Raw genomic sequence first — 115,343 nt, forward strand, 5'->3', positions numbered from 1 at the left:
TGAGCACATTAGTGAATGATCTAAAGGAAAAATGGGAAGCTCTGAAAGCAGAAAATCCACATATAAGAATAAGAAATGCCGCAGCACAATTAGGAGTAAGCGAAGCCGCGCTACTGGTTACAGGAATCGGGGAGGGAGTAACTGTTCTGAACCCTGATTTCCCGGGAATTCTTACTGAAGCTGAGCAATTGGGAAAAGTAATGGCTCTTACCCGTAATGACGAATGCGTTCATGAGAGAAAAGGAGTGTACCAGAATGGAGATTTCAGCAGTCCGCATGCGCAGCTTTTCGTAGGCGAGGATATCGATCTCAGAATTTTCCTTAACCACTGGAAATCTGCCTTCGCAGTAGTGGAAGGAGATAAAAAAAGCCTTCAGTTCTTCGGTAAGGACGGACTGGCGCTTCATAAAATCTATCTGACGAAGAACAGTAATGAAGAAGCTTTCGATGCCATTGTAGAAAAATTTAAAGCAGAAGATCAGAACCAGGCATTCACTTTTGAAGCAGTAGCTCCGAAACAGGCAGAAAAAGCAGACGCTGAAATTGATGTAGAAGGATTCAAAAAAGCATGGACGGAATTAAAAGATACCCATGATTTCTTCATGATGACAAGAAAATTCGGTGTAAGCAGAACACAGGCGTTGAGGCTGGCTCCGGAAGGTTTCACAAAGAAAATTGATAATGCAAAAGTTGTGAATATCCTTGAAGATGCTTCTGAAAAAGGGACACCTATCATGGTGTTCGTAGGAAACAGAGGAATTATTCAGATTCATACCGGAAATGTGAAGAAAACCCTTTGGCACCAGCAGTGGTTCAATGTCATGGATCCTGATTTCAATTTACACCTGGATGTCACCAAAATCGCAGAAGCATGGATCGTGAAAAAACCTACTGAAGACGGGGAAGTAACAGCTATCGAAGTATTCAACAAAGAAGGGGATTTCATCGTTCAGTTCTTCGGGAAAAGAAAGCCGGGAATTCCTGAACTTCAGGAGTGGAAGGATCTTGTGGCAACATTAGAACAATAATAATTAGATGATTTGAATGGAGACCGTTTTGTTTATAAAATTCAAAGCGGTCTTTTTTATTCGGAATGGTAGGTGTAAATTTACTTTCCGTGCCAAAATATTTGTGTAATTTGTGTTTAAATAATTAAAATGAAGAATATCCTTGTAGCGATACTGCTCGCAGGTTTCTGTACAATAAGTGCGCAGGACTTAAAGGCCTATCAGTTTTATGATAAAAAAGGAAAAGAAGTAAAAACAGATAAGATCGTTAAAGATCTGGCTGACTATGATGTGGTTTTTTTTGGCGAAAATCATAACAGCTCTATCAATCACTGGCTTCAGCTGAAGATTACCGAAGCTTTATATGCAAAGAAAAACGGACAGCTTATTCTGGGAGCGGAAATGTTTGAAAGAGACAATCAGTCTCAGCTGAACCAATACCTGAACGGTACATTTGATGCAAAAACCCTGAAAGACTCCGCCCGTTTATGGAATAATTATGCAACGGATTATAAACCTCTGGTAGATTTTGCAAAAAATAAAAAGCTGAACTTCATTGCAACCAATATTCCGAGAAGATATGCCTCACAAACCTCGAAAGAAGGACTGGAATCTTTAAATAAACTCAATGATAAAGAGAAAACGTATATTGCTCAGTTACCGATTAAAGTTACCTTGGATACACCGGGATATCAAGAGATGAAAAAAATGATGGGCGATCACGCCGAAGGAACAAAAGTGATGAATTTTATCTCTGCCCAGGCTACCAAAGATGCAACAATGGCAGAATCTATCCTGAAAAACCTTCAGGCTGGTAAAACCTTTATTCATTACAACGGAAATTACCACAGTAAAGAATTCGGAGGGATCTATTGGTATATCAGACAGAAAAACCCCAATCTGAAAATGGCGGTGATCTCTGTATTTGAATCAGAAGATCCTGAGTTAAAAATTCCGGCAAAAGATTATATTCCGACAGAATTTAATCTGATTATTCCTTCAGATATGACGAAGACCTTTTAGTTTAAAGTTTTTTGATCATTTTTTACATTCGAAGAGAACAGTATTTTGCAGATCTGATATACGGATCTATAATGATGAATCATTTCACAATTCAATAGTAACGGGCTTTAGCCCGTTTTTTTATAGAAAAAATTCCATAGGCTTTAGCCAAAACTTAACAACGAGTTTAAAAATTTTCAGCAAAGAATTAAGCCACGCTCATGAAGTATTTTTACCTCACAATATTTACCTTTGTACAACATTCAAAAAAATATGAAAAATCTGTCTGCTCTGCTGATCCTTTTTATTGGCTTGGCCCATGCTCAAAAACTGACTTCAAACGAACTCTCTATCATTAACCAGGGAGATGCGAACACAGCATTGCCAATTTACCAGACCACAGACAGCCACCAGCACAAAACCTTACTGAGCCTTTCTACAGAAGCCGATCCACTTGATCCGAATACAGCAGTCCTGGTAAAAAGAATGAAAGAATCTCTTCTCTCAACAGATGGAGGAGTAGGTATTGCCGCACCACAGGTAGGAATCAACAGGAGGATTATCTGGGTACAGCGTTTCGATAAAGAAGGTACACCGTTGGAATACTTTATCAATCCTGTGATCGTCTGGAAGTCAGATTTGCAGAACCTGGGCCCGGAAGGTGATTTGTCTATCCCTGATTTCAGAGATCAGTTTTACAGAAGTAAAGTCATTCAGCTGGAATATGTGGATCTGAAAGGTCAGAAATATTCTGAAATTGTAGAAGGATTTACTGCTGTCATTTTCCAGCACGAGATTGATCACCTATTCGGAATTCTGATTTCCGATAAAAAAGAAAAAGAAAAAAACGATTCTTATAAAAAGGTAGATGCCTATCAGAAAAGTGATCTGAACAGAAGATGAAATATGAGTAATGAGTAATGAGTAATGAGTAATGAGTGCAGCAGAGCTGCTACGGATTCACCTTCATCAAATCGATTGAAAATCGATGCATTCTTAGCTCTCTTAAAAATACAGCATGATCAAAATTAAACTTTGCGTTTAAGAAAAAACAATGCATTCAACAGCTTGTCTTCATCTTTAAAAATCTATGATTAAAGTAAAAATAAAAGGAGCTGTTTTGATAAAAAACAGCTCCTTTCGCTATAATTATGCTTAAAAAAATTGGATTAATCGTTGTTGGTTACTGAAAGTTTCACCTCCATATTGTTTCTTGTAGCATTAGAATACGGACAGATCTGATGCGCTTTTTCTGTTAATGCCTGTGCTTCCTCAAGAGAAACTCCGGGAATATTGACATCAAGCTCTGCTGCCAATCCGAAACCTCCGTTTTCAAGCTGGCCTATGCTGATCTGAGCCGTAACCTTCGTTTCGCCGGTCTTTACTTTGGCTAAGCTGATCACCCTGTTCAGTGCACTGTCAAAGCAAGCCGAGTATCCCGCAGCAAAAAGCATCTCAGGATTGGTAAAGTCGTCATTGGCTCCGCCTAAACCTTTCGGCATTCTTACTTCAAGGTCCAGCACTCCGTTTTCACTTTTTACATGGCCGTTTCTTCCGCCTGTGGCAGTGACTTTTGTGGTATATAACGTTTTCATTTATTTTCTATTTTGTTTAATATTTTCAGTACGGTGTCTTTGAGATGCAGGAGCTCTTCCGGTTGTATGCCAAGTCTTTCCTGTATTTTTCCGGGAATTTCACAGGCTTTTTTCTGTAATTGCTTTCCGGCATCTGCTAAAAATACTTCAACTACTCTTTCGTCTTCTTTTTTTCTTTTTCTTATGATAAACCCTTTGGCTTCAAGCCTTTTGAGAAGCGGAGTCAGTGTTCCGCTATCCAGAAACAGCTTTTCACCGATATGGGTTACGGTAAGACCGTCGCCGCCCCATAATACCATCATCACAAGGTACTGAGGATAAGTGATGTCCAGCTCATCAAGAAAAGGACGGTAAAGTCCGGTGATCTCTTTGGCAATCACATATAAAGGGAAGCAGATCTGGTTTTCTAATTTAGGGGTATTTGAATTTTCCATAGAGTAAGGGTACGAAAGATTCGATGAAGGTATTACTTTTTTATGATAAATTCATCCATTGGGATACGGACTTTTTTCATATTGGAAAGCCAGTCATTGGCCTCATCACGATATCCAAGATATAAAAGGCTTACACTTTTCAACCCTGATTCTTTCAATCCCAGTACTTCGTCTACTACAGCATTGTTAAAACCTTCTGCCGGAGTACTGTCGATTTTAAGCTCTGCGGCCTGTGCAAGGGCAATTCCTAATGCAATATAGGTCTGGCGGGCAGTGTGGGCAAAGTGCTGTTCCGGAGTCTGAGCACCGTACATTTCCTTGATTTTATCGGTATAGCTTCCGAAGCGGCCTCTTGGAAGATCTCTTACATCGGTATGGTAATCGTAAACCTTATCGATTTTTTCATCAGAATAGCTGTCCCATGCAGCAAAAACCAGAACATGAGAAGAGTCTCTCATTACTTCGGGGTTTAAAGCACCTGCAACCATTTTTTCTTTCAGTTCCTGATTTTCAACAACTATGATACGGAAAGGCTGTAATCCTGAAGAAGTAGGGGCTAATCTTGCTGCTTCTAAAATGGTATTTAAGTCTTCGGATGAAACTTTTTTTGTAGGATCATATGCTTTTACGGCATGTCTCCAGTTCAGATTTTCTATTAATGACATTTTCTTTTTGTTTTAAATTAAACTACTTGGTGATTATAAAAATCCTAGATTTTATTTTTTGGATTAAAATAACATTGCAAATATACAATAATTTATATTGTGTGCAATTTAATTTTGAAAAATTTTATTGTCATCAATTTTTTAACTTTTTTAAATTTATGATTTTCCGCAAGATCCGGATTTTTTGGGCGCTGCAATATGTCAATCTTTGTATCAGAATTTTAATACTAAAACAATGCAGAGATTTAACAACAAAACAGCATTAATTACCGGAGGAACCAACGGAATGGGATTGGCCACCGCAAAGAAAATGATTGAGGAGGGAGGAAGAGTGATCATTACGGGAAGGAGTGAAGAAACAGTAAACAGAGCTTTGGAAAAACTGGGCGAAAAAGCTTTCGGGATTGTTTCAGATGCAGGAAACATGAGTGATCTGATGAATCTGCAGCAGGAAATCAGAAAATATACGGATCAGATCGATTGGGTTTTTGCCAATGCAGGATATGGTAGATTTGCTCCGGTGGAGCATGTTGACGGAAATCACTTTGATGAACTGTTCAATATGCTGGTAAAAGGATCTTTTTTTACGGTTCAGCAGGTTTTGCCCCTGATGAAAAGCGGCAGCTCTGTGATCTTTAATACATCGGTAGCTACTGAAATTGCCATGCCTAACTTTTCAGTATATTCAGCGGCAAAATCAGCAGTTCAGTCTTTCATCAAAACATTTGCTGTAGAACTTACAGAGCGTGGAATACGGGTAAACGGAGTGAGTCCGGGACATATTAAAACCAATATTTTTAATAATACGGGTCTGACTTCCGGGCAGATTGAAAGTGCCATTGAAAATATCATTCCTACCATACCTTTTAAGAGACAGGGAGAACCGTCGGAAATTGCCAGTGTAGTACTGTTTCTGGCTTCGGAAGATGCTTCATACATTCATGGAGCAGAAGTGAAAGTGGATGCCGGAATTTCCGTGATCAGATAAATAATTGAATTTGTTATCAACGTCGATCAGTGACTATTTTTTTACTTCATTGATCTGCTTTATGATATTGGTTTTGTTTTCAATCCCTATATTGAATGCCTTACCTTGCTTATAGCTTTGTTTTGCCTTTTCAAAGAGAGCATTATAATCCGGTGATTTTTTTGAAATATAAAATACCTGAGCGCTAATTCCGATAGCAATCCGTACAACTTCATTCGGCTTGTCAGGGTCTTCAAGAATATTGGTAATGGTGGAATTGTTATACCATGTCAGGTTTTGTGAACCGGAATTTCCGGAGCATGATGTAATCATAATAAAGAGTAATAAGAGATAGTTCCAGAGTTTCATATCGCAATATATTAAATAAAAAGCTCCCGCAGTACAGATTTACTGCAGGAGTTTTATAGAAGTTAATTAGAATCCGCAGCTTGATACATTAGGAGCCGGGGAAGGAGAACATCCGGAAAGTGCTGAAAATTTAGTCAGTACACAATTGGTGTTCACATAATTGTTGTCATACAATAAAGATCCTGAAGGGCTTCTGTAATAAACATTTCCAGCCGTATTGGCATAGGAAGAAACAGAAGCAGATCCGCATGAAGTATTGGTACATGCCGCTCTCCATGCCGCATCAGTTACAGGTCCGCTTGAGAACAATGAAGGATCTATGATTCTTTTTTCAACAACTCCTGATGCATTTTTAAAGCTTACAAGAATGGCAACGTGATAAACCCACGATACGCAGCAGGTACCTGTAGAAGCTCTAAGGTTTCCGTATACGAACTGCTTCTCACAGTCATAGCCTGCATTGATCAGGATCTGTCTCATTTTGTGTGCTCTTGCATAGCATCCGTCTACAGGATATCTGAATGTGATACAAGGTGAAGAGGCTGTAGAGGTACCGCATGCCTGGTTCTTGATCTGAGTAAATAAGCTGTTCAAAGTGGCCAGGTTAGGAATAACACTTGTTAATTTTCTGCTTTCTTCCTGAACTTCTTTAGTAAGAACAGATCTGAAATAACGGATGTCTTCCTCTGTAGCTTTCTCTACTTTTGCAATCTCGTTAGAATTGTTTTTCAGGAAAATATGAACCGGAGATTCATCTTTTACAGCCTGTCTGATCATAGAAATATAGCTTTCATTTTCTTGAGTGTCCGCTATTTCATAAGGTTGGGCACTGACCATAAATGAAACCTTAAACTTTCCATTCTCTTTTTCTATCCCTACCGGGACAGTTCTGCCGAAATCTTTCATTGCAATTTCGCCAGCCTCTTTAGATGTTAAATTTTGTTCTTGATTGGCGCTTGAATCAGCGCAGGCATTGAATGACAGAACCGTCACGAATACCATCATGGATAAAATGAATTTTTTCATAATTCTCATAAGTTTTGATTAGTGGTGTTTTTTATGAATTATTAAATCAATAATAGTTCACAATTTTGTGATAATAAAAGTAACAAAATTTAAAATACAGGCAAATATTTTTTAATAAAAATTTAAAATACTTGATAATCCTTATGATTGAGATGGGAGATTTGTGGTCTGACAGGCTGTCTTTATAGAAAAATAGGTTTCAAAAATAGTAAGCAGTAAAGAATGAAGACATTCGCCTATTCTTTAAGCAAAACACCAGTTTCAAATCCTGAAACTGGTGTTTTTATTTCTTTTATTTGTAAATCAATTCGGCCTGGAATACATCGGCAAAATGTTTTCTGATCTTTGCCTTGATATCTTCCATTTCTTCCGGGGTAAGCTCTCTTTCAAGCTCTCTTTTCAGGGAAGTCACCTGCTTGTCTTTAATTCCGCATGGGATAATGTATTCAAAATACCGCATATCCGTATTGACATTCAGCGCAAAACCATGAAGGGTTACCCATCGGGAAGCTTTTACCCCCATAGCACAGATCTTTCTGGCATAAGGTTTTCCTACATCCAGCCATACTCCGGTTTCTCCTGAAGAGCGTTCTCCTTTCAGTCCGTATTCACCAATCGTTCTGATGATCACCTCTTCCAGATTTCTCATATATAAATGGATATCAGTGAAGAAGTTTTCAAGATCCAGAACAGGATATCCAACGATCTGTCCGTATCCGTGATAAGTAATATCGCCCCCACGGTTGGTTTTTACATAGGTAGCTTCCAGTTCCTTCAGTTTATCCATACCGGCAAGCATGTTTTCCTCATGTCCGCTTTTTCCCAAAGTGTACACATGTGGGTGCTCTACCAGAAGAAGGTGGTTGGGAGTTGTAATATGCTGTTCGGCAGGCAGATCACGGTTTTTTATCTTGGTATCGATAATATCTTTCATCAGTTTTTCCTGATAATCCCAGGCGGGCTGATATTCCTTTACCCCTAAATCCTCAAATTCTACTGCTTTATTTTGATTTGTATTCATACCATTTTTTGATATACAAATTTAGTGAATTTTACCCTTTTATGGAATGGATAAAATCTATGGCATTCTTCTTCCAGTCTTTATGCTGCAGTAAAATATTTACGAAGGCTGTTCCAATGATTCCTCCGGCTGCTTTTTCCGTGACATTTTCAAAATCTTCCCTAGACTTGATTCCGAACCCGATCATCACCGGATTTTTAAGCGGAAGTCCGGATAATCTGGAGAGATAATTTTCATTCTTCAAAACGGCATTTTCATTTCCTGTTGTAGAAGAAGAGCTTACAGCATACAGAAACCCTGAGCTTAATGAATCAAGATATTGAATTCTTTCATCCGATGTTTCAGGGGTAACCAGAAATGTAAAATTAAGATTGTATTTTTTTAAAATCTGCTGATAATTTTTCTCAAATTCAATAGGAGGGAGATCCGGAAGGATTAATCCTGAGACCCCACTTTCTGAGCATTCCCGGCAAAATCTTTCAAATCCGAAACTTAATACGGGATTAATATACCCCATTAAAATGACAGGAACCCTGATCTTATTTTTGATTGTTTTTAATTGGGAGAAAAGCTTCTCAATGGTCATTCCGTTCTGTAATGCCAGTTCGTGGGCCTTCTGAATGACAGGGCCGTCTGCTACCGGGTCAGAATAGGGCATACCGATCTCGATCATATCTGCTCCTGAATCCTGAATCAGCTGTATGATAGCAGCAGTATCATCCAGTTGCGGGATACCTGCTGTGAAATATATATTTAGTTTTTTCATTTTTTTATTATAGAAGTTAGAAGTTAGAAGTTAGAGGTTAGAAGGTGAATACTTTTTATTAGGTAATATTTACTAATTTCTAGTATCTAACTTCTAATTTCTTTAAGATACGTTTCCATATCCTTATCACCACGGCCACTCAGGCAGATAACAATGATATCGTCTTCATTAAACTGCTTTTTATCCAGTACAGCCAGAGCGTGAGAACTTTCCAGAGCCGGGATAATTCCTTCCAGCCTGGTCAGTTCAAAAGCACATTTCAGGGCTTCATCATCATTAATGCTAAAGAATTCAGCACGTTTTTCTTTAAATAAATGCGCATGAAAAGGCCCGATTCCAGGATAGTCTAATCCCGCAGAGATAGAGTGGGGTTCTATAACCTGCCCATCTGCTGTCTGCATCACAAGACTTTTGCTTCCATGCAAAACTCCCAGTGTTCCCAAAAATGTAGTGGCGGCAGACTTTCCTGAATCCACTCCCAGACCTCCGGCTTCTGCAGCAATAATTTTAACGTCCTTTTCCTCTACAAAATGATAAAAAGTTCCGGCAGCATTACTTCCGCCTCCTACACAGGCAATCACATAATCAGGATTTTCTCTTCCGGTCTTCTCTTTCAGCTGTTCTCTGATTTCCTTTGAAATGATGCTCTGAAATCTTGCTACAAGATCCGGGAAAGGATGGGGACCTACCACACTTCCAATGACATAATGAGTCGTAACAGGATTGTTGATCCAGTCTCTAAGAGCCTCGTTTACAGCATCTTTCAGGGTTTTTGATCCTGAAGTGGCTGCAACTACTTCCGCTCCCAGCATTTTCATCCTTGCCACGTTCGGTGCCTGTCTCTGAATATCGATCTCACCCATGTAGACAATGCATTCAAGACCCAATAAAGCACAGGCCGTAGCCGTAGCCACTCCATGCTGCCCGGCTCCGGTTTCAGCAATAATCCTGGTTTTACCTAAACGTTTTGCCAGTAAAACCTGCCCCAAAGCATTATTGATCTTGTGAGCTCCGGTATGGTTGAGGTCTTCTCTTTTCAGATAGATCTGGGTTTTATATTTCTTACTTAGGTTTTTAGCCAGATAAAGAGGAGTGGCCCGGCCCACATAATGGGTAAGCAGATCCTGATATTCATTCTGAAAATCTTCAGATTCTATGATCTCAAGATAGTTTTTCTGTAACTCTTCTACATTAGGATACAGCATTTCGGGGATGAAAGCACCTCCAAAATCTCCATAATATCCATTTTCATCGGGGTTTTTATAATTCATTTTTTTATTCTTTAGTGATTAAATAAGCATTGTTTTGTGCATTCAACTGTCTCAGCAGTTCTTTTCTCTCCCGGGAAACATTAAAAATCAAAATATCATCGTCTTCGGAATTGATCCATTCTGAGCCTATACTTTCTTTGATCATTTTAGCTTTATCATATACTATCTCAATATTGCATTTTTCGTAGAACGGACGAAGTTCCTGATGACAGAATCCTATTGTCTCCATCTTTTGCAGCGTAACATGATCCCTGAAATGACGAACCAATTGAGCACCATAACCTTTTTTCCTGTGAGCAGAAACCAGACCGACTGCTTCTGCAAAAGGAAACCTTTTCCCAAAAATCTCCAGAGTAAAATCAAAATTAACCCGGAGCAAGGCCAGTATGTTTTCACCGGCATCCAGCAGGAAATGAAATTCCGAATCTTTGAAAAACGTCCGGAAATAATCGGTTTTCATCTTATTCCATATATCAATATCCCAAAGCTGAAGAATATGCTCTATTTCATTCTCTGTCAATTCGTCTGTTGATTTAATCTGATATCTCATAAGATAGGTTTTATATGTTCAAGTTAGCAAAGAGCTTTTGTGTTTTTTAATTATTGAACGATGTCCAATTTGGAGTTACATCGTCCTGTTGGTATCTTCGGACAATATAGACATGAATCTTTTAATCTTGCTAATGTCTTTATTGCCGGGTTCTGTCTCAAATTTTGAATTGATATCCAATGCAAAAGGTTGGGGATGTAATTTTTCTATATCATCTATGTTTTCTTCTGAAATGCCGCCGCTCAGAAAATAGGGTTTGTTCAGTTCCAGTTGTTGCAGAATATTCCAGTCAAAAGCATGTCCTGTACCTCCGAAAGCTTTTGAATCAGTATCAAAAAGGATAAAGTCAATAGCATTCTGAGTGGAGCCAATTGACTCGGAAAACTGATGTTTAAAATTAATAAGAGATTCTTCATCTTTTAAAATTCCGGAATTGATTCTGATTACTTTTATAATTTGTAGTTCAGGAAGCGTTTCCTTTAAACTTCTGATAAATCCTGGATCCTCATCACCGTGAAGCTGAATCATATTAAGACGGGCTTTTTCAGCAATTTCGACCACTTTATCTATTTTTTCATTGACAAAAACACCTGTTTTCCCCTGATGATTAATCTTTGAAATATCGTCCAATGTCAAATGATTCAGAACGTATCTTGGTGATCTTTCATAGAAAATGAAACCCAGAAAATCGACTTTCATCGTTATGAGTTCCTGAATCTGGTCTGGTTGTGTTAAACCGCAGACTTTTAATTTAGAGTGATGCTGATGGTTCATAAATATAATGATGGATTAGCGATTGTACTGTCATTATGTTTCCAGTTCATTTTTCAGATGTGTGTGGAAAATTCTTCAAATACTTTGGCAGGATTTGTATTTTTCATGAAATATTCTCCCATCAGGAAACTGTCAAAACCTTTTTCTTTCAAAAATTTAAAATCATCAAGATGGTAAATCCCGCTTTCAGCAACAGACAAAACTTCTTTCGGAAGCAGATTTTTAAGCTGAACAGAGTGCTGGAGGTCTACTTTGAAATCTTTTAAATTCCTGTTATTAATTCCCACCAGATCAATCTTTGAATTAAAATGTTTTAGCTCTTCTTCCGTGTGAATTTCCAGCAAAACCTCCATGTTCAGTTCATGAGCCAGCTCTGTAAATTCCTGAACCTGATCAGGAGAAAGACAGGCTGCAATCAATAATACAGCATCTGCACCTATACTTTTGGCTTCATAAAACTGATATTCATCAATCATAAAGTCTTTTCGGAGAACAGGAATATTGATCTGATTTCTTACACTTACAATATCATTCAGATTTCCTCCGAAGAAATCCTGGTCCGTTAAGATGGAAATCCCGCTGGCCCCGAATTTTTCGTAAGCAGAAACAACTTCCAGAGGCTGAACAGTATTATTGATGATACCTTTTGATGGAGACTGTCTTTTAAATTCGGCAATAATTCCGTTTTTATTTTTTACAGATGCCTTGAGAGAATAAGTATCTCTTCTGAAAAACTCAGTGTCTTTTAATCGTTCCACAGAAATGGCAGATTTTGCTGCTGTTACTTCTTCTTTTTTTCTTTTAATAATGGTATCGAGTATTGTCATTTTTGTGCTTAAAAATTATTTAACCGTTGGATTCTTATGCATTAATTAAAAGTTCAAAGCTCTTTAATGCTTTTCCGCTTTGCAGGCTTTCCTGAGCAAGAAGAAGACAGTCGTTATAAGTTCCAAATTTTCCTGTATGATAAAGCGCTGTGGATGCGTTGGCCAGAACCACGGAATTTTGCTGTTCACTTCCTTTACCTTGCAGGATATCTGTAAAGATTCCTGCCGTTTCCTGAATGCTGTTGCCCGCTTTAATATCGTCCAGAGTTACAGGATTAAAACCAAGATCTTCTGCAGAATAGATATTCTCACCACTTTTGGTAATAATTTTACTGTCGTGGGTTAAGCTGATCTCATCATAGCCGTCCAGCCCGTGTATCAGAATAAATTCACGGTTTTCTTTCTGAAGAAGATACTGATAGATCCTTGCAATCTCCAGATTGTAAACCCCGATCATTGAAAACTGAGGTTTTGCAGGATTGACTAATGGGCCTAACAGATTAAAGAAAGTTCTTAATCCCAGGGATTTCCTCAATAACCCGACGGATTGCAGGGCAGGGTGGAAGTAAGGAGCATGTAGAAAGCAGATGTTAGCTCTGTTGAGATCTTCATTCAGCTGCTCTGTATTGTTTTTAAACTGATACCCCAGTTCTTCCAGCACATTGGAAGAGCCTGTAGTGGTAGAAGCCCCGTAATTCCCATGTTTTGTTACCTTCTGCCCGGCTCCGGCCACTACAAAGCTGGCCAATGTTGATATATTGATTGTGTTTTTTCCGTCACCTCCGGTTCCTACGATGTCAATGGCATCACTGGCATCCAGATCTACAGGTACTGCCATCTGAAAAAGGGCTTCTCTGAAACCTTCCAGCTCGTTCAGGGTAATATTCCGCATCAGAAAGACACTGATGAAAGCCGTCACTTCAGCAGCATTGAATTTATTCTGAGCAATTTCGATCATCATGGCTTTGGCCTCGGATTTTGAGAGTGTATGATGATTAAACAGGTATTGCAGTATTTCTTTCATTTGTGGGGTTTTTATTGTGGGTAAAGTTGCTGTTGTTTTCATGACAGAAGAAAATTTTTGATGATTACTTCTCCGTCAGGAGTCAAAATACTTTCAGGATGGAATTGTACTCCGTGTACATCATAGGTTCTGTGCTGTAGGGCCATGATCATTCCGTCTTTATCGATTGCTGTAATTTCCAGTTCTTCAGGGAAATTATCAGGATTTACAGCCCAGCTGTGGTATCTTCCCACTTCAATTCCTGAATTCAGGTCCTTAAATAGCTTTGTATTTTCTTTTACAAGGTCTGTAGTGGTGGCCACGCCATGAAAGATTTCAGAAAGGTTGATCAGGCTTCCTCCGAAGGCTTCGGCAATGGCCTGCTGACCCAGGCATACTCCCAGAATACTTTTAGTTGGAGCATAAGCCTTAATCAGATCCAGCAAAATACCTGCTTCTTCCGGAATTCCAGGGCCTGGAGAAAGAATGATCTTGTCATATTGGTCTATTTCTTCCAGAGTTATTTTATCATTTCTCACCACATCCACTTTCCGGTTTAAGATCCTTTCAATAATCTGAACCAGGTTATATGTAAAGCTGTCATAGTTATCAAATACCAGAACTTTAGATGCCGATGGAGTATTTATAGAGTTGCTCATTTTTTTGTTTTTTAAGGGGGTAACTGTTATTTTTCTACGATTTTTTCAGCTTTTTCTACAGCTTTTTTCAATGCATTCAGTTTATTGTTCACTTCCTGCAGTTCATTTTCAGGAACTGACTTGGCTACAAGACCTGCTCCTGCCTGATAATACAGCGTATTGTTTTTGCTTAAAAATGTTCTGATCATAATCGCCTGATTGCAGGTTCCGTTTAATCCGATCATTCCTATACAACCGCCATAATATCCGCGGGAGTCTTTTTCATATTGATTGATCAGCTGAAGGGCTTTATGTTTTGGGGCTCCGCTTAATGTGCCCTGAGGAAAGGTAGCAGAAACCATTTCAAGAGGATTGATATCCTCGGCAACATCTGCAGTTACCTCGCTTACCATATGAATCACGTGAGAGAACAGCTGTATTTCTTTAAGTTTGGTAACCGTAACATTGCTTCCGAGTTTCCCCAGATCATTTCTCGCAAGGTCTACCAGCATGGTGTGTTCTGCATTTTCTTTAGGATCGGCTTTTAAAGCTTCAATGGCCTGAAGATCGGTCTCAAAATTCCCCGTTCTTTTTGATGTTCCGGCAATAGGATGAATGATGGCTTTGTTGTTTTTAATAATCAGCTGGCTTTCAGGGCTTGATCCGAATAATTTATAGCTTCCGTAATCAAAATAAAAAAGGTAAGGGGAAGGATTGATATTTCTTAAAGCCCTGTACACATTAAATTCATCACCTTTAAATTTCTGCTCAAATCTTCTGCTTAAAACCAATTGAAAAACATCACCTCTCATACAGTGCTTCTGAGCCGTTTTTACCAGTTCGATATACTCTTCGGCGGTAATGTTTGACGTTTCCTGGCCATTCTTTTCAAAAGGGTAAACCGGAGTATTCTGATTCTTGATAAGGTTTTCCAGCAGGTGAAACTCAGACTTTATTCCGCTGATCTGGTTTTCAATAAGGTACATCTCATCATTAAAGTGATTGATGGCAATTACATATTGGTACAGCCTGTATCTTAAAACCGGAATTTCCACCTCCGGACTCTGTGCTTTTAAATTGATATTTTCAAAGAACTGTACCGCTTCAAAACTGGTATATCCAAAAAGGCTCTGGGCAGTCTGCTCTATCGGGTCACTGGTTTTTTCACATTCAAAGGTTTTACGGAAATCCTCAAATATATCCGTGATACTGCGTTCCATGATCTGATGCTTTACCGGAGCGGAATCAGGAAGCTTAATTTCATACTCACTAAGGTTTTTTACCTCAATTCCGGCGATGGCATTGATGGCGATGAAGGAAAAATTATTGTCAATACTTTTTGAATCGGAACTCTCCAGAAGAATGGTATCTCTGAATTTATCCCTGATTTTAAGGTAAATATTCATGGGAGTGTGAAGGTCTCCCAGAGTTTTTTTCGAAACGGTTTTTATTTTGATTGTATCAGTAAACATCTGCTGTTGTATTTTTTTAGATTAAAGGAATAAAAAAAGGCTTCAACGGTATCCGTCAAAGCCTATATATTGTTTATTTTGATTATTTCTGCTGTACAGTTAATAACATGACAATCCTTCCAGACCCGACGAAGAGTTTGAAAGCCACCACCAAATATTGTTGCTCATGTTAAACATGTGACAAAATTATAAATTTTTTTAATACAAAAAATAAAAAAGTGAAAAATTTTGAAACTGCCTGTCAAAAAGTCTATTTCAAATGTTCAAGTTCCTGTTTCAGTTCACGGAGTTTTGTTTCATACTCTTCATCATGATACGAGGCTGTATACTCTTCCAAAGCAGAAATATATTCCTCAACAAATTCTTTATTGCTTCTGTCTGCTTCATATTTGATTTTGGCAGAATTTACAGGAGCCAGTTTTGAGTACCTTTCGGCTGCTTTTCCTTCTTCAGACTGTGTGTAGAGGATTACGATATTCTTTTCATATCCGGGGATGTACTTGACCGGGAATGGTACTTCCGTTCTCGGGATCCTGATCGCATTTTCAATCGGATAAATGGCTGCTGTAGTGGTCGAAAAGAATGTTGAGACATATTTTCCGTCCTGTTTTCTGACAATAGCTTCATAATCGTGGATGTACATATCATTCAAGGTAGAGTTGGTTTCTACATCTGAAGTAATAATGGCGGTACTTTCCACTCCGTATTGATTCAAAAACCAGGCATTCAGGAACTGCCCGCCAAATCCATTTAAAACAGCCAGTGGAATGACCGGAATCAGAAGCCATGCTTTTTTTGTCAGATACGACAGCATAACAAAAAATAAAAGGATAATGATCACAGTGTAAAAACCATGATGACTGGTAAAAAACAGAATTTTTGAAATCAAAATCATGTTTAAATGTACTATTATCTTTTCATATAGAAATAACTTTTTAAACGCTGGGCTCACAAAGGCTTTTCAAAGGATTTACTGAGCTTTTTTTTGCTGTATGAAAGTGGCTTTGTGCCCGGATATAATCGTTTTTCAATCAAATTTCTTTGTGAACCTAGCATTTATAATTCTAATGTACAGGCTCTGTGATCGGAAGGCCTGTTGTTCCGCTGTAGAAAACGATCAGGATAGCACCCTGGTCTCCTGTTTTACCTCTGTGTGCAGTATTGACGACTTCCGGAAGTACCTGTCCTCTCTTTACCCACTGGGTTTTTCCGTCTTCTTTTCTTTCGATCTGGATTTCGCCTTTTTCCACATAAGCTGCATTAATGACAGCGTGTTTATGCCAATCCAGGGCAGAATTGGGGGGAACTGCAATTTTAAGAACCGATATTTCCGGTTGACCGGCCGGATAGCTGCCGTAAGTAGTACCATCCCATGATTTTGTTGCTTTTAATAAGGTTACGGATTCTATTTTATCGGGATAGTCCGAAGCCTGAGGATCTGATGAAGAATTGTCACAGGATACAATACCGGATAACAAAGTGCCGGCCAGGGCGGCTTTAAATAAATTTTTTGTGGTCATAAGTTTTTAAATTAGATACTGTTGTTTTAATCTCTATGATTGATTACACAAAAATAATCAGCTTATTTAATTTTCCCTTCATTTTGAATTATTTTTTTATCATCACTGTCTGTACATACCTTTAAAATTTCTTTCAAAGAAAACATTTATCATAAGTTTAAAAGTTTATTTTTTATATTTTTGCTACCAAATTAGAAAACAATGAAAAAAGTATTAGCAATTGCATTTATCGGAGGTTTATTAGTTGTAAACTGTTCTAAAAAAGTTGACCACACATTACAAGACAGCAACACCATGCTTGAAGAGCCTGAAACTACTACTGTTGTAGATTCTACAGCTAAAACTGCTGCTCCGGCTGCTGCAACTCCGGCTACACCTGCTCCTGAAGCTGCTAAAACAGACTCTACAGCAAAAAAATAATGAAAAAACTCCTTTTGACAGGTGCATTGGGTTTTCTGATGTTCTCCTGTTCTAAAAAAGAAAATACTGCAGAAGTTGCATCATCTTCCGAAACAGCTGCTGTTTCAGAACCTGCAAAAGCTAATCTTTCCGGTGATCAGATCATGGAGACTTTAGACTGCTCAGGATGTCACTCTGTGAATGAAAGAATGATAGGACCTTCTTATCAGGAAATTGCCGCTAAATATTCCGATAAGGATATTGAGCTGCTGGCCTCCAAGATCATAGAAGGTGGCAGTGGAGTTTGGGGAGGTGTTCCTATGGCTCCTCATCCACAGGTATCTAAAGAAGATGCCAAAAAAATGGTAGAATATATCCTGAGTCAGAAGAAATAAAGTATGTCTGCCGAAAAATCCAGTCTGCACACAAGAAATCTGCATCGTGATCCCTATGATTTTGATCAGCTTATTTCTTGTGTGCCGGAACTGAAACACTATGTTTTTGTTAATGCTTATCAGACGACAACCATTAACTTCAGTATTCCCAAAGCAGTTAAGCTGCTTAATAAAGCTTTACTCTTACATTTCTACAACATTAAAGGCTGGGATATTCCCGATACCAATCTTTGTCCACCCATTCCGGGACGGGCAGATTACGTCCATTATATTGCAGATCTTTTAGCTGAACAGCTAGATACAATTCCGACAGGAAATTCTGTAAAAGGGTTGGATATAGGGACAGGAGCCAACCTTGTGTACCCTTTAATCAGTTACAGATCTTATGGCTGGACAATGCTGGGAACAGATATCAATCAGGATTCATTGAAAAATGCCCAGAATATTCTGGACCAGAATGAAGATTTGTCCACTGTCATTCAGTTGAAAAGTCAGCCTGACGCTGATCATATTTTTACCAATATCATCAGTCCTGACGACAGATTTACGTTTACCATGTGCAATCCTCCTTTTCATGATTCCGAAGAATCTGCCATGAAAGGGAATATCAGGAAAACAAAAAACCTTAGTAAATCAAAGAAAACGAAACCTCTTCTTAACTTTAGTGGTCAACAGTCCGAGCTGTGGTGTGAAGGTGGTGAGCTGGCATTTATCACAAAAATGATTAATGAAAGTGTTCAGTATTCATCTCAGGTTCTTTGGTTTACCTGCCTGGTTTCCAAAAATGATAATCTCAATAAACTGACTAATCTTTTAAAAAAAGTCAAAGCCTTAGAGGTGAAAACTATTGATATGGCTCAGGGACAAAAGGTAAGCAGAATCCTTGCCTGGACGTTTATTCCTAAAAAAGACAGGAAAACTTGGTTTATTTAATATTCAAAGTTTAAAGTTTCTAGTACGATAACTCAAATTACGAGACTAAATTAACTAATAATAGGGTGACTTGCTAAGTGAAACGGCTTTGCGATCGTTTTTTTACCATTATATTAATAATAATCTTGCGGTCCCAGCGTTTAGATTATTCTTCTACAGAACTGGTCCAATAAATGTTTTAAACGCTATGTTCGCAAGGTAATTATGATAAAACTTTATTTTTTTGTTCGCAACAGTACTTCGTTCAGCTAATGACAACGTCTTTTTGCTAAGTGAAACGGCTTTGCGATCGTTTTTTTCCATTATATTAATATAATTTTTGTGACCCCAGCGGTTAGGTTATTCTTCTACAGAACTGGTTCAATAAATGTTTTAAACGCTATGTTCGCAAGGTAATTATGATAAAACTTTATTTTTTTGTTCGCAACGGCACTTCGTTCAGCTAATGACAGCGTTTTTTTGCTAAGTGAAATGGCTTTGTGATCGTTTTTTTTTCCATTATATTAATAATAATCTTTGCGACCCCAGGGTTTAGATTATTCTTCTACAGAACTGGTCCAATAAATGTTTTAAACGCTATGTTCGCAAGGTAATTATGATAAAACTTTATTTTTTGTTCGCAACGGCACTTCGTTCAGCTAATGACAGAGTTTTTTTGCTAAGTGAAACGGCTTTGCTATCGTTTTTTTTCATTATATTAATAATAATCTTTGCGACCCCAGCGTTTAAATACTTTAATTATTGGTTCCAATACCTTATATGCCTTATCTCAACTCCATTCCTTGTTCACATTTTAAAATTTCTGAAAAAACTCATTGACGGTCAACTCAAAAATGCATAAATTTGTACGCTTTTAGAAAAATAAGAAATGCAATTATCAGAACAAGAAATCATTAGAAGAGAAAAGCTGAATAAGCTTACTGAAATGGGGATTAATGCGTTCCCTGCGGATGAGTATACCATTACAGATACTACAGAATCTATAAAACAGGACTTTTCTGAAAGTAAACAGGTAAAGATCGCCGGTAGATTGATGTCCCGCAGAATTCAAGGGAAGGCTTCTTTTGCAGAATTGCAGGATTCTAAAGGAAAAATCCAGGTTTACTTCAACAGAGACGAGATCTGTCCTGGAGAAGATAAAGAATTATACAACGAAGTATACAAGCATCTTTTGGATATCGGTGATATTATCGGTATCGAAGGAGAGCTGTTTACCACACAGGTAGGAGAGAAGACTGTTTTAGTAAAGAATTTTGTACTTCTTACGAAATCACTTCGTCCACTTCCTCAACCAAGAACCGATGAAAACGGAGTAGTACATGACGGGTTTACAGATCCTGAATTGAGATACAGACAGCGTTATGTAGATTTAACAGTAAATCCACAGGTAAAAGAAATTTTTGTGAAGAGAACAAAACTGTTCAATGCTATGAGAACTTTCTTTAACGATGCAGGGTATTTTGAAGTAGAAACTCCAATCCTGCAGTCGATTCCTGGTGGAGCAGCAGCTAAACCTTTTATTACGCATCACAATGCTTTGGATATTCCATTATATTTAAGAATTGCCAACGAATTGTATCTGAAAAGACTGATCGTAGGTGGTTTTGACGGAGTATATGAGTTCTCTAAAAACTTCAGAAATGAAGGGATGGACAGAACCCACAACCCGGAATTTACAGCAATGGAAATCTATGTAGCTTACAAAGATTATAACTGGATGATGGATTTCACTGAGAAGTTATTGGAATTCTGTGCTACTCAGGTGAATGGAAATTCAGAATCTACTTTCGGTGAGCATACGATCAACTGGAAAGCTCCTTATCCAAGAGTTTCCATGACAGAAGCGATTCTGAAATATACAGGATTTGATATTACTGGAAAAACTGAGAAGGAATTATACGATTTCGCTAAGTCTATCGGTATCGAAGTAAATGAAACAATGGGTAAAGGAAAACTGATTGATGAGATTTTCGGTGAAAAGTGTGAAGGAAACTTCATCCAGCCGACTTTCATTACAGATTATCCGGTTGAAATGTCTCCACTGACAAAGAAACACAGAAGCAAAGAAGGCTTAACAGAACGTTTTGAATTAATGGTATGTGGTAAAGAAATTGCCAATGCATATTCAGAGCTTAATGATCCTATCGATCAAAGAGAGCGTTTTGAAGCACAGATGGCGTTATCTGAAAGAGGTGATGATGAAGCCATGTTCATCGATCAGGACTTCTTAAGAGCGCTGGAATACGGTATGCCGCCAACTTCAGGATTAGGAATCGGTATGGACAGATTAATTATGTTCTTAACGAATAATGCCTCTATCCAGGAAGTGTTATTCTTCCCTCAGATGAGGCCTGAAAAAGCGGTTCCACAAATCGAATTGGGAGAAGATGAGAAAGTAATCCTTGAAATTCTTAATTCTCAGGAAGAAGCAATGTCTCTAGCTGAAGTAAAAGAAAGAAGCCAGTTATCCGGTAAAAAATGGGATAAAGCTTCTAAAACTCTGACAAAGAACAATATTGTGAAAGTAGAGAAGATTGATGAGAGCCTTTTGATGAAACTGGCTTAAATTGATCAAGATAAATAATGAAAGACTACCTTTGGGTGGTCTTTTTTATTTTAAGATGACAAAATGTCTTTTTTCTAACATTGGTGAAGTTTTTGAAATATGTATATAAATATCATATATGTTTGAAAAAGAAAAAATAAAAATAGAAGCGGCAATTCAAAAATGGGTCACTGAATATTTGTTAAGTGAAAATTTTAAAACAAGAAAAGGGAAAAGGATAAAAGAGGTTGAAGCAATTGAGTTTAAGGCTCTCAATTTAGAAGAAGGTTCTGGTTTTAGAAATGAAGTTTATATTTATCCTGTAAATATGTATGTGAGAGCTTGGGGACTTTCATCATTAAGTACACCAAAATGTGATCTGGATTTAAAGGTTAATAAACAGTTAGTTCTAAAATATAATGAGGAAAAAGAAGAATATGAAATTTTGAATCATAATGAGGTTGCTATTTTAGATTTAACACCCTGGTAATTAAAATTTTACTAGTTTGATAAAAGAAAAAGGTACAGAGCTATTCTGTACCTTTTTCTTTTTTCCATTTCCGAAGCTGTGTCCTGAAGTTTGTGAACGGAGCTACAGTGTTAATGTGAATCCATTTCCATACTGGCCACTTTGCAGCTGTTGTTGCCCACTTTCTCTGCTCTGGAACAAATAAGGTCTCGTGGTCAAGACTTTCAATCCATTTTATAATTTCACTTACCTGATTTTTTAGCAGTTCTCTCTGCTGTTGTAAACTGTAAGAATCATACTGCTTATAGAATGATTGATATAATCCTTTTAAATTATTCCATTTATAATCAGGAGTGGGAGTTTTTACTTCAATTCCTTTGCTTTCATCAGATTCCCATTGTAAAAGGAGGTGAGTCCAACCCAATTGATAGGAAATATTTTGGGACGGAGTTTTGTCAACTCCTGGTTGCAGAAGATCTTTTTCCTCTTCTTTGATATCATTAAACTCCTGATCATAGAGCAGATATCTTTTTTTGAGCTCTTTAATGAGTTCCGTTTTATCCTTATAAGTCTGCATATTTCATCTATTTTCTCAATTTGCTGAAAGAAGCCATCAGATAAAATAAGAATGGAAGAATAAATAATGAGCCCAACATTAAAGCCCATCCTAATGCAGCAATAGTCTTTTCAGGAGCCATATGTTCCAGCAATGAAAGATGCTGTCCGTTTCCTAATAAAATAATATCCGGATTATGCTGATACGTTGCTGCTACCAGAATCATCACCATCTGAAATCCTGCCAACGCACGCACAGGAAGTAGTTTTTGACGGTTCATCGCTCTTAGAATAAGCAGTAATGCAATCGTAGCAAATGCAATCGCCATAATACCCAAAGGCTTTGAAAATACCCACATCAAAAGGGGAATGTCTGAAATATAAGCGGTCACAAATACCAAAATACCTGTAATTACCACGAAGATCATCGTCTGCTTGGATTTTCTGATCATTAATAAAAGATCGGCCTTATCACGCGTTTCTCTTAATGAAAAGATAGAAGCAAGATAGGCACAAAGCGCTACCGTAAATAAACCTACAGAAACTCCAAACCAGTTTAGCCAGCTGAATACATACAAATCCAGAAATCCTACAGCATCAGGATTGATAGAATGTGAAACCGTTGCTGCAGCAATTAATCCCAAAAAGAAAGGGGTTAAAAGGCTCGCATAGTAGAAGATTTGGGTATATAGAACCTGCCAGTTATCCTTTACCGCATCATAATGTCTGAAAGTAAATGCGGTTCCTCTCGCAATAATACCTACCAGCATCAGTACCAGAGGAATATGGAGATAGGTTGACATGGTTGTATATATTTCAGGAAATCCTACAAAAAGGATTACAATTGCAATGATCAGCCACATATGATTGGCTTCCCATACCGGGGCAATAGATTCATACATAATCTCCTGAGTCTTATGACGGGCTTTTTTATTTGTGAAAAGCTCTACAATACCGGCTCCGAAATCAGCACCTCCCAGGATAATATAAAGACAGATGGAAAGCCATAGAAAGCCTATAACAATGTAAATCATGATTTTTTGTTTTTATCGTTAAACTGAGGGTCGGTAGGATCATAAAGTTTTGGTACCATCTGGATCTGTCTTCTTAAAAGGAAAATAAGGATCAGCGATAATGATACGAAAATAGCGGTGAAAAAGTAAAATGAATACTGTATTCCCGGCATAGGAGTTACAGCATCTACCGTTCTCATAATTCCGTAGATAATCCATGGCTGTCTTCCCACTTCAGTAACCGTCCATCCGGCTTCCAGAGCAATATACCCAAAAGGAGTTGCGATTAGGAAGGTTTTTAAAAGCCAGTTTTTATTCAGCCATTCCTTTTTAAAGAAAAATGCATATAAATAAACAACTCCTATACAGATCATCACGACCCCAAAGAAAATCATGATCTGAAAAGAATAATGTACAACTGCAACCGGAGGCCATTCATCTCTTGGGAAATCTTTAAGCCCTTTTACTTCAGCATTAAAATCATTGCTCACAAGAAAACTTAAAACCTTAGGGATTTTGATGGCATATTTTACTTCTTCGTTTTTTTCATCCGGAATTCCGCCAACAATAAATGAAGCCCCTTTCTCTGTTTCAAAATGTGCTTCCATAGCGGCTAATTTGATAGGTTGCCTTTCCGCTACGGATTTGGCTGCAACATCACCACTCAGAGGAGCACCGAATGCCCCGATAAGAGCAAAGCCTACTGCAATTCTGAAAGCCTTGGTATGGAATTCAACATTCTTTTTTCTCATAATTAAAAAAGCATGAACTCCTGCTACGGCAAAACCTGTCGCACAAAACGCAGCAACGGTCATATGAAGTGCCTGCGGAAACCATGCATCATTGAACATGGCTTTGATAGGATCTATATTAAGATATTGTCCGTTAATATAATCAAATCCTGCAGGGGAGTTCATCCAGGCATTGGCTGCCACCACCAGAATTCCGGAAGCCAGTCCGCTTACCCCAACAAGAAAGCCGCAGAACCAGTGGAACCATTTGTTAAATCTGTCCCAGCCATATAGAAAGAATCCGATGGCAATAGCTTCAATAAAAAAAGCAGTTCCTTCCAGAGAAAACGGCATCCCGAAGATAGGACCCGCATGTTTCATAAAGCCAGGCCACAGAAGCCCGAGTTCAAAAGAAAGCATAGTTCCGGAAACAGCTCCGGTAGCAAACAGAATGGCCACCCCTTTGCTCCATGCTTTTGTAAGTCCTTTATACACTTCATTATTGGTCTTTAAGTATTTCCAATGGGCAAAAGCCATCAGAAAAGGCATTACCATACCCACGCAGGAGAATATGATATGAAAGCCCAGGGAAAGTGCCATCTGGGCGCGTGCTGCTATAAAATCATCCATAATATCAACTTTTCAGTAAATAAATTTACGTATAAATTATTGATGTTGAATATGATTTACAACAGTTGATATTTCACCAATACGTTTTAATTTTGAATCTTTTACAGGAATACTTTTTCTTTTGTTTTTACTAAGAAAACTCTACATTTTTTTGACACTTTTTAACTTTCATACCTCGAAAAAAATCACGATATTTGTAAGTCTTTGCATAGAGCAGGATTTTTAATATTTAATATGAGTCAAAAACAATATACAGCTAGTAGTATTCAGGCATTGGAAGGAATGGAGCACGTTCGTATGCGTCCTTCAATGTACATTGGTGATGTAGGAGTCAGAGGACTTCACCACTTGGTTTATGAAGTAGTAGATAACTCTATTGACGAGGCATTGGCAGGATTCTGCGACACAATCTTCGTTAGCATCAAGGAAGGAAACGGAATTGAAGTAAGTGATAATGGTAGAGGTATCCCGGTTGATTTTCACGAAAAAGAGCAGAAATCTGCCCTTGAAGTTGTAATGACAAAAATTGGAGCCGGAGGTAAGTTTGATAAAGACTCTTATAAGGTTTCAGGAGGTCTTCACGGAGTAGGGGTTTCGTGTGTGAACGCACTTTCCAACGAGATGATCACTACGGTTTACAGAGACGGAAACGTTTATCAGCAGATTTATTCCAGAGGAAAAGCACAGACAGGTGTTGAAGAAATCGGGCAAAGTGAAAGAAGAGGAACCAAACAGTTTTTTCAGCCGGATGATACCATATTTACAGAGTTAATTTACAATTACGATACATTAGCGAGCCGTTTAAGAGAACTTTCTTACCTGAACAAAGGGATTACGATTACGCTTACCGATGAAAGAGAAAAATTGGAAGACGGATCTTTCCGTTCAGAAGTTTTTCATTCTGAAGGGGGTCTGAAAGAATTTGTTGCTTACATTGACGGTAACCGTGAATCTATTATGGAACACGTGATCTTCATGGAAGGCGAAAGAGATGATATTCCTGTAGAAGTGGCAATGCGTTATAATACTTCTTTCAATGAAAATCTTCACTCTTACGTAAACAATATCAATACCCATGAAGGAGGTACTCACCTGGCAGGTTTCAGAAGAGCTTTAACAAGAACTTTAAAGAAATATGCTGATGAATTGGGACTTCCTGCAAAAGAAAAAGTAGAAATTACAGGTGATGACTTCCGTGAAGGATTAACAGCTGTAGTTTCTGTAAAAGTAATGGAACCTCAGTTTGAAGGGCAAACCAAAACAAAACTAGGTAACTCTGAAGTTTCCGGTGCTGTAGATAAAATTGTAGGGGAAATGCTTACCAACTTCCTGGAAGAGAACCCTAATGAAGCTAAAATCATTGTTCAGAAAGTTGTTTTAGCTGCAAAGGCAAGACAAGCTGCTAAAAAAGCCCGTGAAATGGTTCAGAGAAAATCTCCGATGGGAGGTTCTGGTCTTCCGGGGAAATTATCAGACTGTTCATCAAAAGACCCGGCTGAATCTGAAATCTTCCTTGTAGAGGGAGATTCCGCAGGAGGAACTGCTAAGCAGGGGAGAGACAGACACTTCCAGGCTATTCTACCACTAAGAGGTAAAATTCTGAACGTAGAGAAATCTATGCTTCACAAAGTATATGATAACGAAGAGATCAGAAATATTTATACTGCGCTTGGCGTTTCTGTAGGAACAGAGGAGGATAGCAAGGCATTAAATATGGCAAAACTAAGATACCATAAAATCGTTATCATGACCGATGCCGATATTGATGGTTCTCACATTTCTACGCTGATCCTTACTTTCTTCTTCAGATATATGAAGGAGCTTATTGAGAACGGCTATATCTACATTGCACAGCCACCTTTATATCTGTTAAAAAAAGGAAATAAGAAAATATACGCCTATAACGAAAAAGAACGTGAAGAATTCACTTTGGAAATGTCTCCGGACGGAAAAGGTGTGGAAGTACAACGTTACAAAGGTCTTGGAGAAATGAACCCTGAACAGCTTTGGGAAACAACTCTTAATCCTGAGCACAGAATTCTGAAGCAGGTTACTATTGACAATGCTGTAGAAGCAGACAGTATTTTCTCAATGCTGATGGGAGATGAGGTACCACCAAGAAGAGAGTTCATTGAAAAGAATGCAAAATATGCAAAAATTGATGCATAAACCTTCTTAAAAATATAATAAAAAAGCTTCTGATTATTTAGAAGCTTTTTTTATATTTGGATAAACCAAAAAAACAATAATATGTTAACTCTTTTACAAACAGACCCTTATGAAGGGGTAGATGCGGTTTCAGGTGCAGCCGCAGCAGGACTAGGTATCGGCACAATGATCATGAGCTTACTCGTATATCTGTTCTATGGATATTGTATGTATAAGATCTTCCAGAAAGCAGGAAGACAAGATGCATGGGCAGCTTTTATCCCGATTTATAATCTCATCGTATTGCTTGATATTGTGAAGAAGCCAATCTGGTGGTTTATCTTATTCTGCATTCCTTTGGTAAATATCTTTGCCTGCTGGGTGGTTTATGACAGACTTGCCAAGGGCTTTGGGAAAGAAACACCATTGTATACCATTCTGATTCTCCTTTTCGGATTTATTTTCATTCCGGTGCTCGGACTTGGAAGTGATACCTATGACAGTAAGAGAATTCCAAATGACTAATGAAAAATAAAAAACAAAGGCTTCAGAAATGAAGTCTTTTTTATTGATATAATACGGTAGAATTAATTGTACAATGACTTAGTATTAATTCTACGCTGTTTGAATTACTTGTCTGTTCAATTGTTTTAAATTTGGAGCAAGAGATATATGATAATGATTATCAAAGCGTGAAGCCTTTCAGATAAGCTGCTTCGTATCATCTTTCATTATTTTTGTTTTAAGCCTGTACGGGCAATTTTAGGATAGTACTTTTTAAAGTATTAAAGGGCTCCATGATTTTTGGAGTCTTTTTCTTATATATTTTTTTAACAGTTATTAAGATTTTATTATTTTTGTCTAATTTTAATAACCATGATGAAAATAATATTTCCAGAAGCCTTTTCTTTCGCTTCAACCCACCTTACTCCACTGTTTCCGGAGACTCTCATTAAATAAAAAAACTGATAATAAAAAAACCGATGAAAATCAATTCTAAGATCACTTTGACAGTGAGCTGCCTTGCTGCCAATATGTTTTTTGCGCAGCAGCATCAATTTCTTTCTATACCTGAATTTAACGATGCGGACTTGAAAAAATAACAATTATGATGAAATTTTTAATTTTAGGGGCCCTGTCTACAGCCTCTGTATATTTTGCACAAAGCTATCCTGCTTCTGCAATTCCTGAAAATTTAAAGAAAAATGCTGATGCAGTTATCAGGAAAAACTTTACAACAGCTCAGATCAATAAAATAGATGAAATCGTATACCAGTACAATAAAGTAACTACCGTCCTGAATAAAGATGGAGATTCTAAAGCGGCAATCTATATCCCCTATCAGAAAGGAGATGGGATTTCAAATGTAAAGGTGACCATTTATGATGAAGCCGGCAAAAAAGTAAAGAGCTTTTCAAGGTCTGATTTCAGGGATTTTGCGAATAATTCGAATGGTGTATTTTATTCAGACAATAGAGTTCTGGTATTTCCTTATACTTCTGCTCACTATCCTTACACAGTAGATTTCTCATACGAGCTTACAGATGAAAATACCATTTTTATTCCGGATTTTGAACCGTTTTCTTCTACCAATACCTCTTTGGAAGAAGGTCAGTTTAAAATCATAAATAAATCAGGAATTGAACTTAGAACTAAAAGCTATCCTTCAAAATATAATTATGCGTCGGTAATAGAAAGCGGTAACGGAGCTGAAAAAACATATACCTTTAAAAATGTTCCGGCTATTGAAAATGCTTTATTGACGCCGGATCCGGTGAAAATATTACCTAAAGTAGACTTTTCCCTGGCACAGTTTAACTTAGCAGGAAAAAAAGGATCGTTGAATAACTGGAAAGATTTCGGAGCCTGGTGTTATACCAATCTCATAGAACCTGTTGCTGCCTCTACTCCTGCCATTAGAGCTGAAGTGGCTGCCTTAAAACTGGAAGGATCTACAGAAGACAAAGTCAGAAAACTTTACCAGTACATGCAGTCGAAGACCCGTTATATCTACGTAGGGTTAGGAATCGGAGGGTGGCTTCCTATGCAGCCTGATGAAGTTCACAAAAAAGGGTATGGTGACTGTAAAGGACTTACCAATTACATGAAAGTACTTTTGAATGAGGCAGGTATTCCTTCCACTTATTGTGTGATAAATTCCAATACTTCATCCGTTTCCTTCGATCCTGACTTTCCTTCAATGGGAGGGAATCATGCTATTCTGATGGTTCCTACAGAAAAAGGAAATATATGGCTTGAGAATACTTCCCAGCAAACAGCTTTCAATCACTTAAGTTATCATACAACGGATAGAAACGTATTGGCAATGACCCCGAAAGGAATTGAGCTCGTTAATACTCCTACATATAAAGCGGAAGAGAACAGGGAAAAACAGATACTGAAAATCAATATTAATGAAGATAACAGCATCACAGGAGAAGGAAATTTCTTGTATACAGGAAATCAGTATGATACCAATTTAAGGTTTGTAAATCTTGATCCTAAAGAAAAAAATGATGCCATAAAAAACAGATTCAATGTCTTGAATTTTGAAAAAATTGAAGTGAAAAATTTTAATAATGACAGGAATAAAGCTGTGATCACTTATGATTTAGACTTCAAGACCAATAATTTTTCTAAAAAAGCAGGAAGCAGCATTTTGTTCAGAGCCGTTCCTATTTTGGAAAACGAAGTCTATAAAACGGATGAAAGCCGTGAGCTGCCTTTTGAGATCTGGCAGTCTTATCAGGACGATCATGATATTGCTTTCATTCTTCCTAAGGGATACAAAATTGATGAAATACCCGGAGATTCCAATATCAGTTCCGAATTTGGAAACTATACATTAAGCTTTGTAAAAGATAATGATCAGATAAAAGTAATACGGAAAATACTGATCAATAAAGGAATTTATCCCAAAGATAAATATAACGACTATGTAAACTTCAGAAAGAAGATTATGAATATGGATAATTCGAAAATTTTAATTACGAAAATATAATGATGAAAAAAATAATGGTATTGGTCTTTTGCTCTGCGAATGCCATACTGGTCAGTGCACAGAAATATCAGTTTCTGAATCCCCCTAAATTTAATGATGCGGACCTGTCTAAGGCAAAATCATTACTGGATGAAAACGCCCCTGCTGAAATCCTTTATAAATCTGTACATTTTATGGTGGATACCTCTACAGGAAATCTGAGCAAAAAATATTTTTACAGGGTAAAAATTTATAATAAAGATAAAGCAGAAGACTGGATGAATCTTGAAATCCCTCTTTACAGTTATAATGCCAGCAGGGAATCATTAGGGAAATTCAAAGCTTTTACTTACAATCTGGAAAATGGGAACGTTGTGCCTGTGAAAGTGGAAAAGAGTTCTCAGTATAAAAGCAAAGAAAGTAAATACGTAACGATAACCAAATTTGCATTTCCCAATGTGAAAAACGGCTCAGTGCTGGAGTATCAGTATGAGGTTACCTCTCCCTTTTTGTTCTCAATACCGGAAGTGCTCATAGAAACAGATATCCCTTCCCTGAATACGGAATATGTTCTGGATGCTCCGCTTAATATCGCTTACAATATCAATTATACCGGTGAGGTTCCTCCTAAATACAGGGAAATTGAAGAACGTTTCCTCTACGGAACACAATCCAAGACCTTTAGATTCGGATATGAAAACCTGAAAGGATTTAAAACAGAAAAATGGGTAAGGAATGACAGGAACTTCCGAACGAAAATCAGCGCAGAACTGAACTCTACAAACTTCAGAGAGCTTAAACTATATTCATCTTCCTGGGATCAGATTGGTAAAAGACTTTATCAGGATGAAGATTTTGGAGGCGAGCTGAAAAAAACAAAACTCGCTAAAGAAAACATGCCCGCAGGAATATCGGAGATGAAAACAGATCTCGAGAAAGCCAATGCAGTTTTTTCATACATTCAGAAAACGTTTACCTGGAATAAAGATCGGGGAATTTATCCTGAAGACGGAATCAGAAAAATGCTCGAAAGTAAAGTGGGAAATGCTGCCGAAATCAATCTTTTTCTGGTCATGATGTTGCGTGAAGCAGGACTTAAAGCAGATCCACTTATTATTTCTACCGTAGACAACGGGCTGTTGAACCTGGCGTCTCCCAATGTTTCCAAAATGAATTTTGTGCTGGGTGCAGTAGATATTGACGGGACCCTGCATATTTATGATGCTACCTCCAGACAATCTTCAATAGATGAAATTCCTTTACAGGGCTGGAATCAATATGGCGTTTTAGTTACCAAGACCAAGGCTCAGCTTATTCAGATGAACAATACCAAACCAAGCAATACTTTCCTTGCGGCAGAAGCAAAGATTAACAGTGACGGAAGTATTTCGGGAACCTATTCAGACCGGGATACCGGTGCTTTTGCTATGCTGGCCAAAGACCGTTATGATGATAATGCCGAAAAATATAAGAAAGCCTATAAAGACAATTATGCAATAGATTTTACGGATATTCAGCCGAAAGTACTGGAAAACGGAGAGTTTGAAAGTACGATGAATTTCTCCTCCATGAACCTGATTGACAGGGTAGGGAAGAAAATGATCATCAATCCGATGCTGTTTTTAAGCAGAAACTCCAATGAGTTTGATCAGACTGAGGCCAGAAAATATACGATTGATTTCGGATCTCCTACCACAAGAACAAAAAAGATCACTCTTGAAATTCCGGAAGGTTTTGTGATCGAAGAAATGCCGAAAGAGAAAAAAATCGTAACGGAAGATAAAGAAATAGAATACAGTTATTCGGTTCAGCAAAAAGGAAATAAACTGGAGATTACTTCTGTTACAAAAGTGGGCAGTGCAGATTATCCCAAAGAATATTATTCCGCATTCAAACAAATATGGGGAGTAGCTTCCAAATTTGAAAACCAGGTGATAAGCCTTATCCGGAAGTAATATTTGACATTTCAAAAAAAATAATCACAAAAAAATTAAAAACCATTCATTTTTTGAATGGTTTTTGTATTGGTACCGGAAAAATGAGAATTATGAAAAATACAATAGCTGTTTTGGCACTGTCTTCCTTTCTTGCTGTTACGGCCTGCAAAAAAAATGAAACCCAAGGTACAGTGGCAGAAAAAACAGAAAATAAGCCTTCTGAAGAATTGGTGGTAGACTCTGTAAAAGTAAGTGATTCCACCCGGATCACAGATTCATTAAAAGTCAGGTATACCTCAAAACTGCTGGTTTTTCCTTCTTTAAAAGATAAAAAACTGCTGGACAGTATCTATTTCCAGCATAGTAAAATCAGGGATTTCTCGAAGCCAGGACTTCAGGCTTATCTGAATAAAGAAAAAGCTGATTATTTCAACTCTGTAAAAGAAGACAATAAAGATTGGGTTTCAGATATTACCTATGCTCAGGAATGGTATTCGAGTTCCCATATGAATTTGATGTCTAATATCAACGGATATATGCATATTCAATATACGGGAAGCGGATATGAAGGCGGAGCGCATGATAATTACGGATTTTCAGAAAGAATTTTTGATCTTAAAAACAGCAAAAGACTTGAGCTGAAAGACATCACTTCAATGCCTGAAAATAAAATTGAAGCCATTCTGATGAAGAATATCAATACCATTAACAGCGGAACAATGGATGGTGACGGAGCCGTGAAAAACTCTGAAATGCTGCTGGTGGATAAAATTCCCGCTTCAGATAATTTTTATTTTGATGACAAAAACCTGTATTTCCATTACAGCCCCTATGAAATTGCTGCCTTTGCCGCCGGAGATATTACAATACCTGTTTCCTGGGACGACCTGAAAGGTACATTAAATGCAGAATTTAAAGAAAGAATGAAAATTAAGTAAATTAATGCTTCCAGTTCAGGAAGCATTTTCTATTTTTGCGGTGATGAACAAAGTAGCTTTTATTATCAATCCCTTTTCAGCCAAAAAAAATTATCAGCCGTTTCTGAATGAGCTTAAAACAAAGGTTGAGAATCCGCTGTATTATGTTTCCGAATCGATCCCGGGAACAGATGAGTTTATTCAGACCCATTTTGAGCAAGTGGATATCTTTGTGGCTATTGGGGGAGACGGAACAATTTCTACTGTGGCTAAAAATCTGATCAATACCGATAAAATTCTGGCTATTTTCCCGGCAGGTTCAGGAAACGGATTCTCCAATGAAACCCGTTTCAGTAAAAACCTTGACGAGCTTTTAAACAAAATAAAAGCGAAGAATTCAAGGAAGATTGATACTTTTACTGTCAATGACAGGCTTTCTATCAATGTTTCAGGAACAGGTTTTGATGGCAAAGTGGTTAAAGAGTTTGAAAAAACAAGCAGGGGATTCAAAAACTATATCAAAGTCTCACTGAAGACCTTCTTCAACTATAAACCGATCAAAGTAAAGTTCTTTGATGAAAAATACCAGCAGTATAACGGCAGGTACCTGATGCTGAATATCGCCAATACCCGCCAGTTTGGTAACAACGCTTATATTGCTCCCCAGGCAAGTAAAAGCGATGGATTGGTAGATATGGTTCTGGTGAAAAAATTTCCGCTAACTTACTCAGCACTTTTTGCTTTCAGAATGTTTACCAAGCGTCTGAAAGATGATGAATATGTTACTTACCTTCCGGTTTCCGAGATTTCATTCAAAGTCAATACTAAAAACTGGCATCTGGATGGGGAGTTTAATAAAATTCAGTCCCCGGTGCATGTCAAGGTACAGCCTTCAAGTTTAAATATATTGATATAACGTTTTTACAGTCAAAAAAGACCAGAGAAATTACCTTTTTAAAATAATTGTACAACCTTATGGGATTTTTAGGCCTGTAAGGTTTATTTTTTTAACGTAAATTTTCCATATATTGAAAATAAATGATTGATATTCAGTTAGTAATTGTTGATTTTATCAATGATGTTTATTCTCTTTTTAGGGATAAAATTTAAGGGTTAATATGCAATAACAGCTATTAATAATACATTTGCGAATGGTACTGAATGTTAATATATTAATAAATTGACATATTTTACTGTTTTTTATTTAATTAAATCGACAAATATTTATTGATTATTTCTATTTACTTTGTTTTTGTTGTGAAATGATGATATTTTTATTAATAAAACATTTCCTATGAAAAAATATTACTTTATTCTTGTGCTTTTTATGGGTATTATGATAAAAAGCCAGCTTCTGACCGAAAATTTTGAATCTGCAACATTTCCGCCTACCGGATGGACGGTTCAATCTACCAACACCGCTTTTACCTGGGCATCAACTACCGGTATTTCAGGGACAAAATCCGCTGGAGTGGCCTATGATCCAAACCTTGTGGCTCAGGATGAAAAACTGATCTCTCCATCTCTTAACCTGACCAATGTGTCAAATCCTGTTTTGACCTTTAAATCAAATTTCAATCCCTATTGGTCTATCACACCTAATAATAACTATGATACAGTAGTAAAGGTTTCTACGAACAACGGTGCAACATGGACGCAGATCTGGAGTGAAAGTGACATCACGGTTCCCACACCGGCAGGGTTTGCCACCTACAATATAACAATTCCTTTAACATCTCTGATAGGGCAGGCCAATGTTAAAATAGCCTTTAATTATATCGGGAACGATGGTGCACAATGGAGAATCGATGATATAAGTGTTACAGCAACAACCTTAGGTGTGTCTGAAGATAAACTTAAAAATGATGATCTGTTGGTTTATCCTAACCCTGTAGCAGATTCATTCAAATTAAATATGCCAAAAACTTACGGTAAAAATACAAGCATTGAAATTGTTGATATGACCGGAAAAAGTGTGAAAACTTTTGAGGCAGCCAAAGAATCTTACAATATATCAGATTTACCAAGAGGAATTTACTTTATTGTGATATCAGACAGCAAAAACAAAGTGATGAAAAAAATAGAAAAACGATAAATCTTCATTTCATTAAACTATTAAGAAAAACCGGAGCTTATTTTTATAAACTCCGGTTTTTTATTTTCATAACTTGTACTTAATTTTATTAAACCTCCAGTTTCTTCTCAATTTCAGCAGGATGATTCAGGCAATAGTGAAACTGTTCTTTATCAAGCTGTTTTTCCCAGTTTGCTACCACTACTGTTGCTACAGAGTTACCTATTACATTGGTAAGAGCCCTGCATTCACTCATAAATTTATCGATCCCCAGAATCAGGGTCATGCCTGCAATCGGAATTTCCGGAACTACGGCTAAGGTTGCTGCGAGGGTTACAAATCCGGCTCCGGTAACGCCTGCGGCTCCTTTTGAACTCAACATCGCCACCAGAAGAAGCATCAGCTGTTTTTCAATAGGGAGGTGAATATTTAAAGCCTGTGCAATAAAAAGTGATGCCAGAGTCATATAAATATTGGTCCCGTCGAGATTGAAGGAATATCCGGTAGGTACTACAAGTCCTACGATTGCCCTTGAACAGCCTGCTTTTTCCATTTTTTCCATGATTCCCGGCAGGGCGGATTCTGACGAACTGGTTCCTAAGACAAGGAGCAGCTCTTCTTTAAGGTAAAAAAGAAGTTTAAAAATATTAAAACCGTTATACCATGCCACTGCACCCAGGATAATCACCACAAAAAGGATAGAGGTAATATAAAATGTAGCCACCAGAAAAAGAAGATTCAGTACAGAATGAAGCCCGTATTTTCCGATCGTAAAAGCCATTGCTCCAAAAGCTCCTATAGGCGCAAGCTTCATAAGCATATGAACAATCTTGAATACAGGGGTTGACAGATCCTGAAGAAAATCAGTTACTTTCTGGCTTTTTTCTTTTGTTAAAACCAAAGCCACTCCCATTAAAATAGCCACCAAAAGAACCTGAAGTATATTATCACCCACCAAAGGACTGAATAAAGTTTCCGGGATGATATTCATAATAAAACCCGTAAGTGTAGATTCATGAGCCTTTTCCTGATATTGCGAAACATCACCTGAAAGACTGGCAGGATCTATATTCAGACCATGGCCGGGTTGAAGAATATTTCCTACGAATAAGCCGATAATAAGGGCCAGCGTTGAAAATGTGAAAAAATAGATCATTGCTTTTACGGCAATTCTCCCTACTTTTTTCAGATCTGTCATATGGGCGATCCCTAAGGTAAGGGTGATGAAGATAACCGGAGCGATAATCATTTTGACCAGTTTGATAAACCCATCCCCCAAAGGTTTCATTTTCTCTCCCAGTTCAGGGTAAAATTTTCCAAGAAGAATACCGGCAACTATAGCAATAATCACTTGAAAATAAAGCTGATTGTAGATTTTTTTTGCTTTCAATGCAATGTTTTTTGAAAGCTCGAAATTATGAAATTTTCCTAAAAACATGACAGAAGTCATGCTTTTTTTGAAAATGAGAAAGCTAATGCTGTATTTTTCCTTAGTTTTATTCAGAAAAGTCTAATCATAAAAAAGACCGGAATATTTAAATCCGGTCTTTTATAATAAATTGGGTCTTCAGTTATTCGGTAGCTACAGAGTCATCTCCACGACCGTCTGCTACAGCGTGAATATTTCCTTTGTCATCAATGATAATCATCTCTGTTTTTCCGATGTATTTTGTCTTTTCAATAACATAATTTTTGCTTTTCAGTTCGGCAATCGTACTTTCAGGGAAATTATTTTCTACACTGATCGTTTCCGGAAGCCATTGGTGATGAAATTTTGGTGCATTTACCGACATATTGGCATTCAGTTTAAAATCCACAACATTCACAATAGACTGATAAACGGAAGTAGGGATCGTAGTTCCTCCGGGAGTGCCCACAACCATATAAGGCTTGCCGTTCTTCAGTAGGATTGTTGGAGTCATGGAAGAAAGCATTCTTTTATTAGGCTGGATGGCATTGGCTTCTCCGCCCACAGCGCCAAACATATTGGGGACTCCCGGTTTAATGGAGAAATCATCCATTTCATTATTTAAAAAGAATCCCGCTCCGGAAACTAAAACTTTACTTCCGTAATAGCCGTTAAGGGTAGTTGTTACAGAAGCTGCATTACCATCTTTATCGAGTACGGAAATATGGGTAGTCTGTGTAGATTCCTTAGGTTGCTCAATGATTTTCCCAACTTCCGCACTTGGAGTTGCCTTGTCAAAACTGAAGCTTTTCCATCTGTTTTTCAGGTATTTATCAGAAATGAGATAAGATGTTTTATCCTGAATGAAGTCCGGGTCACCCATATATTCTGCACGGTCTGCAAAAGCTCTTCGCTCTGCTTCCGTCATGACCTGAACCGCTTTTGTTGAATTCTGCTGATATTTTTCAAGATTTTCAAAGCTTGCCATTCTGAGCATCTGAGCCAGAAGAAGTCCGCCACTGGATGGCAAAGGCATAGAAACTACATTGTTTCCTTTGTAATCAAATTCCAAAGCTTTTCTTTCCGCCACTTTATAATTTTTGAGGTCTTCCAGGGTGATGATTCCGTTACCTCTTTTCATTTCAGCAACCAGCAGATCAGCTGTTTTTCCTTCATAAAAACCCTTGGCTCCTGATTTCTGAATCAGTTTTAAAGTTTCTGCCAGATCTTTCTGAACTAAGATATCACCTGCTTTCCATGGAGTGTCTTTGACAAAAATAATAGAAGATTTATTATGCTTCTGGAACTTTTCCCGTTGGCTGTTGAGCATATCCGCTTCCTTGTCTGTGATGGCAAATCCCTGCTCTGCCAGATCAATAGCAGGCTGGATGATTTTTTCCATAGGAAGTTTACAATATTTCAGGGTAGCAAAAAAGCCGGCTACACTTCCGGGAATACCTACTGCCAGTCGTCCGTTTTGGGACAGATCCGTATCTGCTTTTCCTTTTTTATCAAGATACATATCTCTTGAAGCTTTTTTAGGAGCTGTCTCCCGGTAGTCAAGAGTAAACTTTTCACCATTGTTTTTTACCCCTACCAAAAATCCGCCCCCGCCGATATTTCCGGCCTGAGGGTATACTACTGCCAGAGCGTATTGTGTGGCAGTGACTGCATCATAGGCATTTCCGCCCATTCTCATAATTTTCGCCCCCGCCTCACTGGCTAAGGGATGGGCAGATACCACTACACCTTTATTTTTGACCTGTACTTCCTTTACGATATTGAAATCTTTGAACTGAGCCCAGCTCAATTGCCCTGCTAGCAGTACCGAAACGATTAAAATCTTCTTCATATGATTGTTTCTTTACTACAAAATTATTGAATTTTTATATATATTATTGTTGATGATCGTATATATCGTTGATATCTATTTTTATTAACTATAATTGAAATGAGACCATTAACAAAAAAAATAATAAGAACAACTTTATATAAATCTCCTGATCTATTTTTAAATCCACCTTTTCTATTTTGATAAGCATGATTTTTTTACTTTTGTACAATTCTAAAAAAATCTCAAAAATGGAATCCTATACGGAAAGAATACTGATTACAGGTGCGCTGGGACAGATCGGCACCGAACTTACCAACAGACTTGTTGAAATGCATGGAGCGGAAAATGTGGTCGCTTCAGGTTTAGACAGATGGCAGGAAGGCATTACTTCTGCCGGACATTACGAAAGAATGGATGTTACTAATACGCAATTAGTAAGACAGGTGATCAAAGATTACGATATTACTACAGTGTATCATCTGGCTTCACTTTTATCCGGAACTTCAGAAAAGCAGCCTATTTTCGCATGGAAATTAAATCTAGAGCCTCTGCTTCACTTTTGTGAAATGGCGAAAGAGGGGCTTATTAAAAAGATTTTCTGGCCTAGTTCTATCGCTGTATTTGGAAAAGGAATTCCAAAGCATGATGTAGGACAGGATGTGGTCTTGAATCCTACAACTGTTTACGGAATCTCTAAAATGGCAGGGGAGAAGTGGTGTGAATACTATTTCGATAAGCATGGAGTAGACGTAAGAAGTATCAGGTATCCTGGGTTGATCTCCTGGAAGACACCGGCTGGAGGTGGAACTACCGATTATGCAGTTGAGATTTTCTACAAAGCAATTGAAGAAGGAAAGTATACAAGTTTCATTTCTGAAAATACAGGAATGCCGATGTTGTATATGGATGATGCGATCAATGCAACTTTAAAATTAATGGAAGCTCCGAAAGAAAGTCTTACCGTTCGTTCTTCTTACAATTTGGGTGGCATGTCATTTACTCCAAAAGAATTGGCTGAAGAAATCAAGAAAGAAATCCCGGATTTTACCATCGATTACAATCCAGATTTCAGACAGGCGATTGCTGATTCATGGCCGGCTTCCATTGATGATTCTGTAGCTAAAAAAGATTGGGGACTGTCTTACGATTTCGGAATTTCTGAAATGACAAAAGATATGATCAAGAATCTTAAAGTAAAATTAGCTAAGGATTAGTAGTGTAAAGTGATGCTTTAATTAAGTATTGTTTTAACATCTGATTTTTAATATATTATATTTATTATCTAAAATTTAATTTAAATGATATTATTAACTTTTAACATCGTGAATATTGAGGCTGAAGTAAAAAAAGGCTTTCAGATTACTGATGAAGAAAGGCTGAAAATTGCAGAAGATAACACCAGAGCAATTCTCAGGGTTTTAGATATTCATGATATTAAAGCCAGTTTTTTTGTTGAGGTTTCATTCACTGAAAAACTGCAGAATCTTATAAAAGCAATTTCATCCAAAGGGCATGAAATTGCTTTTTATAATAAATGTTCAAAACCGGATGAAATTGAAAATGCCAAAAAGAACATCCAGGATCTTCTGGAAAAACAGATCCGGGGAATTCGTCAGAAAGATGTAAAAGTTCCACAGGAAGAATTGAAGATGATGGAATTTAATTATGTTTCCAATATTGACAATGCGAACATTCTTTTTCCATTCAAGCGTCTGAAAAGGGATACTGAAATTACCGAAGAGGATGGACTGAGTATTGTGCCGGAAAGCATTTCCCCATACAGTCAGCTGCCGTATAATGACTTTGTGTTTCAGATCCTGCCGATGAAGTATTATCAAAGTATGGTTGTAGAGACGCTGCAAAATGAAGAATTTGTCCTGATCTATCTCAACTCATGGCAGTTTACGGATTTTAAAAAATACCGATTTGATGTTCCTTTTTACCGAAGCTTGTTTTCGGGTAAAAAAATGGAGGACAAATTAGATGCCCTCCTTACTTTTATCAACGAGAAAGATATGGCTACTTCCCGTATGAAAGATTATATTTTTTAGGTTGCAGGTGTTAGGTAACAGGTGTGGCGCTATAGTTGTTCTTCCTGTAACATATCTGATTTTGTTTTAAACCTTAAACTAGCTCAATTCAAAAAGTGTAATCTCCGGTAATACACCGACTCTTCCCGGATATCCCAGTACTCCAAACCCTCTGTTGACGTACAATAGTTTTCCTTCGCTTTCGTATAAATCTGCCCATTTCGGGTAACGGTATTGAACCGGTGACCATTTTACATTTTTAAGATCCAGCCCGAACTGCATTCCATGGGTGTGTCCTGAAAGTGTTAAATGGATGTTTCCTGGGTGTTTTTTTACCACATAATCAAAGTGGGTAGGGTCATGGCTCATTAAAATCTTTGTGGCAGATTCAGGTACGCCTTTTAATGCGTCATCAATTCTTCCGAATTGAGGGAAAGGTTTTAGTCCCCAGTTTTCAACGCCCAGAATATATAATTTCTCTCCGTTTTTCTCAATCACTCTATGCTCGTTTCTCAGCATGTCAAAACCGGCTTGCTTTTCATAGTCGATCAGCGTATCCAGGTTTTTCTTTTTAGCATCAAGAGAAGCCCAGGTTACATAATCGGCATAATCGTGGTTTCCAAGAACCGCAAATTTGCCGTCTTTAGCCTTGATTTGTGAAAATAAGGGAATAAACGGTTTGAATTCATCCGCAACATTATTCACCATATCTCCGGTAAACAATACGAGGTCAGGATTTTGTTCGTTGATAAGTTCTACGGCATGCTGCAGTTTGCCCGGATCTGAAAAACTTCCGCTGTGAACATCTGAAATCTGGATGATTTTATAGCCTTTAAAGCTTTCAGGAAGATTGGGAAACTTTACTTTTACCCTTCTTACTTTGTGGCGGTATTTCCCGAAAGTGATCCCATCAATGAAAAGGGCAGATAAAACTCCGCTCATTCCTAATCCGACAAGGCTCAGAAACTTTCTCCTTTCCGGGAAGAAGTTCTCAGACGGTTTGGCAAAGCCGATCAGGTATCCGCCAATACGGACAATATCGTCGATCAGTAAGAATAAGACAATAAAGATTTTAGGTAAAATAAATATCAGGAACAGGGAAATCATGATCTGAGCTCTTACCATACTTCGGTCTGTTCTCTGATAATGAGTGATCTCGTAGGCAAAAACTGCATAGATGATTAAAGATACTGCCCAATAGCCGGTTCTTATCCAGAAATTATCTGTAAGCGTTCTGATGGCCTGATAAATATAGATTTCCAGAAACAGGAAAATACCGGCGGTGATTAAAAGATTTTTTGGCATATTCTGATTTAAAAAAAGCACAAAAGAAGACTTCCTTTGTGCTTTTTTATCTGTTTTTTATAAGTTATTAAGGGAGTCTGTAAACGATAGCATTGATGTTCATTCCGGCACCTACCGAAGTCATTACAATGTTACCTTTATCCTTAAACGTTTGATCTTCCATTTTTCCTTTAATTATTAAATCATACATTGTAGGAATGGTTGCTACAGAAGTGTTGCCAAGGTCCTGAATGGTCATAGGAGAGATCGCATGATCGTACTCTTTTACGTCATAAAGCCTGTGAAGTCTTTCAATCATGGCGTAATCCATTTTAGCGTTAGCCTGGTGAATTAAGATTTTGTCTATATCCTGAATAGAAAGACCTGCATCGGTGATGGTGTCTTTAATGGCAACCGGTACGTTTTTAAGAGCGTATTCGTAGATTTTTCTACCCAACATTCTTACATATAAACGTTTTTGATCTACATTTTTATTGATAGAGGGTTGGTTTTCAAGATAATTCAATTCCGGGCCATTGTCGCAGATGGTGTTGTGAGCAATAATTCCTACATTTTCATCATCGGTTGCTTTTACTACTACAGCTCCTGCACCGTCAGCAAAGATCATTCTGTTTCTGTCGTGCGGATCCGTTACACGGCTTAGTGTTTCTGCTCCGATAACAAGAATGGTTTTGGCAACTTTAGCTTTGATCAGGTTATCAGCTAAAATCATACCTTCCACCCATCCCGGACAACCGAAAATCATGTCATAGGTTACACATTTTCTGTTTTTAATGCCCAGCTTATTCTTTACTCTTGCAGCCATTGTCGGCATGAAATCGGCATATCCGTTTTCTGTAACTTCCCCGAAATTGCTTGCATAAATAATATAATCCAGATCTTCGCCGTCTACTTTTGCGTCCTCAAGGGCAATTTTTGCGGCTTCATACCCGATTTGTGAATTGGAAAGATCGTCCTCAATGAATCTCCTGTTTTCGATTTCTGTAATCTCTACAAATTTCGCAATAGTTTCTTCCACAGGCTTTTCAATCTTTACACCATCCTCTGTGTAGAACTCGGAATTCATGAAGTAATCCCTACCAATAACTCTGTTCGGAATATAAGATCCAGAGCCAATAATGATCGTATTCGGCATTCGTTTATATGATTTTTTTAAAGATGCAAAGTTAATAATTAATATTAATAACGGAGAATTAAAAATATTATTAAATTTGCAAAAATTGTACTTTACAATCTATGAAAAACAATCCGTCCTTAAAAGGCTTACTCATTGCAGTTGTGGCGTTTATCGGTGCCTTTGGGATCTACTTCCTTTTTTTAGCCAAGAAGAATTATTATGTTGTAGATAATCCTACCCCCAATACGTATTACTTTAAAATCAATAACGGTTCAGAAGGAATCATTTCAGCGGGGCAGTACGTGCATGTGGATCTGAACAAAGGGAAAAACTCTATTCAGGTTTTTGATCAGAATAAAAAAATGCTTTATGATTCGGCATTTGAAGTGAATAAACTTCGGGGGCTGCTTAATATTGCCCACCAGGATTACTACGTCAACGAACAGTATTACGGATACAACCTTAAGAAAGATTCGTTGCTGATGGCCCTTGATAAAACCGTGATAGATGGAAAAGATTATTACGGAGGAGCAAAACGCTTCAACAAGCTTTACACAGAAGACTTTTATTACAATGTAGATGAAGATTACGATAAGGTAATCAAAAACATTCAGAAAGTGGAATCGAGATCTAAGATCTTCAGAAAGCAGGATTACCTAAATTATTATAAAGAATATTACAAGTTTTAAGTTTTGACAAAAGATATCACCAAAGTTACTCCCTACAATTCAGAGGCTACAAAAAAGAGCCAGGTAGAGGATATGTTCGACAACATTGCACCTAAGTATGACCTTCTGAACCATGTTTTATCCATGAAAATTGATGTTTTATGGAGAAATAAACTGGTAAGATGGATGAAAAATGATCAACCGCAGGAAGTGCTGGATGTGGCTACAGGAACGGGAGATCTGGCCATTACCATTGAAAAAGGAACCGGTTCTAAAGTAGTTGGTTTAGATTTATCACAACAAATGCTGAATGTTGGCGTTATTAAAATAAAAAAACTTAAATTAGACGGCAAAATTTCAATGCAAAAAGGAGATGCAGAAAATTTACCTTTCGAGGACAATAGATTTGATGCTGTTTCCGTTGCATTTGGAGTGAGGAATTTTGAAAACCTTACCAAAGGTTTGGCAGAATTAAGAAGAGTAGTTAAAGATAACAAAAGTGTTTATATACTGGAGTTTTCAAAGGTTGAGGGTTTCATGGGGCCATTCTATATGTTTTATTTCAAAAACATATTACCTGCAATAGGCAGGCTGGTTTCTAAAGATAATAGGGCGTATACATACCTTCCGGATTCTGTAAATGCTTTTCCTTTCGGGGAGAAGATGAAGCAAATTCTTTTAGATACGGGATTTAAGAAAGTAGAATATAAAAAACTAAGTTTAGGTATAGCCACAATTTATAAAGCAACAAAGTAACCTATGAATAAATTTCTATTAAAAGCACTGGTTTTAACCTCAGTAAATGTTGCCATTTTTGCAAATGCGCAATTCAGAACCCGAAACAGAATGGATAAGTTGGAAGATTTCGACGAACAGAAATTCAGCTGGGGGTTTTATTTGAACGGGAACAGACTGGACTACCGCATCGTCTTGCATCCGAGATACGGAATGAGCGATAATCAAAACCTTGTTACCTCTAAAGAAAGTTACAGTTTCGGTGCCGGGCTTATTGCAAAATGGAGACTGAACGACTATCTTGATGTGAGATTAGAACCGGGTTTACAGTTTGCACAAAGACAGTTGACTTTTAATACGCAATCTAATGACATCTATGCCGGCGGATCTTTAACAAATCCTCCTTTCATGCCGATTCCGTTGCAGGAAAAAGACAAAGTAAGAGAAATTAAATCTACTTTGGTTGATATTCCTGTTCTTTTGGAACTTCACGGGCAGAGATGGTACAATTCAAGGCCTTACGTTGCTGCTGGGGTAAACTACGTTGTAAACCTTCAGTCTAATGCAACTTCTACTGATGATAACCAGCAGGGAATTTTCAGATCAACCACGCACAACTTTGCATGGTCTGCTGAAATGGGAATTCAGTTTTATTTCAACAAATTTAAACTGACTCCGGCGGTTAGAGGAACTTTCTTCATGAACAATGAAAAAGTGGCTGATAATGCGAATACACCTCCTTACTGGGCATCTGCAGTATCTACATTGCAGACGAGAGCTGTGATGTTCGTTCTGAAATTCGAATAAAAAATATTTCATTAAAAATATAACGGAGGTGCATTAGCACCTCCTTTTTTGTTGTTATATCAAAATATAGAGTGTTTTATTTTTGTTAGTGTTATTATTTTTTTATTTTTGCTTTTAGTTAGAATATACAAACCTGAAATGCTTCAAGATTTAGAAAACAATTTTTCAGAATTAGAGAGAAAAATTTCGACTCTGCAAAAGAACTATAAAAGTCTTACAGAAAACTTAGCAGAATTAAATATTGAGCATGAAGAGTTGAAGAAGAAGTATGATGAGGAAAGAAGAAGAAATCAGGTATTAGCAGAAGAACAAAAAAATATAAAACTTTATTCAGCAATATCAGGAAATCCTGAACACAATAGATTAATGAAGAACCATATCAACAGATTGGTAAAAGAAATTGATTTCTGTATTGCTCAGCTTCAAAACAGTGGATTATAATGGAGGTAAGGAGAATAACCGTCAACATTGCAGGAAGAGTATATCCGCTGAACGTACCGGCAGCAGAGGAAGAAACTTTGCGTAAAGTAGGGAAGCAGATAGAGAATATGATTAAAGATTTTGAACAGAACTTCGATGTAAGAGATAAACAGGATGCTTTGGCAATGTGTGCCCTGAAACTGGGAACCAATGCAGAAGTAGTATCTCTTAACTACGAGAAAAATATTAATTCTACCAACGAAAGATTACAACAGATCAATCAGTCGTTGAATGAAATCGGGAAATAGATTTTTTTTCCTGAAAACTACTGCCTACAATAATTCTAACACATTAAAGGTAAACTCAACGCTAAACAATTACCGAACAAATGTCCATTGAATGGCGTGCCGGTTCTCCGGATTACAGACAATGGAAATCAGTTCAAATCGTGTTGATTAGGAGTTTACTCTCAATCTCTGAATTGTTGTGGGCTTTTTTATTTTTAACAAGGATATGAATACAATTAAAACTCAATATACATTATGATAGAAGTTATAGTAGGTGTTGTTTGTTTGGTAATCGGGGCCGCAGTGGGAATGTTTTTTTCCAGAAGCTCTCTGAATACTAAAGCAAAATTCATCATAGATGATGCCAAGAAAAATGCCGAAAACCTTATAGAAAAAGCTAACGTACAGGCTGAATCCATAAAGAAAGAAAAGAACCTTCAGGCTAAAGAAAAATTCCTGGAACTGAAATCACAGCATGATGCAGACATCCAGTCCCGTGAAAAGAAAATGCAGGAGGTTGAGAAAAGAACTAAAGACAAGGAACATAAGCTGAATGACGAGCTTAGCAAGATAGGAAAGCTAGAAAAAGATCTGGATAAGCAGATTGCAGACTATTCTAAAAAGAATGAAATTCTGGAAAAGAAACAGCAGGAGCTGGATACGGCAACTGCCAAAAAAGTTGAAATTCTTGAGAAAATCTCAAATTATACTGCTGACGAAGCTAAGGCTGAATTGGTAGAAACAATGAGAGCTGAAGCTAAAACAAGAGCCCAGGCACACGTTCAGAGCATCATGGAAGAAGCTCAGATGAACGCTAAGAATGAAGCGAGAAAAATTGTTATCCAAACGATCCAGAGAATCGGAACCGAGCAGGCTATCGAAAACTCAGTATCTGTTTTCAATATTGAATCTGATGAAGTAAAAGGTAGAATCATTGGTAGAGAGGGTAGAAATATCCGTGCTTTAGAAGCCGTAACAGGAGTAGAGATCATTGTTGATGATACTCCGGAAGCAATTCTTCTTTCATGTTTTGACCCTGTAAGAAGAGAAATTGCAAGATTATCCCTTCACAGACTGGTAACGGATGGTAGAATTCACCCGGCAAGAATTGAAGAAGTGGTTGAGAAAACCAGAAAACAAATCGAAGAAGAAATCATTGAAGTAGGAAAGAGAACGATCATTGATTTAGGAATCCACGGGTTACATCCTGAGCTGATCAAGATTGTTGGTAGAATGAAATACCGTTCTTCTTACGGACAAAACTTACTACAGCACTCAAGAGAAGTTGCCAATATTGCTGCAACGATGGCTGCTGAATTAGGTCTGAATGTAAAACTAGCCAAAAGAGCAGGTCTTTTACACGATATCGGTAAAGTTCCTGAGCAGGAATCGGAATTGCCACACGCATTATTAGGAATGCAGTGGGCTGAGAAATACGGTGAAAACCCTGAAGTAGTAAATGCTATCGGAGCTCACCACGACGAAATTGAAATGAAGTCTTTATTGTCTCCGATCATTCAGGTAGCCGATGCCATTTCAGGAGCAAGACCGGGAGCAAGAAGACAGGTATTGGAATCTTATATCCAGAGACTGAAAGATCTTGAATCTGCTGCATTAAGCTTCGACGGTGTGTCCAGCGCTTATGCAATCCAGGCAGGTAGAGAACTGAGAGTAATGGTAGAGAGCGGAAAAGTAAATGATGAAGTAGCGTCTCAGTTATCTTACGACATTTCTGAAAAGATCCAGAATGAACTGACATATCCGGGACAGGTAAAAGTAACGGTAATTAGAGAAACAAGAGCCGTGAATATTGCAAGATAATAATCACATTAAGATATTTAATAAAAACCTTTCAAGAAATTGAAAGGTTTTTTATTTTTATCAAAACTTAAAAATGCAAGAACTGTCCCTGTCTTCAAAACTGAAGTACATTTTTTCTATTCCCGTTATTATTTCTGCCTTAGGCTATTTTGTTGACATCTATGATCTCCTTTTATTCGGGATCGTCAGAATACCAAGTTTAAAAGCACTTGGGCTCAATCCGGACGCAGACGGAACCTTTATTCTGAACTGTCAGATGGTGGGGCTCCTTATCGGAGGAGTATTCTGGGGTATTTTTGGCGATAAAAAAGGAAGGCTTTCCGTACTTTTCGGGTCTATACTGGTATATTCGTTAGCTAATATTGCATGTGGTTTTCTTCCCTATTTTCCGAAAGAGCATTTGGTGTATCAATATGCGGGTTTAAGGTTTATTGCAGGCATCGGACTGGCAGGAGAGCTTGGAGCAGGAATTACACTGGTTTCTGAAAGCCTCCCGAAGAGTTTACGGGCCATTGGAACCTCGGTGGTAGCAGGCTTTGGGTTAATGGGAGCTGTTGTGGCCCAACTGACGGTAGAATTAGCCGGCGGATGGAATATCTCCTATATCATCGGCGGTGTGATGGGAATTCTGCTGTTAGTGCTCAGGGTAAGTGTTTCGGAATCCGGGATTTATAAAAATCTGGAACATAAAAATGTATCAAAAGGAAACTTTCTGTCCTTTTTTACCAATAAAGACAGGCTGGTAAGATATTTAAAATGTATAGCAGTAGGATTACCCACCTGGTATTGTATAGGCATTCTGGCTGTTTTAGCGAACCAATTTGCTCCTGAACTGGGCATCACGGATATCAATCCCGGAAAAGCAATTATGTGGGCCTATGTGGGGATTTCTGTCGGTGACCTGCTGAGCGGTTTTATTTCCCATGCCTTAAAATCCCGTAAAATGGCCATTTTCTACATGCTGATTTTTACGTTAATTGGGGTGGCAGTCATGTTGTTCGGTAATACCAATACCGAGACCAAATATTACCTGTTTTGTGTATGGCTGGGCTTTGGTACAGGTTACTGGGCTATGTTTGTTACCTTGGCTGCGGAACAGTTTGGAACCAATATCAGAAATACGGCAACAACAACCGTTCCGAATATGGTCAGAGGACTGGTGCCTGTCATGATTCTTGCTTTTGATTTTTTCAAAGGAAGCTTTTCTGTTGTTGAAAGCGCAGCTATTGTAGGAGTAGTAGTTTTCGGGCTTGCCTTTTATTCATCACTTACCATTTCAGAAACTCACGACAGGGATCTTGAGTTTACCGAATAAAATAATTATGAATTAATTACGTTCTAATGATATGAAAATAAGCTAACTAATTAAATTGTTTAACTAAAAATCAAATCATCATGTCACAGAAAATTTTTAAAAATGCAAAAAAACTTGAAAGAGATAACCTTAAAAATATTGTAGGGGGAATAAGCGGTACCCCGGATCTGTCTCTTTGTGGGTGCAGCTGTACAGGAGCCGTAACAGGTCCTTCATATTGTATAAACTATAAAAGATGTCTTCAGGTAATGACCTGCTAATCGTAAAATAATCTTATTAATATCAACCTTTCGGGAAACCGGGAGGTTTTTTTTTAGAAAGAAAGGTATTGAAGTTTAGTTAAAAAACTATCAGAAGTAGTTAGTTCAATAGTAACTTTCAACCTCCTTCTTAAAGCTTCCGCCTTTCACGCTCATCCTATCCGAAACCATAAAAAGTACCTTGAATTATAGGAGGATTTTAAATTTGTTTAATAAATGAAAATAATTGATTTCGGATTTTGAATAGATTAATAAGGTTAAAATCAATATATTATTAAAATTTGTATTGAATTTTGTTGCGTATATTTAATATTTGTTTAACTTTGGGAAGTAACTAAAACTATATTGTTTAACCAAAACTAATTCACGTGAACATTATGAAAAATGCTAAAAAACTAAGAAAGGAAGAGCTTAAAAATATCACCGGAGGTCTTGACAGCTGGGCAAATATTGAAATAGATCTGTCCCTTTGCGGATGCAGCTGCTCAGGAGCTGTAACAGGACCTAAATATTGTATTGAATATATAGCTTGCCCGCAGGTATATACTTGTGGTGAAGCAGCTATATAAATTATTACTTCACTTATGAAATAAACATTTCCACATTTAATAGGCAGCACCCTTTTGATTTCAAGAGGGTGCTGCTGCTTTTAGCGGATAATGTAAAGGAGACTTCCGACACTGATGGTTACCCAAAGGAGTATCGCCGTCAGTAGAGGCTTAGTACCTATTGTTTTCAAGGTCTGGATGGACAGGGTAGAGCCAATGAAAAATAAAGTAAGATTCAATCCGGATTTTGCCAGAACAGTGATCGAACTGCTGAAACGGTCAAGGACAGGGAAATAAGTGTTTAGCAAAATTGCAATGATAAAATAACCGATAAACCAGGGGATTTTGATCTTCGAATCCTTACTTTTAAAAATAAACATGGTAATCAGTGATACCGGGATGATCCATAAAGCACGGGCAAGTTTTACCGTGGTGGCAACTTTCAGAGCTTCATCGCCGTATTTGCCGGCAGCCCCCACTACAGAACTGGTGTCATGAATTCCCACAGCACACCACAACCCAAACTGTTCCTGTGAAAGATTCAGCAGGTGCCCGATAGCTGGATAAATGAATAAAGCAATGGAATTTAAAGTAAACACAATTGCCAATGCCAGAGATATCTGCTTTGTATTTGGCTTAATGATAGGAGATACTGCAGCAATGGCACTTCCGCCACAAATAGCCGTTCCTGCAGAGAGAAGGTAAGACAGCGGTCTCTCCAGTTTGAATATCTTCCCTAAAAAATAACCGAGAACCATTACGGTTACAATACTAACAACAGTAAGCATCAATCCCGTTTTTCCGGCGTGAAGAGCCTCATCTAACTTTAATCCGAATCCTAACCCGACAATAGAAATCTGAAGCAGCAGATGGATATATTTATGCAGGTGCCTTTCAAAAGGATTTCCGATAAAAACCGCCAACGCAAAACCTAATGCAAGGGCTATGGGAGAAGATATAAATGGAGTTAAACATAAAACCGCCAATACTATAAAAATTATTTTCCGGGCCATTTCATTCTGAATGAAATCTTTCATAATGCGAACTTTTAAAATCTGCACCAAAGGTCCGGAATATAGTATTACAAAATAGATCGCATTTTGTTATATAAGATAACTATAAGTTATATCTTTGCTTACTGCTTACTGCCTGGAACTCATTCTGCAAATCTCAGGAAAAGGCTGATCAGTTCAGACTGTTCCCCTTTAGGAAGAATAAAATGAAAATCCCTTTCAATGCTGAAGTTTTTAATGTCAACAATGGCCAGACTGTTATTTTTTAATTCATTGACAATAGTGCTGATGGAAAGAAAAGCCATTGCATCAGAATGAAGAAGGTAGTTTTTGATACTTTCACTGCTTCCCAGCTGCATGACAGTATTCAGTTCGTTGGTGTTGATTCCTTTCTCCTTTAAACGGTTTTGTATAAACTCAAGAGTTCCGGAACCCGGTTCACGGAAGATCAGATCAAGGTCATACAGATCTTTTAGTTGTAAAGTTTTATGGGCCAGCGAATGATCTGACTTTGCCGCCAATACAATTTCATCTGCCTTAAATGTTTTATAATCAAAATAAGAAGACTGGGATTCACCCTCAATAATTCCCAGGTCTACTTTCTCTTCCTTTAAAAGAGCTGAAACCGTCTCAGTGTTCCCTGTAAGAAGCTCAATTTTGATATCTTTATAATAGCTGTTGAATTTGGCTAAAATTTCCGGTAAAATATACTGGGCAACAGTAGTACTTGCTCCGATAATCAGTTTTCCCTTGTGCTGTTGGTTGATCTGGCCGATTTCAAACTCCAGGTCACGATAGATATTTCTGATCTTTTCAGCATATTCATAAAGAATCTTTCCACTCCGGGTAAGCTGGATAGAAGTACCTTTGCGGTCAAATAATTTAGATCCTACCTGAATTTCAATCTCTTTGATATGTTTTGTGACAGCAGGCTGGGAAATATGAAGCTCCTCGGATGCTTTTGTAAAGCTAAGCCTGGATGCCACCGTATGGAAAACTTTTAATCGGTAATCAAACATAGCGTAAAAGTACGAATTATAGTTGGGAGTTTAAGGCAAGGGAGTAAAGAGAATGTGTGATGGGAAAAGAGGATTGTTAGTGTTGAAATTAATGATAAGTCATACAATTTATTCCATTGATGATAGCTTTCCAAAGTACAACAATTCCCATCCTCCGGAGGGGTGGCAAAAATTCAAAGAATTTTTGACGGGGTGGTAATCACAACGGCATTATAAAAATTCCGAAATCGATTTCTCCTGTTGGCTTTCATATCTCCGGTTCTTCGCTTCCCCGATCTTTTGCCGGGTATAAATGCTGTTGTGGCCGGAAAGAAGATAAGATACCACACAGGCAATGGCTATATACACTCCGCATTCGGAACCAAACAGCTCAATTCCCATGAGCATACAGGCGAGAGGAGTATTTGTTGCACCGGCAAATACAGCAACAAAACCCATCCCTGCCAATAATCCGAAAGGTAACGGAATAAACAGAGATAAAGCGCTGCCCAGCGTGGCGCCAATGAAAAACAGAGGCGTAACTTCCCCTCCTTTGAATCCTGCTGAAAGGGTAACAATGGTAAAAACCATTTTTAAAGCAAAATCATACAACGGAAGCTGCTTCTCAAAAGATTCTACGATAACCGGAACTCCCAGTCCTATATAGCGAGTTGTACCCATTGCAAAAACGGCAAGCGCTATTATGGTTCCTCCCACTACAGGACGAAGTGGAGGGTATTTAATTTTCGATTTAAAAAAAGACCCCATCCAATGAATGATCCTGCTGAAACCTGCAGCACAGATCCCAAAAACAATACCTGCGATAATACTATACAGGACTGGTAAAAATTCCAGTTTGGGTATAAAGTCAATATGATAATGGGTATGCTTTACATTCCAGAGATTAGTAGTCAGGTCTGCCAGTATTGCTGAAGCAAATGCCGGGAAGATAGCATTATAACGGATTCTTCCGATCAGAAAAACCTCAAGTCCGAAAACCGCTCCGGCAAGAGGTGTGCCGAATACCGAGCCAAAGCCGGCCGCAATGGCTGCAATCATTAATGTCCTTCTTTCATTTTTGTCCAGTTGAAAAGGTTTGCTGAGCTGATCCGCAATAGCTCCTGCCATCTGAAGAGCTGTTCCTTCACGCCCTGCAGATCCACCGAAAAAATGCGTAACGATTGTTCCTATATAAACGAAAGGAGCCATTTTGAACGGTATAATTGCTTTCGGGTCGTGAATGGTATCAATCAGAAGATTATTCCCTGCTTCAACCTCTTTTTCCCAATGATAGTACAAAAGTCCGATCAGAAAACCTGCAGCCGGAAGGAGTGCGATCAGCCACAAATGACTTTCCCTGAAATCAGTAGCCCATTCCAGAGAAACAAGAAAGCCTGCTGAAGCCGTTCCCACCAAAGCACCAATAATACTACTGATCACTAACCATTTAAAAATATAAGGCAAGGCCGGAAATTTTCTGAAAAAAAAATGAGTATTAAAAATTGCTTTTTTAACAAGTGTCCGTTGATTTTTTGACATAATAATCCTGATTAGTTATCTGTTAATAATCTATTAATCAGGCGTCATCAGCTTTTGTAAAGCGGTTTGGGGAAGGAAGAACACCATTTCCTTTTATACTGCAAAGATAAAGATAAAAGATAAAAGATTTTGCCGTTAAATATCTTTTAATTCAATCGACTGTCAGCATCAATAGGAGCGGGCTTTAGCCCGCTCAACTATAATATTAAATTCCTATGGCTTTAGTCGAAACTTAAATCATATTTTTTGTGTATGTATTTAATAAACAGGATAATGCATTGCCTTGTTTACCTCCACAGGATTATTGTATTTTCTGATGACTTCCTGCATATTTTTAGTCTGTGTATTCAGCTCATCCACCGTACGGATCTCTGTTCCGTTGATGTTAATCTTCAGGTCATTATTGGTCTTGCTGAAATTGTTACGCTCAAACGCAAAAGGATCATTGTAAAACTCCATTGCCAGCTTATATTTCTGTTTTTCATTAATTGGAACAGCTTTATTTCCGAAACTGGATTCTACAAAATTTTGTGTAGAATAATCATCTTTAAGTTTCTGACTTTTAACAAGAGTATATATAAAATTACTTTTAGCATCCGACATTTCAAAAATAAGACCTGGTAATCCCCTGAATTTAAAAGGTCCTTCATTGAAAGGAATATCTTTGGAGAACCATGCAGTCCAACTTCTGCCTCCAAACTTTGTGGTGGCTTTCTGCAGGGTGTAATTTTCTACCTTTTTGGTTTCTTCGGAAATGGTCCAGTTGATCTTGTCTGTTGTTTTGAAAGAATAATAGCCCTGTTTAATATTAATAAAATTTTCGTTGTCAAAGGAATTGATTTTTCTCTTCACTACCTGTCCGGACATATCCGTATAGCTGGAATTCATCCCGAATTTTTTATTTAAAGAATCGGTAATAGCCAGGTCCTGACCGTAAAATTTAACCTCTTTCGGGGTAATGTCAAGAATCATATTCTGTTTTTCATGATGGGTTTCAGTAGAATCCATCTTATATTGAAGCTGATAAATGAACCGATGGGTCTGGGCTTGGGCGAATGCCATGATCAGCAGTGCAGTGATGGTAAAAATAGTTTTCATACTATATCAGAATGGTTGACGCTAAATTAAGCAATATCGAATTGTTATACAACGGATTATGAATTTAATGATCTTAAATTCTGAATGTCAGATTTACTGATCACACATTCCTGAAACCGGACCTTACAAAAACGGTTTCATCTCATCTTCAATCTGTGTTCTCAGCTCCATCAGGCGCTTGGCATACATTTCCTGCTGCTTTTCCTCTTCCGTTTCAGGGATCCATTTGGGTACCGGAAGCTTTTTACCGTTTTCATCTACAGCAACGAATACAATGATGCAGTGGGTCTTTTTATCAAAAGTAGGCTGCTTCAGATTTCTTGAGAATACATTGATCGCAATGTGCATACTTGAAGTTCCGGTATAAATCACCTGCGCATCTACTTTGACTACTTCCCCGATCTTAATAGGCTCATAAAAGCGGATTCCTCCCACATAGACTGTTACGGAATAATTTCCGCTCCAGGTTGTAGCACAGGCATATCCAGCCTGATCAATCCATTTCATGACGCTTCCCCCATGTACATTTCCCCCGTAATTAACATCTGAAGGCTCTGAAATAAACTGAAAAGTAATAGGCTTGTTCTGCATCTTTATAAAATTTGAATAAAGTTATTTAATAATTTCCAAAGTTTTAGATTAAATCCTACTTTTGAAAGACGAAACTTTCAATGAAAGAGAAATTTAACAAAATAACAGATTTAGACATTTGCAATGAAGAAAGTATTTTATCTCAACACATGTGATACCTGCAGAAAAATTTTAGCACAGTTTGACCTTTCAGGCTGGGAACTTCGAGAAATAAAAAAAGAACCTATTACCAAAGAAGAATTAGCAGAAATGTATAAACTGACAAAGTCGTATGATGCTTTGTTCAGCAGGAAATCTACTCAGATCAAATTGAGAGGTCTGGATGTAAAGTCTTTAGGAGAAAAAGATTTCAAAGAATTGCTGCTGGATCACTATACCTTTTTGAAAAGACCTGTTTTTATCACTGATAAAGAGATTTTTGTAGGGAATGATAAGAAGAATGTTGAAGCTTTACAGCAGTTTTTCGGTGTAAACGAATAGTTTAGCTATAAAATAGATATTATGCCATATTCACTTGTTGGGTATGGCGGTTTTTATTCTGATTTTGTTATTTTTCAATGACTTATTGTTTTATTTCTGTCATATAGTTTTATTTTTTTTAATCCATAGTTATTCATTCTTGTTGAAGCAGAAATTATCTCTCCATCAGGAAGATTTTCATAAAGTTTGTCTATAAATTTTTCGATTCCGGAAGTATTATTATCCTTCAACTCATAATGGTTATGATCTGTTATAACTTCTATTCCGGACTGGTGCTGTCTATGGAGAATAGGAATATGGAATGAATTTACCTCTACAATCTGATTCCATTTTATAAATTCTTTTTTTATATAAAATCCATCATTGGTATACTGAAAGTCGCCATCATTACGCTGCAATGTGTCTGATTCTTTTTCAATAGAGTCGTAATCGTGTTTAGTGTTTGAGGTATAAAGCTTTGCTCCGGCAAAACAGATAATAATAAAACAAGAAAGAATAAGAATATAGGATATTCCTGAGCTGTTAAATACCGGATAGTTATATAAAATCAATGCCAGAAGTAAGGAAACTATAAAAATTATTTTTTTCATTAATAATTGTTTAAAGTAAATATAAATTAAAATTTTATCATAAAAAAAGCTGCAGAATATCTACAGCTTTCTCTATTGAAAAGAACTCTAATTATTATACAAAAGGAGCTTTCACCACTTTTGCAGGAATGTTCTTATTTCTTACCTGGATAAAAATCTCAGAACCTAATTTGAAGTGAGGCTTGTCTACATACGCAAGACCTAAACCGATCTTCTTCATTGGAGACTGGGTTCCTGAAGTTACTTTCCCGATCACGTTTCCTTCAGCATCTACAACAGGGTAGTCGTGTCTTGGAACACCTTTGTCAGTAAGTTCAAAACCTACTAATTTTCTGGTAACACCTTCTTCTTTCTGTTTGGCGAAAACATCTTTAGAAACAAAATCTTTATCGAATTTTGTGATCCATCCTAAACCGGCTTCCATTGGAGAAGTGGTGTCATCGATGTCATTTCCGTAAAGACAGAATCCTTTTTCAAGTCTCAAAGTATCTCTGGCAGCCAATCCGCAAGGAATAATCCCCTCTTCTTTACCGGCTTCCATTACAGCATCCCAAAGTTTTTCAGCGCTTTCGTTGTTGAAATAGATCTCAAAGCCACCGCTTCCGGTATATCCCGTGTTTGAAATGATCACATTATTTTCTCCTGCAACACTTCCTACAGTGAAATGATAGTAAGGAATTTCAGAAAGATTTACATCAGTAAGTTTCTGAAGAATTTCAGTAGCTTTAGGTCCCTGAACGGCTAATAACGACATCTCATCAGAAGCGTTGGTCATCTTAGCACCAAAAGTATTATATTTTGAAATATGATTCCAGTCTTTATCTATGTTGGAAGCATTCACAACTACGAAATATTTGTCATCTTCCATTTTGTAAACGATAAGGTCGTCTACAATACCTCCGTTTTCGTTCGGAAGGCAGGAGTATTGAGCTTTTCCGTTTTCAAGAGCATCTACATTATTGGTCGTAACATATTGTAAAAGATCTTTTGAACCCGGTCCTTCGATGAAAAACTGTCCCATGTGGGAAACATCAAATAATCCGGCTTTTTCTCTTACTGCAAAGTGCTCTTCCGTTACTCCCGAATATTGTACAGGCATCTCAAAACCTGCGAAAGGTACGATCTTAGCTCCCAAAGAAACATGTTTGTCGTACAATGCTGTTTTCTTCATATTTAATTTTTATTTCTTTATTTTAAAACTGTTGAAAGTCTCATTGAATAGGGTCATATAGTTTCCGTTCCAGAATTTCTGGCCACAGTTGATGGTCACCAGATACAGCTCCTTATCTTTCTGAAAGGCTCTGGTAATCCAGAATAGTTTTTCTTTCGGATCAAAATATTCGTAATAATATTCCGTAAATCCTTTTTTGCTTTTATTTTCTTTTACTTTGTTTTCCGCATCTTCAGACTTGTACAAGGCCAGGATGAATTTCTTCGTTTCGGCTTTGGGAAGATTAAGATCATGATATTCAGAAATGGTGATGGCCCCGATTTCGTTGCTAGGGAAAATATTGACAATCTCGCTGTCATTGGTAGATTTCCAGCCTTCAGGAACATTGATGGTATAGTTCGGGCTTTCATACACCTTACCTTTTTGAGCCAAAAACAGGCTTCCTGATACTAAGGCAGAAAAAAGAAGGAATTTTTTCATTATTAAAAATGGTGTTTATATTCTTCAAGAATGATCTTAAACCATTCCGTAAAGTTTTCAGGGTGTTCAGCAATTTCCTGATCCAGATCTTCAGGAGATATGAATCTTACTTCCTCTACTTCTTCTTTGTTTAAATTGAAATCAGCTTCATGATTTCCTACAAAAACATGGTCAAGCTCGTGCTCCCAAAGACCACCGCCTACATCTGCTTTGTAGATAAAGCTGAATTTTTCAGAAAGTTCCGTTTCAATTCCCAGTTCTTCTTTCAGTCTGCGTGTGGCGCCGGCCAGATATGTTTCGCCTTCTCTGGGATGTGAGCATACGGCATTGGTCCATTGGCTAGGAGAATGGTATTTTCCGGAAGCTCTTTTCTGAAGAAGCATTTCTCCTTTGCTGTTGAACAGAAATACAGAAAAAGCACGGTGCAACAGACCATTGATGTGTGCCTGCTGCTTTTCCATCAGACCCAAAACTTCATCTTCAGGATTTACTAAAACTACAAATTCTTCCATTTCTACAAATGTAAGCGTAATAAATGTATTTTGGAAATTTTTAGGGAAACATCATGTTTTTTATAAAAATAGAGAAGAGATCAGATGAATTTATCCGGTTAAATTAAATCGCTGTAATGAAAATTTTTAATAATAACCATTAAAATAATGAATAAAATATTTATATTATTTAATGAATAGTGGTTTTTATAGTAAAATTTTAACATAAACTAAGTTTAATGAGCCTGATAGTTGTAAAAGTGCTAACTTTGTTACTTAATATTTAATGATGGAGTTAGAGTACATAGAACACATTAGTCCCATTCTGAAGGATGGAGTAAAAAATTACCTAATCGATATTGACGGAACCATTACTGATGATGTTCCGAACGAAGAACCGGAAAGAATGGTTACCTGTGAACCTTATCCGGATGCTCTGGAAACTATTAACAAATGGTATGACGAAGGCCACCAGATTTGCTTCTTCACTTCAAGAACCGAAAATCTGAAACAAATCACAATAGACTGGCTGGATAAGCATGGTTTCAAATACCACAGCGTGCTTTGCGGCAAACCGAGAGGGGGAAATTATCACTGGATAGACAACCACCTGGTAAGAGCTACAAGATACAAAGGCAGATTTACGGATCTGGTAGAAAAACAAGTAACTATTGAAGTCTTCAGAGAAGATGGAGAATAACAAATATCATTCAAAGATTTAAAGATTAAATGTGAACCCGTTCCATTGATTTTTAAATCTTTTAATTTTTAATTATAGATGTATTTATGAAAGTTTTAGCAAACGACGGCCTTGATCAATCAGGAATTGATGCCTTAACGGAAAAAGGTTTTGAGGTTATTACTACAAAAGTTCCGCAGGAGTTTTTGGTAGATTATATTAATGAGCATAAGATCCGTACCCTATTGGTGAGAAGTGCTACCCAGGTAAGAAAAGATATTATAGACAACTGTCCTTCGCTTGGTATTATCGGAAGAGGAGGGGTAGGAATGGATAATATTGATGTAGACTATGCAAGAGAAAAAGGGATTCATGTGATCAATACGCCTTCGGCTTCTTCAGAATCGGTAGCAGAGCTTGTTTTTGCGCATTTGTTCTCAGGTGCCAGATTCCTTCAGGATTCAAACAGAAAAATGCCTTTAGTAGGAGATACCGAGTTTGCCGGACTTAAAAAAGCATATGCTGCGGGAATTGAGTTGAGAGGAAAAACCATCGGAATCATCGGAATGGGAAGAATCGGGCAGGAGGTTGCCAGAATTGCCCTGGGACTTGGAATGAGAGTTGTGGCTGCAGATAATAATGTAGGAAGAGCAAGCATCAAAGTGAAGTTCTATAACAATCAGTTTATCAATGTTGATATCGAAACTGAGCCGTTACAGGATGTCCTGAAACATTCGGACTTTATTACCCTGCATGTTCCTGCTCAGAAAGACGGTTATATGATCGGTCAGAATGAGTTTGATATAATGAAGGATGGAGTGGCGATTGTCAATTGTTCCAGAGGTGGAGTTATTGATGAAGCAGCTTTAATAGCAGCACTTGATTCCGGTAAAGTAAGATTTGCAGGATTGGATGTTTTCATCAATGAGCCTACACCCTCTAAAGAAATCCTTAATCACTCCAAGATCTCTCTTACCCCTCATACAGGAGCTTCTACTCTTGAAGCACAGGACAGAATCGGGCTTTCCCTGGCTGAACAGATTTCAAGTATTTTACAAATTCATTAGCAGAATGAAACAATACAACAAAAGCACCTCAAAAAGAGGTGCTTTTTTATTGTAAACTGTTGGAATCAATTAGATTATAGATTGTTTTTACTTTTCAATAAATCTCTGATCTCTGTCAGTAATTTCTGATCTTCAGTAGGTCCTGCAGGAGCTGGAGCATCTTTTTTGTTGACCTTATTGGCTAGTTTAATGATCCAGAAAAGTACCATGGCAATACAAAGGAAACTGATTACTGCTGAAAGGAAATTTCCATAAGCAACCCCGTTCCACGTAAGCTTGGCAATGTTTTCTGCACCTGCGGCTTTTAAAGCAGGGTTTAAGATCAGAGGCGTAATCACATCTTCCACTAAAGATGAAACAATTTTACCAAATGCCGCTCCAATGATCACACCGACAGCCAGATCAAGAACATTACCCTTGAAGGCAAACTCTTTAAATTCTTTGACAAATCCCATAATTTATATTTTTTTAATTAGTTATATACACAAAAATATAACTAAAAAATGTAAAAAACATCAATTTTTATCGTTTTTTATTTAAAAAAGATAGATTTTTATTCTAAAATAATACAATCTCCTTTAATAGTATTTATCGTTTGCTTTCATTCATTAATCCATTCATGATCGTATTATAATTTTATTGTTGAGGTCACATTGTAATGAAAAATCTTTTGTAATTTGCTTAAAAGTTTGATCACTCTATGAAAATATTTACCGCAGAACAAATACGCAGCTGGGATCAGTTTACCATTTCTCATGAACCTGTTTCTTCCGTTCAACTCATGGAAAGAGCTTCTATGGCCGTGGCCAACTGGATTTCTGACCATTGTAAAAATCATAAAAAGATGGTTGTATTCTGTGGGAACGGAAATAATGGCGGTGACGGTTTAGCGATTGCAAGACTGCTTTACCTCAAAGGCTTTGATGCTGATGTTTTTGTGGATGATCCCAAAGGCAGGTTTTCTGATGATGCTTTGGTTAATCTGAAAAGGTTGCGGGATTTTTCGGGTGTTTCTGTGAGAAAATTCAGCGATATTGAACAGTATTATTTTGATGACAAAACCATTATCATTGATGCGCTTTTTGGAACGGGTTTGTCCAGACCTCTGGAAGGGAAATACAGACTTCTGGTTGATCAGCTGAACCAGAAAGATAACATTAAAATATCGGTTGATATTCCCTCCGGACTATCTGCAGATGAAATGCCTGGAGATCATGATATGCTCCTGAAGGCTGATTATACATTAAGCTTTCAATGCTGGAAACGAAGCTTTCTCCATCCTGAATCAGGGCAATATACGGGTGAAATAGTTATTCTCGATATCAACTTAAGCAAAGAATATTCAGAAACAACCCAGACGGAATACTTTGTAATAGATGATAGTCTGATTGAGAATATCTTTAAACCCAGATCCGATTTTTCTCATAAAGGAAACTATGGAAGAGCAGTCATCGTTGGAGGAAGTTATGGAAAGATCGGAGCGGCAGTGTTAGCCACCCGGTCAGCCTTGAAGACGGGTGCAGGACTGACTTTTACAATTGCTCCCGAATGTGGCTACGAAATCCTGCAGACCTCGTGCCCTGAAGCGATGTTTATGAAAGGCGGAAAAGATTTTATAACAGAATTCGAAGAAGATAAGGATTTCGCTTACGGAATCGGGCCTGGTTTAGGAACTCACCCGGAAACAGAAAAAGGACTTCTGGATTTTCTGAAAAGGCGTACAGACCCTTTAATCCTGGATGCAGATGCATTGAATATTATTTCAAAAGATGAAAAAAACCTGAAATTAATCCCACAAAGGTCCATCATCACACCCCATCCCAAAGAATTTGAAAGATTGTTCGGAAGTACGGATAATTCTTTTAAAAGACTTGAGCTGGCCCGGGACAAAGCACAGGAACTGAATATTTACATCATTCTGAAAGATCATCACACACAGATTATTACTCCGGATAGAAACGTTTACTACAATATTACAGGTAATGCGGGGCTTGCCAAGGGGGGAAGCGGTGATATTCTCACCGGAATCCTTACTTCACTTTCATCACAGAGGTATTCCGGTGAGCAGACCTGTATTTTGGGAGTATGGCTGCATGGAAGAGCTGCTGATCTTGCTTCTGAAAAACATTCAAAAGAAGCAATGCTTCCTACGGATGTGATTGATGAACTGGGAACAGTGTTTCAGGAATTGAACAGAAAATCCGTAAGAAATCTATAATATCAAAGCTATTAACAGAATGTGGATTTATTCCTTTCATGTTGTTTTATTGCCACGAATGCTAGAATAATTTATAAAGACAGAAACATAGAATATAATAATGAGTGTACTCGTGGTAATTTAAATTTCTCGCTGATCCTGCAGATTACGCAGATTAAAGTGTTTAAGCTCAATACATTATGGGTATCTTGGAAATCTACAAGGTCAACAAACATCACAACTGAAGACGTAACATTCCCCTCCTCCGGAGGGGTGGCAAAAATTCAAAGAATTTTTGACGGGGTGGTGTCAGCAGGAAATCAATTTTACAAAGTATAAAAAAAGACAAATCTGTATCATACAAATTTGTCTTTTTTATTCTAAAAATCAAGCTTTCTTTTTTTGCTTTTTATGTGAAAAATTATTCAGGTTTTTCGTTTTCTGCCTGGGTAATTTTAAACTTTTTGGAGATCACCATAATAATCACTCCGGCAATCATAAACGGAATAGAAAGAACCTGTCCTGTATTTAAATTACCGATCTGGATAAATTCATCCCCCTGTGGTTCTTTCAGGAATTCTACAAAGAATCTGATGGCCCAGAGAATGATAAAAAACAACCCGAATAACCATCCCTGCTGGTATTTTTTATCCGTTTTTCTATATAAAACCCATAGCAGAATGAAAAGAGCAACATACCCTACGGCTTCAAACAGCTGGCTTGGGTAACGTGGTACGGTAAGACCGTATTCACTGCTCTGCTGAGGAAAAAGTAAAGCAAACGGAGAGTTGGGATCTGCAGGTTTTCCTACAATTTCAGAATTGAAAAAGTTCCCCATTCTTACAAAGGCGCCACCTAAAGCCACTACAATCCCCAATCTGTCATATACCCAGAAAGGATTCTTTTTGATAATCTTAAATGAATAATACAGTGTTGTAAAGATCAGTGCAATGGTTGCTCCATGGCTGGCTAATCCTGAAAATCCTGTGAATTTAAGACCGTTTTTCGTACTTATCGGTAAAAAAACACTCCAGACATCTTCTTTAAACAACTCAGGCTGATAAAAAATAACATGTCCCAGCCTTGCCCCAAGGATTGTACCTATCAATGTCCAGGTAAAAAGAGGCTCCAGGTATTTTTGATTTACATTATCGATTTTGAATATCCTGTTCATTAAAACATATCCGAAACCAAACGCAAACACAAACATCAGACTATAGAAATGAAGAGTAACGGGTCCTAGTTGTAGCCCTTTTGACGGATCCCAGATCTTAAATGGGGTTTCAAGCTCTACTTTGTCAGAATCGGTGATCGGTTTTGCCGATTTTACAGCATATTTGAATGTTGTAATATTATCCTTGGTTACAGGAGTGTCTATCAGTTTAAAATTTTTATCAAAAAACTGATATTTTGAATCCCTGAACCTTGATAGCGTTGAAGCTCCGAAATTATAATAAGCAGGTTCAAAATTAGATTCGTTAAGGATCACTACCACATTATTATTGATGGCTCTGTCCGGAAAAGCGCTGAGATCACCTAATTCCGTAGTAGAGTAGATCTTTACCGGAATATTGTTCCCGTTGATATCTAAAGTACCGTCAGATAAGCCTCCAGGGTATTCCTGTGCCATAAGACATTGAGTGATCAATGCAAAAAGTACAAGGTAAATTCTGAAAAAAATATTACTCATATTTCTATTGATTTAATAGTTTGATTATTAATGTTTATGTTTGGAAGGTACAGGGTCGTAACCGCTTCCTCCCCAGGGATGGCATCTTAAGATCCTCCTGAATCCCAGCCAGAAACCTTTGAATAAACCATGAACTCTGAGTGACTCCAGCATATAATGAGAGCAGGTAGGTTCATAACGGCAGTTTTTGGGAAGTATGGGCGAAATAAACCATTGGTAAAATTTGATCAGAATTACCAAAGGAAATGTAATGATTTTATTGAATGTAAGTTTCAAAACAATGCAAAAATAGGGTAAAAAAATTAAAATTAGTTTAATTTTGTTATAAGTTTCAGAGCATAGAAATCTGAATGATTGATCTTAAAAAATAAAATTATCTTGAATCAAAATATTCCATTAGCTGAAAAATTAAGACCGAAAACCCTTACCGATGTACTGGGGCAGGAGCATCTTACCGGCGAAAAAGGAACGATCAGAAAGATGATCGAAAACAATACCCTGAATTCACTGATCTTTTGGGGGCCTCCGGGTACAGGGAAAACTACGCTGGCAGAGATTATTTCAGAGCAGTCGGGGAGAAAATTCTATAAGCTTTCAGCGGTTTCTTCAGGAGTGAAAGATGTACGGGACGTTATTGAAGACGCAAAGAAGCAGAATTTGTTTTCAGGAAAATCACCCATCCTGTTCATTGATGAAATTCACCGTTTCAATAAATCCCAGCAGGATTCTTTGCTGCACGCTGTAGAGAAAGGCTGGATTGTTTTAATAGGAGCTACTACAGAAAATCCAAGCTTTGAGGTGGTTTCTGCACTACTTTCGAGAAGTCAGGTATATATTCTGAAAGCCTTGAGCTATGAAAAGCTGGAAGAACTTATTGATATTGCTTCTGAAAGATACAATAAGGATGAAGGAACGCAGTTTAAAATTCTTGAAAAAGAAGCTTTCATTCAATATTCGGGAGGAGATGCCAGAAAGCTGATCAATTCCGTGGAACTGGTTTTGAATCAGTATAAAAATTCAGATACAGTTGAAATCATTAATTCCGATGTTCTTGAAGTACTTCAGGAAACGATGGCGCTTTATGACAAAAACGGAGAGCAGCATTATGATATTATTTCGGCTTTTATCAAATCTATGAGAGGAAGTGATCCGAATGGTGCCGTCTACTGGCTGGCAAGAATGATTGCCGGAGGTGAAGATATCAAATTTATTGCAAGAAGAATGCTTATTCTGGCAGCTGAAGATATAGGACTGGCCAATCCTAATGCTCTGGTGATTGCAAATAACTGCTTTCAGGCTGTGAATGTGATCGGGAATCCGGAAGCAAGGATCATATTAAGTGAAACGGTTGTTTATCTGGCGGTATCCCCCAAGAGTAATTCCGCTTATATGGCTATTAATGATGCATTGGCATTGGTGAAACAAACCGGAAACCTGCCTGTACCGCTTCATTTAAGGAATGCTCCCACAAAGCTGATGAAAGATCTGGATTACGGGAAAGAATATAAATATGCCCATTCCTATGAAGGAAACTTTGTAGAACAGGATTTTCTTCCTCAGGAAATTAAAGACGTGAAGCTTTATGAGCCCGGGAACAATTCCACTGAAAAGAAAATCTACGAAGAGCTTAAGAAAAAATGGAATAATAAATATTAAAACATAAAAAAGGATACTGTAAAGACAGCATCCTTTTTTTTATTTTGATAAATTACCCGCCGGTAGTATAGATAAACAGGGTTTTCTTACCGTTGTAATCTTTGATCTCCGTTCTTTTGTTAATTTGTGGATAGATTTGTGTGTTTTTAGGATCCGTAAATTCATATCCTTCAATCAATACAGGATTGTCTTCCGGAAGTTTGTACTGAACATTTACTTCAGCCAGAGACATTCTGTCAAAAGCATTTCCTCCGTTTTTAAACTTATATTCAGTTACTCCCTTAGTAAAAACAGAACTGTATTTTTTTAAAGCCGAAGGAAGGCTCGAAGCCGTATTGTATACTTTCGAAACCTGTAGTTTATCTTTGTATGAGTTGAACAATTCAACTGTTCCAATCACGTTGTCAGCTACTGCAAACTTTACAGAAGGATTTTTTTGTTGTGCAAACAAAGTTGCAGAAGACAATATTAAAAAAGAATAGAGTAATTTTTTCATAATCAGAAATGTAAATATTAAAAACGTGATAAATATAGTTATTTTTTATAAAATGTGAATGAAATATTGAATTGTTTTGAGTTTTATTTATAAATAAAAAGTTTTACCGTTAAAATTGGTCCTTATTTTCAGGATTCTCGTCCTTTTTGTCAACCATATTTTTAATAATATTTTTCAGTCGCTGAAATGTAAAAGAACTGAATAATAAGATAATACCCAAAGCAATAAATGCACTGATTCTGGAAATATTATCCATTTGCCAAACATCATAGGCGTAAAGCTTTAATACCATAAGTCCCACAAGGGCAAAACCGATCTTATTATATTCCGGGATATTTTTTTTCAGACCCAGGTATATGAAAATACTGGCAAGAACTGTCCATATGATAGGTAAATAAAGAATATTGAAATGTTTCTTCACTTCGTAAGCATGAAGGATGTCATGAGATGCTGCTAAAACATACGAATGATGAAGTTCACAACTTACAGCAGTAATAATAGCCAGAGAAAGAACCCAGTATGAAATTTTATTTTTATGGAAACCTGAAGCAGGGATGATTTTAAAACATACATATATAAAAGGAATCCACTGAAGCAGATGCAGTAAATAAAAGCCGGACTGTAATTTTTCTGATAAAAGTGCTGTAACCACAGATGTAGTGACAGTGGAGATATTAATGATCAGCAGAAAAAGAATCACGTATATCAAGATAATCTGAATATCATTTCTGATGCCCAAAGTTTTTCTGAATAATAATAAGATGAAAATATAATAAACACTGAATAACAATCCAACACTTGTGATTGCTGCCCAGTGCATTGCGGAGATATGATAAATGATCTCGAAAAGAAGTGCAGCATAAATAACCCCATAGCTGGCCAGTGTGATCAGGTCTTCAAAAAAGTTATTTGTTTTTTTCTGTATTTCTGCTGCGTTATTTTTTAACAGGTATAAATTAATGATGGAAGAAATTACCGTGACTAAGCTTGTTAAAAATACAGGATTGAAAACCATGTTCATTTTTTCCATGTCGAAATATTCTGTCCAGGTGATGATTTGTGCAATAATGACCAATGGGAACAGAATATAAAAGAATGTTTTGAAAATTGTATGACCTGTTTTTTTCCAGATAAAGAGGAGAAGTGTTGCTTCTATAGCCCATACACTGGTGATGAGATGGGTCTTAAACTGAAGCGCAACGGCAATAGTGATAAGGCTGGCAGTGATTCCTGCAAATACAGAATAAGAAATTCCAAAGTTTTTTCTTCCGTATTCTCTGAAGAGAAAAACAGAATTGATGGCTGCAAAAATGAGCGGGAAAATAATGACAGGTTCATACTTTAATTCGTTGAAAGTATAAACAAGCCCTATAATACTTGAAAAATTAATGAATGCGAGCATTAAAATATCTGAAGTGGAGAGCAGATTTTTTCTAAAATAATCAAGCAACGCAAAAATGTAGAAGATGATATAGCTGATGATATAAAAGGTAATACTTAAAAGCTCCGGCCGGTTAGCAGTCCATGAAAAAAGATAGAGACCGGTAAAAATATAGGCTGTCCATCCCACACTTTTCCAATGACGGAGAAAAGCTGCCGTAAGCATTCCGATATTGAGAAGAGTCAGATAGATGAAAAGAAAAAGATAATTACTTTGTCCTGTACTGATCATCAACGGGGCAGAAAAACCGCCCATTAATGAGAAAATAATCAACACTTCACTTTTGTAATAATAAGCAAGAGCAATGGAGATAACAGTAATGAAGGTTGTTATGGCAAAGGCTGTGTTCTGGGAAAAAAGATGGTATTCCCGGAAAGCTATTGTAGCGGTAAAGTAGAGTACGGCAATTCCTCCTCCTGTAATAATAGAAGCAAATGTGGCGTAATTTTTTCTGAGAAAATGACCGATAAGGATAATTCCAGCTCCGGTACAGAAGCCAATTCCGGCTCTTGCAGGTTCCCCGATCCAGTTTTTATCTATAGCGTATTTTACAAAGTAGCCGATTCCGAGAACAAGGGTGAAAATACCGATAATGGTAAGGGCATTCTGTTTCAGGAAATCAAATACAGGAGCAAGCCGGTCTTTTTGAACTGGTAGAATTTCTTCATTTGGAGATTCCTTTAAGTTTATTTTATCCGGGGCATGAGATTGTATTGGCCGGGGAATGACAATTTCTTCTGTTTCCTTTTTTTCTCCGGTAAGTACGGATGGAACTGAATCTCTGTTGATTTTAGCATGAAGATCAGACACTTCTTTTTCAAGTTTCCTTATTTTGGTATTCAGGTTATTGAAAATAATGATGATCACTACAATTAATATGACAGCAAGATATTCACCCATCAGATAGTTTTTATCAAATATAAAGAAATGTGTTTGAATGCTGTAAAAAAATTAGCCCATCACAAGGTAAGTAATGGGCTAACGGTATAGATAACTAACAATATGTTCTTCTTAGTCGGACACTTTGTAGATATAGATTGAAGCATTACTGGTGCTCAGTGTACCTAATGTAAGCAGGCCGGTTTCTATAGTTCCGAAATTAATTTTGTCACCTGCCTGAAAGGAATACAATGAATTGATTCTTGTATCAGCTATGGATAAGCCGCTTACCAATACATTAAGACCACTGAACATACTGCTGTCTATTATAGCAGATGTTCCGCCTCTTGTTCTTGCGATTCCGATACCACCTTCAGACAATACAGATGCTACTAATCCTGTTGCATATTTAAATGCAAATCCAACGGCATATACTCCGGTTGATGGGATGACGTAAGAGCCATCGTTATCATCAAATAATGAAGCGCTACCTATAGTTCTGTCAGTAGCCTTAAAGTTCAGTGCTTTAAAACCTCCGGGAAAAACTGCTACAGATAGTACACTAAGAGTGGTTGACTTTTTAGCTGCATAAACAGTAGTGTTACTGGTTGATCCACCCATCAGTAGCAGAGGATCCATTTTATAGACTTCTGCACTTCCCTGGTTGATTGCTAAAACCTGATATCCGGGTAACGCTGTGGCTGCAGGTGTGTCTCGAACTTTTAAAGTTCCATTTACGTCGAGGGTTGCTGTTGGAGTAGTTGTGTTAATACCAACTTGTGAAAACAGAGGAAGCGTTGCACAAGCAAACAGCAGACTGTAGATTTTAGTTTTCATGATCAAGATTTTTAATTTAGTTGCTAAGCAAATATACAATAAAAATTATACTCTTCATTGTGAATTTTATAATTTTTATGATATTATGGTATGATATACTTAAACATATGTTTATATTTTCATGTATATTATTCCATAATTAATTTACGAGTTATTTTTTCTGTTGTCACTGTAAATCTATGGATTTAAGCGCTTTAAGAAATATAATTATCCCTTTTGTGTGGGTTATTTTTTTAGAGATAAACGGTTGTCAACTAGGTATTTATTGAGGTGAAAATTGTGCAAAAAAAAACACTGACAATGAAGTCAGTGTTGAATTTTAAGTAAGTTGAGTACTTTTTATTTTAGCTTTCGAGAAGAAATTCTTTATAATTTCCAAGGAAATCAACGTTGGCGTGGATAGATTCCAGCTCCTGAAGTGCATTTCCATGCAAAACCTCATTCCATGGTCCTTCCACATTGATGAAGAAGAAATAATTTCCCAATCCTGTTTTTAAAGTTCGGGATTCAATTTTGCTGAGGTTCATTTTTCGCCATGCAAAAACAGATAATACCTGGTGTAGCCCACCCGGATGATCTTCAGGCAATGTGATGAGCATTCCGGATTTCTCTCCCAGTGTTTCAAGCTGGCTGTTATCATATCGGTTCTGCTGTTTTGAAATGATGATGAACCGGGTGTGATTTTGTTCAAAATCCTGAATATTGCGGCTGATGATCTTAAGCCCATATAAATTGGCTGCAAACTGATTGGCCACAGCTGCTATTTTGCTTTCCCTGTTTTCCGAAACGTATTTTGCAGCAGCGGCAGTAGAAGAAAAGTCCTGTTTCGGTATTTCCTTATAATGGGTATCCAGAAAATGGAAGCTTTGTGCCAGAGCCTGCGGGTGCGAGTATATTCTTTCCAGATCCTCTATAGCATTGTCCGGATGAATCATCAGGTGATGGGCGATAGGCATTACTGCTTCAGCTTCAATCTTAATAGACGGGGTCTTATATAAATAGTCCAGCGTCATTGAAACAGTCCCTTCTATGGAGTTTTCCAAAGGAACAACGGCCTTTACAGCGTCACCATTTTCCACTGCATTGAAACAGTCCAGAATACTGGCTTGTGGTAAAAGCTCTTCATCCGGAAAGAGCTGTGCAGCGGCAAGCTGGGTAAAGCTGGCATGAGGCCCTAAAAATGCAATCTTCATAAATAATATATAAGGTATAATTAATACAAAGCACAAAGGTGCGAATTAATTCACAAACAGGTTAAGATTTTGAGGGTAAAGTTTGAGCATTGGAGTGTTTTATATTTTTGAGCGTGATGATGCATTAAAGTCACCATTGATCATTAATAGTACAAGCGGTATTGTTCCAGGCCCTGTCATCTTCAGGCTATTTTTCTTCCTTCCAGTTCGCTTCAATCATTTCCATTAAAAAATCCGGACATTTGATAATCTTGTTGGTTTGGGCATCCAGAAAGAAAAGGGTAGTGGAAGCTTCCGTTATTTTAATATGCTCTTCATTGTAAATTTCATATTCAAATTCAATTCTCACTCCCGGAATTTTTTTTACATAGGTATGAATTTCTAATTTCTGATCATACAAAGCCGGACGGATATACTTAATTTTGTAATCTGAAACAGGAAGCCAAATTCCTTGGTTTTCAATTTCATCGTATGAAATTCCTATGCTTCTGAAGAGCTCCACCCTGCCTACTTCGAAGTACGTGGCATAGTTACCATAGTATACATATTTCATAGGGTCTGTTTCTGCGTAACGTACTCGTATTGAGTGTGTTGTGTGTATCATTTTGAGTGCTAAATTATACATACAAATATATTTTTAAATAATCAATACCTGCAATATTTTTTTTTAAAAAGAAAAAATTGGACCTTTGTCTCCCTTCTAAAAACAGTACAAACAAAAGAATAATCAGGGCATAAAAAATGGATGACAATTTAATGATGATATGGCAGAAGTGCCTTCAGTTTATGCGCGATAATTTGAACGCAGCTGAAGATAATTCTGACCTGAAAAAACTTGAAAAATCTTTCGATATGTTATTTGATAAGGTGCAGCCGCTTTCATTAGTAGCCAACAACCTTACACTTATCGTACCGAGCGATTTTTACAAGGAATATATTGAGGACAACTACCTGTCCCTGCTTTCTGCTGCCCTGAAGAAAAATATAGGAAAAGGAGTGAAATTATGGTATTCTGTAATGGAAAACAGACCAAAAGGCGAAGAAAAGCCCGTTACCATGAATATGAAGGGACAAAGCGTTCCTACTCCTAAAACACAGGAAACAATGCCGCAAGGATTCTCAGCTAATATTGTAAACCCTTTCGTGGTTCCTGGAATAAGAAAAGTAAATATAGATTCCAACCTGAAGCCTGACTATTCATTTGATAGTTATGTAGAAGGGGAAAGTAATAAATTTGCTGCTACCGTAGCCAGATCAATTGCCAAAAGACCAGGAGCAACAGCTTTTAACCCATTGTTTTTATATGGAGGTTACGGAGTAGGTAAAACCCACCTGGGGCAGGCTGTAGGTCTTGAAGTGAAGAACCAGTTTCCGGATAAAGTAGTATTGTATCTGTCTTCAGAAAAATTCATTCAGCAGTTTATTTCTGCTGCTAAAGCTCATAAACAAACGGAATTTGCCAATTTCTACCAGATGGTGGATGTACTGATCATTGATGATATTCAGTTCTTATCAGGAAAATCAGCAACTCAGGACAGCTTCTTCCACATTTTTGATCACCTTCACCAGAACGGAAAGCAGATCATCCTTACTTCAGATAAAGCTCCGGCTGACATTATGGATATTCAGGACAGGATTGTTTCCCGTTTCAAATGGGGACTTTCTGCAGAGATCAAATCTCCGGACCTGTCTACAAGAAGACAGATTATTGAAGATAAGCTAAGCAGAGACGGAATTGCACTTCCTGATGATATGCTTGACTTCCTTGCTGCTGAAGCGAAAACCAATGTAAGAGAACTGATAGGGGTGATCAACTCAGTGATCGCTTACTCTACAGTATATAAGAGAGACCTGAGTCTTGAATTGCTGAAAGAAACCATTAACAGAATTGCTGCCAACCAGAAAAAAGTGATCAATATTCCTTACATCCAGGATGTGGTATGTGATTATTTCGGAATCAAAAAAGAGCAGCTTTTATCAAAAACAAGAAAAAGAGAGATTGCACTGCCAAGACAGCTTGCGATGTATTTTTCCAAAGCATTCACCAATTCTACATTTACGAAGATTGGTGAAGAAATGGGAGGAAAAGATCACTCCACGGTAATGTATGCCTGCGATACCATTAAAGATGTATCGAAAATCGATAAAGAGATCAAAAAATACGTGAAAGACCTTACAGAGAGAATCAAACAATAATTCCTGTAAAGCTTATATAAATTGAAATGAAGAATCGCTGTATTCTTCATTTTTTATTTAGTTTTGTTACCACAAACCTTAGAACTTTATAATTTCAATCCTTTCAATTTTAAATAACAGAATATGAATATATTGATGGTCTGCCTTGGAAATATATGCAGAAGCCCTTTAGCTGAAGGAATTATGAAAACAAAACTACCGGAAAGCTTTATGGTAGATTCTGCAGGAACCATTTCTATGCACGAAGGCGAACATCCGGATAAAAGAGCCATAAAAACAGCAGCCAACCATCATATTGACATATCCAAACAAAGATCAAGACCTATCACAAGAACTGATTTTGAGACCTTTGATAAAATATACTGTATGGACGTAGATGTGCTTGCAGATGTGGTATCCAAAGCTAAAAATGAAGAAGAGCGCCAAAAGATATCTTTATTCTTAGAAGCACTGGGAGATCATCAAAATGCTGAAGTACCGGATCCGTACTGGGGTGATATGAGCGATTTTGAAAAGGTTTTCCAGCTATTGGACAGAGGGTGTGATGCCATTAAAAACCAAATACAAAAATAATTGCCATGAAAAGAATACTATTACTGCTTTTATTAAGCTTTAATTTCTCTTTCGCCCAAACCAAAGATGAAACAGAGATCCGTAAAGTAATGGATGATTTTATGGAGTGCATTAAAACCCGGGATGAAGCCAAATTTTTATCTTTATTTCAGGAGCCGGTGCTTTGGACCGGAATTTACAAAGACAGAACACAGGCTAAACGTCTGGAAAAAAATCCTAAGGCGGAATATTACTTTGCAGATGATTATAAAGCTTTTATCAGAGGCTTTAAAGATGATAAATCTGAAGAAAAATTTGATAATATTAAAATCATTGAAGACGGTGCCATAGCGTCTGCCAACTTCGATTACAGCTTTTGGTATGATGGCAAAATGGAAAACTGGGGAAAGGAAATCTGGACCCTGATGAAGATCAACGGAACATGGAAAATTACCTCTGTTACCTTCTCTATGGACCTTGCAAAATACTATCCACAACCTTCATTAAACGAAAGAACTAAAAAATAATACAATGCTTTTTTTACTCCCTGCTTATTTATCAGAAAATACCTCTATTGATCATTTTTCACCTGTTATAAAGGATTATATCATGCAGACCGACTACTTCTTTGTGGAGAATGAAAAAACAGCCAGAAAAGTGGTGAAATTTTTTGCTCCGGAGAAGAAACAGTCTGATCTGAAATTGTTTCTGCTGGATAAATATACGGAGAACGCAGACATCAGAGAAGCTCAGGAACTGATGCTGAAAGGGCAGGACTTCGGGCTGCTATCAGAAGCAGGTCTGCCTTGTATTGCCGATCCCGGAAATCTGATTGTAAAATGGTGCCATGAGAAGAATATCAGAGTGATCCCGATTTCAGGTCCTTCATCCATTATCCTTGCTTTGATTTCCAGTGGTTTTAACGGGCAGGAATTTACGTTCCATGGATATCTTCCTATTGATAAAGGAGAGAAAAAGAGACAGATTGTAAATCTGGAAGGTCTGGTTCAGAAAACGGGCTACTCACACATTTTTATGGAGACACCCTACAGAAATAATCAGCTGTTTGAAGATCTTTGCAAGTTTTTATCACCCAATACAAAACTTTGTATTGCAGCCAATATCAATGATCCGGAACACGAATTCATCAAAACAAAGACCATAAAGGAATGGCAAAAGCAGAAGCCTGAACTTCACAAGATTCCTGCGGTATTTGTATTGGGAAAATAATGAGAAGAGTTAAATTATAAAGGCATATGAACTGATTGTTTTTTTTCTGCAAGATTTAACAGCTCTTAACGTCTCTATTGCACTATTCTTGTTTTTTATCAGAAATCACTTAAAATAATATCAATATGTCTGACAAAAAATTAGCAGGAATCTGGATTGATACAGAGAAAGCCGTGGTAGTAAAGAATCATGATGCTCAGCGTACTTTTGAATTCACTCTTTATAAACCTGTAAAAGCAGAAATTCAGCATGGTAACTCCAGCGAAAATGCGGGAAACAATGCTGAGATCACCAATAGAAATAAGTTTTTTAAAGAAATTGAACATCTTCTGACCAATTCCCAGGAATTATATATTACAGGCCCCGGGGTGATGCAGGAAGAACTGAAACATTTTCTTCATGATACAGCCCAGTTCAGAGACCTGAAGATTACATTGGGAACTTCACAGAAGATGACTGATGAAAAAGTACTGGAAACAGTGAAAGATCATTTTAATTATTAAATCATTGATCATGCAATAAAATCCCCCGGGGCATCGAAGATGCCCCGGGGGATTTTATTATAATTTTATTGTGCCGGATATAATAATTTTCGCAGTCCTTATGATATGTTTTAAAAAAATCTGCGTCATCTGCGTTATCTGCGAGCGAAATAATTATAAGGTCATTGTGATCTGTTTGAATTTAACAGTATTAGAGTATCTTTGGAGTGTGTTCTTTCTCGCTGATCTCGCAAATTACGCAGATTTTGATGCAAAAATTAAAAAAATAATTATTTTTTTGAACAGTTTGATGATATTGATCTAAAGAAGGGTTAAAGATTATTAACCACTCTTTTTATTCCATCTAGTATATTAGTAGTGTTAAAATTGACCAGTAAGCCCAGTTTTTTATTGGATAGTTTCAGATATGTGTGTATCTGTTTGAAGTGTATATCTTCAAGACCTTTTACTGATTTAAGCTCTAGAACTACTTTATCTTCAACCAAAATATCAAGTCTGAAATTAAAATCGAATTTTTTATCATCATAGAAAATAGGGATTTCTATTTCTGATTTAACATTCAACCCGTTTTCTTCAAGTTCGTAAATTAAAATTTTTTGATATACAATTTCAAGTAAGCCTGGTCCTAAATGATTATATACATTGAAGATACATTTTCTTACGATATAAGAAATTTCATTTTCAGTCATTTGTTTTTATTTTGATTAAATATACTATTTATTAGAGTTATCTAATACAGCTAAAATATATTTATTATCGTAAATCAGTAATTGTTGTAACTTAAAGAATGATGAAAAAAATCTGCGCAATCTGCTAATTTTGCGAGCGATATAAAATAATCTACAGAATCTATTTAATACTAAATCAATTTCTTGCAAAGAAAATCACAGAAGCTGCTTAATATCTGATCCCTGTTTTTTTCAGAATAAAACTCAAAAGCCAGATCGGTCCTACCAGCAAAAACTGCAGATCTTTAAGGAACGAAGGCTTTTTCCCTTCGATCTTATGACCTATGAACTGTAAGATCCATGTAACCACAAAAACGGCAAGATAGACCATCCATGATTGTTTTTCAAAATAGATATTGGTAAGATAAATGAAATGTTCCGTAGCGGCTGTCAAAATGAGCATAATAATACTGATGCGTAATGATAACCTAAGGTAAAACAGGGTAATAAGAACCACAGTAATACTGCTTACAATACTGATACAGCCAAAATAGGAAATGCACAGGTGAGGAGCGGGAATAAGAGAAACAAACCCAAGGATCGTCCAGAAAATCAAAGGCACACAGATCCAGTGAATCAACTTATTGGTTGCGTTTCTATGGCTTTTGCTGTACTCTGCAAATAATAAATCAACCTTTCTCATAGGAACATGAATTTGATAATCGCTAAAATAATAAAATTTTGTAATCACTCGGAAGATTGCTTACATTTGTGCCATGTCTGCCCTGGAAAAGTTTGGTGTTGATATTTTTACGGAAAGGAACATTTTCGAAAGAATTGCTGTGGATAAACCTTTCCGTCCCGATAACCCGGCTTTCATCTTCATTAAATCAGGAACTATAAAACTTCGTCAACATTTCAGTGATCTGGAGGTTTCTGCCAATATGTTTATGGTGACAGATCCTCAGACCATTTATGAAGTAGTGTCGGTAAGTGACGATTTCCAGTCCCGGATGGTTTCTTATAAAAGAGAATTTATTTCTGCGCTATCACTGAAATTTAACCGCCTTATTACCTATCGTTATTTCAGGCAGCAGATGAACAGAGGGGTGCCTTTCCCGGAAAGTGAAATGGAAGTGGTCTGGAAAAGTGTCAATTTCCTGAAATATATTCTGGATTCCGAGACCGAAATGCTTTATAAAAAAGAAATGGTAGAGCATCTTTTCTCCGTTTTCTGCTATCAGATGGCAGGGATCATATCTAAAGAAGATAATAATTCGATGAATCAGATGTCAAGACAGGAAGAGATCGTATTTGTATTTCTTACCGATCTTGCAAAATATCATCTTACGGAGAGAACGGTGGAGTTTTATGCCGAGCGACAATCAATTACAACCAGACATCTTTCATCAGTGGTGAAGGAGGTGACAGGAAAAACAGCGAGCCATATTATTGCTTTAATTGTAATCAATGAAGCGAAGGTGCTTCTAAACTCGTCTAATAAACCGGTATCTGAGATTTCATCAATCCTTGGGTTTAGCGATCAATATGCATTTTCTCACTTTTTTAAAAAACATCTGGAAGTAAGCCCCAGACAATACAGACATCAGTTCGAAAACTAAAATCCTACATTTGAACATCTTTTTCCAAAAATCAAACATTTGATTGATTTTGTGGTTCACCTAACTTTGCATCTGTAAAACAAGGTAAAATGACACAGAAAATAAAAACAGCACTATCAGTTTTGATAGCAGCTTTTCCTGCGCTGTTTTTTTCGCAACAGATCAAACAGATGACCGCAGGTGAGGTGGCCGAGATGGCTGTTCAGAATCATCAGCAGTTAAAAGTTTCCGCCCGGAATATTGATATTGCCAAACAGAACATCAATGTTGCCAAACTTCAGAAACTACCCACCATTACGGCTTCTACAAGCCAGTTCTACTTGGGGGATGCGGTAGCTATTGATAAAGATTTTTCAAATTCAACAAAGATTCCGATGCCTCATTACGGAAGTTCTTATGCCGTACAGGCTATCCAGCTGATCTTTAAGGGAGGATTGGTAAACAAGTCTATTGAAATGGCCGGACTCCGTGAGCAGCTTTCTGAACTGGATCTGGAGAAAAACAAACAGGACGTTAAATTTTTAGTAATTTCCAACTACCTGGATGTATATAAGATCATCAACCAGGAAGAAGTATTCCAAAACAATAAAAAGCTGGCTCAGGAACGTCTTAAGAATATTCAGAAATTCTATCAGCAGGGAATGGTAACCAGAAACGAGGTAATTCGTGGTGAACTTGCTATCAAAAACCTGGATCAGGGAATTCTTACCCTGTCAAACAATAAAAAAATCCTTAATTATAATTTAAGCATTGCTTTAGGCTTATCTGCGGATACTGAAATTATCCCTACAGAAAGTTTAGAGAATAAAGAATCCGGTATTGGTATGGAATATTATACAGACCTTGCCCATGAAAGTAATCCTTTACTGAAGTCTGCCAAAAAGAACATGGATGTAGCAGATAAGAATATTGAGATTATAAAAACAGATAATATGCCCACAGTAGCAGGATTTGGAGGATATACCCTGCAAAGACCTATAACTACAAGGAATCCTGTTCTGGATATGTATTCAGGAGGATGGCAGACTGGGGTTTCTCTTAGCTATAACATTGATAACCTGTATAGAACAAAGGAAAAAGTAAAAGTAGGTGAACTGCAAAAGACCCAAGCCAATGATGCAATGACACTGGTACAGCAGAATGTAGATATGGGCGTAAATGCTGCCTATACAAAATACCAGGAAGCTATTCAGCAGGCTGATATCCTGAATGATTCCAAAAGACTGGCTGAAGAAAACTACAAAATCACTGAAGCTAAATACCTGAATCAACTGGCAGTACAGGCAGAAATGATAGATGCACAGAACCAGAAACTGCAGTCAGAATTGGATTATGCAAATGCTGAGATCAATGTTTTGTACCAATATTACAATCTTTTGAAATCTACCGGAACTCTTTAATTTTTTAAACTGAAAATCAACACAATGGAAAACAAGGAACAAAATACTCAAAATACAAATCCAACTCCTGCTAGAACAGGCGGAGAGGGAAATAAAAAGAAAAATAAAACCAATAAGGTCAGAGCAATCATTTCAAATATCATCGTTTTTCTGGTGATCGGGTTCGGATTATTCTGGCTGATCCGTGAATATTTCCATATCGGAAATAAAACTTATACGGAAGCGGCACAGGTAGAGGAATTCATCAATCCCATCAATACCAGGGTTTCTGCTTACATCAAAGAAATTAAATTTATTGAACACCAGAGAGTAAAAAAAGGAGATACGCTGGTCATTCTGGATGAGCGTGAAATTCTTACCCAACTGGGACAGGCTGAAGCAGCATACCAAAACGCAATGGCTCAGAAAACAGCAACCAGCTCTTCAGTAAATACTGTTTCAAACAATATCAATGTGATGCAGTCTAATATTGCAGGAGCTAAAGCAAGACTTTGGAATGCAGAACAGAATCTGAACCGATATAAAAATCTTTTGGCTGCAGAAGCAGTGACAAGACAGCAGTATGATCAGGTAAAAACCGAATATGATGCTCAAAAGGCAGCTTATGAAACCTTAGTGAATCAGAAACAATCTGCCAGCCTTTCTACTACAGAAGTGAAAAGCAGGTTAGGGATCAACGATGCTGAGATCAAAAGAACAAAATCTGCACTGGATATGGCAAGAATCAACCTTTCCTATACGGTGATCATTGCGCCGTATGACGGAGTGATGGGAAGAAGAACGATTTCTGAAGGACAACTGATCCAGCCCGGGCAACAGGTAGCAACCATTGTTCTGAATGGTCAGAAATGGGTAACTGCCAATTTCCTGGAAAGCCAGATGCCAAACATCAAAGTAGGAGAGAAAATATCGATGACGGCAGACGCTTTAGGCGGACAAAAATTTGAAGGTGTGGTAACGGCTGTTTCTGCGGCTACAGGATCAAGATATTCAAATGTACCTACAGATAACTCTACCGGAAACTTCATTAAAGTACAGCAAAGAATCCCGGTAAGAATTGAGTTTACCGCTTCCAACAAAAAAGAAAATCTGGATAAGCTGAGCGCCGGAATGAATATGAATGTGAATATCAGTCAGTAATTTAAAGATTTAATCATTGAAAGATTAAAAGATTGGAAAATACAAAAGTTAAGCTGAAAACTTTCAGCCACTAGCTTCTAGTTTCTAACCTCTAACTTCTAAATTCTAAATTCAACATGTACAACAAAGGATTATATAGCGACTGGGTACCCAAACCTGTACAGCTTCTGCTGATCGTATTGCTGCTTGCAGTAGTGATGCCGCTCGGTGGGGTGTATACAGGGAATATCAGCCATCTGGTGAGTGGTACCGGAGCAATGACGGAATATTTTATGTGGGCGAATTATGCAACCACAATCGGGATGGGGGCCTGTATGCCTGTTGTCATCAGAATCAAGATGAGATTTAAGGTAAGAGACAAAATGGTACTCTTACTGGTCTTGTTGGGATTGATGAGCTATATCAATGCAACAACTTTACAGCCAATGGTTTTTGTAGCTACTTCTTTGTTCATCGGATTTATGAAAATGATGGTGACGATAGAGCTGTTTCTCCCATTGATGGTAATGATCGGAAACCGGGGGATGTTTTATGGCGTATTCTATACATTTGTCTTGGTGATGAACCAGGTGGCAGTGTATTATGGTGCTGAATTTTCACTCCTTTACAACTGGCAGCAGTTCTACCTTTTCACTTCGGTTCTATGCTTTATGCTGGCATTGATACACTGGATTTTTATGCATAACAAATACTTTGCACTGAAAGTTCCGTTACATTATATCGACTGGCTGAGTATCCTGCTTTTCATATCAACCTTTATGTTTTCTGCTTATGTCTATTCATTCGGGAGACAGCAGGACTGGCTGAATTCAAAGAATATCATTAATGCAAGTATTGCAGCTTTTGTGAGCTTTGCATTGCTCTCCATCCGTCAGCTGACTTTAAAAAGGCCTTATCTTTCATTCAAAATATTTACCAAAAACAATGTACAGCACGGGTTGTTTATGTTGTTCTGGCTGGGAATGTTTCTGGGTACTGCTTCCATTCAGAATACTTTTGCAGTAGGAGTATTGGGATATGACCAGTTGACGAATGCCAGACTTAGTGTCTTGATGATCCCTGGGATTATAGTAGCCGGAATTATTGCTGTTTTCTGGTTTAAAAAAGAAAAACCGCTGAAAATGTATATTTTCTCAGGCTTTGCAGGAATGATGGGCTATGCGATCATCATGTACTTTTCCATGGTACTGGAATTCAGCTATGACAACTGGTATCTTCCCATGTTCTTAAAAGGTTACGGAATGTGTTCCCTCTTTATTTCCGTATGGTTTTATACCCTGGATAAACTTGAGATGGACGAAATGCTTGCTGCGATCGGGCTGGTATTGGTTTGGAGAACATTCCTGGCAGTAGGGATTTTTTCAACCTTATATTCCTGGTTCCAGTACCGTTTTCAGGTGACAGCTATTGGCGATCTTGCAGTATATATGGATGGAATGACGGTGAGCCCTCAGAATGTTGCTGCCAATATGAAAGCCATTCAGCTTAATGCCGTCATTATTGCCACTAAAAAGATATTCGGATATATTATTCTGGCTGGTTTTGGAGTATTGTTCTATGTGGCAACTCACCACTTTGGGGCAAAACGATTCCAGTACTTCAGATTTGTAAGAGTGCTTGGCGGTAAATCTGTGATTGCCCGAAGAAGACTTCGTGAGCGGAAAAAATTATTAGAAGAGATAAAAGACGCAGCCGGGCCTGCGGTCTAAAGATACCTTGTTTTTCACAGCAAGATCCTGGTCCTTTTGTTGGATTGGGATCTTGCGTTTTTATAGAATGAGGGTAGGTATTATAGGCTCATTTTCTTACATTTTTTTGAAAAGGTGAAAAATTTCATCTTTTCTTATTTTTATCATTTCTAAATAAAAATTATTTTTGCTGAATTATAAAACTTTGATTAGAAAGAATGAAAAAGCACTATGCATTCATAGGTCTGTTGGCTTCGGGGGTCATATTTTCCCAGAACGTTAAGGACAGTGTGGCCTCTAAAGGTATTGAGGATGTCGTAATCGTAGCTTCCAGAAAGCCTACAAAAATCTCTGAGATTCCCGGTACGGTTTGGATAGTACAGAAAGAAAAAATTCAGGAACAGACGAAAAACGGAGTTCCTATTAAAGAAATGCTTTCGATCCTGATTCCGGGAATGGATATAGGCCCTCAGGGAAGAACCAATTACGGACAGAATATGAGAGGACGATCTGCTTTGGTAATGATTGATGGAGTTTCTCTGAACAGTATCCGTGCGATCAGCCGTCAGCTGGATGCTATCGACCCTTTTAATATCGAAAGAATTGAAGTGCTTTCCGGTGCAAGCTCTATCTATGGAGGAAATGCCACCGGAGGAATCATCAATATTATTACGAAAACACCTTCTAAAAAAGGAATCAGTGGTGAAACCGAGGTGGGAGTACGTACAGGGTTTATGGGAAAAGATGATCATGATTTCCGTGCTGCACAATCTATTGCAGGAAAAGGAGAGAAGTTCTTCGGAAGACTGGGAGTGGCTTATCAGCAGAATGGCGGTGCCTATGGGGCAGACCAGAAACAGCTTTTTACGGATATCACCCAGACAGACCTTCAGTATAATCAGTCGATAGACATCTTGGCTACCGGAGGCTACCAGTTTAATAATAAACATAAAATAACAGCTTCTCTTCAGTATTATAATTCTAAGTTTAATGGTGACAGAAGTTTATTTTTAGGCGAAAATCTGAGCGCTTTCACTACAAAAAATGCATCTTTACTCGAAATGAGAGATGGCTTTTCTTCTGATAAAAATGTAGGAACGGAACGCTATATGGGAACAGTAGCCTATACCGGAAACGGAATTCTTGGCGGTCAGGATCTTTATGTACAGTTGGCCACTCGTGGCGAAAGCTTGGTTTCTATCCGTTCCCTGGAAATCTGAAACTTGAAAAAGGAAGCATCGCTTATATGTCTTCATCACAGCAGGATACGTATTACTCAGGACTTAAAGCTTTATTGTCAAAGTCATGGCGTGGGCTGAATGTGACGTACGGAGTAGACATAGACTTTGAAAAGTTTGAAGGAACACAATCCGTTTATAATATTGCCAAGACCATGTCAAGCGGAGGGCTTATCAATGAGACCCAATACAGCTTAGGCAGATATCCTACCAATCATTCACAAAGTTATGCAGGATACGTACAGGCAAAATATAACATCCTTCCTAAACTACAGATCAACGCAGGTATCCGTTACCAGAATATCAAAGTAAAAGTAGATGACTTTATCGGTTCAGAGCAGCAGACACAGGTTGCTGTAGGCTACGGAAAATCGGCATCTGCCATTCCGGGGGGAGAAAGTTCGTATAATGTGACTCTAGCCAATGCCGGATTATTATATAAATTCAATGAACAGCATCAGGCGTGGGGAACATTCTCCCAAGGGGTAAGTTTGGCAGATCCTGCTAAATATTATGGAATAGGTACCTATAAGCTAAACGGAAACAATTGGGATGTGGTTTCAAGTATCAACGTAAAAGATCAGCCTCTCCAGGCGATCAAAACCAACCAGTTTGAAGTAGGGTATCGTGTGAACAGAGGCGGATTCAGGGCTCAGGTGGCCGGATTTTTAAGTACTTCCGATAAAACGGTTGCTGTAGACAGAAAAACATTCCAGATTCTTGTCAATGATCTGAAATTGAGAAATATGGGAATTGAAGCTGAGGTTTCCTACTCACTAAACAACGGAGTTTATTTCGGGGCAAGCGGACTATTGATCAAATCTGAAGTAGACAACAAAGGAGAATGGAAAAAACAGGAGGTTTACAATGCTTCCCCTTCAAAACTGGTAACTTATATCGGGTATAATGTTCAGAACTGGTCATTCAGATTCCAGTCATTGCAGAATTTCAAGCAGAAGGACGAGCTTAATAATGTTATTGAAGGTTATAATACTTCCGATCTGATGATAGGATACCGTTTAAGCTGGGGAAAATTCAATCTGGGAATCCAGAACCTGTTTAATACGGATTATCAGACAATATGGAGCAAACGTTCCCAGATCTTATATTCTACATACGAATTACCTGAATTGTTCAATTATAAAGGAAGAGGAAGAACATTCAACCTGTCTTACACCTTTGAGTTTTAAAAAAATAGGATTAGGATATTAAATCAATATCTTAATCCGATCGTAATACTTTATACAAATCCGGTTTCTGATGTTGATCGGAAACCGGATTTTAATTTTAAATACATTTCAGTTATGGCTAAAATTCCATCAGGGCAGATCGTTGCCGAAGTGACCAGAAAAGAATACATCACTGATCATTTTATCAGGGTTTATCTTTATTCTCCTGAAGTACAGCAGTTCAGAAACACGACCATAGGAGACAATAATAAAATTGCCGTTCCACCAGCCGGTCTGAATGAAATTCATTTTCCAACTCTGGACGAAAATCACCAATGGGTCTATCCTCCTAAAGAAGTGGCTCCTGCAATCAGGACCTATACTCATAGGGGAATTGATTTTGAGAAGAACGAATTGATAATCGATTTTGTAGATCATGGAGACGGAGGACCAGCCTCGAAATGGGTGAGGAATGCAGAAGCCGGGTCAAAATTAGGAGTGATGATGCGCCTGGATGGAAAAGAGCTGTATCCTGCGGCAGACTGGTATTTGTTGGTAGGTGATGCTACAGCCATTCCGGTTTTGAGTGCTATTCTGGAAACACTTCCTGAAACGGCAAAAGGTATATGTATTATCGAAGTTCATGGAAAGGAGGATGAACAACTGCTTGAAACCAAGGCTCAAATTGATTTTAAATGGCTTCACAATGCACAACCTCAGATCAACAGTGAAATTTCAAATATTGTAAAAAGTATTGAGATTCCTGAGGTAAGTAAATTTGGTTATGTTGCCTGTGAATTTTCAAGTGTAAAAGAAATCCGTACCTATCTGAGAAAAGAGAAAAACTGGACTTCCCGGGAGCTATATGCTTACTCTTACTGGAAAGCAGGCGTAGCAGAAAATGAATCTCAAGCGGACAGACATGAAGAGAAAGAGTCAATAGAATAATCTGAGTTTATTTTTTTAACGCTGGGACCGCAAAGTTTTTTAATCTGACTGGAAAATAATTTTGTTCACTAAGACATTTCATTTAGCTAAGAGATTTATTTTTTCATTGCTGAGTGAAACGCCTAGCGATCTTAAAAGAATATTTGCATCCTCAAAAAAATTGCGATCTATTGCGTTATAATAAGGAACTCAAAAACCTGGATCTCAAACTTTGAACTTTAGTTTCTGAAGCTGTATCTTTGCACCATGAAAGATTTAATGGGCAGAGCGATCTGGGATTATTATCATAATGAAAATCCTGAAGATCTGCAGACTGAAACATCAATTTCCGAGCTGGATGAACTTCCTGTAGAGTATTTATTCAGAGATTTTGAAGAAATGAATGCTATTGAGCAAAAGGCATTGCAGCTATCTGAAGGGAAAACTTTGGATATCGGGGCTGGAGCCGGTTCCCATGCTTTATACCTTCAAAATGAAAGGAATCTGGAGGTATTGGCACTGGATATTTCTCCGAAATCTATTGAAGTTTGCCAACTGAGAGGGATCAGAAAAGCAGTTTGCCAAAATATACTCGATTTTTCCGGGGAAACATTTGATACTATTGTATTACTGATGAACGGTACCGGAATTTTTGAAAGCCTGACGAAAATTGATACATATCTTCAGAAGTTACATGCTTTATTAAATGAAAACGGACAGACCCTGATCGACAGTACAGATATTCTTTATATGTTTGACCGTGATAAGGATGGAGGAGTTTATATCCCGGCGGGCGGCTATTACGGAGAACTGGATTATGTGGTTCATTATAAAGGGGAGTCTGAGGAACCGATCACATGGCTGTATCTTGATTTCAATACGTTGAAAAATGCAGCTGAAAACAACGGATTCAAAATAGAAAGAGTAATGAAAGACGAGGATTCTTATCTGGCAAAACTGACGAAGAAATAATGTACAACAAATCATTGCGAGCTGAAAGCGAAGCAATCTCATGAATAAACATGTCATTCTGTAAACCGGAATGACTTTTTTGTACCCGTCCTAGCCCCGATAGAAACGGTTACCCCACAGCTGGCTTAGGATTTAGCAGGGAGCGAGGAGTAAAAGTGTATAGCGGGAATCAGCTCCTAATAATTTCTAAGCATATGGATAACCCTCACAAATGGAAAATAAGCAAACCATTCCTGAGAATAAAAATACATAAGAACAGCTGTTCCTGCACATAAAATCACAGGAAGGATATAAGATTCTGCACGGTAAGGAAGTTTTTTGGGAGTGGCTAAAACACTGATGATGATTAAGCCCAGAGCTCCAACAGCAATAACTCCTATTTCCGGGCTATACCGGGAAAGGGAATGGGTATCAAAACGGGATTGCAGAACGTATTTCTGAAACATATAAAAAGTAAAACCGAATGCCAGAGCAAAGAAAGCGGCAAAATACTTTTTAAGTTTTATTAAATTCAGAAATAACAAAATAGATCCCGGAACAGTACTGAAAAAAACACTGCTCACCAGAATGGTGGTCCTTGAATACAGCCTGATGGCATTAGGATCCTCCGTAATATGATCTTTCCAGGTTTCTTTTTCTTCCGTAAGTTTTGCTTCTTCTGCATTTCTTTTGTTCTGCATCATTTGCTGAACGGAAGATCTTTCCTGCTCTGTAAAGATACGGCCCCTTTCTTCTAAAATTTCAAAAGCCATCTGTACAGCTTCCGGAACAAAGCGGTTTCCTTCTTTTAAATATCCCTCTAATTCCTGATTGGAAAATTTTCTTAAAACACTTTTATTAACCATAAGCAGCATCTAAAAGAAAGGCTGTTTCTAGTGAAACAGCCTGTTATCTTATGTTGAGGTTAACTATCCAATCTCAATACCGTTCTCAACATTACTATCGTCCGGTGTTACGAAAGATAATTTACCATCCGATTTGGTTGTTAATAATAACATTCCCTGAGATTCAATTCCTCTGATTTTTCTCGGAGCAAGGTTTAATAAGATCATTACCTGCTTCCCGATAATCTCTTCAGGAGTAAAGCTTTCTGCAATTCCTGAAACAACTGTTCTTACGTCTACTCCAGTATCTACAGTAAGTTTCAGTAGCTTATCAGCTTTTTCTACTTTTTCAGCTTCTAAAATGGTTGCAGTTCTAAGGTCTATTTTAGTAAAGTCATCAAACGTGATCTCTTCTTTCATAGGGTTGGCGTTAGGGTTTGTTTTTTTATTGTTTTGTTTGGTATCTTCCAGTTTCTGGATCTGGGCTTCGATTACGTCGTCTTCAATTTTGGAGAAAAGAAGAGAGGCTTCGTTGATTTTATGACCTGTTTCAATTAAAACAGACTGATTCTCAACAGTGCTCCAGCTTTTCTTTTCAACATTGAACATCTTCATTAGCTTTTCAGAGCTGAAAGGCATGAATGGTTCACATAACTGAGCTAGAGCAACAGCGATCTGAGCGCCTACAAATAAAGACTGAGCTGCTTTTTCCGGATTATCCTTGATGGTTTTCCAAGGCTCTTCAGTCTGAAGATATTGGTTTCCGAATCTTGCAAGATTCATTAATGCAGATAATGCATTTCTGAATTCATAATTTTCTAAGAATCCTGAAATTTCTGTTGCAGCTTTTTTGATCTCCTCTAATTCCGGACTGTTTACGTCTCCCTGAGGAACAATACCGTCATAATATTTATGAATAAGAACTGCAACTCTATTGATAAAGTTTCCAAAAATTCCTACTAACTCAGAATTATTTTTTGTCTGGAAATCTTTCCATGTAAAGTTATTATCCTTAGTTTCAGGTGCTGACGAAAGCAATGCATATCTTAACACATCCTGCTGTCCAGGGAAATCTTCTACATATTCATGAGCCCATACCGCCCAGTTTCTTGACGTTGAGATCTTATCGTTCTCAAGGTTCAGGAATTCAAAAGCAGGTACGTTTTTAGGCATAATATAATCTCCGTGAGCTTTCATCATCGAAGGGAAAATGATACAGTGGAATACAATATTATCCTTTCCGATAAAGTGTACCAAGTCACTGTTTTCACTCTGCCAGTAATCTTTCCAGTCTTTTCCGTTTTTCTCTGCCCATTCTTTGGTGAAAGAGATATACCCGATAGGAGCATCAAACCATACGTACAATACTTTTCCTTCTGCATCAGGAAGCGGTACCGGAACTCCCCAGTTCAGATCTCTGGTCATGGCACGTGGTTTCAGGCCATCATTCAGCCAGGATTTTACCTGTCCGTATACATTAGGCTTCCAGTCGTCTTTATGGCCTTCAATGATCCAGTCATTCAGGAAGTCTTCATATTCATTTAAAGGGAGGTACCAGTTTTTGGTTTCTTTAAGGATCGGAACATTTCCGCTCAACATTGATTTCGGATTGATCAGCTCGGAAGGAGAAAGGGTAGAGCCGCATTTCTCACACTGGTCACCGTAAGCATTTTCGTTACCACAGTTAGGACATGTTCCTACAATATAGCGGTCAGCAAGGAATTCCCCTGCCTGCTCATCAAAATATTGCTCAGACATCTCTTCGGTGAATTTCCCTTTTTCATATAAAACCTTGAAAAAATCCTGGCTGGTTTCATAATGGTTCTTGGAAGTTGTTCTTGAATATTCATCGAATGAAATTCCCAGGTCAGCAAAAGACTTTTTAATAATTTCGTGATACTTATCAACGATATCCTGAGGAGTAACCCCTTCTTTTTTTGCTCTTATGGTAATAGGAATTCCGTGCTCATCTGAACCACAGATAAACGCTACATCTTTTCCTGATCTTCTCTGAAATCTTGCGTAAACATCCGCAGGAATATAAACACCTGCCAAATGTCCTATATGAACCGGTCCGTTTGCATAAGGCAAAGCTGCCGTAATCATCTTTCTGTTTGACATTTATAGTAAAGTTTTGACTGCAAAGATAAGGATTATCTCTTGAATACCGCTCTTTGTGGACTTATTATAGGCAAGGTTCGTATTTTTTGGTCTTCAATATGAAATTAAGTTAAACGATTGTTTAACTTTTTGTTAATCTGAATTAAATATTATGCAAAGCATAGCGTCGTGTAAATTATTGGAGTGTAAATAATTAACTAAAACCCGTTTCGTAATATACATAAATTTATTATAAATTATATTAAAATTATAATAATTCTAATTTTTTTATAAATTGCAAAACTGGCTTCATGCCAGAATATGACTGAAACGAAACTATAAAAATAAGATTGTGAAGAATTTTACAACGGTATTAAAAATAGCGCCTGCTTTTTTACTGGCCAGCACAGTAATGCATGCGCAGAAACAAGACAGCCTGCCTAAGGAGAAAAAAATCGAAGAGGTGGTACTGATCGGGTATGGTGCTAAAAAGAAGTCTGATCTGACGGGGTCTGTAACTGCAGTTTCTGAAAAAGACTTCAACAAAGGAGCTATTGTCTCGGCAGACCAGCTGATCAACGGTAAAGCTCCGGGTGTGAGAATTACCAGTGATGGTGGAGCCCCGGATTCTAAACCTAATATCAGAATTAGAGGGGGAGCTTCTTTGACAGCCAATAATAATCCACTTATTGTGATTGATGGAGTTCCTTTGGATTCATCCAATCCGGCTGGGGTATCCAATCCGTTATCATTGGTCAACCCGAATGATATTGAATCATTTTCAATATTAAAAGATGCTTCTGCTACTGCAATTTACGGTTCCAGAGCTTCCAATGGGGTTATTATCATTACAACCAAGAAAGGATCTTCGGGGAAAATGAGAATTAACTATAGCGGTAATATATCTATAGGTAAGGTTACAAAAACCATTGATGTAATGGATGGACCTACTTTTGAAAGGTTCATGAATGAGTATAATCCTACTTATGCCAATATGCTGGGGGTTACAGAAAATGGAAAACAGGTCATGTACAATACCAATTGGCAGGATGAAATTTTCAGAACTTCTGTTTCTACAGATCATAATCTGAGTGTAAGATCTAATCTGTTTAAATCTATTCCGGCCAGATTTTCATTCGGATATAATAATACACAAGGAATTGTAAAAACAAATGATTATGACAGATATACAGCTTCAATGAAGTTGAATCCGACTTTGCTGGATAATCATTTGAAGATTGATATTAATATTAAAAATATCATTTCCAAGAAAAATACAATTGATGCTGAAGGAGCTATTGGCGGAGCAATCACTGCAGATCCTACAAAGCCAATATATAATGCAGACGGAAGCTATTATCAGACTTTTAACGGATATGTAATGACAGGGGCAAGAAATCCTGTAGCTGTATTGATGCAGCGTACAAGACCTGAAGAAGTGCAAAAATTCTTAGGAAATGTTGAGCTAGACTATAAAATGCACTTCCTGCCGGATTTAAGAGCAGTTGTAAACTTAGGTGCTGAATCTTCTTATGCCAAAATCCGTGAAGTATATGGGCAAAATGCACTACAGTCGTACAGACCTGTTTATCAGGGTGATGTTGCTGTAGGAGGTGTTTACAATCCTGGGTTGAATTACGGTGAAGATCAGAATATTTTCAACAGGCTTATGGATGCTTATTTGGCCTATAGTAAAAAATTTGATGATAAGTTTATCTCGAAGTTTGATATTCAGGGAGGTTACTCTTATCAGAATTTTGATAATAAAGGAAAGAAGCAGCTGTTTAATATGGATTCTCCAACAGGAATCCGTGAAGAATCTCCTTACAGTAAATATGCCAATAACTACAGAAATGTATTGAATATCCAATCCTTCTTCGGAAGAGCCAATATTGATATTCAGAATAAATATTTGTTTACTTTGAGTTACCGTGCAGACGGTTCGTCTCTTTTCCCTTCCAATAAAAGATGGGGACATTTCCCGGCAGCTGCTTTTGCATGGAAGATTAATGATGAAAAATGGATGGAGAACTCAGGTTTCTCAGAATTAAAACTGAGATTAGGCTGGGGTAAAACAGGGCAGCAGGATATCACAGGATCAGCTGGATTCTATCCATACAGTCCTCTATATGAAATCGGAGATATCAGGTATTTCTATTTCCCTAGAACGGTTTTATCAAACGGGACAATTATGCCTGAGCTGTATACGGCATTGGCTTATAACCCTAACTTGACATGGGAGAAGACAACAACATATAATGCAGGGATTGATTTTGGTACAAGAAACAGAAGAATATCAGGGTCTATTGAGTATTATCACAGAAAAACTACCGATTTATTGGCGCAGGTTCCTTTCCCTTCAGGACAGATGTTGACCAATCAGTTTATCGACAATGTAGGAAGTTTAACGAATAAAGGTTTTGAAGCTTCTTTCAACGTGACTCCTGTGAAAACACAGAATCTTAACTGGGATTTGAATGGGAATATTGCATACAACATCGGAAACGTAGATGATCTGAAAGGCAGAGATAAAGTTGGAGCTACTGAATCCTCTTTAGCATTTGCAGGAACCGGTGTGATCTTAGCACAGCATGCAGTAGGTCAACAGCCTTATTCTGCCTGGGTATATCAACAGGTTTATGACAGTGACGGAAGAGTTTTACCAGGGGTTTTTGTAGACAAAAATGGAGATGGAATTATCAATGATGCAGATAAATCTTTTGTTCCTTTAAGACCAAAATGGACATTCGGATTCGGAACATCTGTAAATTATAAGAATTTTGACCTATCAGCAAGTTTCAGAGGACAGCTTGGAGGAAAAGTATATTATGCAGCTAGAGTGAACAGAGGGTTTACTGAAGCTTCCAATCCTGTAAACAGTAATAGTTTGTATAACGTCCTTAACTTCTATGACGGAGCTGCAGATCCAAGATTTAATACCAAGGCAAGCGCAGAAGGGCTATCCGATTATAACTTACACGATGCTACATTCCTTCGTTGTGAAAATATTACATTAGGATACAGATTTGACAAGTTGTTTAAAGGTACAACATTAAGAATTTATGGTTCTGTCAATAATGCATTTATTATTACCAATAACTATGTAGGACAGGATCCTGAAAACTTCAATGCGATAGATGCCAATTTCTATCCAAGACCTAGAATATACACATTTGGAGTTAATGTTGATTTTTAAAATTTGATACACAATGAAACTTAATAAATTTAAAATTATACTATTATCATTCGCACTGATTTCTACAACTTCATGTCTGAATGAATTGAATACAGAGCCTGAATATCTTTTGACCCTGGAACAGCTACTTGAATCACAGCCTAATGCTGCAAATGGTCTTCTGGCTAAGGTATATGCATCTTTATCTATGTCCAGTGCAAAAGGACCGGGAGAAGCAGATATTACCGGGGATGATAAAGGTGAAACGGTATTTCTGAGAGGAATTATCAATCTTGAAGACTTCACAGCGGACGGAATGAAGAACAGATGGGGAGACAATGGTTTGGACCAATTGACTACAACAGCCAACTGGACAGCAGATAATAAGTTTTTCAGATATCTTTTCGACAGAGTATATTATACAGTACCTCAGGCTAATGCATTGATTGATGCTTTTGGAAAAGTAAATATTAATAATAAAGATCAGTATATCAGTGAGCTAAGATTTATCAGGGCCTTTTCTTATTTTTATATGATTGATTGCTTCGGAAAAGGTGTGATTGTTACAGAAAAGGATCTGGCAAATCCGGTTCCAAAAGGACAGTCATCAAGAAAAGAACTGTTTGATTATGTAGAAAGTGAATTGTTGGCTATTGAACCTACTATTGCAAAAACTACAGAATATGGTCATGTAAACAGAGCTACCGTACAGATGTTATTGTCAAGATTGTATCTCAACGCTCAGGTATATACAGGTACGGCAAGATGGAATGATGCGGCTACTTATGCTAAAAAAGTAATCGATGAAGGTGGTTATTCATTAGAAACTAATTATGTTAAAATGTTTTCTGCTGATAATAATACGTCATCTGAAATTATTTTTCCTTTAATTGCAGATCCTATAGGTACTCAGAGCTACGGTAACTCTACTTATATTATTAATGGAAATACAGGAGGAACTCCTTCCACACTCAACCCGGCTATTCTTGGAATTAAAGGTGACGGATGGGGAGGCCACAGAGCTACAAAAGCATGGTACGGATTATTTGGAAGCAGCCTGACAGATTACAACGGAGGAAGCTCATCTGCTGTAACGAATACTCTGGATCAGAGAGGGAAACTTTTCTGGCAGACTGGTCATGAATATGAAATGACTGATTATAAAAAATGGACAGACGGTTATCCTTCAACTAAATTCAGAAACCTGAGAACAACAGGAAGTTCTGAAGCAACTGATTTTTCAGGATCGGATTTCCCGGTGTTCAGATTAGCAGAAGCATATCTTACTTATGCTGAATGTGCTGTAAGAGGTGCATCAACAGCAAATTTAGGGCAGGCTCTGACATATATAAACGAATTAAGAACCAAAAGAACAGCGTCTCAGGTTAATGCAGGTAACCTCAGCCTTGATTTCATACTGGCAGAAAGAGGAAGAGAATTTAATCTTGAAGGGCAGAGAAGAACAGATTTGATCAGATTTGAGAAATTTACCGGGGGGGCATATCTATGGCCTTGGAAAGGTGGAGTAAAAGATGGTACCGCAATTTCTGCTAATTACAATCTTTTCCCGATTCCTAACTCAGCTTTGGCAGCAAATCCGAATCTGACACAAAATCCTGGTTATTAATCTTAAAAACAGAAATTTAAAATGAAACATTTATTTAAAATAGTAGCACTTACCCTTCTTGGTCTTTGGGTTGTTTCCTGTGAAAAAGATGATAATGTAACGCTGGATGTAACTTCAAATCCAAGTTTGTCTTCAGATGCAACCACTCTTGTGCTGACAAAAGATACGGAAGCTAACAAGGCTGTTAAGTTCAGCTGGGAAAATCCAACATTTAATACCCAGGTGGTAGTAAAAAATGCTCTTGAGATTGCCGCAGCAGGAAGTAATTTCAAGAACGCATCAAGCGTAAATGTCACTACCTTAGACAAGGCTGTTACTTATACAGTAGGAGCATTTAATAAAATAATTCTTGATGCCGGATTCTTACCTGGTAAAGCCAATGAAATTGAGGTAAGAATGAAATCTTCTGTGGGGAGTATTGTTTTATATTCCAATACAGTGAAAATGATTGTTACTCCTTATCTTACCGAATTTCCTTCTTTCTATATTGTAGGAGATGCATCCGCTGTGGGTTGGAGTGCGGGAAGTGCACAGATGTTGTTCAAGGAGGAAAATATTTCTACGATTTATACCTATCTTGAAAATGGAAAGTCATTCAGGTTTTTAGGCCAACAGGATTGGGGACCGAATAATTATAGCTTAGATACTCCTGATACGCAGGCCTCTAACAGATACTTTAAGACATGGTCTTCAAATTTAATCGCTTCACCTGCTGAAAATATTCAGTTTACCGGAACTTCTGGAATGTATAAGATTACAATTGATGCAGATCTGGCTAAAAAGACAATAGAGGCGGCTCCTTCTCCAATTAATGTCTGGAATCCTGCAAACCTATACCTTGTAGGTTCTGTGAATGGCTGGAATGCCGGAGCTGCTATTCCAATGACAAGCCTGGGGAATGGTAAATTTGAGCATACAATTGCACTTTCTGGTGAAACCCAATTGAAGTTTTTAGGTCAGCAGGCTTGGGCAGAACTTGAGTGGGGAGACATCAAAGCAGATAGCAATACAGGATATCTTGCTCCTAAAGGTGGCAATGGGAATATTAAATTAACAGGTACAGGGGTAAATTATAAAATCACTGTAGATTTAAAATTAGGTGTTTACACCATTAAACCGTTATAATAGAATTAATCTGATATAAAAGCAAAGTGCTGCTTTACCGCAGCACTTTATTTATTTTTTAAAGTTAATAAATAGTCATTATGAAGAAAATTACTGTTGGAGCACTTTTGCTCTCAATGATGTTTGTAGGGGTGAAAGCCCAATCCTTAAAGTCTCCCGATGGAAAGTTTGAAATGAATTTCCAGCTGAAAGAAGGAGTACCGTACTATAACCTGAAATATAATGGGGCAGTAGTGGTTGAAGACTCTAAATTGGGATTGAGATTATTTAAAGACACAGCCATAAAATTCGCTTCCGAAATTGCCAAACCGGAAGATGCAAAATACGACCTGAACAACGGTTTTGCAAAGATAGATGAAAAAAGAGACTCCAAAAATGAGACCTGGCAGCCGGTTCTTGGGGAAAAGAAAAATTATATCAACCACTACAATGAATTGGCACTTACGCTGAATCAGGCTTCCACAGACAGAAGCATTGTAGTGAAATTCAGATTGTTTAATGACGGTCTTGGATTCAGATATGAATTCCCACAGCAAAAGAACCTTAATTATTTTGTAATCAGAGAAGAAGATTCTGAAATCGATTTTCCTACCGATATGAAGGCATGGTGGATGGTGGCAGACTATGATTCTCAGGAATATCAGTATCAGGAAACCAAAGTTTCTGAAATTCCTGCAAAATGGACTCAGGCTGCTGATGCCAATGCATCCCAGAAACTGATCAAAAATGCAGTACAGTCTCCACTGATGCTTAAAAAAGAAGGAAAAACACCTTTATACATTAACGTAGCTGAGGCAGCTGTATTGGATTATCCGGCTTCACACCTTGAGGTAGATGCACAGAATTTTAAATTCAAAACACACCTTACTGCAGACAGACAGGGAGCAAAAGGATACATCCAGACACCATCGGTAACCCCTTGGAGAACCATCATCGTTGCTCCGAAAGCGGAAGAAGTGATGGATTCCAAAATGATCTTTAACCTAAATGAGCCTACAAAATATACCGATACCTCTTACATTCACCCTACAAAATACATGGGTGTTTGGTGGGAAATGATCATCGGAAAATCTCAATGGGCCTATTCTACAGCCGAGAACGTTCATTTGGATAAGACAGATTTTACAAAACTGACTCCAAACGGAAAACATGCTGCCAACAATACAAAAGTGAAAGAATATATTGATTTTGCAGCAGAAAACGGATTCCAGGGACTATTGATTGAAGGCTGGAACATCGGTTGGGAAGACTGGTTCGGTCACTCCAAAGAATTTGTTTTCGATTTCATTACCCCTTATCCGGATTTTGATATCAAAATGCTGAATGACTATGCTCATTCAAAAGGGATCAAGCTGATCATGCACCATGAAACTTCAGGTTCTGCAACAAACTATGAAAGATGGGCTGACAAAGCTTTCCAGACGATGAATAAATACGGATATGATGCTGTAAAAACAGGGTATGTAGGAGATATTATTCCAAGAGGAGAACACCATTATTCCCAATGGACAATCAACCATTACTATAGAATTGCTGAAAAAGCCAATGAATATAAGATCATGGTCAATTCTCACGAATCTGTGCGTCCTACAGGAGAAAGCCGTACCTACCCGAACTATATCTCTGCAGAAGCAGCCCGTGGAACGGAATATGAAGCATTCGGCGGAAATAAGCCTGATCACCAGACCGTTCTTCCGTTCACAAGATGGATGGGAGGTTCTATGGACTACACTCCGGGAATTTTCCAGACGAAATTAGACTATTACTTCCCTGGAGATAAGCGTTTTGTAAAAACCACCTTGGCTAAGCAGCTTGCCCTATACGTAACGATGTATATGCCGCTACAGATGGCAGCAGACCTTCCTGAAAACTATAAAAAGCATATGGATGCTTTCCAGTTTATCAAAGATGTGGCAGCAGACTGGGATGATACCAAGATCTTATCTGCAGAACCGGGAGATTATGTGATCACTGCAAGAAAAGCGAAAGGTACAGAAAACTGGTTCGTAGGAGGTATTACAGATGAGAACAAACGTGACTACACCGTAGACTTCTCATTCCTGGATAAAGGAAAGAAATATGAAGCAACAATCTATGAAGATGGAAAAGATGCCGATTATATCGACAATCCTCAAAGCTATAATATCTATAAGAAAGAGATTACCAGCAAATCAAAAATTAATTTTAAAATGGTAAGAAGCGGCGGTTTCGCAATTTCTATCAAGCCAGTAAAATAATTTGAAAATACACTAAGGTGCCCCGGTTTATTGATTATTCAATTGCCGGGGTATTTTATTTTCTGTCTGCTTTGATGTATTTTTTGTAAAACAGGAATATATTTAATTTTTAAGAATCTTATCAGTTCAAAAAGGTTGTGATTTTTTATTAAAATTCCGTTTCACAGTAGTTTATATGTAAAAATTTAATGCTAAATTGAACTCTATTATGAAGAAATTATTTTTAGCATTAGCCCTTTCCGTAGCTTCTGCCGCTTTTTCCCAGCAAAATTTGGAGAGAGTAGAACCGGCTTTTTGGTGGAAAGGGATGAAAAACCCTGAGCTTCAGATTCTTGTTTACGGGAAAGGAATTGCCAATAATGAGATCAGTCTTTCGGATGGGATATCCATCAAAAACATTCAGAAAGTAGAAAATCCCAATTATGTTTTTATAACGGTCAATACCAATGAAATCAATGTTCCAAAGTTCAGGATCAATATAAAAAAGAATGGGAAAAACCTCGGTAATTATACCTACGAACTGAAAGAAAGGAATCCTGGATCTGCTGGCCGTGAATCGTACACCTCAAAAGACGTAATGTACCTGATCATGCCGGATCGTTTTGCCAATGGTAACGAAAAGAATGATTCAAGTCCGGATTTAACAGAAAAAGCTGATCGTAAATTGCCCAATGGCAGACACGGCGGAGATCTTCAGGGAATTATCAATAATCTCGATTATATTCAGAAATTAGGGGCAACAGCCATATGGCTGACTCCGGTGAACGAAGATAACGAAAAAGTATATTCCTATCATGGCTATGCCCAGACCGATTTGTACAAAATCGATGCCCGATATGGAACCAACGAAGATTACAAAACCCTTTCACAGGAACTGAATAAGAGAAATATGAAACTGGTGATGGATTATGTCACCAATCACTGGGGAGTATCACATTGGATGATCAAAGATCTGCCCTCCAAAGATTGGATTCACTGGTTTAATGATGGTGAAAACGGTTTCAAAAGATCAAACTATAAAATAACTTCTCAATTTGACACCAACGCTTCTGAAATTGATAGAAAATATGCCCTGGACGGATGGTTTGATACCACAATGCCGGACATCAATCAGAAAAATCCATTGGTACTGAAATACCTGACTCAAAACGCAATCTGGTGGATCGAATATGCTGAGCTAGGAGGTTTCCGTGTAGATACTTATCCTTACAATGACAAAGAAGCAATGGCAAAATGGGCCAAAGCAATTACCGATGAATATCCGAAATTTAATATTGTAGGCGAAACCTGGCTATCTACTGCCGGTCACATTTCAGCCTGGCAGAAAGACTCCAAAACAGGGGAGGCTGCAGGATACAATTCAAATCTGCCTTCCGTAATGGATTTTGTACTGTTCAGCGAAATGCCTAAAGCCTTTCAGGAGCAAGAAAGCTGGAATAAGGGAATGATAAAGCTTTATGATGCTTTTACAAGCGATTTTCTTTACCCGGATACCCGGAATCTGCTGGTATTCTTTGAAAATCACGACACCGAAAGATGGAACGAAATCTTTAATGCAGACCCTGCTGCATACAAAATGGGACTCACATTGATATCCACTGTCCGTGGAATTCCACAAATTTACTACGGATCAGAAATTGGAATGCGTGGTAACAAGGAAAAAGGAGGAGATGCTGATATCCGCAGGGATTTTCCGGGCGGCTGGAAGTCTGATAAGCAGAATGCCTTCAATCTTTCATCACAAACTCCCGAGCAGAAAGAATTCTTTCAGTTTACACAGAAATTATTAAACTGGAGAAAAGGGAAAGAAGTGATTCACAATGGGAAAACTAAAAATTTCGTTCCTAAAGATGGGGTCTTTACTTATTTCAGATATAATGATAAGGAAAGCGTAATGGTAATCCTGAATAACAATAAAAAAGACCAGACACTGGACCTGAAATATTTTGAAGAAGCCCTGAAAGGTTTTTCCAAAGGGAAAGAAATTATTTCCGGAAAAGAATTAAACTTACAGAAAGGAATAACAATTCCTGCTAAAACTTCGTTTATCATTGAACTTGAAAAATAACTATCTATGAAAAAATTAATAGCTGTTCATACATTGATCCTTTTCTTACTTGGGTTTACCATGGTTTCAGCACAAAATCATAAAACATTTGATAAAGAAAAGGTGGAAATCAGTGCAATGCTTGATGCCTTTAATGTAGCTGCTGCCAAAGCAGATTACAATACCTACTTCAATTATTTTGCCGATGAATCTACCTTTATAGGAACAGATGCTACTGAAATCTGGGATAAAAAAGAATTTATGGTTTGGGCAAAACCACATTTCGATAAAAAGAAAACATGGAATTTTACAGCGCTGAAAAGAAATATTTATTTCAGTAAAGACGGAAAACTGGCCTGGTTTGACGAATTGCTTGATACCCAGATGAAAATCTGCAGAGGATCAGGAGTCGTAGAAAAAATCAACGGACAGTGGAAAGTGAAGCAGTATGTGCTTTCCATGACGGTTCCTAATGACGTTGTAGACAAAGTAGTTGCTGAAAAAACAGCACTGGAAGATGTGCTGATTGAGGAATTAAAAACAAAATAATCATACAACAGCAATGGCTAAAAAAATAAAACCGGAACTTTCACTTACTCAGATTATCAATATGAGTATGGGATTCTTAGGAATCCAGATGGCTTTTGGACTGCAGAATGGAAATGCAAGCCGGATTCTTGCCAATTTAGGTGCAGATGTTCATGAATTATCATGGTTCTGGCTCGTAGCCCCCGTTACAGGGCTTATTGTACAGCCTGTCATCGGACATATGGGAGACAATACATGGAGTCCGCTGGGAAGAAGAAAACCTTACTTTTTAATTGGAGCCATTCTGTGTGCAATAGGATTGGTACTACTTCCGAATGCAGCTTCCGTAACGCAGATGTTTGCTGCCAGTGCACTTTTATTGGCCGTGATTTTCCTTGCAATGATGGATGCTTCCGTTAATATTGCCATGGAACCTTTCAGGGCTTTGGTAGGAGATATGCTGCCGAAACATCAGGGAACTATAGGATTTTCAGTACAGACGATCCTGATCGGAATAGGAGCTGTATTGGGCTCTTACCTTCCGGACTGGCTTACAAAACTTGGAGTGTCCAATGTTGCTCCCAAAGGCTTTGTGGCTGATAACGTGATTTATTCTTTTTATGTAGGTGCAGGATTACTTTTGGCAGCGATACTGTATACCATCATTACAACCAGAGAATATTCACCACAGGAGTTTGCAGAATTTGAAGAAGATAAAAAAGAAACTGCGGAACCTTCTAAATTTTCAGATATATTTAAAGACTTTGCCACAATTCCGGCCCAGATGAAAAAGCTGGGAATTGTTCAGTTTTTCTCATGGTTTGCCCTGTTTACCATGTGGGTGTTTACCACCAGCGCCCTGGCAACCCATCATTTCGGGCTTTCTCCGGATGATACCCATTCAAAGGCATTCAATGATGCAGGTGACCTTACCGGTAAGCTTTTCGGAATGTACAATCTGTGGGCCATCCCGTTTGCATTTCTGTTAACTCCTATCGCCAAATGGATAGGTAAAAAGCAAACCCACGCTTTGGCTTTATTGTGTGGAGGTGTAGGGTTGATCTCAATGTACTTTATTAAAGATGTCAGCAATCTTTGGATTTCCATGATAGGATTAGGTTTTGCATGGGCCAGCATCCTTGCAATGCCTTATGCAATGCTGATTGAAGTCATTCCTCAAAGAAAAATGGGGGTTTATATGGGAATATTCAATTTCTTCATCGTTATCCCGCAGATCATCAACGGGATTTTCGGTGGTCCTATCGTAAGCAATATTTTTGGAAAAATGGCTATCGATTATGTTGTTGTGGGAGGGGTTTGCATGCTGATCGGAGCTATTGTTACCATGATATTCATCAAATCGGAAGACGAAACACCAAAAGAAATTGAAGAAGAAATCAAGCAGGTACATTTTTAATTAGAAACTAGAAACTAGAAACTAGAGGTTAGAAATAAGTAATGTGATGTGTTTTGAAATTTAATTACAATAGCATCATAAAATTCAATAGGAGCGGGCTTTAGCCCGCTTTCTCTTTCAATATTTATTGATTGGCTTTAGCCAAAACTTAAAATCTATCCTTCGTATACTTATTATTTTTTTTGATCTTAAGATTATAATAATCTCCCACAGATTTTCACAGATATCACAGATGCTTGGACTTGTTTAATCATTGGAAGAAAAAAATATCCAGTATAAAATTTTATCGTAGATAAAATCCTTGCGACTTAACAACATATTTAAAATAAAAAAATCGCATCTTTGGGTAATCCTACCTTAAATGATCCTCACTTTCTGAGCTCTCTCACCCCTTTTTTACTTCTCCAATTTCCTTTCTTAACCTACATCAACTTTTTAAACGCTCACATCCCGTACATTTGTACCATAAAATAATCACAGAAATGAAAACAGTATATCATAAAGCAGACTCAAGAGGCCATGCCAATCATGGTTGGTTAAACTCTTACCACACATTCAGTTTTGCAAACTATCAGAACAGAGACAGAATGAACTTTGGGGTTTTGAGAGTATTGAACGATGACACCGTTTCTCAGGGAATGGGATTCGGAACACATCCGCACAGGGATATGGAAATTATCTCTATTCCTTTGGAAGGAGATCTGGAACACAAAGACTCAATGGGGACCACTGCGGTGATCAGAAAAGGAGAAATTCAGGTGATGAGTGCCGGAACCGGTGTCATGCACAGCGAATACAATAAAAATAAAGATGAGGAGGTGAAATTCCTTCAGATTTGGGTCTTCCCAAAAGAACAGAATGTTGAACCGAGATACGATCAGAAAAGTATCAAAGAAGGAGAAAAAATCAACGGGTTCCAACAGATTTTATCACCGAATAAAAATGATGACGGCGTATGGATCCATCAGGATGCATGGTTCAACCTGGCCAACTTCAAAAAAGGAAACGGCAAAAACTATATGCTGAACAAAAAAGGAAACGGGGTTTATGCCTTTGTTCTAAAAGGAAGTGCCAAAGTAGGAGACCGTGTTCTTAACGAAAGAGACGGTTTGGGAATCTGGGATACTCAGAGCTTTAATATCGAAGCGGTGGAAGATGCTGAAATATTATTGATGGAAGTCCCAATGGAATTGCCTTCTTATCTTAAATAAAAAACTAAATTTGTATCCTTAAAAATTAAAGAGTGTGAAAATGCTGTCAAAATACCATGCAGCCATTTCATACCGTAAAAATAATACTACATATGAAGATTTTAGCAATAGCAGGAAGTAACTCAGAAGCTTCAATGAACAAACAGTTGGTAGCCTATGCCTCAACATTATTTGAAAATGCAGAAGTGGAGGTGATTGATTTAAATCCTTTCGAAATGCCAATCTACAAACATGAAAGAGAATTAGCAGGTGGAGTTCCGCAGGAAGCTCATGATTTTGCAGCAAAAATTGATGGCGCAAACCTATTGTTGGTTTCTTTAGGAGAGCACAACGGAACCTATTCTACAGCATTCAAAAATGTATTCGACTGGGTATCCAGAATCAAAGACAGAACTGTATGGAATGAAGTTCCTATGTTGCTGATGTCTACATCGCCAGGAGGTAGAGGTGGAGCAGGAGTTTTGGAAGCAGCATCAAAGCGTTTCCCTTTCCACGGAGGAAATGTGGTAGAAACTTTCTCACTTCCTTTCTTCAATGATAACTTTGATAAAGTTGAACAAAAAATTTCTAACGCTGAGAAAGACAGTGAATTAAAGGAAAAAGTTAAGAAGATTGCAGCCATTGAAACTATACTTGAAAAATAGAATTTGAATATTCATTTAAAATTACTATTTTTGCAAAAAGAAAAGAGATGAAAATTCAGACCTCCTATAAACAATGTTTTTCTCATAAAGGGAAAATTGTGGGCTCTGAAATTCTGAGATAAAATAACGGCCGATAATCTGCAAAGATTGTCGGCTTTTTTGTTTTCTAAATCGAATATAAAAAGTAATTGAAATATTAAAAGATAAGAGACGCCAGACATCAGGTATATAGATCGTACATAACCTGAAATCTGAAATCTAATATCTAAAAATCTAAGCAGACATGAGCAACACTTACAAATCAGCAGGAGTAGACAAAGAAGAAGGATACAAAACGGTTGACAAGATCAAAAAAGCGGTCGGTGAAACCCACAATTCCAATGTACTGAACCACTTGGGGAGTTTTGGTGCTTTCTATGAAATCGGTGGATACAAAAATCCAGTTCTTGTATCAGGAACAGATGGAGTAGGAACAAAGCTGAAAGTAGCTTTAGATACCAAAAAATATGACTCTATCGGTGTAGATTGTTTTGCAATGTGTGCTAACGATATCCTTTGTCACGGAGCAAAACCTTTATTCTTTTTAGATTATCTGGCTTGTGGAAAGCTTGATTCAGAAATCGCTGCAGAAATCGTTTTAGGAATGGTTGCTGCTTGTAAGGATAACAACTGTGCACTGATTGGTGGTGAAACTGCTGAAATGCCTGGAATGTACCAGCCTGGAGATTATGATGTTGCAGGATTCTGTGTAGGAATCGTAGAAAAAGACCAGATCATTGACGGTTCTAAGATCAAAGCTGGGAACAAAATTATTGCATTACCAAGCTCTGGATTCCACTCAAACGGATTCTCTTTAGTAAGAAAAGTATTCCCGAACTTTGAAGAAGAGTTTGAAGGAAAACCATTATACGAGACACTTTTAGTTCCTACAAGACTATACTACAAAGATATTCACAAAGTATTGGAAGAAGTAAAAGTAGAAGGAATTGCTCACATCACAGGAGGTGGTCTTTATGAAAACGTTCCTAGAATTATTCCTGAAGGGCTTTGTGCTTCTATTGACGAAACAAAAATCAGAATTCCTAGTGTTATGCTTGAGCTTGAAAAAAGAGGTGGAGTAAAACGTGAAGAAATGCACGGAACATTCAACATGGGTGTAGGAATGGTAATCGTTGTAGATGCTGAACATGCTGAAAAAGTATTGCACCTTTTAGATGACGCTTACGAAATCGGTGAAATCACTGAAGGAGCAGAGAAAATTAATTTAAAGTTTTAGAAGCTTAATCCCGCTTTCCGCTATATCTTTTTTGCCAGTGCTTTTTTACAAAGCCATTTCAAAAAAAGGATGCCGCTGCAATCGGGGCTAATTAGAAATATGAAGAACATCGTTGTACTCGTATCCGGTTCAGGAACCAATCTGCAGAGAATCATTGATACTATTGACTCAGGAGAAATCCAGAATGCAAAAGTATCTTTGGTAGTGGCAGACAGAGAATGTTTCGGACTGGAAAGAGCAAAGAATCACAATATAGAAAACATACTCATTCCGAGAGGAAAGAATTTCAGCAGTGAATTGGCTAAAGTAATCCCTGAAAATACAGATCTTATCGTATTGGCAGGATTTTTATCCATCTTAAAATCTGAATTCTGCGAAAACTGGAATGGTAAGATAATCAATATTCATCCTGCTTTGCTTCCAAAATTCGGAGGAAAAGGAATGTGGGGGATGAACGTTCACAATGCAGTCATTGAAGCCAAAGAAGTAGAGAGTGGGGCGACTGTACACTTTGTGACACCAGGCATTGATGAAGGAGAAGCTATTCTTCAGAAATCTTTTAAAGTAACCGCTGAAGATACTCCTGAAACACTGGCTCAGAAAGTTCACCAGATTGAATATGAGATATTTCCTTTAGCGATCAATAAGGTCCTGGGAAATTAATTCCTTTCCTTTGGAAGGGTGTCGAAAAGTTTTAATTTTTGACAGGAAAATAGAAAAATCTAAGTAAAATAAAAGTAAGTTCGGAGGTGAAAGACCCGGACACAGTTTGAAATAGCTGTAAAAAGTAAAAAATTGAAAGTAAAATGAGTAAAAAGAGAGTTTTAATCAGTGTTTCTGACAAAAGTGGATTAATTGAATTCGCACAGTTTTTGGAAGCTCAGAATTATGAGTTGATCTCTACAGGAGGAACGTTCAAACATTTGAAAGACGCTGGTTTAAATCCTATTCAGATTGATGAGGTAACCAATTTCCCTGAAATGCTGGACGGAAGAGTGAAAACTTTACACCCGAAAGTTCATGGAGGATTGCTGGCTGTTCGTAACAACGAAGTGCACATGCAAACTGTTCAGGAGCACGGGATTGATCTGATTGACATGGTGATCGTAAACCTTTACCCTTTCTTTGAAAATGTAAACAAAGACATTTCTTTACATGAAAAAGTAGAGTTTATCGATATCGGAGGCCCTTCAATGCTTCGTTCTGCAGCTAAAAACTTTGATTCTGTAACGGTAATCACTGATGTAGAAGACTATGCAGCAGTGAAAATTGAAATGGAGCAAAACGGTGATACGTACATCGAAACCCGTAAAAAACTTGCAGGAAAAGTATTCAACCTTACCTCCGCGTATGATGCTGCGATTTCCAGAATGCTTTTAGACGAAGAATATCCTACTTATCTGAATGCTTCTTATAAAAAAGTGGCTGACCTGAGATACGGAGAAAACCCTCACCAGACAGCAGCTTACTACGTTTCTACTTTCGAAAACGGAGCGATGAAAGATTTCGAACAGCTTGGAGGTAAAGAACTTTCTTTCAACAATCTTCGTGATATGGACCTTTGCTGGAAAGTTGTGACTGAGTTCAAAGAAGAAATGGCTTGTTGTGCCGTAAAACACTCTACACCTTGTGGCGTGGCGATCGGAACTTCAGCATTGGAAACTTATCAGAAAACATTCGAATGTGATCCGGTTTCCATCTTTGGCGGAATTGTTGCAATGAACTACAAGATTGATGCAGCTACAGCAGAAGAATTAAATAAAACTTTCCTTGAAATTGTAATGGCTCCTGAATTTGATGAAGAAGCCCTTGAAGTTTTAAGAAAAAAGAAAAACCTGAGAATCATCAAAATAGTAAACCCTGTTTCAGACAAACAGACTTGGGTGAAAGTAGACGGAGGAATCCTTGTTCAGGATAATGACCTTCACTTCTCAGATGATATCAAAGTGGTAACTGAAGTACAGCCTACGGAAGAACAGAAAAAAGCATTACTTTTCTCTCAGAGAGTCGTAAAATATGTGAAGTCTAATGCGATTGTAGTTTCCAACGGAATTCAGGCATTCGGTATCGGTGGTGGTCAGGTCAACAGAATCTGGGCGACACAGCAGGCTATCGAAAGAGCAAAAGAAAAATTCTCAGGAGATTTAGTACTGGCTTCAGATGCATTTTTCCCTTTCCGTGATGTGGTAGATTTCTGCGCTCAGGAGGGTATCAAGGCCATTATTCAGCCGGGTGGAAGTGTAAAAGATCAGGATAGTATTGAGGCTGCAAATGAGCACAATATTCCAATGATGTTTACAGGTGTAAGACACTTTTTCCACTAATTAAAATAGAATTAAAAAATAATTAGGGATTGTATTTTTAGCATTCAAAATTATATATTTGTAAATTAAGACTAGATAATAAATAAAGTATGAGAATATTAATCATAGGTGAAGGCGGTAGAGAATCTGCTTTAGCAGCTAAGCTTCAGAATGACCCGAGAATTTCTAAAATGTTTTTCGCCAACGGGAATGCTACTACCGATGTAATAGGGAAAAATGTTCATTTATCAGAAATCAAAGAACTTAGAGATTTCGCTATTAAAGAAAAAGTTGATCTTACGATCGTAGGTCCTGAAGCTCCATTGGTAGCTGGTTTAAAGGATGAATTTAAAAAACACGATCTTAAAGTTTTCGGCCCTACTCAGAAAGTGGCAAGCCTGGAAGGAAGTAAGGCTTTTTCTAAGAAATTTATGCAGACCTATGATATCAAAACAGCTAAAGCGGTAGTATTTGATTCATATAATGAAGCCAAAGAATACGTTCAGACACAGCAGTATCCTTTAGTGATCAAGGCCAGCGGTTTGGCAGGCGGAAAAGGAGTTGTTATCTGTGACACCCTTGAAGAAGCTGAAGCCACGATTCATGATTTCATGATCAGAAGAATCTATGGTGATGCCGGTATCCGTTTAGTTATCGAAGAATATTTACAAGGTTTTGAAGCTTCTATCATTGCTTTCTCTAATGGTGAAAAACTTTTCCCATGTGTAGCGGCAAAAGACTATAAAAAAGCAGGAAACGGAGATACAGGACCTAATACAGGAGGTATGGGATCTGTGGCACCAAGCCCGGAATTCACTCAGGAGCACTATGCAGACTTTGAGCAGAATATCCTGGAGCCTACCATCAAAGGTCTTAAAGCAGAAGGATTCAGCTTCAAGGGAATCATCTTCTTCGGACTGATGGTGACTAAGAACGGTGCATATCTTCTTGAGTACAACATGAGATTCGGAGATCCTGAAACTCAGGTATTGATGGCGCTTATGGAAAACAATCTTTTAGATGTAATCCAGGACTGTATGGAAGGAAAAGACATTGAGCTTAAATTTAAAGACGAAAAAGCAGTTTGTCTGGTAATGTGCTCAGGAGGATATCCTAGAAACATTGAAACAGGTTTCGAAATTACAGGAGAAGATAAAGTAAAACACAGTAAACTATTGTATGCAGGAGCTGTCAGAAAAGGAGACAAAGTGGTTTCCAACGGTGGTAGAGTTCTGAACATCGTGGCTACAGGAGCTACTTTTGAAGATGCCCGCAAAAAAGTTTACGAAGACGCAGGTCACGTACATTTCGATTACGGCTTCTACAGAGAAGACATCGGAAAGTTTTAATAAAAATCACGAAAAAAGATTTGGAGCTGATCCAAGTCTTTTTTTGTAAAACAGTTAAGTAAGCAATAAGCTTTAGGCTACAGGCAGTATGCTTATTGCGGTATAGAAAGCTTATAGCCTGAAGCCTATAGCTTAAAGCTTTTAAATTAATCATCATTTATCAATTATCAAAAATGAACAACGGTATTATTATTTTAGATTTCGGATCCCAGTACAACCAGCTTATCGGAAGAAGAATCCGTGAGATGGGTGTATATTCTGAAATCTTGCCTTACAATACACCATTACAAGATATTTTAGCAAAACAGCCAAAAGGAATTATCCTTTCCGGTGGACCAAGTTCTGTAAATGCAGAAAATGCTCACCTGGTTGAAAAAGAATTATACGAGCAGGGAGTTCCTGTATTGGGAATCTGCTACGGAATGCAGATGACCGCTCACCTTCTAGGAGGTAAAGTAAACAAAGGAGAAAAAGGAGAGTACGGAAAAGCAAACTTAGAGATCGTTAAAGAAAGCTCTTTATTAAAAGGAGTGACTCAGAACTCTGTAGTTTGGATGAGCCACTTTGACGAAGTAGGAGAATTGCCTGCAGGTTTTGAATTAAACGCAAAATCTGGAGTAATTGCTTCTATCTCCAATGAAGATCAGAAAATCTATTGTGTTCAGTTCCACCCTGAAGTTTCTCATACAGAAGAAGGAGGGAAAATGCTTGAAAATTTTGTTTTCAGCATCTGTAACTCAGAGAAAAACTGGAAACTGACCAACTATATTGAAAAAACAGTTGAAGAAATCCGTGAGAAAGTAGGGGACAACAAAGTAATCCTTGGGCTTTCCGGAGGTGTAGACTCTTCTGTAGCGGCTGTTTTGATCCATAAAGCCATCGGTGATCAGTTGACTTGTATCTTCGTAGATACGGGATTATTGAGAAAGGATGAAGGTAAGAAAGTAATGGATCAGTATGGAGAGCATTTCCATATGAATATTAAAATGGTGGATGCTAAAGAAAGATTCCTTTCAAAATTAGCAGGAGTAGACGATCCTGAAGCGAAGAGAAAAATCATTGGTAATGAGTTTATCCATGTATTTGACGAAGAATCTCACAAAATTGAAGGCGCTAAATTCTTAGCTCAGGGAACCATTTACCCTGACGTTATCGAGAGCCAGTCTGTAAACGGACCATCTGCAGTAATCAAGTCTCACCACAATGTTGGAGGACTTCCTGAAGATATGGAATTCGAATTATTAGAGCCATTAAGAGAGCTTTTCAAAGACGAAGTAAGAAAAGTAGGAGAAGAATTAGGAATTCCTCATCATTTGGTATACAGACACCCGTTCCCTGGTCCGGGATTAGGAATCAGAGTATTGGGAGCTGTAGACGCTGAGAAAGTAAGAATCCTTCAGGAAGCTGATGATATCTTCATCGAAGAACTGTACAAAAACGACCTTTACGAAAAAGTATCTCAGGCGTTTGTTGTCCTTCTTCCTGTAAAATCTGTAGGAGTAATGGGTGACGAAAGAACATATGAATACACAGCAGTAGTACGTTCTGCCAATACCATCGACTTCATGACAGCAACGTGGAGTAGACTTCCTTACGAGTTCTTAGATACTGTTTCAAGCAGAATCATCAACGAAGTAAGGGGAATCAACAGAGTAGCTTACGATATTTCAAGCAAACCACCTGCAACTATTGAGTGGGAATAATTTTTGACTTGAATTTAAATATAAATCCTGCCCGTCTGGGTGGGATTTTTATATTCAATACCGTTCAAGTGTTTTTTTAAAATAACGATTCCTCTATTATTCAATAGGGAGATTATGCTGTTTTAAAAATGAGAGTTTATCCCAGTATCCCCTCTGGAATATGATTTTATCGTTTTTTACATGAAAAAATCCACACCCACGAAGCCCGAGAGGGTCCTTCCATTCCATTATAGTCCATTCTCCATCCTCAAAAATATTTTCTACGATGCAAACCATTTCAGCGGTTGCAAATTCATTGACAAACATTTCATAAATAGCGGTTTTACCCACTACTGGCTCATTGGCAACCTGATGGTTTACTGCGTCTTCTGCATATAGTTCCGCAATACCGGCTGCATCAGCCGCATTAAAGCTCTCTATCCATTTTTTCAAAACTTCTTTAGGGGTCATAGTCATTTTTGTTTTTATTGTCTGGTATTTACTTCCAAAATGTCTTTTGTATTGTATATCTGGTTTCAAAGAAAACAAACTATTAATTTAATCATAAAGCTATTAAAAAAATATGGTTTCATATAGAAATGAAAAAATGCAATAAGCTAGAGTTTAAAATTCCGTTTAACAGGGAAGTTTATAAGTTGCAAAATTTTCACTAAATTTAAGTAAAATTACATCAAATGCAAATAGAAACGAGACCCCTGACTGTTCAGGATTATGATGAGTTGGCACAAACAATGAAAAGAGCCTATCCCCAAATGTCCGAATCGATATGGTCTAAGAAAAGTATTGAGAAATTAACGAGAATGTTCCCGGATGGCCAGATTTGTATTACAGTGGATGGAAAACTGGCCGCAGTAGCGCTGTCTATTATTGTGAATTATGACGAATTCGGGGATGATCATACCTACAGTGATATTACAGGGAATTATACCTTCAATACACACACTTCAAAAGGAAATGTTTTATATGGAATAGAAGTTTTTGTAGATCCCGAATTCAGAGAACTGCGTCTCGGAAGAAGATTGTATGATGCGAGAAAAGAATTATGTGAATTGCTAAACCTGAAATCAATTATTCTGGGAGGCAGAATTCCGAATTATCACAAACACAGCCATGAACTTTCTCCAAGAGAATATATCCGAAAGGTGAGGGATAAAGAAATTTATGACCCCGTGCTGTCTTTCCAGCTTTCAAATAACTTCCTGCCGATCAGAGTACTGAAAAAATACCTTCCCGAAGATGAGGCTTCACAGGAAAATGCAGTTCTTTTGCAGTGGAATAATATCTATTACAGCAAAAACCCGAATACCATGCAGGACAGCATCATCCGCCTGGGATTGGTACAATGGCAGATGAGACATTTCAAAGATATAGACGCCTTTTATGAGCAGGTGGAGTTCTTTGTGAATGTAATGGGAGATTACAAATCAGACTTTGTACTGTTTCCGGAACTCTTCAACACCCCTTTGCTGGCTCCGTTCAATAGCCTTTCGGAAAGAGACAGTATGATAGAGCTGGCAAAGCTTACTGAAGAGATCAAAGAAAGAATTTCAGAGCTCGCTATTAGTTACAACGTGAATATTATTTCCGGAAGTATGCCTGTTTTTGAAAACAATGAACTGTATAACGTAAGCTATCTCCTTCACCGTGACGGCCGTATGGATGAATACAGAAAAATTCATATCACCCCGAATGAAAAAAGATATTACGGAATGAAAGGCGGGAATGAAATCAAAGTTTTTGATACCGACTGTGGTAAAATAGGCCTTGTCATCTGTTATGACGTAGAATTCCCGGAACTGCCAAGAATTCTGGCAGATCAGGGAATGAAAATTCTGTTTGTACCATATCTTACAGACACTCAAAATGCCTATATGAGAGTACGTCACTGTGCTGCGGCAAGAGCAATAGAAAATGAATGCTATGTTGCCATTGCCGGCTGTGTAGGAAACCTTCCGAAGGTAAACAATATGGATATCCAGTTTGGCCAGGCCGCTGTATTTACCCCTTCAGATTTTGCTTTCCCTTCGAATGCCGTAAAAGGAGAAGCCACTCCTAACACTGAGATGACCCTAATCGTAGATGTAGACCTGAATCTCCTGAAAGACCTTCATCATAACGGTTCCGTTCAGGTAATGAAAGACCGCAGGAAAGACCTTTATGATACTTACCTTAAATAATGTCAATTGGAATAAAGGATTTCCTGATTAATCAGATTTAGATTTGAAGAGTGTGAAAGATGGAGGTCATAAAAACCGAAAGTAACTTGCAGCCTCTTAGTCAAAGACCGAAAAAACAAAAAGAGCAGATCAGTTCTGCTCTTTAATAATAATATGGCGTTTTTCCTACACGTATTCCGGACAGATTACGGCAGGGCAATAATAGCCCGGGCACAAAGGTCTTCCATCCTTAGGACAGCACTCGTACGTGCAGCCGATAATGATAAGACCGTTTCCTGACATTTTCTTTAATTGCTCTCTGGATAGTTTGTTGTTACGTAAATTTTTCATGTTGATATTTTTTTTTGATTAGTTTTAATAGTGTCTAATAAAAACGATGTCTGATCCGGTTTATTGTGATAAAAATAAAGAAGTGTTGCAAACCCGGCATAAGGATATTAAATAACAAAACAGAATACCCGAAAGCATTCTGTTTTTATTTTACCTAAAATTTAATAAATATCCTATAAATACTGTGGGCAAACTACCGCAGGGCAGATCAGTTTAGGGCATCTTGGTCTTCCGTCAGTCGGGCAGCATTCGTTTGAACAGGTACCTCCGATGATAATACCATTTCCTGAAATCCCTTTTAATTGTTCTCTTGAAAGTTTGCTGTTACGTAAATTTTTCATGTTGTAAATACTTTTTGGTTTGTTTTAATGTTTTGTACATTGTAAATATAGAAAAATATACAATATGTTATGGTATTTTCTTATTATGATTAAATTTAATAATGTAAAATACTGGTTATGTGTAATAAATTTTTAATCACGATAAATTCTGCTTTGAAAATTACATGATCAATAAAATTATTTTCCAACTTCTTCCTGTTTCAGAATTTAATGAAAAATGGGAATAGTTTTTGGAGTAAATTGCACTTATTATTAATAGACTATGTTTGACAAGCAGCAAAGAAAACTGAAAAGATCCGCCAGGCTGATATCCGTATTGAGTAAATATGGTTTTAAAGATCTTCTTGCAAGAATGAACGGTGGAAATAAACAGGAAGAAACTTCAGAAAATTCGGATGAAATTATTTCAAAAGGTACCGTCTATGAAAGGATCAGACTTGCTCTCGAAGAGCTGGGACCTACCTTTGTAAAGCTTGGGCAGACTTTCAGCAGCAGGGAAGACCTTTTGCCGCCCGAACTGATCCAGGAGCTTCAGAAACTTCAGGATAAGGTGGAAACAGTAGATATGGATGTAGAGGAAGCATTGGAAAATGAGTTCAATATTTCCGTGAAAGACCATTTCCTGGAGATTGAGAAGGAACCTTTGGCTACTGCTTCTATTGCACAGGTATATAAAGCTGTTTTAAAAGACGGCAGCCCGGTCATCCTGAAGCTCAGAAAACCGGATGTACAGTCTGTAATAGAAGATGACCTGCTCCTGATCAAAGATCTTGAAAAATTATTGTCTGCCTATTCGGAAATAGGAGAGAAGCTTAATCTGAAGCAGGCGATTTCCACCTTTGAAAAATCATTGCTGGAAGAAGTGTCCCTGATCAACGAAAAAAACAATATTCAACAGTTCCGTCTGAATTTTAAAAACAATAAAGAAACCTACGTTCCAAAAGTTTATGAAGAATTTTCCAACAATAATATTCTTTGTATGGAATTCATTGATGGAATAAAAGTGACGGATAAATCGGTTCTTATTGCCAATGATATTGATCCTGTAAAAGTTTCTGAAGCCGGATTAAGACTTTTTGTATCCCAGATTTTAGATTACGGGTTCTTTCATGCCGATCCGCATGCCGGAAATATTCTGGTAAAAAAAGACGGTAAAATTGTCTTTATTGATTTCGGTGCGGTAGGAAAAATTCAGCCTAATGATAAAGAAATCCTTGAAAATCTGATTGTAAGCTTTGTCGCCAAAAACTCCCACAAAATAGTCCGTTATCTGAAGAAAATGGCCGTGAGTTATGAAATTCCTGATGAAAGAAGATTTGAAAATGATGTGGAAGATATCCTGAATTTTGTTCACAGTTCTTCGCTACAGGAAATCAATGTGCAGGTGATCATCAACAAAATGAAGGATATTTTAAAGGACAACAGGCTCTATATGCCGGATTATTTCTACCTTTTGTTCAAAGGAATAAGCCTGATAGAAGGTGTAGGAAGAAACATCAATCCTGACCTTGATATCGTAAAAAGCCTTCATCCTTACACCAAGAAAATCTTCACCAAAAAAATCAGTCCGAAAAATATTTTAAAGACAGGAATGGACCGGATGATGAATTTCACCGATAATGTAGATGAAATTCCGAAAGAGCTGCGTTCTGTTCTTCAAAAGCTTGATGAAAATAAATTTACCGTCTCCAGTGAGATCAAGAATATAGAAAAAACGAACCAGCTGATTAAATCCAGTGTGGTCAACCTTATTTTAGCGATGATTCTGGGAGCCAATATCATCGCCACCGCTATAGTTTTTGTCTCCGAATCCGGTCCTAGGATAGGAGAGTTGTCTTTGGTTGCTGTTCTTGGCTTTGTGTTTTCAATTATTTTAGTTTTAATACTTTTGCTGAGAGTAACGAGAAAGTAGGAAGAAAGACGGAAGAATAAAGTAGAGAGCTTATATTTTAAGATCTCGTACTCCAAAACCCATACCCGAAAAAATAACTATGAAAAAACTGATTATACCTATTTTGCTTTTCTCCGGTTCATTGGTGATGGCCCAGGAAGAAAGTCAGGAGAAGATCCAGGGAGACTTTGATGGAAACGGAACAAAAGAATATGTTGATGCAAAAGTCACCGATTGCAGTGATGAATGTGACGGAAAGTGCGAAACCACGATCTATTTCAGCGATAAAAGTATAAAACCGTTCACAATTGCCCCTGCTAAAGGCGGTGCTCTATACAATCTGGGTGATCTCAATGACGACGGGAAAGATGATATCGGCTTTTATCCCAACTGGTGTACAAGCTGCTGGCATCCTTTCTATGTCTATACTTTAAGTAAGACAGGCTGGAAACCTTTGGTACCTTCTATTTCCACACACTGTAATCAGTGGGAAGCAGACCGGTTTCCTATCAGAAAAGACCCGAAAAAGAAAGGAAATGTTATCATTACAACCAGCAAATGGGAAAATGATGATATTAAAATCACAAGCAAAAGTGTGAAAGTGAACTAAAAAGCTGGAAAAATTTAAACATAGAAAGCTTCGGCTTCCGGTAAAAGTTTAAAAAATTAATTTGCCTATCTTTGCAAAATGGAAAAACTCACTTTTGCGGATTTTGACCTTCCGGTTAAAATTCTTGATGTTTTAGCGGATCTGGAATTATTTGAGCCTACTCCTATTCAGGAGAAGAGTCTGAAGCCTATCCTTTCCGGTAGAGATGTAATGGGAATTGCGCAGACCGGAACCGGGAAAACATTAGCTTACCTTTTGCCCGTTCTGAAAACATGGAAATACAGTAAAACAGGAAACCCAACTGTTTTGGTGCTTGTTCCTACAAGAGAATTGGTAGTACAGGTAACGGAAATTCTTGAGAAACTTACAGAAAACATTACAGCAAGAGTTATCGGAATATATGGTGGAAAGAATATCAATACTCAAAAACTTCTATTCAATGATGGATGTGATATATTGGTAGGAACTCCGGGAAGAGTGATGGACCTTTCCATAGATAATGCCATTTCTCTGAAAGAAGTTCAGAAACTGATCATTGATGAATTTGATGAAATGCTGAACCTGGGTTTCAGACCACAGCTCACTCACATTTTTGAAATGATGAAAGAGAAAAGACAGAATATTCTGTTTTCTGCAACAATGACGGAAGCTGTAGATGAAATGCTGGATGAATATTTTGCCAGCCCGGTAGAAATTTCATTGGCAAAATCCGGAACGCCACTTGAAAAAATTGAACAGACTGCTTATAAAGTTGAAAACTTCAATACGAAAATCAATTTATTGGAAAGCCTGTTGAAGAATAATACAGATATGTCTAAGGTGTTGATCTTCAATAACAATAAAAAACATGCTGATCTTCTTTTTACCAAAATTGATGAACTTTTCCCTGAGCAGTTCGATGTGATCCACTCCAATAAATCACAGAACTACAGATTAAAGGCCATGAAAAGCTTTGAAAATGAAGAGATCAGAGGTTTGATTACTACAGATGTAATGGCCAGAGGACTTGATATCTCCAATATTACGCACGTGATCAACTTTGAAACTCCCGATATCCCTGAACAGTATATTCACAGGATCGGTAGAACGGGTAGAGCAGATAAAGATGGAAAAGCCATTACTTTTGTGACTAAAAAAGAAGAACCTTTAATCCTTGATATCGAATTGCTGATGGATAAGGAGTTAAAGTTCAATGATTTCCCTGAAGGTGTTAAAATTAACCCGAACAAGATTGCTTCTGAAAAAGATGAAGTGATCATGAAAAACCCGGCGCAGGTAAAACTGAATGAAGGTGGGGGTGCTTTCCATGAGAAAAAAGCCAAAAACATGAAAGAAAACTGGGGCGGACC

110 protein-coding genes and 1 riboswitch (2 of these 111 cut by a window edge) are annotated in these 115,343 nt (G+C 37.7%); of the genes, 63 read left to right on the plus strand and 47 right to left on the minus strand.

Going from position 1 to position 115,343, the window contains the following annotated elements:
* The 3 genes from ACTJJF_RS16250 to ACTJJF_RS16260 all read left to right on the plus strand — a co-directional run.
* A protein-coding gene (locus ACTJJF_RS16250) for a hemin-degrading factor (RefSeq protein ID WP_440700313.1) crosses the window boundary here: on the plus strand, positions 1-1,028 show its 3' portion. 1 nt of this gene lie to the left of the window's left edge; 1,028 of the gene's 1,029 nt are visible here — the last part of the coding sequence; the start codon is cut by the window's left edge — 2 of its three bases fall inside, at positions 1-2; it ends in the stop codon at positions 1,026-1,028.
* Positions 1,029-1,157: 129 nt separating this feature from the next.
* Complete coding sequence (locus ACTJJF_RS16255; protein ID WP_312299605.1) at positions 1,158-2,030, plus strand: ChaN family lipoprotein; 873 nt, start codon at positions 1,158-1,160, stop codon at positions 2,028-2,030.
* A 252-nt stretch (positions 2,031-2,282) separates the two neighbouring features.
* On the plus strand, positions 2,283-2,912 hold the full coding sequence (locus tag ACTJJF_RS16260) for a peptide deformylase (protein ID WP_440700314.1): 630 nt from the start codon (positions 2,283-2,285) through the stop codon (positions 2,910-2,912).
* 266 nt (positions 2,913-3,178) lie between these two features.
* On the opposite strand, the gene ACTJJF_RS16265 is transcribed toward ACTJJF_RS16260, so the two are convergent.
* From ACTJJF_RS16265 to ACTJJF_RS16275, 3 genes are read right to left on the minus strand one after another with little or no spacing between them, the layout of a single operon-like run.
* The gene (locus ACTJJF_RS16265) at positions 3,179-3,604 is read right to left on the minus strand and encodes an organic hydroperoxide resistance protein (RefSeq protein ID WP_312299601.1); all 426 of its coding nucleotides are present in this window, start codon (positions 3,602-3,604) and stop codon (positions 3,179-3,181) included.
* Positions 3,601-4,038, minus strand: coding sequence for a MarR family winged helix-turn-helix transcriptional regulator (locus ACTJJF_RS16270; RefSeq protein ID WP_312299599.1), 438 nt, complete (start codon positions 4,036-4,038; stop codon positions 3,601-3,603). Before ACTJJF_RS16270 ends, ACTJJF_RS16265 begins: the two co-directional genes overlap by 4 nt.
* A 32-nt stretch (positions 4,039-4,070) precedes the next feature.
* On the minus strand, positions 4,071-4,703 hold the full coding sequence (locus ACTJJF_RS16275; protein ID WP_312299597.1) for an NAD(P)H-dependent oxidoreductase: 633 nt from the start codon (positions 4,701-4,703) through the stop codon (positions 4,071-4,073).
* 235 nt (positions 4,704-4,938) lie between these two features.
* Here ACTJJF_RS16275 and ACTJJF_RS16280 point away from each other — a divergent pair, with 235 nt between their 5' ends.
* Positions 4,939-5,691, plus strand: a complete 753-nt coding sequence (locus ACTJJF_RS16280) for an SDR family oxidoreductase (protein WP_440700315.1) — start codon at positions 4,939-4,941, stop codon at positions 5,689-5,691.
* Positions 5,692-5,724: 33 nt separating this feature from the next.
* On the opposite strand, the gene ACTJJF_RS16285 is transcribed toward ACTJJF_RS16280, so the two are convergent.
* From ACTJJF_RS16285 to ACTJJF_RS16345, 13 genes are all read right to left on the minus strand, one after another.
* Positions 5,725-6,039 (minus strand): hypothetical protein, encoded by a 315-nt coding sequence (locus ACTJJF_RS16285; RefSeq protein ID WP_312299593.1) that lies wholly within the window; start codon positions 6,037-6,039, stop codon positions 5,725-5,727.
* A gap of 66 nt (positions 6,040-6,105) precedes the next feature.
* Positions 6,106-7,065, minus strand: a complete 960-nt coding sequence (locus ACTJJF_RS16290) for a protein-glutamine glutaminase (protein WP_312299591.1) — start codon at positions 7,063-7,065, stop codon at positions 6,106-6,108.
* 292 nt (positions 7,066-7,357) lie between these two features.
* Positions 7,358-8,086, minus strand: coding sequence for a lipoyl(octanoyl) transferase LipB (gene lipB, locus ACTJJF_RS16295; protein ID WP_312299587.1), 729 nt, complete (start codon positions 8,084-8,086; stop codon positions 7,358-7,360).
* 31 nt (positions 8,087-8,117) lie between these two features.
* Positions 8,118-8,852, minus strand: coding sequence for a tryptophan synthase subunit alpha (gene trpA, locus ACTJJF_RS16300; protein ID WP_312299585.1), 735 nt, complete (start codon positions 8,850-8,852; stop codon positions 8,118-8,120).
* An 86-nt stretch (positions 8,853-8,938) separates the two neighbouring features.
* Entirely contained in the window at positions 8,939-10,123 is a 1,185-nt protein-coding gene (gene trpB / locus ACTJJF_RS16305) for a tryptophan synthase subunit beta (RefSeq protein ID WP_312299583.1), read from the minus strand.
* A gap of 4 nt (positions 10,124-10,127) precedes the next feature.
* Positions 10,128-10,673 carry a GNAT family N-acetyltransferase gene (locus tag ACTJJF_RS16310; protein WP_312299581.1) on the minus strand — a complete coding sequence of 182 codons (546 nt, stop codon included), beginning with the start codon at positions 10,671-10,673 and terminating at the stop codon, positions 10,128-10,130.
* Positions 10,674-10,748: 75 nt separating this feature from the next.
* Entirely contained in the window at positions 10,749-11,447 is a 699-nt protein-coding gene (locus ACTJJF_RS16315) for a phosphoribosylanthranilate isomerase (RefSeq protein WP_312299579.1), read from the minus strand.
* Positions 11,448-11,500: 53 nt separating this feature from the next.
* On the minus strand, positions 11,501-12,274 hold the full coding sequence (gene trpC / locus ACTJJF_RS16320) for an indole-3-glycerol phosphate synthase TrpC (RefSeq protein ID WP_440700316.1): 774 nt from the start codon (positions 12,272-12,274) through the stop codon (positions 11,501-11,503).
* A 34-nt stretch (positions 12,275-12,308) separates the two neighbouring features.
* Positions 12,309-13,298 carry an anthranilate phosphoribosyltransferase gene (gene trpD / locus ACTJJF_RS16325; RefSeq protein ID WP_440700470.1) on the minus strand — a complete coding sequence of 330 codons (990 nt, stop codon included), beginning with the start codon at positions 13,296-13,298 and terminating at the stop codon, positions 12,309-12,311.
* A 38-nt stretch (positions 13,299-13,336) separates the two neighbouring features.
* Positions 13,337-13,936, minus strand: coding sequence for an anthranilate synthase component II (locus tag ACTJJF_RS16330; protein WP_312299575.1), 600 nt, complete (start codon positions 13,934-13,936; stop codon positions 13,337-13,339).
* 26 nt (positions 13,937-13,962) lie between these two features.
* The gene (locus ACTJJF_RS16335; protein WP_312299573.1) at positions 13,963-15,387 is read right to left on the minus strand and encodes an anthranilate synthase component I family protein; all 1,425 of its coding nucleotides are present in this window, start codon (positions 15,385-15,387) and stop codon (positions 13,963-13,965) included.
* A gap of 250 nt (positions 15,388-15,637) precedes the next feature.
* The gene (locus tag ACTJJF_RS16340; RefSeq protein ID WP_440700317.1) at positions 15,638-16,282 is read right to left on the minus strand and encodes a hypothetical protein; all 645 of its coding nucleotides are present in this window, start codon (positions 16,280-16,282) and stop codon (positions 15,638-15,640) included.
* A gap of 169 nt (positions 16,283-16,451) precedes the next feature.
* Positions 16,452-16,907 carry a cupin domain-containing protein gene (locus ACTJJF_RS16345; RefSeq protein WP_440700318.1) on the minus strand — a complete coding sequence of 152 codons (456 nt, stop codon included), beginning with the start codon at positions 16,905-16,907 and terminating at the stop codon, positions 16,452-16,454.
* A gap of 201 nt (positions 16,908-17,108) precedes the next feature.
* On the opposite strand from ACTJJF_RS16345, the gene ACTJJF_RS16350 reads away from it, so the two are divergent.
* From ACTJJF_RS16350 to ACTJJF_RS16370, 5 genes are all read left to right on the plus strand, one after another.
* Positions 17,109-17,327 carry a hypothetical protein gene (locus tag ACTJJF_RS16350; RefSeq protein ID WP_312299568.1) on the plus strand — a complete coding sequence of 73 codons (219 nt, stop codon included), beginning with the start codon at positions 17,109-17,111 and terminating at the stop codon, positions 17,325-17,327.
* Entirely contained in the window at positions 17,327-17,701 is a 375-nt protein-coding gene (locus ACTJJF_RS16355) for a c-type cytochrome (RefSeq protein WP_312299566.1), read from the plus strand. The genes ACTJJF_RS16350 and ACTJJF_RS16355 overlap by 1 nt, the downstream gene beginning before the upstream one ends.
* A gap of 3 nt (positions 17,702-17,704) precedes the next feature.
* A complete protein-coding gene (gene rlmF, locus ACTJJF_RS16360; RefSeq protein ID WP_440700319.1) occupies positions 17,705-18,634 on the plus strand; it encodes a 23S rRNA (adenine(1618)-N(6))-methyltransferase RlmF in 930 nt (309 codons plus the stop codon).
* A gap of 868 nt (positions 18,635-19,502) precedes the next feature.
* Entirely contained in the window at positions 19,503-21,200 is a 1,698-nt protein-coding gene (gene lysS, locus ACTJJF_RS16365) for a lysine--tRNA ligase (protein ID WP_440700320.1), read from the plus strand.
* 118 nt (positions 21,201-21,318) lie between these two features.
* Positions 21,319-21,669: a hypothetical protein gene (locus ACTJJF_RS16370; protein WP_440700321.1), complete on the plus strand. Its 351-nt coding sequence runs from the start codon at positions 21,319-21,321 to the stop codon at positions 21,667-21,669.
* Positions 21,670-21,709: 40 nt separating this feature from the next.
* On the opposite strand, the gene ACTJJF_RS16375 is transcribed toward ACTJJF_RS16370, so the two are convergent.
* The 3 genes from ACTJJF_RS16375 to ACTJJF_RS16385 are packed head-to-tail and all read right to left on the minus strand — an operon-like array spanning position 21,710 to position 24,577.
* Entirely contained in the window at positions 21,710-22,225 is a 516-nt protein-coding gene (locus tag ACTJJF_RS16375) for a ClbS/DfsB family four-helix bundle protein (protein WP_440700322.1), read from the minus strand.
* A gap of 7 nt (positions 22,226-22,232) precedes the next feature.
* A complete protein-coding gene (locus ACTJJF_RS16380; protein ID WP_440700323.1) occupies positions 22,233-23,237 on the minus strand; it encodes a cytochrome d ubiquinol oxidase subunit II in 1,005 nt (334 codons plus the stop codon).
* Entirely contained in the window at positions 23,234-24,577 is a 1,344-nt protein-coding gene (locus ACTJJF_RS16385) for a cytochrome ubiquinol oxidase subunit I (protein ID WP_440700324.1), read from the minus strand. Before ACTJJF_RS16385 ends, ACTJJF_RS16380 begins: the two co-directional genes overlap by 4 nt.
* Before the next feature lie 234 nt (positions 24,578-24,811).
* Here ACTJJF_RS16385 and gyrB point away from each other — a divergent pair, with 234 nt between their 5' ends.
* From gyrB to ACTJJF_RS16420, 7 genes are all read left to right on the plus strand, one after another.
* Positions 24,812-26,746: a DNA topoisomerase (ATP-hydrolyzing) subunit B gene (gene gyrB, locus ACTJJF_RS16390; protein WP_312299552.1), complete on the plus strand. Its 1,935-nt coding sequence runs from the start codon at positions 24,812-24,814 to the stop codon at positions 26,744-26,746.
* Between the two features lie 81 nt (positions 26,747-26,827).
* Positions 26,828-27,250: a DUF5684 domain-containing protein gene (locus ACTJJF_RS16395; protein ID WP_312299550.1), complete on the plus strand. Its 423-nt coding sequence runs from the start codon at positions 26,828-26,830 to the stop codon at positions 27,248-27,250.
* Positions 27,251-27,833: 583 nt separating this feature from the next.
* Positions 27,834-29,726 (plus strand): DUF3857 domain-containing protein, encoded by a 1,893-nt coding sequence (locus ACTJJF_RS16400; protein ID WP_440700325.1) that lies wholly within the window; start codon positions 27,834-27,836, stop codon positions 29,724-29,726.
* Entirely contained in the window at positions 29,726-31,660 is a 1,935-nt protein-coding gene (locus ACTJJF_RS16405) for a transglutaminase domain-containing protein (RefSeq protein WP_440700326.1), read from the plus strand. The genes ACTJJF_RS16400 and ACTJJF_RS16405 overlap by 1 nt, the downstream gene beginning before the upstream one ends.
* Before the next feature lie 92 nt (positions 31,661-31,752).
* The gene (locus tag ACTJJF_RS16410; protein ID WP_440700327.1) at positions 31,753-32,580 is read left to right on the plus strand and encodes an RsiV family protein; all 828 of its coding nucleotides are present in this window, start codon (positions 31,753-31,755) and stop codon (positions 32,578-32,580) included.
* Positions 32,581-32,584: 4 nt separating this feature from the next.
* Positions 32,585-33,475 carry a diacylglycerol/lipid kinase family protein gene (locus ACTJJF_RS16415; protein ID WP_440700328.1) on the plus strand — a complete coding sequence of 297 codons (891 nt, stop codon included), beginning with the start codon at positions 32,585-32,587 and terminating at the stop codon, positions 33,473-33,475.
* A gap of 378 nt (positions 33,476-33,853) precedes the next feature.
* On the plus strand, positions 33,854-34,654 hold the full coding sequence (locus tag ACTJJF_RS16420) for a T9SS type A sorting domain-containing protein (protein ID WP_440700329.1): 801 nt from the start codon (positions 33,854-33,856) through the stop codon (positions 34,652-34,654).
* 88 nt (positions 34,655-34,742) lie between these two features.
* On the opposite strand, the gene ACTJJF_RS16425 is transcribed toward ACTJJF_RS16420, so the two are convergent.
* Together ACTJJF_RS16425 and ggt are read right to left on the minus strand one after the other, a co-directional pair.
* Positions 34,743-36,023, minus strand: coding sequence for a dicarboxylate/amino acid:cation symporter (locus ACTJJF_RS16425; protein ID WP_440700471.1), 1,281 nt, complete (start codon positions 36,021-36,023; stop codon positions 34,743-34,745).
* A 181-nt stretch (positions 36,024-36,204) separates the two neighbouring features.
* Positions 36,205-37,893 (minus strand): gamma-glutamyltransferase, encoded by a 1,689-nt coding sequence (gene ggt, locus ACTJJF_RS16430; protein ID WP_440700330.1) that lies wholly within the window; start codon positions 37,891-37,893, stop codon positions 36,205-36,207.
* A gap of 230 nt (positions 37,894-38,123) precedes the next feature.
* Between ggt and ACTJJF_RS16435 the strand changes: the two genes are divergently transcribed.
* On the plus strand, positions 38,124-39,089 hold the full coding sequence (locus ACTJJF_RS16435) for an NAD-dependent epimerase/dehydratase family protein (protein ID WP_440700331.1): 966 nt from the start codon (positions 38,124-38,126) through the stop codon (positions 39,087-39,089).
* Between the two features lie 84 nt (positions 39,090-39,173).
* Entirely contained in the window at positions 39,174-39,926 is a 753-nt protein-coding gene (locus ACTJJF_RS16440; RefSeq protein ID WP_440700332.1) for a polysaccharide deacetylase family protein, read from the plus strand.
* 78 nt (positions 39,927-40,004) lie between these two features.
* Here ACTJJF_RS16440 and ACTJJF_RS16445 read toward each other — a convergent pair whose 3' ends face one another.
* Positions 40,005-41,210: a metallophosphoesterase gene (locus ACTJJF_RS16445; RefSeq protein WP_440700333.1), complete on the minus strand. Its 1,206-nt coding sequence runs from the start codon at positions 41,208-41,210 to the stop codon at positions 40,005-40,007.
* A 67-nt stretch (positions 41,211-41,277) separates the two neighbouring features.
* A complete protein-coding gene (locus ACTJJF_RS16450) occupies positions 41,278-42,345 on the minus strand; it encodes a 3-oxoacyl-ACP synthase III family protein (protein WP_440700334.1) in 1,068 nt (355 codons plus the stop codon).
* Positions 42,346-42,446: 101 nt separating this feature from the next.
* On the opposite strand from ACTJJF_RS16450, the gene ACTJJF_RS16455 reads away from it, so the two are divergent.
* From ACTJJF_RS16455 to ACTJJF_RS16495, 9 genes are all read left to right on the plus strand, one after another.
* The gene (locus ACTJJF_RS16455; protein WP_440700335.1) at positions 42,447-43,016 is read left to right on the plus strand and encodes a hypothetical protein; all 570 of its coding nucleotides are present in this window, start codon (positions 42,447-42,449) and stop codon (positions 43,014-43,016) included.
* 3 nt (positions 43,017-43,019) lie between these two features.
* The gene (gene ubiE / locus ACTJJF_RS16460) at positions 43,020-43,751 is read left to right on the plus strand and encodes a bifunctional demethylmenaquinone methyltransferase/2-methoxy-6-polyprenyl-1,4-benzoquinol methylase UbiE (RefSeq protein ID WP_065397249.1); all 732 of its coding nucleotides are present in this window, start codon (positions 43,020-43,022) and stop codon (positions 43,749-43,751) included.
* Positions 43,752-43,754: 3 nt separating this feature from the next.
* The gene (locus ACTJJF_RS16465) at positions 43,755-44,537 is read left to right on the plus strand and encodes a porin family protein (RefSeq protein WP_065397250.1); all 783 of its coding nucleotides are present in this window, start codon (positions 43,755-43,757) and stop codon (positions 44,535-44,537) included.
* A gap of 138 nt (positions 44,538-44,675) precedes the next feature.
* Positions 44,676-44,978, plus strand: coding sequence for a hypothetical protein (locus ACTJJF_RS16470; RefSeq protein ID WP_065393881.1), 303 nt, complete (start codon positions 44,676-44,678; stop codon positions 44,976-44,978).
* Positions 44,978-45,265 (plus strand): cell division protein ZapA, encoded by a 288-nt coding sequence (locus ACTJJF_RS16475; RefSeq protein WP_045495179.1) that lies wholly within the window; start codon positions 44,978-44,980, stop codon positions 45,263-45,265. The genes ACTJJF_RS16470 and ACTJJF_RS16475 overlap by 1 nt, the downstream gene beginning before the upstream one ends.
* A gap of 234 nt (positions 45,266-45,499) precedes the next feature.
* Entirely contained in the window at positions 45,500-47,065 is a 1,566-nt protein-coding gene (rny, locus tag ACTJJF_RS16480; protein WP_312299513.1) for a ribonuclease Y, read from the plus strand.
* 73 nt (positions 47,066-47,138) lie between these two features.
* Positions 47,139-48,380, plus strand: coding sequence for an MFS transporter (locus tag ACTJJF_RS16485; RefSeq protein WP_312299512.1), 1,242 nt, complete (start codon positions 47,139-47,141; stop codon positions 48,378-48,380).
* Between the two features lie 80 nt (positions 48,381-48,460).
* Positions 48,461-48,640 (plus strand): hypothetical protein, encoded by a 180-nt coding sequence (locus tag ACTJJF_RS16490; protein WP_312299510.1) that lies wholly within the window; start codon positions 48,461-48,463, stop codon positions 48,638-48,640.
* A 377-nt stretch (positions 48,641-49,017) separates the two neighbouring features.
* Entirely contained in the window at positions 49,018-49,209 is a 192-nt protein-coding gene (locus ACTJJF_RS16495) for a bacteriocin (RefSeq protein WP_440700472.1), read from the plus strand.
* An 80-nt stretch (positions 49,210-49,289) separates the two neighbouring features.
* Here the strand turns inward: ACTJJF_RS16495 and ACTJJF_RS16500 are convergent, their stop codons facing one another.
* The 5 genes from ACTJJF_RS16500 to ACTJJF_RS16520 all read right to left on the minus strand — a co-directional run bounded on the left by ACTJJF_RS16500 (position 49,290) and on the right by ACTJJF_RS16520 (position 54,427).
* A complete protein-coding gene (locus ACTJJF_RS16500; protein ID WP_440700336.1) occupies positions 49,290-50,225 on the minus strand; it encodes a YeiH family protein in 936 nt (311 codons plus the stop codon).
* A 119-nt stretch (positions 50,226-50,344) separates the two neighbouring features.
* Positions 50,345-51,220, minus strand: coding sequence for a LysR substrate-binding domain-containing protein (locus tag ACTJJF_RS16505; protein ID WP_440700337.1), 876 nt, complete (start codon positions 51,218-51,220; stop codon positions 50,345-50,347).
* 210 nt (positions 51,221-51,430) lie between these two features.
* A complete protein-coding gene (locus ACTJJF_RS16510) occupies positions 51,431-52,738 on the minus strand; it encodes a voltage-gated chloride channel family protein (protein ID WP_440700338.1) in 1,308 nt (435 codons plus the stop codon).
* Between the two features lie 31 nt (positions 52,739-52,769).
* A riboswitch (Fluoride riboswitch) is annotated at positions 52,770-52,838 on the minus strand.
* 158 nt (positions 52,839-52,996) lie between these two features.
* Complete coding sequence (locus ACTJJF_RS16515; protein WP_440700339.1) at positions 52,997-53,836, minus strand: GLPGLI family protein; 840 nt, start codon at positions 53,834-53,836, stop codon at positions 52,997-52,999.
* Between the two features lie 123 nt (positions 53,837-53,959).
* Positions 53,960-54,427, minus strand: coding sequence for an acyl-CoA thioesterase (locus ACTJJF_RS16520; RefSeq protein ID WP_065397256.1), 468 nt, complete (start codon positions 54,425-54,427; stop codon positions 53,960-53,962).
* Between the two features lie 123 nt (positions 54,428-54,550).
* On the opposite strand from ACTJJF_RS16520, the gene ACTJJF_RS16525 reads away from it, so the two are divergent.
* The gene (locus ACTJJF_RS16525; RefSeq protein ID WP_440700340.1) at positions 54,551-54,907 is read left to right on the plus strand and encodes an arsenate reductase family protein; all 357 of its coding nucleotides are present in this window, start codon (positions 54,551-54,553) and stop codon (positions 54,905-54,907) included.
* Positions 54,908-54,981: 74 nt separating this feature from the next.
* On the opposite strand, the gene ACTJJF_RS16530 is transcribed toward ACTJJF_RS16525, so the two are convergent.
* The 4 genes from ACTJJF_RS16530 to idi all read right to left on the minus strand — a co-directional run bounded on the left by ACTJJF_RS16530 (position 54,982) and on the right by idi (position 57,660).
* Positions 54,982-55,497 carry a hypothetical protein gene (locus tag ACTJJF_RS16530; protein ID WP_440700341.1) on the minus strand — a complete coding sequence of 172 codons (516 nt, stop codon included), beginning with the start codon at positions 55,495-55,497 and terminating at the stop codon, positions 54,982-54,984.
* 94 nt (positions 55,498-55,591) lie between these two features.
* Positions 55,592-56,668 (minus strand): glycine cleavage system aminomethyltransferase GcvT, encoded by a 1,077-nt coding sequence (gcvT, locus tag ACTJJF_RS16535; protein ID WP_440700342.1) that lies wholly within the window; start codon positions 56,666-56,668, stop codon positions 55,592-55,594.
* Positions 56,669-56,677: 9 nt separating this feature from the next.
* Positions 56,678-57,148, minus strand: coding sequence for a hypothetical protein (locus ACTJJF_RS16540; protein ID WP_440700343.1), 471 nt, complete (start codon positions 57,146-57,148; stop codon positions 56,678-56,680).
* A gap of 2 nt (positions 57,149-57,150) precedes the next feature.
* Positions 57,151-57,660: an isopentenyl-diphosphate Delta-isomerase gene (gene idi / locus ACTJJF_RS16545; protein WP_440700344.1), complete on the minus strand. Its 510-nt coding sequence runs from the start codon at positions 57,658-57,660 to the stop codon at positions 57,151-57,153.
* A gap of 268 nt (positions 57,661-57,928) precedes the next feature.
* Between idi and ACTJJF_RS16550 the strand changes: the two genes are divergently transcribed.
* The gene (locus ACTJJF_RS16550; RefSeq protein WP_065397262.1) at positions 57,929-58,339 is read left to right on the plus strand and encodes an LNS2 domain-containing protein; all 411 of its coding nucleotides are present in this window, start codon (positions 57,929-57,931) and stop codon (positions 58,337-58,339) included.
* 86 nt (positions 58,340-58,425) lie between these two features.
* On the plus strand, positions 58,426-59,385 hold the full coding sequence (locus ACTJJF_RS16555; RefSeq protein WP_440700345.1) for a D-2-hydroxyacid dehydrogenase: 960 nt from the start codon (positions 58,426-58,428) through the stop codon (positions 59,383-59,385).
* 74 nt (positions 59,386-59,459) lie between these two features.
* On the opposite strand, the gene mscL is transcribed toward ACTJJF_RS16555, so the two are convergent.
* Positions 59,460-59,840 (minus strand): large conductance mechanosensitive channel protein MscL, encoded by a 381-nt coding sequence (gene mscL, locus ACTJJF_RS16560; protein WP_312299484.1) that lies wholly within the window; start codon positions 59,838-59,840, stop codon positions 59,460-59,462.
* Between the two features lie 245 nt (positions 59,841-60,085).
* Here mscL and ACTJJF_RS16565 point away from each other — a divergent pair, with 245 nt between their 5' ends.
* Positions 60,086-61,603, plus strand: a complete 1,518-nt coding sequence (locus ACTJJF_RS16565; protein ID WP_440700346.1) for an NAD(P)H-hydrate dehydratase — start codon at positions 60,086-60,088, stop codon at positions 61,601-61,603.
* 400 nt (positions 61,604-62,003) lie between these two features.
* Here the strand turns inward: ACTJJF_RS16565 and lgt are convergent, their stop codons facing one another.
* Together lgt and yidD are read right to left on the minus strand one after the other, a co-directional pair.
* Entirely contained in the window at positions 62,004-62,852 is an 849-nt protein-coding gene (gene lgt, locus ACTJJF_RS16570) for a prolipoprotein diacylglyceryl transferase (protein ID WP_440700473.1), read from the minus strand.
* 447 nt (positions 62,853-63,299) lie between these two features.
* Positions 63,300-63,548: a membrane protein insertion efficiency factor YidD gene (gene yidD / locus ACTJJF_RS16575; protein ID WP_312299480.1), complete on the minus strand. Its 249-nt coding sequence runs from the start codon at positions 63,546-63,548 to the stop codon at positions 63,300-63,302.
* Between the two features lie 102 nt (positions 63,549-63,650).
* Here yidD and ACTJJF_RS16580 point away from each other — a divergent pair, with 102 nt between their 5' ends.
* Positions 63,651-64,928: a replication-associated recombination protein A gene (locus ACTJJF_RS16580; RefSeq protein ID WP_440700347.1), complete on the plus strand. Its 1,278-nt coding sequence runs from the start codon at positions 63,651-63,653 to the stop codon at positions 64,926-64,928.
* Positions 64,929-64,980: 52 nt separating this feature from the next.
* On the opposite strand, the gene ACTJJF_RS16585 is transcribed toward ACTJJF_RS16580, so the two are convergent.
* From ACTJJF_RS16585 to ACTJJF_RS16605, 5 genes are all read right to left on the minus strand, one after another.
* Complete coding sequence (locus tag ACTJJF_RS16585; RefSeq protein WP_312299476.1) at positions 64,981-65,424, minus strand: hypothetical protein; 444 nt, start codon at positions 65,422-65,424, stop codon at positions 64,981-64,983.
* Between the two features lie 109 nt (positions 65,425-65,533).
* Positions 65,534-67,765 carry a DUF2339 domain-containing protein gene (locus ACTJJF_RS16590; RefSeq protein WP_440700348.1) on the minus strand — a complete coding sequence of 744 codons (2,232 nt, stop codon included), beginning with the start codon at positions 67,763-67,765 and terminating at the stop codon, positions 65,534-65,536.
* A 111-nt stretch (positions 67,766-67,876) separates the two neighbouring features.
* On the minus strand, positions 67,877-68,581 hold the full coding sequence (locus tag ACTJJF_RS16595) for a hypothetical protein (RefSeq protein ID WP_440700349.1): 705 nt from the start codon (positions 68,579-68,581) through the stop codon (positions 67,877-67,879).
* Between the two features lie 344 nt (positions 68,582-68,925).
* Positions 68,926-69,774 (minus strand): prephenate dehydratase, encoded by an 849-nt coding sequence (gene pheA / locus ACTJJF_RS16600; protein ID WP_440700350.1) that lies wholly within the window; start codon positions 69,772-69,774, stop codon positions 68,926-68,928.
* Between the two features lie 187 nt (positions 69,775-69,961).
* The gene (locus ACTJJF_RS16605) at positions 69,962-70,378 is read right to left on the minus strand and encodes an acyl-CoA thioesterase (protein WP_440700474.1); all 417 of its coding nucleotides are present in this window, start codon (positions 70,376-70,378) and stop codon (positions 69,962-69,964) included.
* Between the two features lie 137 nt (positions 70,379-70,515).
* On the opposite strand from ACTJJF_RS16605, the gene dnaA reads away from it, so the two are divergent.
* From dnaA to ACTJJF_RS16630, 5 genes are all read left to right on the plus strand, one after another.
* Positions 70,516-71,970 carry a chromosomal replication initiator protein DnaA gene (gene dnaA / locus ACTJJF_RS16610; RefSeq protein WP_047095010.1) on the plus strand — a complete coding sequence of 485 codons (1,455 nt, stop codon included), beginning with the start codon at positions 70,516-70,518 and terminating at the stop codon, positions 71,968-71,970.
* A 123-nt stretch (positions 71,971-72,093) separates the two neighbouring features.
* On the plus strand, positions 72,094-72,543 hold the full coding sequence (locus ACTJJF_RS16615; RefSeq protein ID WP_312299464.1) for a low molecular weight protein-tyrosine-phosphatase: 450 nt from the start codon (positions 72,094-72,096) through the stop codon (positions 72,541-72,543).
* Positions 72,544-72,548: 5 nt separating this feature from the next.
* Positions 72,549-73,049, plus strand: coding sequence for a nuclear transport factor 2 family protein (locus ACTJJF_RS16620; RefSeq protein WP_440700351.1), 501 nt, complete (start codon positions 72,549-72,551; stop codon positions 73,047-73,049).
* A 4-nt stretch (positions 73,050-73,053) separates the two neighbouring features.
* A complete protein-coding gene (locus tag ACTJJF_RS16625; protein ID WP_440700352.1) occupies positions 73,054-73,752 on the plus strand; it encodes an SAM-dependent methyltransferase in 699 nt (232 codons plus the stop codon).
* Positions 73,753-73,877: 125 nt separating this feature from the next.
* Complete coding sequence (locus ACTJJF_RS16630) at positions 73,878-74,255, plus strand: hypothetical protein (RefSeq protein ID WP_312299458.1); 378 nt, start codon at positions 73,878-73,880, stop codon at positions 74,253-74,255.
* Between the two features lie 311 nt (positions 74,256-74,566).
* Here ACTJJF_RS16630 and ACTJJF_RS16635 read toward each other — a convergent pair whose 3' ends face one another.
* Positions 74,567-74,944, minus strand: coding sequence for a GxxExxY protein (locus ACTJJF_RS16635; RefSeq protein WP_440700353.1), 378 nt, complete (start codon positions 74,942-74,944; stop codon positions 74,567-74,569).
* A 208-nt stretch (positions 74,945-75,152) separates the two neighbouring features.
* Entirely contained in the window at positions 75,153-75,626 is a 474-nt protein-coding gene (locus ACTJJF_RS16640) for an Mpo1 family 2-hydroxy fatty acid dioxygenase (protein ID WP_440700354.1), read from the minus strand.
* Positions 75,627-75,699: 73 nt separating this feature from the next.
* On the opposite strand from ACTJJF_RS16640, the gene ACTJJF_RS16645 reads away from it, so the two are divergent.
* The 8 genes from ACTJJF_RS16645 to ACTJJF_RS16680 all read left to right on the plus strand — a co-directional run bounded on the left by ACTJJF_RS16645 (position 75,700) and on the right by ACTJJF_RS16680 (position 85,079).
* On the plus strand, positions 75,700-76,545 hold the full coding sequence (locus ACTJJF_RS16645; RefSeq protein ID WP_312299452.1) for a helix-turn-helix domain-containing protein: 846 nt from the start codon (positions 75,700-75,702) through the stop codon (positions 76,543-76,545).
* Positions 76,546-76,634: 89 nt separating this feature from the next.
* The gene (locus ACTJJF_RS16650) at positions 76,635-77,945 is read left to right on the plus strand and encodes a TolC family protein (RefSeq protein ID WP_440700355.1); all 1,311 of its coding nucleotides are present in this window, start codon (positions 76,635-76,637) and stop codon (positions 77,943-77,945) included.
* Between the two features lie 24 nt (positions 77,946-77,969).
* The gene (locus tag ACTJJF_RS16655) at positions 77,970-79,085 is read left to right on the plus strand and encodes an HlyD family secretion protein (protein WP_440700356.1); all 1,116 of its coding nucleotides are present in this window, start codon (positions 77,970-77,972) and stop codon (positions 79,083-79,085) included.
* Between the two features lie 116 nt (positions 79,086-79,201).
* Positions 79,202-80,794 carry an MFS transporter gene (locus tag ACTJJF_RS16660; protein ID WP_440700357.1) on the plus strand — a complete coding sequence of 531 codons (1,593 nt, stop codon included), beginning with the start codon at positions 79,202-79,204 and terminating at the stop codon, positions 80,792-80,794.
* Positions 80,795-80,991: 197 nt separating this feature from the next.
* Positions 80,992-81,993: a TonB-dependent receptor gene (locus tag ACTJJF_RS16665; RefSeq protein WP_440700358.1), complete on the plus strand. Its 1,002-nt coding sequence runs from the start codon at positions 80,992-80,994 to the stop codon at positions 81,991-81,993.
* A gap of 26 nt (positions 81,994-82,019) precedes the next feature.
* Positions 82,020-83,201 (plus strand): TonB-dependent receptor domain-containing protein, encoded by a 1,182-nt coding sequence (locus tag ACTJJF_RS16670; protein WP_440700359.1) that lies wholly within the window; start codon positions 82,020-82,022, stop codon positions 83,199-83,201.
* A 114-nt stretch (positions 83,202-83,315) separates the two neighbouring features.
* Positions 83,316-84,128 (plus strand): siderophore-interacting protein, encoded by an 813-nt coding sequence (locus tag ACTJJF_RS16675; protein ID WP_440700360.1) that lies wholly within the window; start codon positions 83,316-83,318, stop codon positions 84,126-84,128.
* Between the two features lie 246 nt (positions 84,129-84,374).
* Positions 84,375-85,079, plus strand: a complete 705-nt coding sequence (locus tag ACTJJF_RS16680; protein WP_440700361.1) for a class I SAM-dependent methyltransferase — start codon at positions 84,375-84,377, stop codon at positions 85,077-85,079.
* A 176-nt stretch (positions 85,080-85,255) separates the two neighbouring features.
* Here ACTJJF_RS16680 and ACTJJF_RS16685 read toward each other — a convergent pair whose 3' ends face one another.
* Positions 85,256-85,924, minus strand: a complete 669-nt coding sequence (locus tag ACTJJF_RS16685) for a hypothetical protein (RefSeq protein WP_440700362.1) — start codon at positions 85,922-85,924, stop codon at positions 85,256-85,258.
* A gap of 63 nt (positions 85,925-85,987) precedes the next feature.
* Entirely contained in the window at positions 85,988-88,024 is a 2,037-nt protein-coding gene (gene metG / locus ACTJJF_RS16690; protein WP_440700363.1) for a methionine--tRNA ligase, read from the minus strand.
* A 331-nt stretch (positions 88,025-88,355) separates the two neighbouring features.
* On the opposite strand from metG, the gene ACTJJF_RS16695 reads away from it, so the two are divergent.
* From ACTJJF_RS16695 to guaA, 14 genes are all read left to right on the plus strand, one after another.
* A complete protein-coding gene (locus ACTJJF_RS16695) occupies positions 88,356-91,199 on the plus strand; it encodes a SusC/RagA family TonB-linked outer membrane protein (protein ID WP_312299434.1) in 2,844 nt (947 codons plus the stop codon).
* A gap of 13 nt (positions 91,200-91,212) precedes the next feature.
* Positions 91,213-92,805 (plus strand): RagB/SusD family nutrient uptake outer membrane protein, encoded by a 1,593-nt coding sequence (locus tag ACTJJF_RS16700; protein ID WP_312299432.1) that lies wholly within the window; start codon positions 91,213-91,215, stop codon positions 92,803-92,805.
* A gap of 21 nt (positions 92,806-92,826) precedes the next feature.
* Positions 92,827-93,930, plus strand: coding sequence for a SusE domain-containing protein (locus tag ACTJJF_RS16705; protein WP_312299430.1), 1,104 nt, complete (start codon positions 92,827-92,829; stop codon positions 93,928-93,930).
* Between the two features lie 80 nt (positions 93,931-94,010).
* Entirely contained in the window at positions 94,011-96,167 is a 2,157-nt protein-coding gene (locus ACTJJF_RS16710; RefSeq protein WP_440700364.1) for a glycoside hydrolase family 97 protein, read from the plus strand.
* 208 nt (positions 96,168-96,375) lie between these two features.
* Positions 96,376-98,235, plus strand: coding sequence for a glycoside hydrolase family 13 protein (locus tag ACTJJF_RS16715; protein WP_440700365.1), 1,860 nt, complete (start codon positions 96,376-96,378; stop codon positions 98,233-98,235).
* 6 nt (positions 98,236-98,241) lie between these two features.
* Positions 98,242-98,763 carry a nuclear transport factor 2 family protein gene (locus tag ACTJJF_RS16720; RefSeq protein WP_440700366.1) on the plus strand — a complete coding sequence of 174 codons (522 nt, stop codon included), beginning with the start codon at positions 98,242-98,244 and terminating at the stop codon, positions 98,761-98,763.
* Between the two features lie 13 nt (positions 98,764-98,776).
* Positions 98,777-100,159 (plus strand): MFS transporter, encoded by a 1,383-nt coding sequence (locus ACTJJF_RS16725; protein ID WP_440700367.1) that lies wholly within the window; start codon positions 98,777-98,779, stop codon positions 100,157-100,159.
* A gap of 482 nt (positions 100,160-100,641) precedes the next feature.
* Positions 100,642-101,370 (plus strand): pirin family protein, encoded by a 729-nt coding sequence (locus ACTJJF_RS16730; protein ID WP_440700368.1) that lies wholly within the window; start codon positions 100,642-100,644, stop codon positions 101,368-101,370.
* 92 nt (positions 101,371-101,462) lie between these two features.
* Complete coding sequence (locus ACTJJF_RS16735) at positions 101,463-102,014, plus strand: NADPH-dependent FMN reductase (protein WP_440700369.1); 552 nt, start codon at positions 101,463-101,465, stop codon at positions 102,012-102,014.
* 283 nt (positions 102,015-102,297) lie between these two features.
* Positions 102,298-103,290, plus strand: coding sequence for a phosphoribosylformylglycinamidine cyclo-ligase (gene purM / locus ACTJJF_RS16740; protein WP_079241169.1), 993 nt, complete (start codon positions 102,298-102,300; stop codon positions 103,288-103,290).
* A gap of 99 nt (positions 103,291-103,389) precedes the next feature.
* Positions 103,390-103,953, plus strand: coding sequence for a phosphoribosylglycinamide formyltransferase (gene purN, locus ACTJJF_RS16745; protein WP_440700370.1), 564 nt, complete (start codon positions 103,390-103,392; stop codon positions 103,951-103,953).
* A gap of 143 nt (positions 103,954-104,096) precedes the next feature.
* Positions 104,097-105,614: a bifunctional phosphoribosylaminoimidazolecarboxamide formyltransferase/IMP cyclohydrolase gene (gene purH, locus ACTJJF_RS16750; protein ID WP_440700371.1), complete on the plus strand. Its 1,518-nt coding sequence runs from the start codon at positions 104,097-104,099 to the stop codon at positions 105,612-105,614.
* An 89-nt stretch (positions 105,615-105,703) separates the two neighbouring features.
* Positions 105,704-106,942, plus strand: coding sequence for a phosphoribosylamine--glycine ligase (gene purD / locus ACTJJF_RS16755; protein ID WP_312299407.1), 1,239 nt, complete (start codon positions 105,704-105,706; stop codon positions 106,940-106,942).
* Between the two features lie 173 nt (positions 106,943-107,115).
* Positions 107,116-108,645 carry a glutamine-hydrolyzing GMP synthase gene (gene guaA / locus ACTJJF_RS16760; protein WP_312299405.1) on the plus strand — a complete coding sequence of 510 codons (1,530 nt, stop codon included), beginning with the start codon at positions 107,116-107,118 and terminating at the stop codon, positions 108,643-108,645.
* A 96-nt stretch (positions 108,646-108,741) separates the two neighbouring features.
* Here the strand turns inward: guaA and ACTJJF_RS16765 are convergent, their stop codons facing one another.
* On the minus strand, positions 108,742-109,095 hold the full coding sequence (locus tag ACTJJF_RS16765) for a nuclear transport factor 2 family protein (RefSeq protein ID WP_312299403.1): 354 nt from the start codon (positions 109,093-109,095) through the stop codon (positions 108,742-108,744).
* Between the two features lie 224 nt (positions 109,096-109,319).
* On the opposite strand from ACTJJF_RS16765, the gene ACTJJF_RS16770 reads away from it, so the two are divergent.
* Complete coding sequence (locus ACTJJF_RS16770; RefSeq protein WP_440700372.1) at positions 109,320-110,822, plus strand: nitrilase-related carbon-nitrogen hydrolase; 1,503 nt, start codon at positions 109,320-109,322, stop codon at positions 110,820-110,822.
* 165 nt (positions 110,823-110,987) lie between these two features.
* On the opposite strand, the gene ACTJJF_RS16775 is transcribed toward ACTJJF_RS16770, so the two are convergent.
* Positions 110,988-111,152: a hypothetical protein gene (locus ACTJJF_RS16775; protein ID WP_312299399.1), complete on the minus strand. Its 165-nt coding sequence runs from the start codon at positions 111,150-111,152 to the stop codon at positions 110,988-110,990.
* A 173-nt stretch (positions 111,153-111,325) separates the two neighbouring features.
* Positions 111,326-111,493, minus strand: a complete 168-nt coding sequence (locus tag ACTJJF_RS16780; RefSeq protein ID WP_312299397.1) for a hypothetical protein — start codon at positions 111,491-111,493, stop codon at positions 111,326-111,328.
* Positions 111,494-111,755: 262 nt separating this feature from the next.
* On the opposite strand from ACTJJF_RS16780, the gene ACTJJF_RS16785 reads away from it, so the two are divergent.
* The 3 genes from ACTJJF_RS16785 to ACTJJF_RS16795 all read left to right on the plus strand — a co-directional run.
* Positions 111,756-113,405 carry an ABC1 kinase family protein gene (locus ACTJJF_RS16785; RefSeq protein WP_440700373.1) on the plus strand — a complete coding sequence of 550 codons (1,650 nt, stop codon included), beginning with the start codon at positions 111,756-111,758 and terminating at the stop codon, positions 113,403-113,405.
* A gap of 79 nt (positions 113,406-113,484) precedes the next feature.
* Positions 113,485-113,994, plus strand: a complete 510-nt coding sequence (locus tag ACTJJF_RS16790) for a hypothetical protein (RefSeq protein ID WP_440700374.1) — start codon at positions 113,485-113,487, stop codon at positions 113,992-113,994.
* A gap of 78 nt (positions 113,995-114,072) precedes the next feature.
* Positions 114,073-115,343: the 5' portion of a DEAD/DEAH box helicase gene (locus tag ACTJJF_RS16795; protein WP_312299391.1), read on the plus strand. Its footprint extends 82 nt past the window's final position; 1,271 of the gene's 1,353 nt are visible here — the first part of the coding sequence; its start codon is at positions 114,073-114,075; its stop codon lies beyond the right edge, outside the window.

Source organism: Chryseobacterium sp. 22458, from assembly GCF_052044975.1.
Lineage (GTDB): Bacteria > Bacteroidota > Bacteroidia > Flavobacteriales > Weeksellaceae > Chryseobacterium.

Bases quoted from the DNA above. Each gene is read 5' to 3' on its own strand.
- ACTJJF_RS16255 (WP_312299605.1), top strand. From the start codon at position 1,158: ATGAAGAATATCCTTGTAGCGATACTGCTCGCAGGTTTCTGTACAATA.
- ACTJJF_RS16260 (WP_440700314.1), top strand. From the start codon at position 2,283: ATGAAAAATCTGTCTGCTCTGCTGATCCTTTTTATTGGCTTGGCCCAT.
- ACTJJF_RS16265 (WP_312299601.1), bottom strand. From the start codon at position 3,604: ATGAAAACGTTATATACCACAAAAGTCACTGCCACAGGCGGAAGAAAC.
- ACTJJF_RS16270 (WP_312299599.1), bottom strand. From the start codon at position 4,038: ATGGAAAATTCAAATACCCCTAAATTAGAAAACCAGATCTGCTTCCCT.
- ACTJJF_RS16275 (WP_312299597.1), bottom strand. From the start codon at position 4,703: ATGTCATTAATAGAAAATCTGAACTGGAGACATGCCGTAAAAGCATAT.
- ACTJJF_RS16280 (WP_440700315.1), top strand. From the start codon at position 4,939: ATGCAGAGATTTAACAACAAAACAGCATTAATTACCGGAGGAACCAAC.
- ACTJJF_RS16285 (WP_312299593.1), bottom strand. From the start codon at position 6,039: ATGAAACTCTGGAACTATCTCTTATTACTCTTTATTATGATTACATCA.
- ACTJJF_RS16290 (WP_312299591.1), bottom strand. From the start codon at position 7,065: ATGAAAAAATTCATTTTATCCATGATGGTATTCGTGACGGTTCTGTCA.
- lipB (WP_312299587.1), bottom strand. From the start codon at position 8,086: ATGAATACAAATCAAAATAAAGCAGTAGAATTTGAGGATTTAGGGGTA.
- trpA (WP_312299585.1), bottom strand. From the start codon at position 8,852: ATGAAAAAACTAAATATATATTTCACAGCAGGTATCCCGCAACTGGAT.
- trpB (WP_312299583.1), bottom strand. From the start codon at position 10,123: ATGAATTATAAAAACCCCGATGAAAATGGATATTATGGAGATTTTGGA.
- ACTJJF_RS16310 (WP_312299581.1), bottom strand. From the start codon at position 10,673: ATGAGATATCAGATTAAATCAACAGACGAATTGACAGAGAATGAAATA.
- ACTJJF_RS16315 (WP_312299579.1), bottom strand. From the start codon at position 11,447: ATGAACCATCAGCATCACTCTAAATTAAAAGTCTGCGGTTTAACACAA.
- trpC (WP_440700316.1), bottom strand. From the start codon at position 12,274: ATGACAATACTCGATACCATTATTAAAAGAAAAAAAGAAGAAGTAACA.
- trpD (WP_440700470.1), bottom strand. From the start codon at position 13,298: ATGAAAGAAATACTGCAATACCTGTTTAATCATCATACACTCTCAAAA.
- ACTJJF_RS16330 (WP_312299575.1), bottom strand. From the start codon at position 13,936: ATGAGCAACTCTATAAATACTCCATCGGCATCTAAAGTTCTGGTATTT.
- ACTJJF_RS16335 (WP_312299573.1), bottom strand. From the start codon at position 15,387: ATGTTTACTGATACAATCAAAATAAAAACCGTTTCGAAAAAAACTCTG.
- ACTJJF_RS16340 (WP_440700317.1), bottom strand. From the start codon at position 16,282: ATGATTTTGATTTCAAAAATTCTGTTTTTTACCAGTCATCATGGTTTT.
- ACTJJF_RS16345 (WP_440700318.1), bottom strand. From the start codon at position 16,907: ATGACCACAAAAAATTTATTTAAAGCCGCCCTGGCCGGCACTTTGTTA.
- ACTJJF_RS16350 (WP_312299568.1), top strand. From the start codon at position 17,109: ATGAAAAAAGTATTAGCAATTGCATTTATCGGAGGTTTATTAGTTGTA.
- ACTJJF_RS16355 (WP_312299566.1), top strand. From the start codon at position 17,327: ATGAAAAAACTCCTTTTGACAGGTGCATTGGGTTTTCTGATGTTCTCC.
- rlmF (WP_440700319.1), top strand. From the start codon at position 17,705: ATGTCTGCCGAAAAATCCAGTCTGCACACAAGAAATCTGCATCGTGAT.
- lysS (WP_440700320.1), top strand. From the start codon at position 19,503: ATGCAATTATCAGAACAAGAAATCATTAGAAGAGAAAAGCTGAATAAG.
- ACTJJF_RS16370 (WP_440700321.1), top strand. From the start codon at position 21,319: ATGTTTGAAAAAGAAAAAATAAAAATAGAAGCGGCAATTCAAAAATGG.
- ACTJJF_RS16375 (WP_440700322.1), bottom strand. From the start codon at position 22,225: ATGCAGACTTATAAGGATAAAACGGAACTCATTAAAGAGCTCAAAAAA.
- ACTJJF_RS16380 (WP_440700323.1), bottom strand. From the start codon at position 23,237: ATGATTTACATTGTTATAGGCTTTCTATGGCTTTCCATCTGTCTTTAT.
- ACTJJF_RS16385 (WP_440700324.1), bottom strand. From the start codon at position 24,577: ATGGATGATTTTATAGCAGCACGCGCCCAGATGGCACTTTCCCTGGGC.
- gyrB (WP_312299552.1), top strand. From the start codon at position 24,812: ATGAGTCAAAAACAATATACAGCTAGTAGTATTCAGGCATTGGAAGGA.
- ACTJJF_RS16395 (WP_312299550.1), top strand. From the start codon at position 26,828: ATGTTAACTCTTTTACAAACAGACCCTTATGAAGGGGTAGATGCGGTT.
- ACTJJF_RS16400 (WP_440700325.1), top strand. From the start codon at position 27,834: ATGATGAAATTTTTAATTTTAGGGGCCCTGTCTACAGCCTCTGTATAT.
- ACTJJF_RS16405 (WP_440700326.1), top strand. From the start codon at position 29,726: ATGATGAAAAAAATAATGGTATTGGTCTTTTGCTCTGCGAATGCCATA.
- ACTJJF_RS16410 (WP_440700327.1), top strand. From the start codon at position 31,753: ATGAAAAATACAATAGCTGTTTTGGCACTGTCTTCCTTTCTTGCTGTT.
- ACTJJF_RS16415 (WP_440700328.1), top strand. From the start codon at position 32,585: ATGCTTCCAGTTCAGGAAGCATTTTCTATTTTTGCGGTGATGAACAAA.
- ACTJJF_RS16420 (WP_440700329.1), top strand. From the start codon at position 33,854: ATGAAAAAATATTACTTTATTCTTGTGCTTTTTATGGGTATTATGATA.
- ggt (WP_440700330.1), bottom strand. From the start codon at position 37,893: ATGAAGAAGATTTTAATCGTTTCGGTACTGCTAGCAGGGCAATTGAGC.
- ACTJJF_RS16435 (WP_440700331.1), top strand. From the start codon at position 38,124: ATGGAATCCTATACGGAAAGAATACTGATTACAGGTGCGCTGGGACAG.
- ACTJJF_RS16440 (WP_440700332.1), top strand. From the start codon at position 39,174: ATGATATTATTAACTTTTAACATCGTGAATATTGAGGCTGAAGTAAAA.
- ACTJJF_RS16445 (WP_440700333.1), bottom strand. From the start codon at position 41,210: ATGCCAAAAAATCTTTTAATCACCGCCGGTATTTTCCTGTTTCTGGAA.
- ACTJJF_RS16450 (WP_440700334.1), bottom strand. From the start codon at position 42,345: ATGCCGAATACGATCATTATTGGCTCTGGATCTTATATTCCGAACAGA.
- ACTJJF_RS16455 (WP_440700335.1), top strand. From the start codon at position 42,447: ATGAAAAACAATCCGTCCTTAAAAGGCTTACTCATTGCAGTTGTGGCG.
- ACTJJF_RS16465 (WP_065397250.1), top strand. From the start codon at position 43,755: ATGAATAAATTTCTATTAAAAGCACTGGTTTTAACCTCAGTAAATGTT.
- ACTJJF_RS16470 (WP_065393881.1), top strand. From the start codon at position 44,676: ATGCTTCAAGATTTAGAAAACAATTTTTCAGAATTAGAGAGAAAAATT.
- ACTJJF_RS16475 (WP_045495179.1), top strand. From the start codon at position 44,978: ATGGAGGTAAGGAGAATAACCGTCAACATTGCAGGAAGAGTATATCCG.
- rny (WP_312299513.1), top strand. From the start codon at position 45,500: ATGATAGAAGTTATAGTAGGTGTTGTTTGTTTGGTAATCGGGGCCGCA.
- ACTJJF_RS16485 (WP_312299512.1), top strand. From the start codon at position 47,139: ATGCAAGAACTGTCCCTGTCTTCAAAACTGAAGTACATTTTTTCTATT.
- ACTJJF_RS16490 (WP_312299510.1), top strand. From the start codon at position 48,461: ATGTCACAGAAAATTTTTAAAAATGCAAAAAAACTTGAAAGAGATAAC.
- ACTJJF_RS16495 (WP_440700472.1), top strand. From the start codon at position 49,018: ATGAAAAATGCTAAAAAACTAAGAAAGGAAGAGCTTAAAAATATCACC.
- ACTJJF_RS16500 (WP_440700336.1), bottom strand. From the start codon at position 50,225: ATGAAAGATTTCATTCAGAATGAAATGGCCCGGAAAATAATTTTTATA.
- ACTJJF_RS16505 (WP_440700337.1), bottom strand. From the start codon at position 51,220: ATGTTTGATTACCGATTAAAAGTTTTCCATACGGTGGCATCCAGGCTT.
- ACTJJF_RS16510 (WP_440700338.1), bottom strand. From the start codon at position 52,738: ATGTCAAAAAATCAACGGACACTTGTTAAAAAAGCAATTTTTAATACT.
- ACTJJF_RS16515 (WP_440700339.1), bottom strand. From the start codon at position 53,836: ATGAAAACTATTTTTACCATCACTGCACTGCTGATCATGGCATTCGCC.
- ACTJJF_RS16520 (WP_065397256.1), bottom strand. From the start codon at position 54,427: ATGCAGAACAAGCCTATTACTTTTCAGTTTATTTCAGAGCCTTCAGAT.
- ACTJJF_RS16525 (WP_440700340.1), top strand. From the start codon at position 54,551: ATGAAGAAAGTATTTTATCTCAACACATGTGATACCTGCAGAAAAATT.
- ACTJJF_RS16530 (WP_440700341.1), bottom strand. From the start codon at position 55,497: ATGAAAAAAATAATTTTTATAGTTTCCTTACTTCTGGCATTGATTTTA.
- gcvT (WP_440700342.1), bottom strand. From the start codon at position 56,668: ATGAAGAAAACAGCATTGTACGACAAACATGTTTCTTTGGGAGCTAAG.
- ACTJJF_RS16540 (WP_440700343.1), bottom strand. From the start codon at position 57,148: ATGAAAAAATTCCTTCTTTTTTCTGCCTTAGTATCAGGAAGCCTGTTT.
- idi (WP_440700344.1), bottom strand. From the start codon at position 57,660: ATGGAAGAATTTGTAGTTTTAGTAAATCCTGAAGATGAAGTTTTGGGT.
- ACTJJF_RS16550 (WP_065397262.1), top strand. From the start codon at position 57,929: ATGGAGTTAGAGTACATAGAACACATTAGTCCCATTCTGAAGGATGGA.
- ACTJJF_RS16555 (WP_440700345.1), top strand. From the start codon at position 58,426: ATGAAAGTTTTAGCAAACGACGGCCTTGATCAATCAGGAATTGATGCC.
- mscL (WP_312299484.1), bottom strand. From the start codon at position 59,840: ATGGGATTTGTCAAAGAATTTAAAGAGTTTGCCTTCAAGGGTAATGTT.
- ACTJJF_RS16565 (WP_440700346.1), top strand. From the start codon at position 60,086: ATGAAAATATTTACCGCAGAACAAATACGCAGCTGGGATCAGTTTACC.
- ACTJJF_RS16585 (WP_312299476.1), bottom strand. From the start codon at position 65,424: ATGAAAAAATTACTCTATTCTTTTTTAATATTGTCTTCTGCAACTTTG.
- ACTJJF_RS16590 (WP_440700348.1), bottom strand. From the start codon at position 67,765: ATGGGTGAATATCTTGCTGTCATATTAATTGTAGTGATCATCATTATT.
- ACTJJF_RS16595 (WP_440700349.1), bottom strand. From the start codon at position 68,581: ATGAAAACTAAAATCTACAGTCTGCTGTTTGCTTGTGCAACGCTTCCT.
- pheA (WP_440700350.1), bottom strand. From the start codon at position 69,774: ATGAAGATTGCATTTTTAGGGCCTCATGCCAGCTTTACCCAGCTTGCC.
- ACTJJF_RS16605 (WP_440700474.1), bottom strand. From the start codon at position 70,378: ATGATACACACAACACACTCAATACGAGTACGTTACGCAGAAACAGAC.
- dnaA (WP_047095010.1), top strand. From the start codon at position 70,516: ATGGATGACAATTTAATGATGATATGGCAGAAGTGCCTTCAGTTTATG.
- ACTJJF_RS16615 (WP_312299464.1), top strand. From the start codon at position 72,094: ATGAATATATTGATGGTCTGCCTTGGAAATATATGCAGAAGCCCTTTA.
- ACTJJF_RS16620 (WP_440700351.1), top strand. From the start codon at position 72,549: ATGAAAAGAATACTATTACTGCTTTTATTAAGCTTTAATTTCTCTTTC.
- ACTJJF_RS16625 (WP_440700352.1), top strand. From the start codon at position 73,054: ATGCTTTTTTTACTCCCTGCTTATTTATCAGAAAATACCTCTATTGAT.
- ACTJJF_RS16630 (WP_312299458.1), top strand. From the start codon at position 73,878: ATGTCTGACAAAAAATTAGCAGGAATCTGGATTGATACAGAGAAAGCC.
- ACTJJF_RS16635 (WP_440700353.1), bottom strand. From the start codon at position 74,944: ATGACTGAAAATGAAATTTCTTATATCGTAAGAAAATGTATCTTCAAT.
- ACTJJF_RS16640 (WP_440700354.1), bottom strand. From the start codon at position 75,626: ATGAGAAAGGTTGATTTATTATTTGCAGAGTACAGCAAAAGCCATAGA.
- ACTJJF_RS16645 (WP_312299452.1), top strand. From the start codon at position 75,700: ATGTCTGCCCTGGAAAAGTTTGGTGTTGATATTTTTACGGAAAGGAAC.
- ACTJJF_RS16650 (WP_440700355.1), top strand. From the start codon at position 76,635: ATGACACAGAAAATAAAAACAGCACTATCAGTTTTGATAGCAGCTTTT.
- ACTJJF_RS16655 (WP_440700356.1), top strand. From the start codon at position 77,970: ATGGAAAACAAGGAACAAAATACTCAAAATACAAATCCAACTCCTGCT.
- ACTJJF_RS16660 (WP_440700357.1), top strand. From the start codon at position 79,202: ATGTACAACAAAGGATTATATAGCGACTGGGTACCCAAACCTGTACAG.
- ACTJJF_RS16665 (WP_440700358.1), top strand. From the start codon at position 80,992: ATGAAAAAGCACTATGCATTCATAGGTCTGTTGGCTTCGGGGGTCATA.
- ACTJJF_RS16670 (WP_440700359.1), top strand. From the start codon at position 82,020: ATGTCTTCATCACAGCAGGATACGTATTACTCAGGACTTAAAGCTTTA.
- ACTJJF_RS16675 (WP_440700360.1), top strand. From the start codon at position 83,316: ATGGCTAAAATTCCATCAGGGCAGATCGTTGCCGAAGTGACCAGAAAA.
- ACTJJF_RS16680 (WP_440700361.1), top strand. From the start codon at position 84,375: ATGAAAGATTTAATGGGCAGAGCGATCTGGGATTATTATCATAATGAA.
- ACTJJF_RS16685 (WP_440700362.1), bottom strand. From the start codon at position 85,924: ATGGTTAATAAAAGTGTTTTAAGAAAATTTTCCAATCAGGAATTAGAG.
- metG (WP_440700363.1), bottom strand. From the start codon at position 88,024: ATGTCAAACAGAAAGATGATTACGGCAGCTTTGCCTTATGCAAACGGA.
- ACTJJF_RS16700 (WP_312299432.1), top strand. From the start codon at position 91,213: ATGAAACTTAATAAATTTAAAATTATACTATTATCATTCGCACTGATT.
- ACTJJF_RS16705 (WP_312299430.1), top strand. From the start codon at position 92,827: ATGAAACATTTATTTAAAATAGTAGCACTTACCCTTCTTGGTCTTTGG.
- ACTJJF_RS16710 (WP_440700364.1), top strand. From the start codon at position 94,011: ATGAAGAAAATTACTGTTGGAGCACTTTTGCTCTCAATGATGTTTGTA.
- ACTJJF_RS16715 (WP_440700365.1), top strand. From the start codon at position 96,376: ATGAAGAAATTATTTTTAGCATTAGCCCTTTCCGTAGCTTCTGCCGCT.
- ACTJJF_RS16720 (WP_440700366.1), top strand. From the start codon at position 98,242: ATGAAAAAATTAATAGCTGTTCATACATTGATCCTTTTCTTACTTGGG.
- ACTJJF_RS16725 (WP_440700367.1), top strand. From the start codon at position 98,777: ATGGCTAAAAAAATAAAACCGGAACTTTCACTTACTCAGATTATCAAT.
- ACTJJF_RS16730 (WP_440700368.1), top strand. From the start codon at position 100,642: ATGAAAACAGTATATCATAAAGCAGACTCAAGAGGCCATGCCAATCAT.
- ACTJJF_RS16735 (WP_440700369.1), top strand. From the start codon at position 101,463: ATGAAGATTTTAGCAATAGCAGGAAGTAACTCAGAAGCTTCAATGAAC.
- purM (WP_079241169.1), top strand. From the start codon at position 102,298: ATGAGCAACACTTACAAATCAGCAGGAGTAGACAAAGAAGAAGGATAC.
- purN (WP_440700370.1), top strand. From the start codon at position 103,390: ATGAAGAACATCGTTGTACTCGTATCCGGTTCAGGAACCAATCTGCAG.
- purH (WP_440700371.1), top strand. From the start codon at position 104,097: ATGAGTAAAAAGAGAGTTTTAATCAGTGTTTCTGACAAAAGTGGATTA.
- purD (WP_312299407.1), top strand. From the start codon at position 105,704: ATGAGAATATTAATCATAGGTGAAGGCGGTAGAGAATCTGCTTTAGCA.
- guaA (WP_312299405.1), top strand. From the start codon at position 107,116: ATGAACAACGGTATTATTATTTTAGATTTCGGATCCCAGTACAACCAG.
- ACTJJF_RS16765 (WP_312299403.1), bottom strand. From the start codon at position 109,095: ATGACCCCTAAAGAAGTTTTGAAAAAATGGATAGAGAGCTTTAATGCG.
- ACTJJF_RS16770 (WP_440700372.1), top strand. From the start codon at position 109,320: ATGCAAATAGAAACGAGACCCCTGACTGTTCAGGATTATGATGAGTTG.
- ACTJJF_RS16775 (WP_312299399.1), bottom strand. From the start codon at position 111,152: ATGAAAAATTTACGTAACAACAAACTATCCAGAGAGCAATTAAAGAAA.
- ACTJJF_RS16780 (WP_312299397.1), bottom strand. From the start codon at position 111,493: ATGAAAAATTTACGTAACAGCAAACTTTCAAGAGAACAATTAAAAGGG.
- ACTJJF_RS16785 (WP_440700373.1), top strand. From the start codon at position 111,756: ATGTTTGACAAGCAGCAAAGAAAACTGAAAAGATCCGCCAGGCTGATA.
- ACTJJF_RS16790 (WP_440700374.1), top strand. From the start codon at position 113,485: ATGAAAAAACTGATTATACCTATTTTGCTTTTCTCCGGTTCATTGGTG.